This is a genomic window from Alistipes sp. AF14-19 (genome assembly GCF_003461645.1).
Taxonomy (GTDB): domain Bacteria; phylum Bacteroidota; class Bacteroidia; order Bacteroidales; family Rikenellaceae; genus Alistipes; species Alistipes shahii.
This window is the reverse complement of record NZ_QTXM01000004.1, coordinates 56,104-170,470: the sequence shown is the minus strand read 5'-3', so window position 1 is coordinate 170,470 and position 114,367 is coordinate 56,104. Positions and strand designations below refer to the sequence as shown.

Annotated in this window: 99 protein-coding genes, 2 tRNA genes, 1 other RNA gene and 1 riboswitch (1 of these 103 cut by a window edge); of the genes, 68 read left to right on the top strand and 34 right to left on the bottom strand. The window is 60.1% G+C overall.

The window, feature by feature from the left end; translation table 11 throughout:
- Positions 1–636: 636 nt before the first annotated feature.
- Positions 637–2,742, bottom strand: coding sequence for a beta-glucosidase (locus DWW03_RS05870; protein ID WP_022062357.1), 2,106 nt, complete (start codon positions 2,740–2,742; stop codon positions 637–639).
- A gap of 222 nt (positions 2,743–2,964) precedes the next feature.
- On the opposite strand from DWW03_RS05870, the gene DWW03_RS05865 reads away from it, so the two are divergent.
- Both DWW03_RS05865 and DWW03_RS05860 read left to right on the top strand, forming a co-directional pair.
- Positions 2,965–4,650, top strand: a complete 1,686-nt coding sequence (locus DWW03_RS05865) for a DUF6377 domain-containing protein (protein WP_022062359.1) — start codon at positions 2,965–2,967, stop codon at positions 4,648–4,650.
- A 102-nt stretch (positions 4,651–4,752) separates the two neighbouring features.
- On the top strand, positions 4,753–5,247 hold the full coding sequence (locus DWW03_RS05860; protein WP_022062360.1) for a 3'-5' exonuclease: 495 nt from the start codon (positions 4,753–4,755) through the stop codon (positions 5,245–5,247).
- 111 nt (positions 5,248–5,358) lie between these two features.
- Here the strand turns inward: DWW03_RS05860 and DWW03_RS05855 are convergent, their stop codons facing one another.
- On the bottom strand, positions 5,359–6,630 hold the full coding sequence (locus DWW03_RS05855) for a porin (protein ID WP_022062361.1): 1,272 nt from the start codon (positions 6,628–6,630) through the stop codon (positions 5,359–5,361).
- Positions 6,631–7,005: 375 nt separating this feature from the next.
- Here DWW03_RS05855 and DWW03_RS05850 point away from each other — a divergent pair, with 375 nt between their 5' ends.
- The 4 genes from DWW03_RS05850 (at position 7,006) to DWW03_RS05835 (ending at position 10,045) form a co-directional block, all read left to right on the top strand.
- Complete coding sequence (locus tag DWW03_RS05850; protein WP_118406476.1) at positions 7,006–7,452, top strand: cold shock domain-containing protein; 447 nt, start codon at positions 7,006–7,008, stop codon at positions 7,450–7,452.
- 27 nt (positions 7,453–7,479) lie between these two features.
- Positions 7,480–7,830, top strand: a complete 351-nt coding sequence (locus DWW03_RS05845) for an RNA recognition motif domain-containing protein (RefSeq protein WP_015546577.1) — start codon at positions 7,480–7,482, stop codon at positions 7,828–7,830.
- Between the two features lie 189 nt (positions 7,831–8,019).
- Positions 8,020–9,279, top strand: a complete 1,260-nt coding sequence (locus DWW03_RS05840) for a putative DNA modification/repair radical SAM protein (protein ID WP_015546578.1) — start codon at positions 8,020–8,022, stop codon at positions 9,277–9,279.
- A 4-nt stretch (positions 9,280–9,283) separates the two neighbouring features.
- Positions 9,284–10,045, top strand: a complete 762-nt coding sequence (locus DWW03_RS05835; protein ID WP_022062365.1) for a TIGR03915 family putative DNA repair protein — start codon at positions 9,284–9,286, stop codon at positions 10,043–10,045.
- Positions 10,046–10,074: 29 nt separating this feature from the next.
- Here the strand turns inward: DWW03_RS05835 and DWW03_RS05830 are convergent, their stop codons facing one another.
- Both DWW03_RS05830 and DWW03_RS05825 read right to left on the bottom strand, forming a co-directional pair.
- Positions 10,075–10,746, bottom strand: coding sequence for a MarC family protein (locus tag DWW03_RS05830; protein WP_022062366.1), 672 nt, complete (start codon positions 10,744–10,746; stop codon positions 10,075–10,077).
- A gap of 233 nt (positions 10,747–10,979) precedes the next feature.
- A tRNA-Ser gene (locus DWW03_RS05825) sits at positions 10,980–11,068 on the bottom strand.
- Between the two features lie 324 nt (positions 11,069–11,392).
- Between DWW03_RS05825 and DWW03_RS05820 the strand changes: the two genes are divergently transcribed.
- The 11 genes from DWW03_RS05820 to DWW03_RS05770 all read left to right on the top strand — a co-directional run bounded on the left by DWW03_RS05820 (position 11,393) and on the right by DWW03_RS05770 (position 24,709).
- A complete protein-coding gene (locus DWW03_RS05820; protein ID WP_022062367.1) occupies positions 11,393–12,574 on the top strand; it encodes a DUF4861 family protein in 1,182 nt (393 codons plus the stop codon).
- Positions 12,575–12,687: 113 nt separating this feature from the next.
- On the top strand, positions 12,688–12,999 hold the full coding sequence (locus DWW03_RS16835) for a hypothetical protein (protein WP_022062368.1): 312 nt from the start codon (positions 12,688–12,690) through the stop codon (positions 12,997–12,999).
- Positions 13,000–13,138: 139 nt separating this feature from the next.
- A complete protein-coding gene (gene sufB, locus DWW03_RS05810; protein WP_022062369.1) occupies positions 13,139–14,584 on the top strand; it encodes a Fe-S cluster assembly protein SufB in 1,446 nt (481 codons plus the stop codon).
- A gap of 153 nt (positions 14,585–14,737) precedes the next feature.
- Entirely contained in the window at positions 14,738–15,490 is a 753-nt protein-coding gene (sufC, locus tag DWW03_RS05805; protein WP_022062370.1) for a Fe-S cluster assembly ATPase SufC, read from the top strand.
- Positions 15,490–16,311, top strand: a complete 822-nt coding sequence (locus DWW03_RS05800) for a SufD family Fe-S cluster assembly protein (protein WP_022062371.1) — start codon at positions 15,490–15,492, stop codon at positions 16,309–16,311. Before sufC ends, DWW03_RS05800 begins: the two co-directional genes overlap by 1 nt.
- A gap of 3 nt (positions 16,312–16,314) precedes the next feature.
- Positions 16,315–17,535, top strand: a complete 1,221-nt coding sequence (locus tag DWW03_RS05795; protein ID WP_118406475.1) for a SufS family cysteine desulfurase — start codon at positions 16,315–16,317, stop codon at positions 17,533–17,535.
- A gap of 19 nt (positions 17,536–17,554) precedes the next feature.
- Positions 17,555–18,241 carry a dTMP kinase gene (locus DWW03_RS05790; protein ID WP_015546591.1) on the top strand — a complete coding sequence of 229 codons (687 nt, stop codon included), beginning with the start codon at positions 17,555–17,557 and terminating at the stop codon, positions 18,239–18,241.
- A complete protein-coding gene (locus tag DWW03_RS05785; RefSeq protein WP_118406474.1) occupies positions 18,238–19,344 on the top strand; it encodes a BT_3928 family protein in 1,107 nt (368 codons plus the stop codon). Before DWW03_RS05790 ends, DWW03_RS05785 begins: the two co-directional genes overlap by 4 nt.
- 61 nt (positions 19,345–19,405) lie before the next feature.
- Positions 19,406–20,434, top strand: a complete 1,029-nt coding sequence (locus DWW03_RS05780; RefSeq protein ID WP_118406473.1) for an efflux RND transporter periplasmic adaptor subunit — start codon at positions 19,406–19,408, stop codon at positions 20,432–20,434.
- Between the two features lie 7 nt (positions 20,435–20,441).
- Complete coding sequence (locus DWW03_RS05775; RefSeq protein ID WP_118406472.1) at positions 20,442–23,474, top strand: efflux RND transporter permease subunit; 3,033 nt, start codon at positions 20,442–20,444, stop codon at positions 23,472–23,474.
- A complete protein-coding gene (locus DWW03_RS05770) occupies positions 23,471–24,709 on the top strand; it encodes a TolC family protein (RefSeq protein WP_118406471.1) in 1,239 nt (412 codons plus the stop codon). Before DWW03_RS05775 ends, DWW03_RS05770 begins: the two co-directional genes overlap by 4 nt.
- A 48-nt stretch (positions 24,710–24,757) precedes the next feature.
- On the opposite strand, the gene DWW03_RS05765 is transcribed toward DWW03_RS05770, so the two are convergent.
- Positions 24,758–25,165, bottom strand: a complete 408-nt coding sequence (locus DWW03_RS05765) for an OsmC family protein (RefSeq protein ID WP_118406470.1) — start codon at positions 25,163–25,165, stop codon at positions 24,758–24,760.
- 111 nt (positions 25,166–25,276) lie between these two features.
- Here DWW03_RS05765 and DWW03_RS05760 point away from each other — a divergent pair, with 111 nt between their 5' ends.
- The 3 genes from DWW03_RS05760 to rd all read left to right on the top strand — a co-directional run bounded on the left by DWW03_RS05760 (position 25,277) and on the right by rd (position 30,905).
- Entirely contained in the window at positions 25,277–28,255 is a 2,979-nt protein-coding gene (locus DWW03_RS05760; protein WP_118406492.1) for a tetratricopeptide repeat protein, read from the top strand.
- A gap of 2 nt (positions 28,256–28,257) precedes the next feature.
- Positions 28,258–29,997 (top strand): hypothetical protein, encoded by a 1,740-nt coding sequence (locus DWW03_RS05755; RefSeq protein WP_022061470.1) that lies wholly within the window; start codon positions 28,258–28,260, stop codon positions 29,995–29,997.
- A gap of 170 nt (positions 29,998–30,167) precedes the next feature.
- Positions 30,168–30,905 (top strand): rubredoxin, encoded by a 738-nt coding sequence (gene rd / locus DWW03_RS05750; RefSeq protein ID WP_162852210.1) that lies wholly within the window; start codon positions 30,168–30,170, stop codon positions 30,903–30,905.
- 59 nt (positions 30,906–30,964) lie between these two features.
- Here the strand turns inward: rd and DWW03_RS05745 are convergent, their stop codons facing one another.
- Positions 30,965–31,240: a putative quinol monooxygenase gene (locus DWW03_RS05745; RefSeq protein WP_015547815.1), complete on the bottom strand. Its 276-nt coding sequence runs from the start codon at positions 31,238–31,240 to the stop codon at positions 30,965–30,967.
- A 217-nt stretch (positions 31,241–31,457) separates the two neighbouring features.
- On the opposite strand from DWW03_RS05745, the gene DWW03_RS05740 reads away from it, so the two are divergent.
- Complete coding sequence (locus DWW03_RS05740) at positions 31,458–32,276, top strand: NYN domain-containing protein (RefSeq protein ID WP_022061472.1); 819 nt, start codon at positions 31,458–31,460, stop codon at positions 32,274–32,276.
- Between the two features lie 23 nt (positions 32,277–32,299).
- Here the strand turns inward: DWW03_RS05740 and DWW03_RS05735 are convergent, their stop codons facing one another.
- Both DWW03_RS05735 and ffs read right to left on the bottom strand, forming a co-directional pair.
- A complete protein-coding gene (locus DWW03_RS05735; protein ID WP_118406469.1) occupies positions 32,300–33,241 on the bottom strand; it encodes an NAD(P)H-dependent flavin oxidoreductase in 942 nt (313 codons plus the stop codon).
- 126 nt (positions 33,242–33,367) lie between these two features.
- Positions 33,368–33,466: signal recognition particle sRNA small type (ffs, locus tag DWW03_RS05730), an RNA gene on the bottom strand.
- 47 nt (positions 33,467–33,513) lie between these two features.
- Here ffs and mltG point away from each other — a divergent pair.
- From mltG to DWW03_RS05680, 10 genes are all read left to right on the top strand, one after another.
- On the top strand, positions 33,514–34,527 hold the full coding sequence (gene mltG, locus DWW03_RS05725; RefSeq protein ID WP_022061102.1) for an endolytic transglycosylase MltG: 1,014 nt from the start codon (positions 33,514–33,516) through the stop codon (positions 34,525–34,527).
- A 21-nt stretch (positions 34,528–34,548) separates the two neighbouring features.
- Entirely contained in the window at positions 34,549–35,151 is a 603-nt protein-coding gene (locus DWW03_RS05720; RefSeq protein ID WP_015547812.1) for an L-threonylcarbamoyladenylate synthase, read from the top strand.
- Positions 35,152–35,216: 65 nt separating this feature from the next.
- The gene (locus tag DWW03_RS05715) at positions 35,217–35,732 is read left to right on the top strand and encodes a DUF4199 domain-containing protein (RefSeq protein WP_118406468.1); all 516 of its coding nucleotides are present in this window, start codon (positions 35,217–35,219) and stop codon (positions 35,730–35,732) included.
- A 2-nt stretch (positions 35,733–35,734) separates the two neighbouring features.
- Positions 35,735–36,691, top strand: coding sequence for a glycosyltransferase family 2 protein (locus DWW03_RS05710; RefSeq protein WP_022061100.1), 957 nt, complete (start codon positions 35,735–35,737; stop codon positions 36,689–36,691).
- A complete protein-coding gene (locus tag DWW03_RS05705; protein ID WP_015547809.1) occupies positions 36,692–37,159 on the top strand; it encodes a DUF4293 domain-containing protein in 468 nt (155 codons plus the stop codon).
- 246 nt (positions 37,160–37,405) lie between these two features.
- Entirely contained in the window at positions 37,406–39,712 is a 2,307-nt protein-coding gene (locus DWW03_RS05700) for a BACON domain-containing protein (protein ID WP_118406467.1), read from the top strand.
- Positions 39,713–39,828: 116 nt separating this feature from the next.
- Positions 39,829–41,058 (top strand): DNA/RNA non-specific endonuclease, encoded by a 1,230-nt coding sequence (locus DWW03_RS05695; protein ID WP_118406466.1) that lies wholly within the window; start codon positions 39,829–39,831, stop codon positions 41,056–41,058.
- 44 nt (positions 41,059–41,102) lie between these two features.
- Positions 41,103–42,137, top strand: coding sequence for an endonuclease/exonuclease/phosphatase family protein (locus DWW03_RS05690; RefSeq protein WP_015547807.1), 1,035 nt, complete (start codon positions 41,103–41,105; stop codon positions 42,135–42,137).
- Between the two features lie 18 nt (positions 42,138–42,155).
- A complete protein-coding gene (locus tag DWW03_RS05685; RefSeq protein WP_181989605.1) occupies positions 42,156–44,990 on the top strand; it encodes a TonB-dependent receptor in 2,835 nt (944 codons plus the stop codon).
- Positions 44,991–45,008: 18 nt separating this feature from the next.
- Positions 45,009–46,238 carry a DUF5689 domain-containing protein gene (locus tag DWW03_RS05680; RefSeq protein ID WP_118406464.1) on the top strand — a complete coding sequence of 410 codons (1,230 nt, stop codon included), beginning with the start codon at positions 45,009–45,011 and terminating at the stop codon, positions 46,236–46,238.
- Between the two features lie 69 nt (positions 46,239–46,307).
- Here DWW03_RS05680 and DWW03_RS05675 read toward each other — a convergent pair whose 3' ends face one another.
- The 5 genes from DWW03_RS05675 to DWW03_RS05655 all read right to left on the bottom strand — a co-directional run bounded on the left by DWW03_RS05675 (position 46,308) and on the right by DWW03_RS05655 (position 53,062).
- Complete coding sequence (locus DWW03_RS05675; protein ID WP_118406463.1) at positions 46,308–48,365, bottom strand: LTA synthase family protein; 2,058 nt, start codon at positions 48,363–48,365, stop codon at positions 46,308–46,310.
- A gap of 120 nt (positions 48,366–48,485) precedes the next feature.
- On the bottom strand, positions 48,486–51,284 hold the full coding sequence (locus tag DWW03_RS05670; RefSeq protein WP_118406462.1) for a M16 family metallopeptidase: 2,799 nt from the start codon (positions 51,282–51,284) through the stop codon (positions 48,486–48,488).
- A gap of 35 nt (positions 51,285–51,319) precedes the next feature.
- Positions 51,320–51,541 carry a helix-turn-helix domain-containing protein gene (locus tag DWW03_RS05665; RefSeq protein ID WP_044054568.1) on the bottom strand — a complete coding sequence of 74 codons (222 nt, stop codon included), beginning with the start codon at positions 51,539–51,541 and terminating at the stop codon, positions 51,320–51,322.
- A gap of 51 nt (positions 51,542–51,592) precedes the next feature.
- Positions 51,593–52,306, bottom strand: a complete 714-nt coding sequence (locus DWW03_RS05660; RefSeq protein WP_015547802.1) for a DUF2975 domain-containing protein — start codon at positions 52,304–52,306, stop codon at positions 51,593–51,595.
- 144 nt (positions 52,307–52,450) lie between these two features.
- On the bottom strand, positions 52,451–53,062 hold the full coding sequence (locus tag DWW03_RS05655) for a hypothetical protein (protein ID WP_015547801.1): 612 nt from the start codon (positions 53,060–53,062) through the stop codon (positions 52,451–52,453).
- Positions 53,063–53,147: 85 nt separating this feature from the next.
- Here DWW03_RS05655 and DWW03_RS05650 point away from each other — a divergent pair, with 85 nt between their 5' ends.
- From DWW03_RS05650 to DWW03_RS05625, 7 genes are all read left to right on the top strand, one after another.
- Positions 53,148–53,876 carry an acyl-[acyl-carrier-protein] thioesterase gene (locus DWW03_RS05650; RefSeq protein WP_015547800.1) on the top strand — a complete coding sequence of 243 codons (729 nt, stop codon included), beginning with the start codon at positions 53,148–53,150 and terminating at the stop codon, positions 53,874–53,876.
- A gap of 74 nt (positions 53,877–53,950) precedes the next feature.
- Entirely contained in the window at positions 53,951–54,493 is a 543-nt protein-coding gene (locus tag DWW03_RS05645) for a ferritin-like domain-containing protein (protein WP_022062533.1), read from the top strand.
- Between the two features lie 244 nt (positions 54,494–54,737).
- Positions 54,738–55,883 carry a glycosyltransferase gene (locus DWW03_RS05640; RefSeq protein WP_022062534.1) on the top strand — a complete coding sequence of 382 codons (1,146 nt, stop codon included), beginning with the start codon at positions 54,738–54,740 and terminating at the stop codon, positions 55,881–55,883.
- A 102-nt stretch (positions 55,884–55,985) separates the two neighbouring features.
- Positions 55,986–57,065, top strand: a complete 1,080-nt coding sequence (locus DWW03_RS16825; RefSeq protein WP_259301977.1) for a glycosyltransferase family 87 protein — start codon at positions 55,986–55,988, stop codon at positions 57,063–57,065.
- Positions 56,990–57,931, top strand: a complete 942-nt coding sequence (locus DWW03_RS16820; protein ID WP_259301979.1) for a glycosyltransferase family 2 protein — start codon at positions 56,990–56,992, stop codon at positions 57,929–57,931. The genes DWW03_RS16825 and DWW03_RS16820 overlap by 76 nt, the downstream gene beginning before the upstream one ends.
- Positions 57,928–58,707: a polysaccharide deacetylase family protein gene (locus DWW03_RS05630; RefSeq protein WP_015547796.1), complete on the top strand. Its 780-nt coding sequence runs from the start codon at positions 57,928–57,930 to the stop codon at positions 58,705–58,707. The genes DWW03_RS16820 and DWW03_RS05630 overlap by 4 nt, the downstream gene beginning before the upstream one ends.
- Positions 58,700–59,110 (top strand): GtrA family protein, encoded by a 411-nt coding sequence (locus DWW03_RS05625; protein WP_118406461.1) that lies wholly within the window; start codon positions 58,700–58,702, stop codon positions 59,108–59,110. The genes DWW03_RS05630 and DWW03_RS05625 overlap by 8 nt, the downstream gene beginning before the upstream one ends.
- A 67-nt stretch (positions 59,111–59,177) precedes the next feature.
- Here DWW03_RS05625 and DWW03_RS05620 read toward each other — a convergent pair whose 3' ends face one another.
- Genes DWW03_RS05620 through era form a run of 3 tightly spaced genes read right to left on the bottom strand, consistent with a single transcriptional unit; the run spans position 59,178 to position 63,496 of the window.
- Positions 59,178–60,566: an MFS transporter gene (locus DWW03_RS05620; RefSeq protein ID WP_022062537.1), complete on the bottom strand. Its 1,389-nt coding sequence runs from the start codon at positions 60,564–60,566 to the stop codon at positions 59,178–59,180.
- A 16-nt stretch (positions 60,567–60,582) separates the two neighbouring features.
- On the bottom strand, positions 60,583–62,571 hold the full coding sequence (locus DWW03_RS05615; RefSeq protein ID WP_022062538.1) for a tetratricopeptide repeat protein: 1,989 nt from the start codon (positions 62,569–62,571) through the stop codon (positions 60,583–60,585).
- 43 nt (positions 62,572–62,614) lie between these two features.
- Positions 62,615–63,496: a GTPase Era gene (gene era, locus DWW03_RS05610; RefSeq protein ID WP_015547792.1), complete on the bottom strand. Its 882-nt coding sequence runs from the start codon at positions 63,494–63,496 to the stop codon at positions 62,615–62,617.
- 354 nt (positions 63,497–63,850) lie between these two features.
- Here era and DWW03_RS16555 point away from each other — a divergent pair, with 354 nt between their 5' ends.
- The 3 genes from DWW03_RS16555 to DWW03_RS05595 all read left to right on the top strand — a co-directional run bounded on the left by DWW03_RS16555 (position 63,851) and on the right by DWW03_RS05595 (position 65,012).
- A complete protein-coding gene (locus DWW03_RS16555) occupies positions 63,851–64,024 on the top strand; it encodes a hypothetical protein (protein WP_022062540.1) in 174 nt (57 codons plus the stop codon).
- A gap of 47 nt (positions 64,025–64,071) precedes the next feature.
- A complete protein-coding gene (locus DWW03_RS05600; RefSeq protein ID WP_147344290.1) occupies positions 64,072–64,482 on the top strand; it encodes a hypothetical protein in 411 nt (136 codons plus the stop codon).
- A 188-nt stretch (positions 64,483–64,670) separates the two neighbouring features.
- Positions 64,671–65,012, top strand: coding sequence for a hypothetical protein (locus tag DWW03_RS05595; RefSeq protein WP_288869126.1), 342 nt, complete (start codon positions 64,671–64,673; stop codon positions 65,010–65,012).
- Positions 65,013–65,132: 120 nt separating this feature from the next.
- Here the strand turns inward: DWW03_RS05595 and DWW03_RS05590 are convergent, their stop codons facing one another.
- Together DWW03_RS05590 and ffh are read right to left on the bottom strand one after the other, a co-directional pair.
- A complete protein-coding gene (locus DWW03_RS05590; protein ID WP_022062542.1) occupies positions 65,133–66,368 on the bottom strand; it encodes a S41 family peptidase in 1,236 nt (411 codons plus the stop codon).
- Positions 66,369–66,493: 125 nt separating this feature from the next.
- Entirely contained in the window at positions 66,494–67,825 is a 1,332-nt protein-coding gene (gene ffh / locus DWW03_RS05585) for a signal recognition particle protein (protein ID WP_015547789.1), read from the bottom strand.
- A gap of 120 nt (positions 67,826–67,945) precedes the next feature.
- Between ffh and DWW03_RS05580 the strand changes: the two genes are divergently transcribed.
- Positions 67,946–68,689 carry a hypothetical protein gene (locus DWW03_RS05580; RefSeq protein ID WP_015547788.1) on the top strand — a complete coding sequence of 248 codons (744 nt, stop codon included), beginning with the start codon at positions 67,946–67,948 and terminating at the stop codon, positions 68,687–68,689.
- Positions 68,690–68,751: 62 nt separating this feature from the next.
- Here the strand turns inward: DWW03_RS05580 and DWW03_RS05575 are convergent, their stop codons facing one another.
- A complete protein-coding gene (locus DWW03_RS05575; RefSeq protein ID WP_022062544.1) occupies positions 68,752–69,327 on the bottom strand; it encodes a DUF4294 domain-containing protein in 576 nt (191 codons plus the stop codon).
- Between the two features lie 133 nt (positions 69,328–69,460).
- Here DWW03_RS05575 and DWW03_RS05570 point away from each other — a divergent pair, with 133 nt between their 5' ends.
- The 3 genes from DWW03_RS05570 to DWW03_RS05560 all read left to right on the top strand — a co-directional run bounded on the left by DWW03_RS05570 (position 69,461) and on the right by DWW03_RS05560 (position 72,623).
- Positions 69,461–69,835: a thioesterase family protein gene (locus tag DWW03_RS05570; protein ID WP_022062545.1), complete on the top strand. Its 375-nt coding sequence runs from the start codon at positions 69,461–69,463 to the stop codon at positions 69,833–69,835.
- Between the two features lie 320 nt (positions 69,836–70,155).
- Positions 70,156–70,665 carry a hypothetical protein gene (locus DWW03_RS05565; protein ID WP_022062546.1) on the top strand — a complete coding sequence of 170 codons (510 nt, stop codon included), beginning with the start codon at positions 70,156–70,158 and terminating at the stop codon, positions 70,663–70,665.
- A gap of 56 nt (positions 70,666–70,721) precedes the next feature.
- On the top strand, positions 70,722–72,623 hold the full coding sequence (locus tag DWW03_RS05560) for a S8 family peptidase (protein ID WP_022062547.1): 1,902 nt from the start codon (positions 70,722–70,724) through the stop codon (positions 72,621–72,623).
- A gap of 156 nt (positions 72,624–72,779) precedes the next feature.
- Here the strand turns inward: DWW03_RS05560 and nhaD are convergent, their stop codons facing one another.
- Positions 72,780–74,126, bottom strand: coding sequence for a sodium:proton antiporter NhaD (gene nhaD / locus DWW03_RS05555; RefSeq protein ID WP_015547783.1), 1,347 nt, complete (start codon positions 74,124–74,126; stop codon positions 72,780–72,782).
- A 145-nt stretch (positions 74,127–74,271) separates the two neighbouring features.
- On the opposite strand from nhaD, the gene DWW03_RS05550 reads away from it, so the two are divergent.
- Positions 74,272–74,342: transfer RNA gene (locus DWW03_RS05550), tRNA-Gln, on the top strand.
- A gap of 46 nt (positions 74,343–74,388) precedes the next feature.
- On the opposite strand, the gene DWW03_RS05545 is transcribed toward DWW03_RS05550, so the two are convergent.
- Positions 74,389–74,640 (bottom strand): GlsB/YeaQ/YmgE family stress response membrane protein, encoded by a 252-nt coding sequence (locus DWW03_RS05545; RefSeq protein ID WP_118406459.1) that lies wholly within the window; start codon positions 74,638–74,640, stop codon positions 74,389–74,391.
- Between the two features lie 62 nt (positions 74,641–74,702).
- Positions 74,703–74,951: a TIGR03905 family TSCPD domain-containing protein gene (locus DWW03_RS05540; RefSeq protein ID WP_015547781.1), complete on the bottom strand. Its 249-nt coding sequence runs from the start codon at positions 74,949–74,951 to the stop codon at positions 74,703–74,705.
- A gap of 109 nt (positions 74,952–75,060) precedes the next feature.
- Positions 75,061–75,262, top strand: a riboswitch (cobalamin riboswitch).
- A 50-nt stretch (positions 75,263–75,312) separates the two neighbouring features.
- Between DWW03_RS05540 and DWW03_RS05535 the strand changes: the two genes are divergently transcribed.
- Positions 75,313–77,700, top strand: a complete 2,388-nt coding sequence (locus DWW03_RS05535) for an anaerobic ribonucleoside triphosphate reductase (RefSeq protein ID WP_015547780.1) — start codon at positions 75,313–75,315, stop codon at positions 77,698–77,700.
- A 305-nt stretch (positions 77,701–78,005) separates the two neighbouring features.
- On the top strand, positions 78,006–78,491 hold the full coding sequence (gene nrdG / locus DWW03_RS05530; protein ID WP_015547779.1) for an anaerobic ribonucleoside-triphosphate reductase activating protein: 486 nt from the start codon (positions 78,006–78,008) through the stop codon (positions 78,489–78,491).
- Positions 78,492–78,547: 56 nt separating this feature from the next.
- Here nrdG and yajC read toward each other — a convergent pair whose 3' ends face one another.
- The 4 genes from yajC to DWW03_RS16760 form a co-directional block, all read right to left on the bottom strand.
- Positions 78,548–78,868 (bottom strand): preprotein translocase subunit YajC, encoded by a 321-nt coding sequence (yajC, locus tag DWW03_RS05525; protein WP_022062549.1) that lies wholly within the window; start codon positions 78,866–78,868, stop codon positions 78,548–78,550.
- Positions 78,869–78,941: 73 nt separating this feature from the next.
- The gene (locus DWW03_RS05520; protein ID WP_015547777.1) at positions 78,942–79,355 is read right to left on the bottom strand and encodes a DUF1573 domain-containing protein; all 414 of its coding nucleotides are present in this window, start codon (positions 79,353–79,355) and stop codon (positions 78,942–78,944) included.
- A gap of 12 nt (positions 79,356–79,367) precedes the next feature.
- Complete coding sequence (locus tag DWW03_RS05515) at positions 79,368–80,303, bottom strand: transcription antitermination protein NusB (protein ID WP_015547776.1); 936 nt, start codon at positions 80,301–80,303, stop codon at positions 79,368–79,370.
- A gap of 163 nt (positions 80,304–80,466) precedes the next feature.
- Complete coding sequence (locus tag DWW03_RS16760; protein WP_022062551.1) at positions 80,467–80,943, bottom strand: hypothetical protein; 477 nt, start codon at positions 80,941–80,943, stop codon at positions 80,467–80,469.
- Positions 80,944–81,186: 243 nt separating this feature from the next.
- Between DWW03_RS16760 and DWW03_RS05505 the strand changes: the two genes are divergently transcribed.
- The 3 genes from DWW03_RS05505 to DWW03_RS05495 are packed head-to-tail and all read left to right on the top strand — an operon-like array spanning position 81,187 to position 83,524.
- Positions 81,187–82,458 (top strand): NAD(P)/FAD-dependent oxidoreductase, encoded by a 1,272-nt coding sequence (locus DWW03_RS05505; RefSeq protein WP_022062552.1) that lies wholly within the window; start codon positions 81,187–81,189, stop codon positions 82,456–82,458.
- 5 nt (positions 82,459–82,463) lie between these two features.
- Positions 82,464–82,976, top strand: coding sequence for a hypothetical protein (locus DWW03_RS05500; RefSeq protein WP_022062553.1), 513 nt, complete (start codon positions 82,464–82,466; stop codon positions 82,974–82,976).
- Positions 82,973–83,524, top strand: a complete 552-nt coding sequence (locus DWW03_RS05495; protein ID WP_015547772.1) for a cob(I)yrinic acid a,c-diamide adenosyltransferase — start codon at positions 82,973–82,975, stop codon at positions 83,522–83,524. The genes DWW03_RS05500 and DWW03_RS05495 overlap by 4 nt, the downstream gene beginning before the upstream one ends.
- A 95-nt stretch (positions 83,525–83,619) precedes the next feature.
- Here the strand turns inward: DWW03_RS05495 and DWW03_RS05490 are convergent, their stop codons facing one another.
- A complete protein-coding gene (locus DWW03_RS05490; protein ID WP_009597992.1) occupies positions 83,620–83,841 on the bottom strand; it encodes a DUF2795 domain-containing protein in 222 nt (73 codons plus the stop codon).
- Between the two features lie 66 nt (positions 83,842–83,907).
- On the opposite strand from DWW03_RS05490, the gene DWW03_RS16420 reads away from it, so the two are divergent.
- Positions 83,908–84,144: a hypothetical protein gene (locus DWW03_RS16420; protein WP_138266132.1), complete on the top strand. Its 237-nt coding sequence runs from the start codon at positions 83,908–83,910 to the stop codon at positions 84,142–84,144.
- 34 nt (positions 84,145–84,178) lie between these two features.
- The gene (locus DWW03_RS05485) at positions 84,179–86,185 is read left to right on the top strand and encodes a hypothetical protein (protein WP_022062467.1); all 2,007 of its coding nucleotides are present in this window, start codon (positions 84,179–84,181) and stop codon (positions 86,183–86,185) included.
- Between the two features lie 35 nt (positions 86,186–86,220).
- Here the strand turns inward: DWW03_RS05485 and DWW03_RS05480 are convergent, their stop codons facing one another.
- Both DWW03_RS05480 and DWW03_RS05475 read right to left on the bottom strand, forming a co-directional pair.
- A complete protein-coding gene (locus DWW03_RS05480; protein ID WP_022062466.1) occupies positions 86,221–86,985 on the bottom strand; it encodes a class I SAM-dependent methyltransferase in 765 nt (254 codons plus the stop codon).
- Entirely contained in the window at positions 86,972–87,820 is an 849-nt protein-coding gene (locus DWW03_RS05475) for a S1 RNA-binding domain-containing protein (protein ID WP_022062465.1), read from the bottom strand. The genes DWW03_RS05480 and DWW03_RS05475 overlap by 14 nt, the downstream gene beginning before the upstream one ends.
- A 168-nt stretch (positions 87,821–87,988) precedes the next feature.
- Between DWW03_RS05475 and DWW03_RS05470 the strand changes: the two genes are divergently transcribed.
- The 6 genes from DWW03_RS05470 (at position 87,989) to DWW03_RS05445 (ending at position 96,915) form a co-directional block, all read left to right on the top strand.
- Positions 87,989–89,800 carry a CocE/NonD family hydrolase gene (locus DWW03_RS05470; protein ID WP_118406491.1) on the top strand — a complete coding sequence of 604 codons (1,812 nt, stop codon included), beginning with the start codon at positions 87,989–87,991 and terminating at the stop codon, positions 89,798–89,800.
- A gap of 5 nt (positions 89,801–89,805) precedes the next feature.
- Positions 89,806–90,567, top strand: coding sequence for a nitrilase-related carbon-nitrogen hydrolase (locus DWW03_RS05465; RefSeq protein ID WP_022062463.1), 762 nt, complete (start codon positions 89,806–89,808; stop codon positions 90,565–90,567).
- 339 nt (positions 90,568–90,906) lie between these two features.
- A complete protein-coding gene (locus tag DWW03_RS05460) occupies positions 90,907–92,400 on the top strand; it encodes a BACON domain-containing protein (RefSeq protein ID WP_161988218.1) in 1,494 nt (497 codons plus the stop codon).
- Between the two features lie 196 nt (positions 92,401–92,596).
- Positions 92,597–95,413, top strand: coding sequence for an excinuclease ABC subunit UvrA (gene uvrA / locus DWW03_RS05455; RefSeq protein ID WP_118406456.1), 2,817 nt, complete (start codon positions 92,597–92,599; stop codon positions 95,411–95,413).
- Between the two features lie 179 nt (positions 95,414–95,592).
- The gene (locus DWW03_RS05450; protein WP_015547766.1) at positions 95,593–96,135 is read left to right on the top strand and encodes a DUF4251 domain-containing protein; all 543 of its coding nucleotides are present in this window, start codon (positions 95,593–95,595) and stop codon (positions 96,133–96,135) included.
- A 129-nt stretch (positions 96,136–96,264) separates the two neighbouring features.
- Positions 96,265–96,915: a hypothetical protein gene (locus DWW03_RS05445; protein WP_022062460.1), complete on the top strand. Its 651-nt coding sequence runs from the start codon at positions 96,265–96,267 to the stop codon at positions 96,913–96,915.
- Positions 96,916–96,969: 54 nt separating this feature from the next.
- On the opposite strand, the gene DWW03_RS05440 is transcribed toward DWW03_RS05445, so the two are convergent.
- Complete coding sequence (locus tag DWW03_RS05440) at positions 96,970–97,821, bottom strand: formylglycine-generating enzyme family protein (protein ID WP_015547764.1); 852 nt, start codon at positions 97,819–97,821, stop codon at positions 96,970–96,972.
- Between the two features lie 323 nt (positions 97,822–98,144).
- A complete protein-coding gene (gene ispF / locus DWW03_RS05435) occupies positions 98,145–98,636 on the bottom strand; it encodes a 2-C-methyl-D-erythritol 2,4-cyclodiphosphate synthase (RefSeq protein WP_118406455.1) in 492 nt (163 codons plus the stop codon).
- 67 nt (positions 98,637–98,703) lie between these two features.
- Between ispF and DWW03_RS05430 the strand changes: the two genes are divergently transcribed.
- The 9 genes from DWW03_RS05430 to obgE all read left to right on the top strand — a co-directional run bounded on the left by DWW03_RS05430 (position 98,704) and on the right by obgE (position 111,591).
- Positions 98,704–100,155, top strand: a complete 1,452-nt coding sequence (locus DWW03_RS05430; RefSeq protein ID WP_022062458.1) for an aminoacyl-histidine dipeptidase — start codon at positions 98,704–98,706, stop codon at positions 100,153–100,155.
- A 185-nt stretch (positions 100,156–100,340) separates the two neighbouring features.
- Positions 100,341–102,761: a TonB-dependent receptor gene (locus DWW03_RS05425; RefSeq protein ID WP_118406454.1), complete on the top strand. Its 2,421-nt coding sequence runs from the start codon at positions 100,341–100,343 to the stop codon at positions 102,759–102,761.
- Positions 102,762–102,850: 89 nt separating this feature from the next.
- On the top strand, positions 102,851–103,957 hold the full coding sequence (ald, locus tag DWW03_RS05420; protein WP_118406453.1) for an alanine dehydrogenase: 1,107 nt from the start codon (positions 102,851–102,853) through the stop codon (positions 103,955–103,957).
- A gap of 345 nt (positions 103,958–104,302) precedes the next feature.
- Entirely contained in the window at positions 104,303–105,823 is a 1,521-nt protein-coding gene (locus DWW03_RS05415) for a 2-isopropylmalate synthase (protein WP_022062456.1), read from the top strand.
- A 1-nt stretch (position 105,824) separates the two neighbouring features.
- Positions 105,825–107,201: a 3-isopropylmalate dehydratase large subunit gene (leuC, locus tag DWW03_RS05410; RefSeq protein WP_022062455.1), complete on the top strand. Its 1,377-nt coding sequence runs from the start codon at positions 105,825–105,827 to the stop codon at positions 107,199–107,201.
- Between the two features lie 12 nt (positions 107,202–107,213).
- On the top strand, positions 107,214–107,807 hold the full coding sequence (gene leuD, locus DWW03_RS05405; RefSeq protein WP_015547759.1) for a 3-isopropylmalate dehydratase small subunit: 594 nt from the start codon (positions 107,214–107,216) through the stop codon (positions 107,805–107,807).
- A gap of 9 nt (positions 107,808–107,816) precedes the next feature.
- Positions 107,817–109,358: an alpha-isopropylmalate synthase regulatory domain-containing protein gene (locus tag DWW03_RS05400; protein WP_118406452.1), complete on the top strand. Its 1,542-nt coding sequence runs from the start codon at positions 107,817–107,819 to the stop codon at positions 109,356–109,358.
- The gene (leuB, locus tag DWW03_RS05395) at positions 109,348–110,409 is read left to right on the top strand and encodes a 3-isopropylmalate dehydrogenase (protein ID WP_118406451.1); all 1,062 of its coding nucleotides are present in this window, start codon (positions 109,348–109,350) and stop codon (positions 110,407–110,409) included. The genes DWW03_RS05400 and leuB overlap by 11 nt, the downstream gene beginning before the upstream one ends.
- Positions 110,410–110,577: 168 nt before the next feature.
- Positions 110,578–111,591 (top strand): GTPase ObgE, encoded by a 1,014-nt coding sequence (gene obgE / locus DWW03_RS05390; RefSeq protein ID WP_022062452.1) that lies wholly within the window; start codon positions 110,578–110,580, stop codon positions 111,589–111,591.
- Here obgE and DWW03_RS05385 read toward each other — a convergent pair.
- The 3 genes from DWW03_RS05385 to serB all read right to left on the bottom strand — a co-directional run.
- Positions 111,557–112,429, bottom strand: a complete 873-nt coding sequence (locus DWW03_RS05385) for a DUF5689 domain-containing protein (RefSeq protein ID WP_118406450.1) — start codon at positions 112,427–112,429, stop codon at positions 111,557–111,559. The genes obgE and DWW03_RS05385 overlap by 35 nt on opposite strands.
- Complete coding sequence (locus DWW03_RS05380) at positions 112,407–113,183, bottom strand: DUF5689 domain-containing protein (RefSeq protein WP_118406449.1); 777 nt, start codon at positions 113,181–113,183, stop codon at positions 112,407–112,409. Before DWW03_RS05380 ends, DWW03_RS05385 begins: the two co-directional genes overlap by 23 nt.
- A gap of 157 nt (positions 113,184–113,340) precedes the next feature.
- Positions 113,341–114,367, bottom strand: partial view of a phosphoserine phosphatase SerB gene (gene serB / locus DWW03_RS05375; protein WP_044054862.1) — the 3' portion only. Its footprint extends 197 nt past the window's final position; the window shows 1,027 of its 1,224 coding nt (coding positions 198–1,224); its start codon lies beyond the right edge, outside the window — the gene reads right to left on this strand; the stop codon is at positions 113,341–113,343.

The following is a 114,367-nucleotide window of genomic DNA, read 5'->3' as shown; positions in this document are numbered from 1 at the left end:
TTTTCTGTGCACCCTTGCAACGAGTCCGGCAACGCCCGAAATACCGTATGTGACGCAACACATTGATAAAAACGCAACACGCGAGCGCCCTTGGGCTCCGCGCTGGAACATGGATACGGACGTGCGTGCTTTTTCGCACTCCTGCAAGACACCGGTAAGACTTAAATCGGAATTATAGACGTATTCACATTGCCATTGGTCGGCAAGTAAATTCCCCCCCCCACGGGTTAGGAACGTTTCATTCGTGAATTTCCATGGAGCGTCCGGCCTGTTCCCCGACTCCTTGCAGAGCAGGCAGGCCATGAAAACCGTTAGCAGTATGAATACCGATTTACGCATTCCGACAAACTGAATCCATATACAAAATTAACGGTTCATACGGGACCGGCAAATTTTTCGGCGATTTATGCCGGAAACGGAGATGAATCCGTCCGAATGCAGCATATTGCCGTATGCTTCGATCGGATTCTGTTCGGGAATGGGCGAGAAGGCGAGAGACTGCATGTTGTAATTCAGCATGATGCGCAATGAAAGGCAAAAAAAGTAAACGAGGCGACGGCCTGGAAACCGAAACCTCGTTTACGATAGTCAATAGTGAACTCTCCGCGGATGCGGTCCTTTCTTGCCGCTGCGGGGTTATTTCACCGAGACGGGCAGCGTGGCGGCGATGTCGGCCGACGAGGTTCCCAGCGAAAGGGTGTATTCGCCCGGGTTGACCTTCCAGCCGCGCGACTGCGTGTCCCAGAACGCCAGCGCCTGCCGGTCGAGTTCGAACTCCACGACGGCGCTTTTGCCGGGGGCCAGGGTCACTTTCCGGAAGCCTTTCAGCTCCTTTTTCGGCCGGAGGACCGTCGGGGCGTTCTCCGTGACGTAGAGCTGCACGACCTCCGCGCCCTCGCGATCGCCCGTGTTGGTCAGCGTGACGCTCACTTTCAGCGGCTTGTCGGCGGGGAACGCCTTCGGGGCGCGGGGTTTCGAAAGCTCGAACGTGGTGTACGAAAGTCCGAATCCGAAGGGGTAGAGCGGTGCGATGCCCTTGGTCTCGTACCAGCGGTAGCCGACCAGCACCGACTCCTTGTAGTCGATGTCGTAGAGCTGGATCAGGCGTTCGTTGTAGGCGCGGGGCGCCTTGTTGTAGAACTCCGCGCCGGCGGGCATCGTGCCTTTGGCGGGGGAGTCGTTGAACTCCTTCTCGATGGTCATGGGCAGTTTGCCCGAGGGCGACAGTTTGCCCGAAAGAATGTCGGCCAGCGCCGTGAAGCCGCTCTGGCCCGGATACCAGCCGTAGATCACCGCTGCGGCTTTGTCGTTCCAGCCGCCCATGCGGATTCCCGAACCCGAGTTGACCAGCACGATGGTGTTGGGATTGGACTCGACGGCCGTGCGGATGAAGGCCTCCTCCTCCTTGGGCAGCGCGAAGGGGCGTTCGAACGACTCCACGTCGATCGTGCCCGTCGAGAGCAGCACCACGTCGGCGGCGGCCAGCTCCTCGCGGGAGGGTTTTTCGACGACGCGGACCGCATCGCCGTAGACCTCGCGGAGCGCCGCGGTCAGCGTCACGTTGTCGTAGCCCAGCACCTCGGCCGAGGACGACGTGCTGCCTCCCGTGCGGGGAATCTGCTCGGTGAAGCGTCCCGTCAGCAGGATTTTGCGGCCTTCGGCGAGGGGCAGGATGCCGTTGTTGCGCAGCAGTACGATGCCCTCGGCGGCCACGTCGTAGCCGGTCTGCTTGTGCGCCGGGAATTTCTCCAGCAGGGCGGGAACGTATTTCTCCCGGTCGTAAAGTCCGAAGGCGATGCTCGTGGCGATGTTGGGGCGGATCATTTTCTCAATGTCCTTTTCGGTGATGCGGCCCTCCTTGAGCAGCGCGCGCACCTCGCCGAAGAACTCCTTGCGGCCCGGCATCTCGACGTTCTGGCCGCTCTTGACCACCTTCTCCGTGTCGTTCACCGACGACCAGTCGCTCATCACGCAGCCCCGGAATCCCAGCTCGCCGCGCAGGATGCGCCGGATCAGGTCGGCGTTCTGCCCGGCCCACTCGCCGTTGAGGCGGTTGTAGGAGGTCATCACGTAACCCACGCCAGCGTCGATGCCGGCCTTGAACGGCGGCAGGTAGAGTTCGTGCAGCGCCCGTTCGTCGACGATCGAGTTCGAGCGGCGGCGGTAAAATTCCGTCTCGTTGCAGATGAAGTGTTTCAGACACGCCACGGTTCCCGTCGACTGCATGCCCTTCACATACTCGGCGACCATCGCCGAGGCGAGCAGCGGATCTTCGCCCATGTATTCGAAATTGCGTCCGTTCTGCGAGTTGCGGTAGATGTTCATGCCCGGACCCAGCAGGACTTCGATGCCTCCGGCGCGGCACTCTTCGCCTACGGCTTCGGCATAACGATAGGCCAGCGACGGGTTGAAGGTCGCTGCGAGGGAGATCGGGCACGGAAAGGCCGTCGAACGCTCCAGCTGGCGGACCATCGTCGGGTCGGACAGGTTGTCGCGCATGTGCACGCCCTGCGTGGCGTCGGAGAGATAGATGTAGGGCATGCCTTTCTCGGGCACGCCGTAGAAGAAGAACGAGGAGTAGCCGCGCATGAACGAGATCTTCTCGTCGAGGGTCAGCTGTGCGATCCGGGCGTCGGCCTGCCGGTAGGCCTCGTCCCACGCTACGACCTGCTGGGCGGCGGCCGGTGCGATCGCCGCGGCTGCCGTTGCGAAGGCGAGCAAAAGTTTTACGGAGGTTTTCATCGTTTTTTGAATTGGTTTGCGTTTCTGTCTTCTGCAAAGTTAGCGCATGAACGGCCCGCCGGAACGGCTCTTCGGAAAAATATAAATGATATGAACTGTCAGTTTTCTGAAAACCAGTTGATTGATGCTTCAGATGGCGTTGAATTATACAAATAAAACAGGCCTGATAATTTGCTTTTGCATGCTTTTTATCGTTATATTTGTGCAAATCCGTTGCCTGAAATGAAAAAACTGCCTCTCCTTTTCGCGGCCTTTCTCGTCGTCTCCGCATCCGGTCTGCGTGCCGGGGAACCTTCGGACATACATACGCTGCTTCGCCGCCTGGACGGTCTGCTCGACCGCCGCGAGGAGTTCCTGCTCCGTCACGAAGCGCGCCTCGACTCGCTCAAATCCCTGCTATGCGGCGACACCCTCGGGTTCGGGGCGCGTTATGCCGTCACGGCGGAGATCGCGGAGCGTTATTTCGCCTACCAGAGCGACTCGACGATCGCCTACCTGCGCCGGAATGTCGCGCTGGCCGAAAGGGCGGGGAATGCCGACCTGACGATCCGCGCCAAATCGGTCATGGCGATGTGTTACAGCATGAACGGCCGCTTCCTCGAAGCCGACCGGGTGCTGGCCGGGGCGACCGACACGCTGCATATGAGCCGTGCGACGCAGGCGGCCTATTATGCCGCGCAGCATCGCCAGAACCGCGAGTGCCGCAGCCAGAGCGAGCCGGGGGCGGAGCGCGACCGGTTTCGGGCCTGCGAGGAGTACTACGCCCGCCGTGCGCTGGAAACCACCGGCGACATTTCGAAACGTTTCTATTTCGCCTACCTCGTCGCCGTGGACGAAGGGGATTACGACCGTGCCGCCGCGGCCTGCGACAGTGCGTTGGCATGCGCTCCGCCCGCGTCGCACGACTATGCCCGGGCGGCGTTCTACCGTTCGGAGACCGAAAGGTTCCGGGGCGACGAAGCGGCTCGTTTCGAATGGCTCGTGCGCGCCGCCATGGCCGATGTGCAGGGGGCGGTCCGCGACTACGGCGCCTTGGGCGGCGTGGCCGAAGAGCTGCTGCGCCGGGGCGACGCCGCACGGGCGATGCGGTGTATCCGCGTTGCGATCAACGACACGCAGGCCTACAATTCGCCTATCCGTTCGTGGCGCGACATGGCGATTCTGCCCCAGATCGAGCAGGCGTACAGCGAGCGCAATGCCCGTCTGCGCGCGATGTACGTCGCGCTGATCCTTCTGGCCTTTCTTTTCGCCCTCTCGGCAATCGGAGGCGTGCTGTTCGTCCTGCGCCAGAACCGGCGGCTCAACGCCGTGCAGCAGACCCTGCGCGAGTCGAACGGAAAACTGGCCGAGCTGGCTGCGAGCCTGCGCGAAACCAATGCCGACCTGAGCCGGCAGAACATCCGCATCGCCGACGCCAACCGCATCAAGGAGGTTTATATCGGCGGGTTCCTGAAGACGATCTCCGAATATATCTACAAACTGGCCGACACCTACCGTCATGTCGGCCGGATGCTGCGCGACGGCCGTTCCGACGAGCTGCGCCGCGAGTACGCCGGAACCGATGTCCGGAGCGACGAACTGAAAGAGTTCTACCACAATTTCGACACCACCTTCCTGGGGCTTTTCCCCTCGTTCATCGGGGAGTTCAACCGTCTGCTCGCCGACGATGCGCGCATCGGGGTCCGTCGTCCGGGAAGCCTCACGACCGAACTGCGCATCTTCGCGCTGGTCCGGCTGGGCATCACCGACACGGCGACCATCGCCGCACTGCTGCACTGTTCGGTCAATACGGTGTACAGCTACCGTTCGCGCATGCGGTTGCGTTCGCTCGTTCCGGAGCGGGATTTCGAACAGCGGGTGCAGTCCATCGGTCTCGGGGACGATGCCGCGGAGCTTTCCGGGACCTGATCGGAACGGGGCCTCTTGTCGGCGAAACACGGAGTTTTTTCGCTCGGGGTGTACGCTCCGACGCGGAAATGCGTATATTTGCAGCACGCATATACCGATACGATGAAAGATTTTGCAGCCATAGATTTCGAAACGGCCAACGGCAAGCGCACGAGCGTCTGCTCGGTGGGCGTCGTCGTCGTGCGCGGCGGCGAGGTGGTCGATACGTTTTACCGCCTGATCCGTCCCCGTCCCAATTTTTACAGCCATTTCACGACGGCCATCCACGGTCTGCGCTATGAAGATACGGCTGATGCCCCCGATTTCGCGTCGGTGTGGCGCGAAATCGAACCCCGTATCGAGGGGCTGCCGCTCGTGGCCCACAACTCGCCCTTCGACGAAGGCTGCCTGCGGGCCGTCTTCGAACTGTACGGCATGCCCTGGCCCGGTTATACCTTCTACTGCACCTGTCGGGCCTCGCGCCGCACCTTCGGCAGCCGCCTGCCCAACCATCAGCTGCACACCGTCTCCGCCGCCTGCGGCTTCGAACTCGAAAACCACCACCACGCGCTGGCCGATGCCGAGGCGTGCGCGCAGATCGCCCTGAAAATCCTATAATATATAGGTGTCGCTCGAGAAGTCTGATTTTTACGATTTCACCCCTGCCGGAGAGCTTCCGGCAGGGGTGATTTTTTTCGGACGGATTTTTCGGACGGCCTTTTCTCTCCGTCAAAGCCCCAGCTCCAGCTGGAAGCGGATCTCCCAGCGGTTGTAATTGGGGTCTATGGACCTGCTCCGGGTGTTGTACGACATGTCGGCCTGCACTTTGAGGCTGTGGCCGATGATGTAGCGCGTGATGCCCAGCGTGGTCTGGTTCCAGTTGCGGTATCCGGCCAGCGGCTGCACTTCGCTGTCCGGGAACAGCGTCGAGTTGCGCAGGGCGATTTCCCATTTTTTGTTGAACAGGTAGCTGGTCTGCACGTTGAGACCCTGCCCGTTGTAGACGAAGGCTCCGGTTTCGGGGCTGAACAGCGGGTCGCTGCACGAACGGCCCATGAAATCGGTGTAGAAGGCGAAGCCCCGGTATTCGAGGATGAAATCGACGAAATAGGACCCCAGGTTGCGTGTGGCGTCGCCGGGCATCACGGCTCCCCGCTGACCCTTCAGCCGCGAGGCCTTGTGGTTGTAGGAGTAGGCTCCGGCGAGCAGAATCTTCACCCGCTCCTCGAATTCGTAGTTGCCCTCGATGACGTCGCCCTTCGACTTGAAGCGTCCCAGCGGATAGAGTTCCAGACGCCCCGTATAGGCCAGCCCTCCGGTCGGCGAACTGCCCCAGTTGCGGCCTTCGCCCAGCGTGACGGAGCCTTTTGCCGAGAGGTTGAAGCCCTCGCCGTGGCGCATGTTGTATTCGCCGAAGAACCCGAAGTCGCGGTCGAGGTTGAATTCGCTGTTGACGATGCTCCGGTCGACGAATTGCAGGGCGCTCGACGAGTTGATCCGCGCGCGGTTGGCCTTGATCTTGGTCTGCCCGAAGCCGATGTTCCAGGTGGCGTTGGGCACGTAGTAGACGATGGCGTCGCGCACGATGTTCATGTCGCCGCCGGGCAGCGGCTCTGTGTCGTAGGAGGTGAATCCCAGCTGGACCGAGTAGACCAGTTTGGGCGAATAGATGTAACCGTCGAAGCGCAGCCGCAGCCGTTTGACGCGGGCCTCGGTCTTGGTGAGCGTGAAGTCGTCGTCGAACGACAGCGCCAGAAGGTTCTGCATGCGGAAGCGCATCGTCAGTTCGAACCAGTCGTTTTTGGGCCGGAAGGTGATGCCCTTGCCGATTTCGATGTTGGGCATGTTGCGCAGCTGTGCCAGCAGTTCGCCGGTTGAATCGGCCGCGATGATTTCGGTGCGGAGGTTGCGTTTCTGCGCCGCAGGGACCTGCGGCCTCTCCTGTGCCGCGGCCAGCGACCAGCAGGCGGTCAGCAGGAGCAGGATCGGGAATTTTTTCATCGTATCTTTCTGTTAATTCTCTTTCGGTTGCATGTCGGACAAAAGTACAAAAAATATGCAGAGTCCGGGGAACCGCGATGCAAAGTTGGGGCGTAAATCTGAAACGAATTTGAAATACAGGGGCGGCAGAGGGCTTTCGGCGGGTAAAAAGATGCGGCGGAAGAGATAAAATCCGGAAAAATAGGATTTCTGGAATAAAATGTGTATCTTTGTTGCCAAACAATCGAGTTTTGTTTTGAATCTTTCTTTGTAAGTGTTTGATCCCGCAGTCCATCGCGGTTTCCCCCATTCTCAAAATCGACCTCATTAGCTTGCTCTTTTGTTGGGAGCGGTGCGCCTTGTGCGCTTCGGTATTTGCAAAAAAATAATTGATAAATGGCCAAACGAATTACATCGGGAAAGAGAGAAAGAGAGAAATTAAAGCAGACCAAACGTCAGGACAAGCAGAAGAAAAAGGAGGAGCGTCTGAGCGGCGGGAGCCGCAGTTTCGAGGACATGCTGGCGTATGTCGACGAAAACGGCGTCCTTCACACGACCCCGCAGGATGTGAAGCCCAAGGAGGAGATCGACGCCTCGCAGATCGAAATTTCGGTCCCGAGACAGTCGGAAATCGAGGAGGAGGAGCCGATGAGCGGCCGGGTGGAATATTTCACCGCATCCAAAGGCTACGGCTTCATCAAGGATGCCGCCAGTTCCGAGAAATACTTTTTTCACATCACCAACGCCCCGGCGGGCATTGCCGAAGGGGACCGGGTGACGTTCGAACTCGAACGCGGCACGCGGGGAATGAATGCAGTACGAATAGTTATCAGTAACAAATAACACTTTTTTAATTAACTTATCAAGAGAATGAACATTTATGTTTCGCATCTGAGCTGGGGCACGAGCAGTGAGGGCTTAGGAAATTTATTCATGCAGTTCGGCGAAGTAGCGTCGGCTAACGTTATTACCGACCGGGAGACGGGCCGTTCGCGCGGTTTCGGCTTCGTCGAGATGCCCAATGAGGAAGAGGGTCAGAAGGCCATCGACCAGCTCAACGGAACCAGCTTCGAGGGTCAGACGATCACGGTCAACGTGGCTCGTCCCCGCGAGGAGCGCTCTTCGGGCGGCTACGGCGGCAATCGCGGAGGCGGTTACGGCGGCAACCGTGGCGGAGGCTACGGCGGCAACGGCGGCGGTTACGGTCGCAACCGGTACTAATTCCGGATTTTATTTCAGAACGGATCTCCGGGAGAGCGTTTCTCCCCATACCATACGGAGCGGGGCGGTAAAAACCGCCCCGTTTTTTGTTTTTCCCTATTTTCCACACGCCCAGCGACATCGGGAAAAAGAGCGAAAAATTACCCGCGGGACCTCTGTTTTTCCCGAAAAAAGCGATAACTTGCCGCCATGAAGGAGACGGTGCTCGAAAAACTCAAGGTGCTGGCCGAGTCGGCCAAATACGACGTTTCGTGCGCTTCGAGCGGCGTGACGCGCAAGCATCGTGCGGGCGGGGTGGGCAGCGCCGCGGGGTGGGGCATCTGCCACTCCTTTACGGCCGACGGACGCTGCGTCTCGCTGCTGAAGATCATGCTCACCAACGTCTGCATCTACGACTGCGCCTACTGCATCAACCGCCGCAGCAACGACATTCCGCGCGCCGCCTTCACACCGGGCGAACTGGCCGAACTGACCATCGAGTTCTATCGCCGCAACTACATCGAGGGGCTTTTCCTCTCGTCGGGCGTCGTCCGCGATCCCGACTATACGATGGAGCGCATGGTCCGCGTGGCCCGCGACCTGCGCACGGTGCACCGTTTCAACGGGTACATCCATCTGAAGAGCATTCCCGGTGCCAGCCGCGAACTGGTGGCCGAGGCCGGACGCTACGCCGACCGCATGAGCGTCAACATCGAAATCCCGACCGAACGCAACCTGCAATTGCTGGCCCCCGACAAGAATTACGAAAGCATCTACCGCCCGATGAGCTACATCCAGCAGGGGGTGCTCCAGAGCGCCGAGGAGCGTACGCGCTTCCGCCATGCGCCCCGCTTCGCTCCTGCCGGGCAGAGCACGCAGATGATCGTCGGGGCCACGGACGAGAGCGACCGCGACATCCTGCTGCTCTCGTCGGCCCTCTACGGACGGCCCACGATGAAGCGGGTCTACTACTCGGGCTTCATTCCCGTCAATCCCTACGACAAGCGGCTTCCGGCGCTCGACAAGGCGCCGCTCGTGCGCGAGAACCGGCTCTACCAGGCCGACTGGCTGATGCGTTTCTACGGGTTCCGCGCCGAGGAGATCGCCGACGAGCAGACGCCTCGGCTGGATCTCGACATCGACCCCAAGCTGGCCTGGGCTTTGCGGAATCCCGCGTTTTTTCCTGTCGATGTCAACCGTGCGGACTACGAGGCTCTGCTGCGCGTGCCGGGCATCGGGGTCAAGTCGGCCCGGCTGATCGTCTCCTCGCGCCGCTACCGGACGCTGACGCAGCAGTCGCTGCGGCAGATCGGCGTGGTGATGAAGAAGGCGCAGTATTTCATCAGCTGCCGGGAACTTACTGCGGGGCAGGGCGTCAACGAACTGCGCCCCGAGCAGGTGCGCCGCCTGCTGACCGCTCCGCAGCGGCGGAAAACGGGTAATAACGAAGGCCAACTGACCCTTTTCTGACGCGATGCTGGTTTTCCGATACGACAAATCCTTCGACGGGCTGCTGTCGGCTCTGTTCGATGCCTACTCGATGCGGGCGTTTCCCGAGGCGCTGATCGGCCCCGGGGAACCCGAACCGTTTTTTACGGAGCGCGTCCACGACGTTGCGACCGACGAGGCGCATGCCGGCCGTGTGTGGCGGGGACTGGAACGGCGGCTGACCGCCCGCACCCGTTCGATGTTCGTCTATGCCTGGCACGGGGAGCAGCCGCAGGGCGACCTGCTGATGCTGCGCTGTCTGCGCCGTGTTTTCGACGAGGGCGGAGGCGTCGTGGCCGACCAGGCCGATCCCGACATGAAGTCCCTTTTCCAGTTGGCGCTCAAGGTCTCCCACGAGCGGGAACGTCTCAAACAGTTCGTCCGCCTCCAGAAAGCCGCCGACGGGACCTATTTCGCCGCCGTCACGCCCGAGCACGACGCCCTGCCGTTGGCGGTGGACTATTTCACCGACCGTTTCGCCGACCAGCGGTGGCTGATCTACGACAGGCGGCGCGATTGCGGCTACTATTACGACGGGCATACGGCGCGGTGCGTCACGCTGGAGGACGACCGGGGAATGATCGCCGACAAACTTGCCGACGAATGGCTCGCCGAGGACGAGCGGCAGTTTCAGCTGCTGTGGAAAAACTATTTCCGGGCGCTGGCGATCCCCCGGCGCATCAACGAACGCCAGCAGCGCCGTATGATGCCCCGTCGTTACTGGAAGCATCTGACTGAAATGGAGTGACCGGCCGGGACGGGGAGGCCGGTTTTCGGTCAGACATGCAGGTTGAACAGCTTGGCGATGCCCGTCACGACGATCTGGACGCCGACGCAGAAGGTGAAGAAGGCGACCATCTTGTTGATGACGATGCTGCCGCTGTTGCCGATTTTGCGGATGATCCGTTCGCCCTGCGACAGGAACAGATAAAGTATCAGGCACATCAGTACGATGACCAGCGCGATGATCGCGTAGAAGAGCAGGCCCCGCGCCCAGCCGTTCTTCATGCTGACCGACGCCATCAGCGTCAGGATGACCGAGACGCTGCCCGGGCCGATGCTGATGGGAAAGGTGATCGGGTAGAAGATCTGCGACTCGATGGCCGATTTGTGAATGGGGTTGACGTCCTTGCCCTGCGTCCGTCCCACCGAGGAGTCCGAATCGCCGAGCCATTGCAGGGCGGTGCGGCAGATCAGCAGTCCTCCGCCCAGTTGGATGACCGGGAGCGAAAGCCCGAAAAGCGACAGCACGAAATGCCCCACGGCCAGGCTGCCCAGCCCGACGAGCAGATAGTCGGTGACGATTCTGCGGATGATCGACCTGCGGTCCTCGTCGTTCAGCCCCGACAGCAGTCCGTTGACCAGGAATCCGGCTCCCACCGGGTTGGCCACCGGGAACAGCGCCATGAAGGCGGATATGAACGTGAACAGAAACCCTTCCTTTAACATCTTGAGGCTCGGAACTTTGTATTGCAGGCTTGAGTCTGGCAAGAACCGTTCCAAACCTTCCGTCCTCCGGGCGGAGCCATATCGTCCGGAGGCGGAAGCCGTTCGGTTTCCGGATCACGCGTAATCCCGGTCTCCAACGACGACAACAATCGCAGACCGGAAAAGTAAAACCCTGCAAGTCGTTGATCTTGCAGGGTTTTCTGTTTTATAGCCGCTTTGCGTGTCGGCTTTTGCGGAGAGGACGAGATTCGAACTCGTGGTACAGGTTGCCCCGTACGTCGGTTTAGCAAACCGGTGGTTTCAGCCACTCACCCACCTCTCCGGACACGCCTTCCGGCTGTTAACTCCGAAAGGGTGTGCAAATATAGAATCTTTTTAGGGAAATACAAAGAAATGCGGTCAAAATTTGTATTTTTGCGTAAATCCTCGACCCCGGTTTGAAACGCACCCGTTGCATATTACATATGGTGTGCTGCTTTTGTCGCGGTATCCGCCGCAGCGCAGCCTGCGCCGGAAAACCGCCTCGTGCGGCCGCTCGCCGAGGTGCTGCCCGAAGCTGCGCCGTGCGCTTTCCCGGGCGGACTGCCCCCGGCGGCTCTCCCAAGCTGTGCACGACCGGAACGAATCATCGAAAACTGGAATAGCCATGAAACGGATTCTCTTGCTTTTGCTGGCCCTCGGGGCCGTTTGCAGCCTGAATGCCAAAACCCGGAAATGCCTCTACCGTGTGACGGTCACGGGCAAGCGCGCCGAATGTCCGGTCGTGATCCGCGATGTGCCCGAGTGGGCGCAGAGCGCCGTCGTGTCGCTCGGCGGCGTTCACCGGATTCCCTCCCAGTTGGACCGGGAACTGGGCGAACTGGTCTTCGTCTCCGGCATTTCCGGCAGCCAGAATTTCCAGGTTCTCTACTCCTCGGACCCCGACAAGCGCGTTTTCAAAAAACGCGTACATGCCCAGATGTGGCTCAAGAACCCCGACAAGACCCTGCGAGCCGTCGGCTGCGCCTCCTCGGAGAAGAACGACATGTACCATAAACTGCACCACCACGGCCCGGCCTTCGAGTCGGAGTACGCCGCCTACCGCATCTATTTCGACAACAAGCAGACCGTCGACACCTACGGCAAGAAGCGTCCGCAGCTCGAGCTGGCCGAGACGATGTGGTATCCTTCGGACGAGCAGCTCTCCCGCGGCTACGGCCACGACAACCTGCGCGTCTTCGGGTCGGTGGGCGTGGGGACGCTCAAGGGCTGGGACGCCGAAAAGAGAAAGATGGTCCACATCACCGATTTCAAACGCCGCGAAGCGCGCATTCTGGCCGACGGACCCATCCGCACGGTGGTCGAAATGCGGGTCGAAGGGTGGCGCTACGGAGGGCGCGAGATCACGATGACCTCGCGCTACATTCTTTACGCCGGGCACGGCGACGTGCAGGTCGAAAACCGCATCGAGGGCGACTTCAGGGGACTGGTCTTCACGACTGGCGTGATGAAGATGGCCGAAAGCGAGGTCTGTAAGAACGATAACGTGATCGCCGCCTTCGGGCGCGACTTCCCCGAAAACGACACCGTGAAGTGGGAGCGCGAGAGCGTCGGGCTGGCCGTCGCCGTGCCGCAGAGGCAGATCGTCTCGCAGACCGACGACAAGACCAGCTACCTCTTCCAGCTCACGCCCGATGCCCGCGGACGGATCGACTACGCGTTCGAGATGATCTGGCGCAAGAGCGAATGGCTCAAGGACCGCAGCGATACCGAATGCGTCCTGGGACTGATGGAGTCGGTGGGTGCGGCCCGGACCCCGGTCGTCGTTTCGCGGATCAGACAGTTTTGAGAAAAAGTGCATCGTTTGCGTCAAAAAATCCCTGTCCGATAAGCGGGGGCAGTGTACTTTTGTATACCTGAAATTGCGAAAATTTTACGTATACGAATAAAACCACCTCTCTTATGAACTTCAGACAAGTGACGATTTGCGCAGCCGCGGCGCTCCTGGCAGCCGCCGCAGGATGCCGCGCACACGCCCCGGCCTGCAACCTTCCGTTCGAGATGCCGCAGGTCGCCCGGCCCGCGATTCCTTCGAATACGGTCAGCGTCGCCGATTTCGGCGGCTCGGGCGACGGCGACGCGGGAACCGGCTATGCGATGACCCTCTCGGTCACGGCGGGTGTGCTCTCGCCCAACATCACGGGCCTGCCGACCAGCTGGGCTGCCGGCGACAGTACGTGGACGGCGACCGACGATACCGGGGCCGCCAGGTAGCCGGAAGGCTTCGCATGAAAGAGGCGCGGAACGTTCCGCGCCTCTTTTTTGCCGTTTGACCGTTGCGGAACCGGATTTGCAGGGGAGATGGTAAAAATGTAAATGGAATTTTGTATCTTTGCATGATATTTCGCTTGTAATGGCAGAAAACGAGAAAAACATACTGGAGAATATCGGAGAGCAGGAATACAAGTACGGCTTCACGACGGACATCGAAACCGAAACCATCGGCAAGGGTCTTTCGGAGGAGGTCGTGCGGCTGATCTCCGCCAAAAAGGGCGAGCCGGAGTGGATGACCGAGCGGCGCGTGGCGGCCTACCGCCATTGGCTGACGCTGGAGCCTCCGACCTGGGCCCACCTGACGATCCCCCCGATCGACTTTCAGGACATTATCTACTACGCGGCTCCCAAGCCCAAAAAGCAGCTCGGTTCGATGGACGAGGTCGACCCCGAGCTGAAGCGCACGTTCGACAAACTGGGTATCCCGCTCGAAGAGCAGATGGCTCTTGCGGGCGTCGCGGTCGACGCCGTGATGGACTCCGTGTCGGTCAAGACCACTTTCAGGGAGGTGCTGGCCGAGAAGGGCATCCTCTTCTGTTCGATCTCCGAGGCGCTGCGCGACTTTCCCGAGCTGGTGAAAAAATACCTCGGGAGCGTCGTGCCCTATACCGACAACTTCTACGCTGCGCTGAACGCCGCGGTCTTCTCCGACGGCTCGTTCTGCTACATCCCCAAGGGGGTGCGCTGCCCGATGGAGCTGTCGACCTATTTCCGCATCAACGCCGCTGGCACGGGGCAGTTCGAACGCACGCTGATCGTGGCCGACGAGGGCGCCTACGTGAGCTACCTCGAAGGGTGCACCGCGCCGCAGCGCGACGAGAACCAGCTGCACGCCGCCGTGGTCGAGATCGTGGTCGAGCGGGACGCCGAGGTGAAGTATTCCACCGTTCAGAACTGGTATCCCGGCGACAAGCAGGGCCGGGGCGGCATTTATAACTTCGTCACCAAGCGCGGCATCTGCCGCGAGAACGCCCGGCTGTCGTGGACGCAGGTCGAGACGGGTTCGGCGATCACGTGGAAATATCCGAGCTGCATCCTCGCGGGCGACAACTCCGTCGGGGAGTTCTACTCGGTGGCCATGACCAACAATTTCCAGCAGGCCGACACGGGTACGAAGATGATCCACATCGGCCGCAACACCCGCAGCCGCATCGTCTCGAAGGGCATTTCGGCGGGCCGGAGCGAGAACTCCTACCGCGGCATGGTCCGCGTGGCGAAGGGGGCGGAGAACGCCCGCAACTACTCGCAGTGCGATTCGCTGCTGATCGGCGACAAGTGCGGGGCGCATACCTTCCCGGTGATCGACGTGCGTAACCCGACGGGTGTGGTGGAACACGAGGCCACGACCTCGAAAATCTCCGACGACCAGCTGTTCTACTGCAACCAGCGCGGACTCTCGACGGAAGACGCCGTGGGGCTGATCGTCAACGGCTATGCCCGCGAGGTGCTGGCCAAACTGCCGATGGAGTTTGCGGTAGAAGCCCAGAAACTGCTGGCTCTCCAGTTGGAAGGCAGCGTAGGGTAGTTTGCTGTTTGCGTCTGCAATCCGGTCGCATGCGATAAGCCCCTCCCGAGGGAGGGGTTTAGGGTGGGGTCAGGCTTGCAAACACGGCGGAACGCCGTGGAAACGACCTGCGAGAGCGAAAAAAGGAAACGAGAATAATAGTAAGTTGATGATATGTTAAAGGTAAAAAATCTGCACGCCTCGGTCGACGGCAAGGAGATTCTCCGGGGCATCGACCTCGAAGTCAGGGCCGGTGAGGTGCATGCCATCATGGGGCCTAACGGCTCGGGCAAGTCGACGCTGGCGTCGGTGCTGGCGGGCAATGAGAAATTCACCGTCACCGAAGGGTCGGCCGAGTTTCTGGGCCGCGACCTGCTGTCGATGCCCATCGAGGACCGGGCGCGGCTGGGGCTGTTCCTGGGCTTCCAGTATCCGGTGGAGATCCCGGGCGTCACGATGGCTAATTTTATGAAGCTGGCCGTCAACGAGCAGCGCAAGTTCCGCGGCGAGGAGCCGCTTTCGGCCGCCGAATTCCTGAAACTCATGCGCGAGAAGAGCGCCGTGGTGGAACTCTCGTCGAAACTCACCTCGCGGGCCGTGAACGAAGGCTTCTCGGGCGGCGAGAAGAAGAAGAACGAGATTTTCCAGATGGCGATGCTCGATCCGAAGCTGGCGATCCTGGACGAGACCGACTCGGGGCTCGACATCGACGCCCTGCGCATCGTCGCCACGGGCGTCACCAAACTCCACCGGGCGGACAACGCCACGGTGGTCATCACCCACTACCAGCGTCTGCTGGATTACATCGTGCCCGATGTGGTGCATGTGCTCTACAAGGGCCGCATCATCCATTCGGGCGACAAGTCGCTGGCCCTCAAGCTCGAAAAAGAGGGGTACGACTGGCTGATCAACGAATACGACAAGTGATGGAGACGATTCCCGACATCATCCGCGGGTTCCGCGCGGCGGACGGCGAGGTGCTCCGCATCGCCGGGGCCGAGGCCGAACCCTTTGCGGCGGTCGATCCCCGGCATCTGCGCGTGGAGGCCGCGGCGGGCGCTTCGGCGCGGATCGTCGTGCTGCATACCGCACCCGACGTGTCGTCGCTGACGCTGACGCTGGCCGAAGGGGCGCAGCTGGAGCTGACCGAACTGTTCACGGCCGAGGCGTTCGCCGAGGTCTCGGTGAAGCAGGCCGCCCGCAGCCGCTGCCGCCTGACGACGGCGCTGCTGTCGAGCGCCAACGCTTCGTACCGCATCGACCTCGACGGTGCGGATGCCGAAAACGAGCTGGGCGGGGTGTTCCTCGCCGCGGGCAATGAGCACTGCGTGGTGAAACTTCGCACGGGACACAATGTCGCCGATTGTCGCAGCAATTCCTACATCAAAGGTGTTGCCGGCGGGCAGGCTGTCGGGGAGTTCTGCGGACTGGTCTACGTCGCTCCCGACGCCCAGCGCACCGACGCCCGCCAGCAGAGCCGCAACATCCTGCTGAGCGAGACGGCCCGCATCACGACCCAGCCGCAGTTGGAGATTTACGCCGACGACGTGAAATGCTCGCACGGCGCGACGGTGGGGCAGATGGATGCCGAGGCGATACTTTACATGCGCCAGCGCGGTTTGAGCGAAGCCCAGGCCCGGCGGTTGCAGATCGAAGGATTCGTCGGCGACGTGGTGACCCGCTGCGGCATCGAGCCGTTGTGCGGGGCGATCCTGGAACGGGCCGCGGCGAAAATCGAAACCCTGTGAGAAATGTTCGACGTTGAAAAAATACGGGAGGAGTTCCCGATCCTGCACCGCGAAGTCTACGGCAAGCCGCTGGTTTACCTCGACAGCGGGGCTACGGCCCAGAAACCCCGGACGGTGATCGAGACGGTCGATCGCCTTCACCGGGAGCTGAACGCCAACATTCACCGCGGGGTGCATTTCCTCTCGGAGGAGGCGACGGTGTTGTATGAAGCCGCCCGGGAGCGGATCGCTGCGTTCGTCGGGGCGGCCGAAAAGGAGGAGATCGTCTTCACGGCGGGCGCCACGGCGTCGCTCAACACGGTGGCTTACGCCTGGGGCGACGCCTTCGTCGGAGCGGGGGACAACATCCTCGTCAGCGAGATGGAGCACCACTCGAACATCGTGCCGTGGCAGATGCTGGCCGAACGCAAGGGGGCCGAAATCCGCGTGCTGCCGTTCGACGAGGCGGGAGCGCTGCGCACGGACCTCCTGCCGTCGCTCGTGGACGAACGTACGCGCGTGGTGGCCGTCACGCAGGCGTCCAACACGCTCGGCACGCGGCCCGACCTGCGGACGGTGGTCGAAGCGGCGCATGCCGTCGGGGCCGTTGTCGTTGTCGACGGCTGTCAGGGCGTGGTTCACGGCGGGGTCGATGTCCGGGCGATGGACTGCGACTTCTACGCCTTCTCGGGCCACAAACTCTACGGGCCGACGGGAATCGGCGTGCTGTACGGCAAGCGCGAACTGCTGGAACGGATGCCGCCGTTCATGGGCGGCGGCGACATGGTCGACACGGTGACGTTCGCGAAGACCACCTATGCCCCCGTGCCGCTGAAATTCGAGGCCGGAACGGCCAATTTCGTGGGCGCCATCGGACTGGGCGAGGCGGTGAAGTTCATGCAGCGGTTCGACCCTGCGGAGATCGAAGCCCACGAGGAGACGCTGCTGCGCCGCGCCACGGAGCGGCTGGAGGGGATCGGCGGACTGCGGATTTACGGCACGGCGCCCGGCAAGTGCGCCATTCTCTCGTTCAATGTCGAGGGGGTGCATCCCTATGATATGGGGATGATTCTCGACAAGCTGGGCATTGCGGTCCGCACGGGCCAGCACTGCGCCGAGCCGGTGATGGACCACTACGGGACGACGGGCATGTGCCGGGCCTCGTTCGCACTGTACAATACGCTTGCGGAGGCCGATGCGCTGGCCGCCGGGGTCGAACGGGCCGTGAAGATGCTGCGCAACTGAAAATTAAAAACTACTACCTATGTTCATCGTACTCGAAGGCTTGGACGGAGCGGGCAAGTCGACCCAGATCCGGATGTTGCGCCAGTTGCTCGCAGAACGTGGCGTGGAGAGCGAATACGTTCATTTTCCGCGTTTCGATGCGCCGGTCTACGGCGAACTGATCGCCCGCTTCCTGCGCGGCGAATTCGGCGGCGTGAACGAAGTCGACCCCTATCTGGTGGCCCTGCTCTTCGCGGGCGACCGGGCGGCGGCCGGCCCGCAGATCCGGGCGTGGATCGCCGAAGGCAAAGCCGTGGTCCTCGACCGTTACGTCTATTCGAACGTGGGTTTCCAGTGTGCGAAACTACCTGCCGGCGAGCGGCGCGACCGCCTCGCGCAGTGGATTCTGGACCTGGAATTCGGTTACAACGACCTGCCGCGCCCCGATCTGTCGCTGTTCCTCGACGTGCCGTTCGCCTTCACCGAACGAAAGCTCACGGAGGTCCGCGAGGGAGACGACCGCGACTACCTGCAAGGCAGCCGGGACATTCACGAAGACGCTCTCGACCTGCAACGGCGCGTGCGCGAGGTGTACCTCGCCGCCGCGGCGAAGGACGATTCGCTGCGTGTGGTCGATTGCAGCGATCCGTCGGGGGCGATGGGTTCGCCCGAACATAATTTCGAAAAAATACGGGCCGTGCTGGCCCCGATACTCGACGCGCGATGAGAAAGACCCGGACTTTCAAAATCGCGGCCAACGTCTGCCGGCTGATCCTCGCCTGCACGTTCATCGTTTCGGGTTTCACGAAGGTGATAGATCCGTGGGGCACGGCGCTGAAGGTCAACGAGTACCTTTCGATCTACGGACTCGACTACCTGCAGCCCGGGGCGATGGTCTTTTCGATCTGGCTGTGCGGCGCGGAGCTGATGATGGGCTGCATGCTGCTGTTCAAGGTCCGTATCCGGCTGATTTCGATCTTCGCCGTGCTGTCGATGGTTTTCTTCACGCTGCTGACGCTGTTGAGCGCCACGCTCATCCCCGTCGAGGACTGCGGGTGCTTCGGCGAGGCGCTGAAACTTACCCCGTGGGAGACTTTCGTCAAGAACGTCGTGCTGCTGCCGATGGCCTTCGTGGTGTGGTGGCGTTACCGGCCCGACAAGATTTTCGCCTTCAAACCGCTGGAGATCGTGCTTACCTGCACGTTCTTCTTTCTGGCGATGTACCTCGGCTATTACTGTTACATTCACCTGCCGCTCGTGGATTTCCTGCCCTATAAGGTCGGGGTCAATATCCGCGAGGCGATGCAGGCTCCCATCGTCGAGCCGGGCGAGTCGGAAACCGTGCTGGTCTACCGCAACAGGCGGACGGGCCGCGAGCGCGAGTTCTCGCTGGAAGACACCGAGTGGCAGGATGCCGAAAAATGGGAGTGGGTCGACACCCGCACCACGAGCGAAGTCCCGGCCGTGAGACCTCTTGTGAGCGAATTCGCCCTGCGCGACGCCGAGGGCGACGCCACGGAGGAGGTGCTGACGATGCCGGGGCGGGTTTACATGCTCTGCGTCACGGCTTTCGACCGCCTGCCGCGTTCGTGCGCACGGCGCATGGCCCGGCTTGCGGAGCGCGCCCGTGAGGAGGGTGCGCACGTGGTCTGCCTGACGCCCGATCCGCTTTACGGCGTCACGTGGCACGAGTTCGGCACGGTGGAGGTGCGGTGCTACAACATCGACGCCTCGACGATGAAAACCATGCTCCGCGCCGATAACGGGCTTGTCGTGCTGGACGACGGAACCATCACCTCTAAAAAGAACTGTCGCGATATTCGTCCGTAGGGGCATCCTGCGGGACGCTGGTATGAAAGTTGACGCCGGAAACGGTGTCAACTTTTTTCGTATGCGAATCATCCCCATTTTAGCGATCGCCCTGCTTGCCGGGGCGTGTTCCCGTAAGACGCCCGCACCTGCGGTGGTACGCCCCGTGAAGGTGGCGACGGCTGCCGGCGCGGGACTTATCGACAAGGATTTCGCCGGCATGGCTACTCCCGACGACGCTGTGAACCTCGCCTTCAAGGTGGCGGGGCAGGTCCTCGACGTGCCCGTTTCGCAGGGCGCGGGCGTGAAGAAGGGGGAGCTGCTCGCCGAACTCGACCCCCGGGACATCGAGTTGCAGGTCGCGGCGACCCGCTCGGCCTTCGAGGAGACCCGCTCGCAGCAGCAGCGCATGCAGCGGCTGCTGGAGCACGAGGCGGTGTCGCGGCAGGAGGCCGAAGCGGCCGCGACGCGCTATGCGCAGGCCCGCTCGACCTACGAGAACACCCTCGACCTGCTGAAGGACACCCGCCTGAAGGCCCCGTTCGCCGGGGTCGTCGAGCGCAAGTACGTCGATAATTTCGAACGCGTGCAGGCCGGACAGCCGATTCTCCGGCTGGTCAATCCCGTCACCTCGACCGTCCAGTTCACGCTGCCCGAAAACGCGCTGCCGCTGTTGCGGGACAGCTCCACGCGCTTTACCGTCGCGTTCGACAACTACCGGGGCGCGGCCATTCCGGCCCGCCTGAAAGAGTATGTCGAAACCTCGTCCGACGCCTCGGGATTCCCCGTGTCGCTGACTCTCGAAAACCCCGATCCGGCCCGTTACCGCATCTCGCCCGGCATGTCGTGCACGATCACCATGTTGAGCGCCGATCCCGTTCCCGATGCCGTGTCGCTGCCCGTTTCGGCCGTCTACGCCCCGGCCGGGGGCGGGACCTACGTCTGGATCGTCGGCGCGGGCGACCGCGTCATGCGCCGCGAGGTGACGCTCGGGGAGCTGTTCGGCCGCGACCGGGTGGTCGTCGACAGCGGTGTCGCGCCCGGCGAACGGGTCGTCACGGCGGGCGTTTACCAGCTGCGCGAGGGCGAACGGGTCCGGATCTTAAACTGACGCCGCCATGAACCTGCCCGAATATTCGCTGCGCAGCGCCAAGGTGATCTGGTTCTTCCTCGCCGTGCTGCTGGCGGGAGGCGCCCTGGGGTTCGCCACGCTGGGCAAGAAGGAGGATGCGGTCTTCGTCATCAAGTCGGCGTCGCTCGTCTGCTCCTATCCGGGGGCCACGCCGCAGCAGGTCGAGGAGCTTGTCACTGAACCCATCGAACGCGAGGTGCAGTCGATGCGCCGCGTGCATAAAATCACTTCGGAATCCTATTACGGGCTTTCGAAGATACAGGTCGAACTGGACCCGGCCACACCCGCCGCCGAAATTCCGCAACTGTGGGACGAACTGCGCCGCAAGGTGCTCAACGTCCAGCCGCGCCTGCCCGCGGGGGCTTCGGCGGTGACCGTCGCCGACGATTTCGGCGACGTGTACGGCATCTACTACGGGCTTTCGGTCGACGGAGGCTTCACCTGGTCCGAACTGCGCGACTGGGCGCAGCGGCTCAAAACGGCGCTCGTGACGGTCGACGGCGTGCAGAAGGTGGCCCTTTACGGCGAACAGACGCCCGTGGTGAACGTCTATGTCAGCATGGCGACGCTGGCCAATTTCGCCATCCGTCCCGAAACCATCGTCGCGACCATCGGCCAGCAGAATTCCATCGTCGACAGCGGTGAGAAGCAGGCCGGAAAACTCCAGATACAGATTCTCGAGGACGGGACCTACAAGACGCTCGACGACCTTTCGGACCAGCTGCTGATCTCCTCTTCGGGCAAACAGTACCGCCTGGGCGACATCGCCCGCGTCGAGCGGGGCTACGCCGAGCCGCCGCAGACGATGATGCGCGTCGACGGCCGCCGCGCCGTGGGCATCGGCGTCTCGACCGAGGAGGGCGTCGACGTGGTGAAGACCGGTGCGGAGATCGAATCCCTGCTGGCTTCGCTCACGCGGCAGATGCCGCTGGGCATGGAGCTGACGGTGCTCTATCCCGAGAACCGCATCGCCCGGGAGGCCAATTCCACGTTCATTCTCAACCTCGCCGAGTCGGTTGCGATCGTCATTCTGATCATCATGCTCGTCATGGGCTTCCGCGCCGGGGTGCTGATCGGCAGTTCGCTGCTCTTTTCGATCGGCGGCACGCTGCTCCTGATGCAGTTTCTGGGCGAGGGGCTGAACCGCACCTCGCTGGCCGGTTTCATCATCGCGATGGGCATGCTCGTCGACAACGCCATCGTCGTCACCGACAATGCACAACAGGCCATGCTGCGGGGCGCGGCACGCCGCACGGCCGTTGTCGAGGGAGCCAACGCCCCGCGGTGGAGCCTGCTGGGGGCCACGCTGATCGCCATATTCTCGTTTCTGCCGCTGTACCTCGCCCCCTCGTCGGTGGCCGAGATCGTCAAGCCGCTGTTCGTCGTGCTGGCTCTCTCGCTGCTGTTGAGCTGGGTGCTGGCCCTGACGCAGACGCCGCTGTTCGGCAATTTCATGCTCAAGGTGAAACCTGTCGCCGGCGATCCCTACGACACGCGCTTCTACCGCGCCTTCGACCGCCTGCTGGCCGCCCTGCTGCGGTGGCGGTGGGCCGTCACGGCGACGGTCGCGGGGCTGTTCGTCCTGTCGCTGGTCGTCATGGGGCTGATGCCCCAGAACTTCTTTCCGTCGCTCGACAAACCTTATTTCCGGGCCGACGTGCTGCTGCCCGACGGGTATAATATCCGCGATACGGAGCGTAATCTGCTCGCCATGGAGGAGTGGCTGCGCGCGCAGCCCGAGGTGAAGACCGTCTCGATGACGCTCGGGTCGACGCCGCCGCGTTACTATCTGGCCAGCAGTAGCATTTCGTTGCGTCCCAATTTCGGCAACATCCTCGTCGAACTGCACGACAAGCGGCAGACCGAGGCCGTCGAGGAGCGTTTCAACGCCTATGTCACCGCGAATTTTCCCGACGTGTGGCTGCGCTCGTCGCTCTTCAAGCTCTCGCCCGTGCCTGACGCGGCCATCGAATTCGGCTTCATCGGCGACGACGTCGACACGCTGCGCCGTCTCGCGGCCCGGGCCGAAGAGGTGATGTGGCGCACCCCCGGAGCCGTAAACATCCGCAACGGCTGGGGCAACCGCGTGCCGATGTGGCAGCCGGTCTACTCGCAGATGAAGGGCCAGCGCATCGGTATCACCCGCAGCCAGATGGCCCGCGGCATCACCATCGCCACGCAGGGATACACGCTGGGCGAATACCGCGAGGGCGACCAGTTCATGCCGATCCTTCTGAAAGACGAGAACATCGGTTCGTATAACCTGACCAATTTGCAGGCCCTGCCGATCTTCAATCCTTCGGGCAAGGTCTTTTCGATTGAGCAGGCGACCGACGGATTCCGTTTCGATTTCCGGCCGGGCGTCATCAAGCGTTTCAACCGCCAGCGGGTGATGAAGGCCCAATGCGACCCGGGCCGCGGGGTCAACACCATGCAGTTGTTCGCCGCGCTGCGCGATTCGGTGGACCGCGCCGTGGTGCTTCCCGAGGGCTACTCGATGAAGGTCTTCGGCGAGCAGGAGAGCCAGCAGGAGTCCAACGAGGCGCTGGCCGAATACATGCCGCTGACGCTGGTGCTCATCCTCATCGTCCTGCTGCTGCTGCTGCGCAACTACCGCGAGCCGGTCGTCATTCTACTGATGATCCCCCTGATCTTCATCGGCGTGGTGCTGGGACTGGCCGTCACGGGCAAGGTGTTCAACTTTTTCTCCCTGCTGGGGTTGCTGGGACTCGTCGGCATGAACATCAAGAACGCCGTGGTGCTCGTCGAGCAGATCGGCGTGCTGCGGGCCGCGGGCAAAGACCCCTACGAGGCCCTGACCTCTGCGACGCGCAGCCGTATCGTCCCGGTGGCGATGGCCTCGGGAACGACCATTCTGGGCATGCTGCCGCTGTTGTTCGACTCGATGTTCGGCGCGATGGCCGCCACGATCATGGGCGGACTGCTGGTCGCCACGCTGCTGACGGTCTGCGTCCTGCCGGTGGTCTACGCGCTGTTCTACAATATCCGCAAGCCATGAAGATAACAGTTTCGATAATCGCCCTTTGGCTCTGCGTCCCGGCGCTGGGGCAGACCTCGCTCGCCGACTACCGCGCTGCCGTCGCCGATTACAGCTGGCAGCTGAAGATCGCCGCCTCGAAGAGCGATGCGGCGGCCGAGACGGCGGGGCAGGCCCGTACGGGCTACTTGCCGCGGCTCGCGATGGACGGCAGTTTCACGGCGACCGTGCGCCATTTCGACGGCGTGGAACGCTGGACGTTCAGCCTCCTGCCGCAGCTGGTGCAGACCGTCTACGGCGGCGGTGCGGTGCGGGCCGCGGCCCGGCAGGCCGAACTGGGCTACGGCATCGCGCTGTGCGACGAGGAGTTTTCGCGCCTCGACGTGCGCTATGCCGCCGACTACGCCTACTGGAACCTCTCGGCCGTGGAACTCTATGCCGCCTCGATGCGGCAGTATGTCGCGATCATCCGTTCGCTCAAGGAGGTCGTCGACCGCCGCTTTTCGGAGGGCTATATCGCCAAGGGCGACGTGCTGATGATCGACGCACGGTTGAGCGAGGCCGAATACTCGCTCGTGAGCGCCGAGCAGAGTTACGAGGTCGCGCTCCATAACTTCAACATCCTCCGCGGAACCGACGCCGCGCTCGGCGTACAGCTCGCGCAGGGCATCCGCGACTCGCTGCCGATGCCCGGACGGGTCGTGGCGGCCGAGGCGCTGGAGCGGCGTCCCGACTATGCCGCCGCACGGCTGCGCTCGGAGCAGGCCGAGGCGGGAATCCGGGCCGTCCGCGCGCCGTTCAATCCGCAGTTGAGCGTGGGTGTCGGCGGCATGTGGCAGCCCTATTACCCCAACAGCACGGGGGCGACCTACGTCGACGGATCGGCTTTCGTGAAACTCTCCGTGCCGATCTTCCACTGGGGCGAACGCCGCCGGGCCGTGGGGGCCGCGCGCGCCGTGCAGTTGCAGCAGGAGTGGAACGCCGCGCTCGTGCACGACGACATCGTGCGCGAGGAGATGAACGGCTGGACGGCCCTCGTGCAGAGCCGCGCGCAGGTCGACGCCTCGGAAGAGAGCCTCCGCATCGCGGGCGAGAACCTCTCCATCAGCACCTATTCCTACGGCGAAGGCCTGGCGACGATCCTCGACGTCCTGCAAGCCCAGTTGAGCTGGATTCAGCTCTATTCGAACGCCATCCGGGCGCATTACAACTATGCCGTGGCGGTGTCGGACTACCAGCGCATCACGGCGCAATAGAAAAACGGCGGAGAATCTCTCCGCCGTTTTTTCCTGCCGCCGGGCGTTCTACGCCTTCGCCGGCTGGGTGCTGACCACCGCGATTTCGCGCGACACGGGTGCGATCCTGCGCAGCATCTGCACCATGCCGCAGTACTTTTCGTGTGTCAGTTCCAGTGCGCGGCCGACCTTCGCCTGGTCGTCTTCGGAGCTGCATTCGACGTTGTAAACCACATGGAACGAGCGGTATACGCTTTCGGATTGAACCGTCTCGGCGGATAAATCGCCCGAATAGCTGATTTCGAAGCGTTTGGGCGTGATGCGCTCTTTCTGCATGATCATCAGCGCCGTCTGGGCGGAGCATTGCGCCGCGGCGTAGAGCATCAGGGTCTTGGGATTCATCGCGTCGCATCCGGTGCCGTTTTCGGTCCGGAATTTCCCGTTTCCGGACATCTGTAAAGTTACTTTTTCAATCATGGATTTCGGTTTTTGTGTTCAACAATAACCCGGGGGCAAATTCCGTTCCTTTGGTAGTGTGCGGATGGGCAAAAATTCGTATATTTGCCCGTATTTAGTGAAACAATGCATATGCGAAAATTCCGGATTTCATTGCTGACCCTTGCCCTTGCGGCGTGCGCCTTCGGCGCGCAGGCTGCCGGGCCTGAAATAGAGACCCTCGCGGGGCGCGCCCGCGACCTGTTCGATTACGGCCGCTGGAGCGACGCCCGGCAGGAATTCCTGCGCGTCAGGGCGGCGCTGACGCCTTCGGACCGCCTGCTGGCCCAGGAGGCGGATTTTTACCTGGCCGCCTGCGCCGTGGAGCTGGGCAGCCCCGATGCCGAAGGGGCCTTGCGCGAATTCGCGGAGCGTTATCCCGAATCGGTCTACGCCAATGACGTGCGTTTCGCGCTCGGTTCGTTCTACTGCGCCGCGGGGAACATGGAAAAGGCCCGCGAGGCTTTCGAGCAGACCGATTACAAGGCGTTGAGCGCGCCGCGCCGCGAGCAGTACGACATCCGCATGGGCTACGTCGCGTTCGCCGGGGGCGACTACCGGAAGGCGTACGACTATTTCGACCGCATCGGCAGCCGCAGCGAATACGTCGATCACGCCCGTTACTACAAGGCCTATATCGACTACGCCGAAGGGCGTTACGGCCGTGCGAAGCAGGCCTTCACGGCGCTTCTGCGCAGCGACGCCTACCGCGACGTGGTTCCCTACTACCTCATGCAGATCGAGTTCCGCGAGGGCAACTACCGCTATGTGGTCGAAAACGGCGAGACGCTGGCCCGCCGGGCCGTTCCCGAGCGGCGCGCCGAGCTGGAGCGCGTGGTCGCCGAATCGTGGTTCCGGCTGGAGGATTTCAACAGGACGCTGGAGCACCTCGCGGCTTTCCGGAAGGCCGGCGGGGAGATGGACCGCGACGCCAGCTACCTGGAGGGCTTCTCGCTCTACCGCACGGCCCGCTATGCGGAGGCCGCGGAGTGGCTGCGCAAGGCGTGCGGCGCCGAAGACGCGCTGACGCAGAACGCCTCCTACCACCTGGCCGACTGTTACCTGCGCGCCGGGGACAAGGAGTCGGCGATGCAGGCTTTCGCGATGGCTTCCGACGAGTCGCTCGACGCGACGGTGGCCGAGGACGCGCTGTTCAACTACGCCAAATTGCAGTACGAACTGGGCGGCGGCGCCTTCAACGGCGCGATCAACGTGCTGACGCGCTATGTCGAACGCTATCCTTCGTCGCCGCGCGCGGAGGAGGCCCGTGCGCTGCTGATCGCCGCTTACTACAACTCCCGCGACTACGATGCCGCGTACAGGGCCATCAAACAGATGCCCTCGGGCGACGCCGACATCCGCGCGGCGTTGCAGAAGATCACCTATTTCCGCGCTCTGGAGGCCTACAAGGCGGGCGACATGCGTGCGGCGCAGCGTTACCTCACGGAATCCGCCGCGGTGAACGTCAGCCCCAAGTACACCGCGCTGAATGCCTTCTGGCAGGGTGAAATCGCCTTCGCACAGGGCGACTACCCGGTGGCGGCGGCCAAATACAACGCCTACCTGAAGCGTGCGCCCCGCACCGAGCGGGAGTATGCGCTGGCGTGGTACAATCTCGGTTACTGCGCCTTCGACCGCAACGACCTGGGGCAGGCGCAGGCTTCGTTCCGAAAGTTCCTCGCCGCCTGGTCGCCGCGCGACCGTTACCGCGCCGACGCCTACAACCGGTTGGGCGACGCGGCCTATTCCGACCGCCGTTTCGAGGAGGCCGTGGGGGAGTATGACAAAGCCATCGCCCTGGCGACGCCCGAACAGCAGTACGCCCGCTACAAACGGGCCGTGACGCTCGGCATCCTGGGCCGCACGGACCAGAAGCAGCAGGCCCTGCGGCAGATCGCCGCTTCGGGCGGCGACTATGCCGACGAAGCCTCCTACGAGCTGGGACGCAGCTACATCGCGCAGGAGAAGTATGCCGAGGGCGCCGCGCAGCTCGAAAAGTTCGTGGCCGCCTATCCGTCGTCGCCGCGCTGCACGCAGGCGCTATCCGACCTCGGGCTGGCCTACCTGAATCTGGGCGACAAGCAAAAGTCGCTCAAGTATTACGATCGGGTGATCGGGGCGTCGCCCCACTCCTCGGAAGCCAGGGGCGCGATGCAGTCGATCCGCGAGATCTACGTTTCGCAGGGCGACGCCGACGCCTATTTCGACTACGCCGCCAAGGCCGGACTGGAGAGCGACCTGACGGCCCTTTCGCGCGACTCGCTGTCGTTCGCCGCGGCACAGAAACTCTACCTCGACGGACAGCAGGAGGCTGCCGCGAAGTCGCTGCGCAGCTATGTGCAGAGCTATCCGAAGGGGTATTACCTGACCGACGCGCTCTACTATTTGAGCGACTGCTACCTCCGCTCGGGCGAGCGCGGGGAGGCCATCGAGACGCTCACGGCGCTCGCCGACCGGGGGACGACCCAGTACACGGTCGCCGTGCTGGAGAAGCTCTCCGAGATGACTTATGCCGACGAACGCTGGGACGAGGCCGCCTCGGCCTACCGCCGGCTTTACGACGCCGCGCCGACCAAAACGGGCCGCGAGGAGGCCATGAAGGGTTATGTGCGTGCGACGGTGGCCGGGGGCGACGGGGCGAAGATCGCCGCGATGGCCGCCGACGTCTGCGGGCACGACGATGCGGGGGCCGCGGCGCTCCGCGAAGCGAAGTACGCCTGGGCCGGGCAACTGCGCGCCGAAGGCCGCCGCGACGAGGCCGTGAAGCTCTACCGCGAACTGGCGAAGGACGTGCGCACGAAAGAGGGTTCCGAGGCTGCCTATTACGTGATTGAATCCACGTTCGGGAGCGGCGACATGGACAAGACCGAAAAGGAGGTCTTCGCCTTCTCCGAACGGGAGCCGCAGGCCTACTGGCTGGCCAAGGCCTTTATCCTGCTGGGCGACGTGTATGTGAAGAAAGGGGATAATTTCCAGGCCCGGGCAACGTGGCAGAGTGTCGCCGACGGTTATTCGCCTGCCGACGACGGCATCGTGGACGAAGCGAAGGCGCGAATCGCAAAACTCAACTGACGATGAAGAAGATGCTGATAGTGGCCGCTCTCGCGGCGGTGCTGCCGCAGTTGGCTGCGGCGCAGGTCGAAAAGCAGGTCGAAGTGACCAAGGCCTATGTCCCGAAGGTGGAGAGCGCCTCGAAACTGGCCGTCCAGCCCGATATGACCGACACGGCGCGCATGCGCCCCGAAATCGACTACACCATTACGCCGCTGTCGTTGCGCACGACGCTCTCGCCGCGTCCGATCCGCCCCGCGACGGTGACCTACTGGGAGTTCAACCGCCCGCTGCCCTTCTACCTGAAGGCCGGGGCGGGGTATCCGCTCAACTCGGTGCTGGACTTCTACGCCTCGTCGCAGAATCCGTCGACGGGCTACGTCGTGGGGTACGTCAACCACGAGGGGCGGTACGCCGATATTAAAAACGATTTCGGGGTGAAGAACAATTCGACGCGGATGTTCAACCGCATCGGGGCCGCCGCGGGCAAGTATTTCGGCCGGCACATCCTCGAAGGCGACATTTACTACGACAACCGGATGTATCACCGTTACGGGGCCTGGGCCGACGGAGACGGTGCGGGCCTCGGGATCGGGGGGATGAACGACTACGGCGATGCGAACGTCGCGGTGCGTTTCGGAGACAATTTTCAGGACCTGAGCCGCACGAACTTTGAAATAGCCCTGCGCGGGGGGATGTTCTTCGACCACTCCGAGTGGCCGGATTACGGCGACAAGGCCCGGCAGACCGCACTCGGGGCCCGGGCGAAGATCGCCCGGGGATTCGGCCGCAGCAGGTTCTCGCTCGAAGCGGGATACGAATTGCGGTCCGGGCAGAAATCGCTGGAGGGCAGCAGCCAGCAGCTGATCCACGCCGCCCTGCGCTACGGTTTCGCCGGCGGGGTCGTGCGCTTCGACGTGGGGGCCGACTACTACCGCGACCGGACCGAGTTCGAAGGAGAACCCTCGAACCTCGTGAAGAGTGAAAATTATGTCATTCCTTTCGCCCGGCTCGATTTCAATCTCGGAACGCCGGGGCTGAAACCCTTCTTCGAGGCCGACGGCGCGGTGACGCCGAACGACTTCCGGGCGCTGACGCTGGAAAATCCCTATGTCGCCTCCTCGACGTGGCTCGACAAAAGTTCCGTGGACTACAATTTCCGTCTCGGACTGGGCGGCAGTCTCTGGCGCAGCCGCTTCGACTACCGTGTCTACGCCGGGGTGTCGGTCCGCGACAACCATCTTTTCTGGACCACGTACCGGAGTTTGTCGGACGATCCTGCTTTTTCGGAGGTTTTTCAGGGCGTTCTGGTCCCTGTGATGGCGCGGCAGACCGTCACTTCGTTCAACGGCGAGATCGAGTTTCGGCCCGTGAGTGCGCTGAAATTCGACCTGGACGTGCACGGCTATCTCTATAACGACGAGACGGATCTGAAAAACGGCGCTCCGTCGTTCGCCGGGAACGTGGGCGTCGCCTACGAGGGCCGCAAGGTCTCGTTCGGGGTGAAGGCGCTGATGCAGGGCGTGCGCCGCTGGACGGTGATCGACCTTTCGGCTACGACCGACGCTTCGGAACCGGTCTGTGGTCCGTCTTTCGAAGCGCCCTTCGGCGTGGACCTGCGGGTGAATTTCGACTGGAAGGTTTCGGGCCGCGTGACGCTCTTCGCCGAGGGCCGCAACCTCGTCAACCGCCGCCTGTACGAATACCCCTGGTATCCCGAACTGGGAGCCAATTTCACGGTGGGCGTCAAGGCCAATTTCTGAAACCGTTTCCGCCGGGAGCGGTTTTCCGGAACGGGGGCTTTTTCGAAAAGCCCCCGTTTTTTTGCCCCTCGCGAAAGACGACAATTCGTTTAATTGATGATCATTTTCGGCTGTCGGGAAGAACCGACCGGAAATTTCGCTATATTGGAGCGAATTTAATTCACACGACTATGAAACATACAATGCCCGAGCTTCCCTATGCACCGGAAGCGCTTGCTCCGAAGATGAGCAAAGAGACCTTCGATTACCACTATGGAAAGCATTTGCAGACTTATGTGAACAACCTGAACAACCTGATCGCGGGGACGCCTTACGAGGAGATGCCGCTCGACGAGATCGTTCGCAAGGCCGATGGGGGCATTTTCAACAATGCCGCCCAGGCCTGGAACCATACCTTCTTTTTCCGGATGCTGACTCCCGCGCAGCAGCCGATGCCCGCGAAACTGGCCGCCAAACTCACCGAGGCGTTCGGTTCGGTGGAGGCTTTCAAGGAGCAGTTCACCAAGGCCGCCGTGGGGCTGTTCGGCTCCGGATGGGCGTGGCTGGCGATGGACAAGGCCGGGAAGCTGTCGATCGTCGCCAAGCCGAACGCCGGCAACCCGATGACCGACGGACTGCGTCCGGTGATGACCGTGGACGTTTGGGAGCACGCCTATTACATCGACTACCGCAACCGTCGTCCCGATTTTCTGGCGGCGTTCTGGGAGCTGATCGACTGGCAAAAGGTCGCCGACCGCTGCATCCCGAAGCGGTACAAGTGCACGGCCTGCGACTACGTCTACGACCCGGCGAAGGGCGATCCCGAGACGGGCATCGAGCCGGGGACGCCGTTCGAGGAGATTCCCGACGACTGGACCTGCCCGATCTGCGGACTCTACAAGACTGACTTCGAGGCTGTCGAGGAGTAAACGAAAAACCTCCGCGTGCAAACGCGGAGGTTTTTTTGTGCCCGGGTCGCGGGAACGGATCAGAAGACGAACTTTTCGATTTTCAGTTCGCCCAGCTGTTCCAGACGCGGCACGAGGGTCGTGAAGTGCGACGCCTGTTCGTGGGCCGCGAGGGCCTTTGCATTGCTCCAGGTTTCGCAGATCATCAGCACGTCGCTGCGCGTGGCGCTTTCGAACAGGTCGTAGGCCACGCATCCCTCGTCCTTGAGCGAAGCGGCTGCCAGCTCCTTGGCTGTGCGCACCAGTTCTTCGCGGTTGCTTTCCGTCGTGCGGATAAATACATTGAGACGTATCATTGGTTTCCAGTTTTTTGGTTTTGTCGTTTTGCAAATATAACGAATTTTTCGGTGACGGTGCGCCGTCGGCGGAAACAAATTGTCGACTTCCCCGGAAATCCCGCCGGAAGTCCCGCTTCTGCGGCGTCGGGGAGGAGTCCGCGAGGGAACCGTCCGGCGGCTGCGGGGTGCGAGTTGCCGGAATTTTTTGTATCTTGTGCCTTTAACCGCATTAATTATGGAACTGAACGACAAGAAATTCGCGGTGCTGGTCGATGCCGACAACATCTCGCACCGCAAGATAAAGGATATTCTGGATGAGATCGCCAACTACGGCACACCGACGATAAAACGCATTTACGGGGATTTCACCAATCCGAAATTCGCCGCCTGGAAAGAGGTGCTGCTGGAGAACTCCATCACGCCCATTCAGCAGTACGCCTATACGACGGGCAAGAACGCGACCGATTCGGCGCTGATCATCGACGCGATGGACATTCTGCACAAGGAGGGCGTGGACGGATTCTGCATCGTGTCGAGCGACAGCGACTACACGCGCCTGGCCAGCCGTATCCGCGAATCGGGCCGGGAGGTGCTGGGGTTCGGCGAGAAGAAGACGCCGAAGCCGTTCATCAAGTCCTGCGACAAATTCATCTACGTCGAAATCCTCGGGCAGACGCCGCCGGAGAAGGCGGCCCCTGCGAAGAAAAAGGCGGACGCGAAAAGATCCGCCGGGGCCGAAGCGCCTGTGGGTCCGGCCGCCGAAACTGCCGGGGAAAAGAAACCGTCGCCGGATGCGGGGCACGCCTCGACGATCATCCGTCCGTTCGACGACGAATTCCGCACGCTGCTGGAGAACACGATCGACGATGCCGCCGACGACAGCGGCTGGGCCTCTCTGGGCGACGTGGGCAGCGTGCTGTCGAAGAAGATGCCGGATTTCGACCCCCGCAACTACGGCTACAAGAAACTTTCGCTCCTGGTCCGGGCGCTTTCCGATGCCGTCGACATGAAGACGGAGCAGCAACGGGTCTACGTCCGCAACCGGGTGGGGTAGGGCTTTCCGTATTTCGGGAGGGATCAGAGCGGGCCGAGGCTCCCGCGGGCGGCTTCGTATTCGGCGACGAGACGGCGGAGGATCTCGCCGGCCGGCGGCAGGTCTTCGATGAGCGCGGCGATCTGTCCGATCTCCAGTTCCCCTTCGTCGAGGTCGCCTTCGAAAATCCCCCGTTTCGGGCGTCCGCGGCCGATCAGGGCCGACAATTCTTCGGCGTCGGCGCCGCGCGATTCGGCCTCCTCGACCGTGCGGCAGAAACCGTTGCGGATGAGGCGCGTCGGGATCACCTTTTTGAGCGTCAGGATCGTGCCGCCCTCCTGTACCTCTACGCACCGCCGTTTGAACGCCTCGCAGGCCGAACTCTCCCGCGACAGCGCAAAGCGCGTCCCTAACTGGCATCCTTCGGCGCCCAGGGCGAAAGCGGCCAGCATGCCGGCCCCCGTGGCGATGCCTCCCGCGGCGATGAGCGGCAGGTCGACGGCCTGCCGCACCTGCGGGACGAGGGCCATCGTCGTCGTCTCCTCACGGCCGTTGTGACCCCCGGCCTCGAATCCCTCGGCCACCACGGCGTCCACACCCGCTTCGCGGCTCTTGAGCGCGAATTTCGAACTCGACACCACGTGCGCCACGCGGCAGCCTGCGTCGTGCAGGCGTGCGGTCCAGGTCGCGGGGTTGCCCGCCGAGGTGAAGACGGCCGGGACGCGCTCTTCCGTGATGACGTCCATCAGTTGGGGCGCATAACGGTAGGCCAGCGGCACGTTGACGCCGAACGGCCGGGAGGAGGCCGCACGGCATTTGCGGATGTGCTCGCGCAGCAGTTCGGGGGTCATCGAGCCGGAGCCGATCAGCCCCAGCCCGCCGGCCTCGCTGACGGCGGCGGCCAGCCGCCAGCCGCTGCACCAGACCATCCCGCCTGCGACGACGGGGTAGCGGATGCCGAAAAGGGTCGTGATTCTGTTTTCCATCGTTTTCTGGTTTTCTGCGGGATTAAGATACAATTATTTTTCCAAAACGGGAGCGGATGTTCCGGAAGGTATGCGCAAAAAAAAGCGGCGCTTCGACCCGTCGGGTCAAAACGCCGTTATGAAAAAAAAGGGTGAGCTACTTACATCGCACCGCTACGACCACATACCCTTGCTCGATTCCTCGCCTGGGGGATTCTGTAGGAGCTGGTCGTGTAAGACTCACCCGGGCACAAAAGTAGGAAAATTTTATATCTTTGCAAAAAAAAACTGAAATGCGTAAGAAAATATTAGGTTGGGGTCTGCTGGCGGCGTTCGTCCTGACGGCCGGCGCAGGGCTTGTCCTGCGGCAGCAGTTCTATGGAAATGCGGTCGTTACGGAGCGGGACCTCTACGTGAGCGCCCGGGCCGAATACGGGCAGGTCGCGGACTCGCTGCTGCCGCAGATCAAACACCGCCGGGCTTTCGACGCCTATGCCCGGAGGATCAACCTGTCCGAAACCTTCAAGCCCGGGCATTACGTGCTCAAACACGGCATGAGCGTCATCGAAATCGCGCGCATGCTCAAGCTGGGGTTGCAGACCCCCGTGCGGGTGACGATCAACAACGTGCGCATCCCGGCCCAGCTGGCGCAGAAACTCGCACGGCAGATCGACGCCGATTCCACGGCGATCATGCAGGCGCTGACCTCGGAGGAGCTGGCCGCGGAGGTCGGATTCGACAGCGTGACGCTCTTTTCGATGTTCATTCCCGACAGCTACGAGTTCTACTGGACGGTGACGCCCGGGGAGTTCGTCAGGCGCATGAAGCGCGAGTACGACCGTTTCTGGACTTCCGAACGCGATGTAAAACGCAAGCGCAGCGGATTGAGCCGGCTGGAGGTGATGACGCTGGCTTCGATCGTCTACGAGGAGACCCGCAAGAGCGACGAGATGCCCCGCGTGGCCGGGGTCTACGTCAACCGCCTGAAGAAGGGCATCAAGTTGCAGGCCGACCCGACGGTGAAGTACGCCATGCAGGATTTCGGCCTGCGCCGCATCCTCTACCGCCATCTGAAATACGATTCTCCCTATAATACGTATGTGAACGAGGGGCTGCCGCCCTCGCCGATCTGCATGCCCGGAAAGAACGCCATCGACGCCGTGCTGAACTACGAAAAGCACGACTATATCTTCTTCTGCGCACGGCCCGAATTCGACGGTTACCACAACTTCGCCAAAACCCTTCGCGAGCACAATAAGAACGCCCGGGCGTACAGCGACGAACTCAATCGGCGTAAGATTAAATAATTTTCGTATCTTTGTCATCCCATGCTTGCGAAGATATACGAACAGAACCCCTCGGAGAAGGAGTTGCAGCGCGTCGTAGACGCCCTGGAGCGGGATGAAATCATCATTTATCCCACCGACAGCGTCTATGCCTTCGGCTGTTCGCTGCGCTCGCCGAAGGCCATCGAGCGGCTGCGCCGCATCCGGGGCAAGAGCGAGGAGAAGTTCACCGTGGTCTTCGAAAACATCGCCCAGGTCGCGGAGTACTGCCGGGTGGACAATGCCGTTTTCCGGATTCTGAAGCGCAATCTGCCCGGGCCGTTCACCTTCGTGCTGGCGGCTTCGGCGCGCATTCCGGACAAGGCGCTCGAACGGCGCCGCACGATCGGCGTCCGCATTCCGGCCAGCCCCGTCGCGCGGGCCGTGGTCGGGGCGCTGGGGTGTCCGATGATCACCACGTCGGTCAAGGACGACGACCAGGTGGTGGAGTATACGACCGATCCCGAGCTGATCCACGAGCGTTACGGCCGCGAGGTCGCGCTGGTCATCGACGGAGGCATCGGCGACAACGTCCCCACGACGGTCGTGGACCTGACGGGCGACGGGCCGGAGATACTGCGCGAAGGCAAGGGTGAACTGCAATGAAGAGGGGGCTGATGCCGCCGCGCGGCAAGGCTGGCGCCTCGGAGTGTTAAAAACAAAATAGAAAAATGGAGAAGAAGAATTTCTGGAACGAAGCCGCGAAATACGGCGTGATCATGGCTCTGGTCGCGATCCTTTTCGACGTGCTGGGCTTTTACGTGCAGAACACGCTGCTGTCCCTGCTGTCGCTCGTCATTTTCGTCCTGCTGCTGGGGTATTTCACCAAACGCCGCGCGGAACGCTTCGGAGCCAGGGGATACGGCTACGGGCAGTGTCTGGGTTTCATGGTCAGCGTGATGCTCTGCGCCGGGTTTATCGAGGGAGCCTTCATGGGCGTCGCCTCCAACTGGCTCTTTGCGGCCAGATACGAGGCGATGATCGGTCCGTCGATCGCCATGCTGGAGAACACCGGGTTCTACACGGGCGACCAGATCGAGATGATGATGAAACTGATGCGTTCGCCGCTGGTGCAGCTCTTCAGCGGAATGCTCGCCTCGGCTATCAAGGGCGGCTTTTTCGGTCTGTTTATTGCTGCCTTCACCAAGCGTGATCCCGACGTTTTCTCGGAAGGCACTAACCGATAAGGATGGATAAACTGAATATATCGGTCGTCGTGCCGCTCTACAACGAGGCGGAGTCCCTGCCCGAACTGGCGGCATGGATTGACCGCGTGATGCGCGAAAACGGGTTTTCGTACGAGCTTATTCTGATCGACGACGGTTCGTCGGACGGCTCGTGGGAGGAGGTCGAACGGCTCAAGACGCAGTATCCGGCCATTCGGGGCATCGGTTTCGCGCGCAACTACGGCAAGTCCGCGGCCCTCTACTGCGGATTCGCGGCTGCGGAAGGCGAGGTCGTCATTACGATGGACGCCGACTTGCAGGATTCGCCCGACGAAATCCCCGAGCTGCGCCGCATGATCCTCGAAGAGGGCTACGACCTGGTCTCGGGGTGGAAAAAGAAACGCCACGACCCGATCGGCAAACGCTGGCCCAGCAAATTCTTCAACTGGACGGCCCGGGCCGCGTCGGGCATCCGGCTCCACGATTTCAACTGCGGGCTGAAAGCCTACCGCCGCAAGGTGGTGAAGGCCATCGAGGTCTACGGCGAGATGCACCGCTTCATTCCGTTCCTGGCCAAGCAGGCCGGGTTCGGCCGCATCGGCGAGAAGGTCGTCGACCATCGCGCCCGCAAGTACGGCAGTTCGAAATTCGGCCTCGAACGCACGGTGAAAGGGTATCTGGACCTGATCACGGTGCTGTTTATGACGCATTTCGGGCGTTCGCCGATGTACTTCTTCGGCAGCCTCGGAACGCTGATGTTCCTCATGGGCGGCGGCACGACGGTGTGGATCATCGCCGAGAAGCTCTGGAAGCAGAGCCACGCCCTGCCCCTGCGGGCGGTTACGGACCAGCCGCTGTTTTATCTGGCGATTTTGGCCGTAATTCTCGGCGTTCAGCTGTTTTTGGCCGGATTTTTGGGCGAGCTGATCAACAGAGGGTCTTCCGAGCGGAACAAATACCTGATCGACAAAACTTTGTAAATGATGATACAACGAATCCAAACGCTTTATTTGCTGATCATTGCGGCGCTTATGGCCGTGACGCTCTTTTCGGGGCTGGCGTGGTTTGCGGGTGACGCCGGCGAGTTCGGGCTTTACGCCTTCGGGTTGAAAACCGCCGAAGGGGAGCTTGTCCAGTCCACCGTCTATATGGGCGTCCTGCTGGCGCTGGCCTGTGCGCTGCCGCTGGTGACGATTTTCCTGTTCCGTCGCCGTTTGCTGCAAATACGCCTCTGTGTGGTGGAAATGGTGTTGCTGTTAGGCTCGCTGGTGATGGAAGGCGTCTATTACTTTTTGAGCTGGCGGGTCTTCTCCGACCTGACGTTCCATACGCAGGGCTTCAAGCCCGCCATTGTGCTGCCTCTGGTCTGCCTGCTGTTTGCCTATTTGGCGGCCCGTGCGATTTTCCGCGACGAACTGCTGGTGCGCGCAGCCGACAGAATACGCTGATCGAGCGGATACTGCTGACCCGGAGTATGCCCGAGCGCATGTTCCGGGTCTTCTGTCCCCGTCGGCGAACTGCTGTTCGGACGGAAAAGGGTTGCAATTCGGACCGATCTGATTATTAAAAGAATATTACAAACCTTTGCAGGTCCGGAAAATAATTTTAACTTTGAGGCATAATATTGTCATTATGTAGTGAATTTAAAGAATTTTGGCTACAAACAATACATTTTTTAACTAACACTCAACTCTATGAAAGTAGTAAATTTTTGGAAGACATTGTTCTGTGCAGCGCTGGCCGTGACGGCTTTTAGCGCATGTTCGGACGATGACGAAGAGGGCGGTTATTCGGGCATGCCCGAAATTACCGTGAACGGCGGCGAGTCGGTGACTGTCGCCGGGAAACTCGAGGGCGGCAAGCTCGAACAGACGGTCGAGGTCGTTTCGAAAGGCGACTGGACCCTGACATTCAAGAACCCCGGGGATTCGCAGTGGGTTACTCCCAGCGCGATGTCGGGCAAGACCGGTACGACGCAGCTTACCTTCACGCTGGGTCAGGCTTCGGGAGAGCGCAGCGCAATCCTTGTTCTGACCGCCAGCTCCAAGGTCGAGGGCTTCCCGCTTACGGACGAGGCTACGATCACGGTCGTACAGAGCGACAGCGATGTTCCGACGGGTAACGCTCTTTACAGCGAGAACTGCGGCACGAAGGTCGAGAAAGTCGATGGCTACTGGCCTTATGTGGACAAGTTCGAAGGTTGGACCCGCGGCGGTTCGCTCGATCAGAAGGCCGTTACTTACACCGGCAACAGCGCTTCGGTAGCCAACAGCGGCAAGGTTTTCGATCCTGCCGAGGATGAAACGACGGTAGTTACGGGTCCTCCCTATGTTTCGATGAACAAATCGACTTCGGTTTTCAACATCAATGACATCAATATCGCATCGAACACCAATTTCACCTTCACGTTTACTGCCGCTCAACAGATTAACTATTCCAATGGCGTAGTGCTGGGCGACATGACGGATGAAACGATTCGGTTCTCGGTGTCTACCGATGGTTCGAGCTATGCTCCCGTTGCTCTGAAAGTCAAAAAAGTCGCTTCCGGCTACTGGTATCTCTGCACCGCCGAATTCAAACTGCCCGCCGGTGTTTCGACCGACAAGATCTGGGTTCGTTTCGACGGCTATGCAGGACTTGAAAACCACGGTCTGCGTATCGACGACTTCAAACTTTATGAAGGCGGCAACGGTTCGGAACTCGTCGTTCCTTCGGTGGATTATACGAAGGGTACGGTTGCCGAGGCTATCGCAGCCGGAGCCGGCAAGAACTACGAGGTCGCCGCTACGGTCGTAGCCATGCACACGCAGGGTATCCTGATCGGCGATGCGTCGGGTGTCATGCTGGCGTTCCTTGGCGAGGCTCCTGCGGTAGCTGTTAACGATGCCGTTACCGTTAAGGGAACGACCGAATTGCGGAATGGCGTCATTCAGTTCGGCAAGGAGGGTCTTTCGGTCGCCAAGACCGGCACGGGCAGCTATAACACGCCTGCTCCCGAGGTAATGGACGGCACGGCTGTCACGGCCTATATCGCAACGGCCTTGAAAAATAAGGCTGTGTACAAGTATGTGAAATACAACGGTGAGTTTACTGTCAGCGGCAGCTATTACAATGTCGTTATCGCCGGTACGACCACGAAAGGCTCTGTTGCCTATGGCAAATCGGAGTGGGCGTCGTTTAATGGCAAACCGGTGACTGTCGAAGGCTGGCTGCTGGGCGGTACGGCCAACTATCTCCAGACGATGGCTACGTCGGTGACGGTCGATTCTTCGACGCCGATTGTTAAAATCTCCGCTCCCCAGCAGTTCGCTGCAACCTCTCCCGTGGCTCAAACGCTCAACTATACGGTTACCAACACGACGGCTTCGGCTGTAACGTTCGCAATCGAGGGTACGAATGTCGACAAGTTCTCGCTCGGCGCCAAGACTGATAACACCATCGTCGTAAGCGCGAAAGGCGACAACACGGATAAGACAGCCTATACGGCCAATCTGGTTGCCAAAGTTGCCGGTGCGACGGTTGCAACGGTTGCTCTGAAGCAGGCTGCGCCTGCGAGCGGTGATGAGGGACCTGCTTATCTTTGGACGTTGGCGTCGGGTGATATGACTACTGCTGGCGGAACTGTAACCAAAGGTGAGCCTGCAATGGAGTGGACTTCATCTGCTGTAGGTTATATTGGCTGGGATCAGAATTATGGAAAGGGTGTTCAGTTTGGATCCAGTAAAAAACCTGTAAATGGGACTTATACGCTTTCAACAACAGCTTATTCCGGAAAAATAGCTAAAATTGTCATTAACGCCTCTGTTGGCAGTGGTGGTGATGGTAAATTGACGGTAAAAGTCGGTGGTACTCAAATTGGTGAAATAACTACGCTGGTATTGAACGCTACGGATTATACGTTTACTCCATCTTCGCCGGTTTCGGGTAATATTACGATTGAGCTAACAAATACAGTCAAGGCAATGTATTTGAAGTCTATTGCAATTAATCCTGCCGAATAATTCTAACAGTCGAGGAAACCGACTTGTAAAACCAACCACTCTTGGCGGGGATAACTCCCCGTCAAGAGTTTGGTTTCTAAATGGGTCTGCGGACCAAATGTTATACTTTATTCTGAATGATGTTGAAAATTAAACAGATAGGCATGCTGCTCGTGACGATGTCGGCGATGCTTGTCCTGTTTGCGGGATGCGGCGACAAGGACGACGGGGGCGACAAGGAGTCCCTCGCGACGCTCGTTGCAGAGACCGTGAGCAGTTCAACCACAACGAACAAGATTTCGACCCAAGGCCCGTCGGGCATCACCTTCGAGGCGACGATCGTCTCGCAGGGCGGGGATGCGGAGTGGTGTTCGTTCGATTTGAATAAGCAGGTATCCTCCGCCGGCGGAAACGTCGGGGACCCGGCCTACCTCTATTTGGACAAAAACAATTCCGACGACGACCGCACGGCGCGGATCGACGTAACCTATACCAACGGTTATTCCACCTCCCTGACGCTGACGCAGAGGGCCGCGGGCTTCATCGACTACGACCGTTCGTGGGGCGAACAGCCCGAATATCGTTCCGACGACGCTTATATCTATAAGACCTATTATGCGACGTTTGTGAGCAATCAGTTCTTTCCGGGCGGAAAACTGCGCAACTATTCGGTATGCTACGATGTCGACCGGCATATTTCGCATTGGGTGGCTTATCCGATCTTCAAGAAGGTCTACGAAACGCCCGTTTTGAGCCGGGTCAACGATTTCAATTACGATCCCAATGACCAGCTGCCCGTGATTCCCACCCGCGACCAGCAATACATCGGGACAGGCGGCAACGGCCGCGGTTACGGTGCATGGGGTTACGACCGCGGGCACATGCTTCCGCAGGCTTCGCGTTACAACAATTACGAGCCGAACCGGATGACTTACTACGGCACCAACATGATGCCCCAGAACAGCACGCTGAATCAGAATATCTGGGCCTCGCTGGAGGGCAAAGTCCGTGGCTGGGGAGGCTTGCAGACCTACGATACGCTCTATGTGGTGACGGGAGCCGCTTTCAAGAGCACGAAGACCATCGACAATGCCAACGGACCGATCGCCGTGCCGTCGCATTGCTGGAAAGTGCTGCTGCGCCAGCGGGGCAACCAGAACCGGCAGATCTCTCAATTCAAGGCGGATGAACTGAAAGCCATCGGCTTCGTGTTCACCAACGATGACGCCGGAGCCGCCACGTCGATCGAATCGGCTGTCCGTTCGGTGAAGGAGATCGAGGAGCTGACGGGCTTCAAGTTCTTCCGAAACCTCGACCCGGCCGTGGCCGATGCGGTGAAAAGCCAGAAGAACCTCGCCGACTGGTAGGGATTATGATACAATGAATTGAACCTTAACAACAAAAATCGTTTATGAAGAGAATCTTTTTGACAGGACTGTTTGCCTCGCTGATCGCGGTGGCATGCTTCGCGCAGAAGCCCTACAAAGTGGTCTTCTACAACTTCGAGAACCTGTTCGACACCATTCACGATCCCGGCGTCCTCGATGAGGAGTTCACGCCCGAAGGACCCAAGAAGTGGAACTCGGCCAAGTACACCAGGAAAATCGGGAACCTCGAACGGGTGTTGTTCGACATCGCCGCCGAGGATAAGGATTATCCCGTGGTGATCGGCGTTTCGGAGATCGAGAACCGCTCGGTGATGGAGGATGTGATCGCGCAGCCGAAACTCGCGCCCGGCAACTACCGCATCGTGCATTACGATTCGCCCGACGCACGCGGCGTCGACGTGGCGTTCTACTACCGTCCCGACGTTTTCAAGCTGGAGGGAAGCGCCGCCATTCCGTTCAAGATGCCGGAACTGCCCAACTTCAGGACGCGTGATTTCGTCACGATGTGGGGCACGATCGACAGCGAGCCGTTCTTCTTCCTCGTGAGCCACTGGCCTTCGCGTCTGGGCGGCAAGGAGGCTTCGGCCCCCAAGCGTCTGGCTGCCGCCAAGCAGGTGAAGCACATCGTCGACTCGGTGACCGCCGCCAACCCGGCCACGAAGGTGGTCGTCATGGGCGACCTGAACGACGATGCCACGGATGACAGCATCGTCGAGGGCCTCAACGCCAAGGGCAAGATCAAGGAGGTCGGCAAGGGCGACATGTTCAATCCCTTCATCGGCCTGCTGAAAGCGGGTTACGGCACGCTGGCTTACCGCGACGAGTGGAACCTGTTCGACAACATCATCGTTTCGGAGAACCTCGCCACCGGTTCCACGGGCAGTCTGAAAATCCAGCCCGCCGGCAACTCGAAGTTCTACGGCGGCATCTTCCGCCGTCCATACATGATCCAGAAGGAGGGCCAGTACAAGGGCTATCCGCTGCGTACGTTCGTGGGCAACGATTTCCAGGGCGGTTTCAGCGACCACTTCCCCGTATATATCTACATCGCCAAATAAACACTCTAAAATATTTGTATGAAACTCAAAGTTCTACTTATTCTGATGCTCGCCGCCGTGACCTTCACGTCCTATGCGCAGGACGGAGGCATCCGCGGTAAGGTGGTTTCGCGCAACGGTCGCGTGGCCTTGAGCAATGTACAGGTGAAGATCGAATCGCTGGGTCTGACGGCCATGACCGACAAGGACGGCAACTTCATCTTCGAGAATCTTCCTGCGGGCAGCTACACGGTGCTCTTCTCTACGCCCGACTTCGAGGACCTCAACCTGATGGTCCGCGTAGGCGATAAGCATGTGCAGGACCTCAAGTCGGTGATCATCGTGCCGTCGGGGCAGAGTGCGGTTCTGGACGACGCCGTTTTCGCCGAATTCGACAGCGACTCCTCGTCGTCGGACACGCAGGCGCTGCCTTCGTCGCTCTCTTCGTCGAAGGACCTCTTCAACAACATCGCATCGTACCGTTTCAGCGAGATGCGTTTCAACGTCCGCGGCTACGATTCGCAGTACTCGGACATCTACCTGAACGGCATCCGCTTCAACGACGCCATGACGGGCTACGGTCCCTGGTCGCTGTGGAGCGGACTGAACGACGCGACGCGTAACCAGGAGAACTACACGGGCCTCGAAGCGTCGGATTTCGGCATCGGCGGCATCGGCGGCATGACCAACGTCAACGCCCGCGCCTCGCAGATGCGCAAGGGATTCCGCGTGAGCGTGTCGAACGGCAACCAGATGTACCGTTTCCGTGCGATGGTTTCCTACGGCTCGGGACAGTTGGACAACGGCTGGTCGTACGCCTTCTCGGTGGGAACCCGCCAGGGCGGCAACGGCTATGTGGACGGCGTTTACTACAACTCCTATTCCTATTTCGCTTCGGCCGAGAAGCTTTTCGGACAGAACCACCGCCTTGCGTTGACGCTGCTGGCTTCGCCTTCGGAGCGCGGCGCGCAGCAGGCTTCGACCGACGAGGCTTACGCTCTGTTCGGCAACAACTACTACAACCCCAATGTGGGTTACCAGGCCGGCAAGCTCCGCAACTCGCGCGTGCGCAACACCCACGAGCCGATCGTGATGCTCAACTATACGTGGGACATGTCGGAGAACACGCGCCTGAACGCCGCCACGTCGCTGCGTTTCGGCAGGAACGGCTATTCGGCCCTGACGTGGAACGCCGGAGCGGACCCCCGCGGCGACTACTACCGCTATATGCCGAATTCGGATAAGACGCAGATCGTGCCGGGCATAACTACCGACGAGACGATCTATTTTTACGCGATGGATGGCGCCATAGCGAAAGGTGTGTGGGACGGTATGCTCGACTACGACAAATTCTTCCAGACGAATATGCGGAATATCGACACCGATCCGGTGCTGTCCAAACTGATGGGCAATAACAGTCGTTCGAACTACATGATCGAGGAGCGTCACACCGACCAGCTGGACTACAACCTGGCGGTCAACGTGCAGCATAACATGCGCCACAACATGCGCATCGTCGGCGGCGCCAACCTGCGCGTCAACCGCACGAATTACTACTCGGAGATCAAGGACCTGCTGGGCGGCGACTATTGGTATGACATCGACAAGTTCGCCGAGCGCGACATGGCCAGCGCCGAGGCTTACCAGAACGACCTGGATTACTACTGGGCTACGGGGCACGCCCGCATTGCCCGTGTCGGCGACAAGTACGGTTACTACTACCGGGCGCACCTGCTCGAAACCAATGCCTGGGCCAACTACACGTGGGGCATCGGCGGTTTCTCGCTGGGCGTCTCCGGATCGGTCGGCTACTCGAACATGTACCGCGAGGGCATGTGGCGCAAGGGATTGTTCCCCAACGATTCGAAAGGCGATTCGAAGAAACTCGACTACCTGACCTACGATGCGAAACTTGCGCTGGGCTACAAGTTCTCTGGAGCGCATTCGATCGAGGCCAATGTGGCTTACATGCAGCAGGCGCCCAAGTTCGCGACGGCATTCGTGTCGCCCCGTACGCGCAACACGACCACGCCGGGGCTGAAGGCCGAGAAGATTTTCGCAGCCGATCTTACCTATAACCTCAACCTGCCCTACATCAAGGCGCGTCTTTCGGGATACTATACGACGATCGAGGACCAGTCGAAGGTCATCTCGTTCTACGACGATACCCGCAGTTCGTTCACCAACTTCGCCATGAGCGGTATCGACAAACGCTACTACGGCGTTGAGTTGGGCCTTTCGGTTCCCGTATGGAACGGCCTCTCGGTCGTGGGTGCCTTGAGCTGGGGCGACTATACCTATACGTCGAATCCCAACTTCGTGCAGACGGTTGACAACGTGGACAAGATCGTACTGAAAGATAAGGTCAACTGGGACGGTTATCATGTGGAAAGCTCGCCGCAACTGGCTTTCAACATCGGTCTCGACTACCGCGGACCGCGCAACTGGTTCGCCGGTGTGAACTTCAACTACTACGACAACATCTATCTTTCGATGAACCCGATGTACCGTACGGCTACCGCCATTAAGTATTATACAAATGTGCTGACTTCCAATACGGCCACCAATGCGCAGAAGGCATCGGCCCTCTCGTCGATCAAGACCCTCCGCAAGCAGGAGAAGTTTGACAGCGCATATACGTTGAGCGCCAATATCGGCAAGAACTGGTATATCCACCGGGTCTACATGCTGGGCTTCAGCCTCGAGGTGAAGAACATCCTCAACGATCAGGACATCCGCACGGGCGGTTACGAGCAGATGCGTATGAGCAAGGTCCGCGGCGAGGGCGGCGAGCAGATTTACGGCCGCTTCCCCTCGAAGTATTTCTACCTGTTCGGTACGACCTATTACCTGAATGTCTATTTCCGTTTCTAATCGCGCAAAGCATAATTTATGAAAAGTCTTAAAATAGCATTGGCGGCTCTCGTCGGTCTGGTGGCCGTGAGCTGCTACAACGATTTCGACACTCCGGCTCCGCAGAAGCTCTATACGGCCGACGATATGGCCGCAATGGGGCTTACTCGGATCACCATTGCCGAAGTGAAGGAAAAATTTGGTCCGATCTCCAATACGGGAACCAACGACAATTTCTCCACGACCAAGACCCTCAAGTTCGGAACCCGCACGTCCGAGGAGGCCAAGTTCGACGGCCTCATGGAGTGGCCCGAGGCTTCGAAATACTACATCAAGGGCAAGGTGATCAGCAGCGACCGTCAGGGCAACATCTACAAGTCGCTCTATATCTACGACGGCACGGCCGGTATCGAGCTGAAGCTCTACAACGGCCTTTATCTCGACTTCCTGCTCGACCTGGCTTCGAAGCCGATCAAGAGCCAGTGGGTCTACGTGCGTCTCGACGGTCTCTATCTGGGTAACTACCGCATGATGCTTTCGATCGGAGGCGCTCCCTCGGACGGCATCAACACGGCCGGCAACCACAAGTTCTACGCCAACTCGAACCTCGACAACCCGAAGGTCGCCGCCCTGAACGTCTTCCGCGGCGAATACACGACGCTCGACGACTCGGACATCAAGGAGGTCGACGGTTCGAACTACACGTCGCTCGGCGAGGCCGATCTGGGCCGGCTGGTGCGTTTCAACAAGATCAAGATCCGCTATGCGGGTGTGAAGAATCAGGACGGCGTGACGCCTCCGAACCTCAAAAACGGCGGAAATGCGAATCCCTATCCGAGCTGGATCGTGACCGACTGGGGAACGCCCATCTTCGGCGCGTGGTATCGCTGGGCCTACAACAACAGCGAGCAGAATATCCGTCTCTACGGTTCGGTGCTGATGAGCTACAACGATGCGGCGGAGTACACTTCGGACCCGGGCGTTTACGGCATCCGTACGAGCGGTTACAGCCAGTTCGCCATGAAGCCCATCCCGAAGGACGGCACGGAGGGTACGGTGCTGGGCATCTACGGCATCTATGCGAAGAAGAGCGATTTCACGGGAGGTTCGGAGGACTGGGCGCAGTACCAGATCTCGGTGAGCCGTATCGAGGACCTCGGCTTCCCGCCCGAGTCGCTGCTTTCCGAGGAGTGGATCAGGGCCAATACGCCCGCCTCGTCGCTGACGCCTCCCGTGAAGAACGGCGGCGATGATTACGAGGGTGACTGATCCCGCGTTTGAGCAATAAAAAACTGCGACCCAAAAGGGTCGCAGTTTTTTTGTGCCGCGGCGGCAGCGCTACCGCTTGTTCCATTTGCAGGAGGTCTGGTAGTAGCCGATCGCGCGGTCGACCTGCATGGCGTCCTTCCGCTCCATCGTTTCGAGGTGGTGGGGATTCTCCTCGGTGGGAACCACGCGGTACTGCTCGAAGCGGCGCACGGGCGACAGAATCGTGAAGGTGTCGCCTTCGAGGTAGCCGAGGTCCTGATAGGTGGCGATGAACGCGCGGTTGACATATGCCGGGTCGAAGATGCTGCGGCCGTAGAAATGCGAGTCGTAGCTCATGTTGAGCAGCGACAGCAGGGTGGGCATCAGGTCGATCTGCGAGACGATGCCGTCGACCACTCCGGGTTCGATAAGCCCGGGGGCGAGGATCAGCGCCGGGATGTGGTATTTCTGCAACGGAATCTCGGTGCGGCCTGCGCTCGAAGCGCAGAGATCGGCCGTGACGAGGAAGATCGTGTTTTCGAACCACGGCTGCCTGGCCGCTTCGGCGAAGAACCGTCCCAGCGAATAGTCGCTGTAAAGCACGCCTCCGGCGCGGCTCTTCGAGTCGTTGGGAATGCGGATTCGTCCGGCGGGGTAGGTGAAGGGGCGGTGGTTGCTGACGGTCATCACGTGGGCGAAGAACGGCTTGCCGCTGCGGGTCTCCTCGTTGAGCGTGCGGATGACCTTCCGGTAGGCGTCTTCGTCGCAGACGCCCCAGATGTTGGCGAAGGTGATCTCTTCGGGCTTGTAGCTTTTCTGGTCGACGATGTCGTATCCGTTGCCCGAGAAGAAGGTCTCCATGTTGTCGAAATAGCTGTTGCCGCCGTAGAAATAGGTCACGTTGTAACCCTTGTCGCGCAGCAAGGCTCCTGTGGAGTGCATTCCGGCGTTGTTCGGACGCTTGATGATGCTCTGGCCCGGGCAGGGCGGCAGCGAGAGCGTCACGGCCTCCAGGCCGCGCACCGTGCGGTTGCCCGTGGCGTATACGCGGTCGAACGCCAGTCCCAGTTTGTAGAGCGAGTCGAGTGCGGGCGTGATCCGTTCCGTGTTGCCGAACCGCTCCATGTACGAGGCGCTCATGCTCTCCATGGTGATCAGCACGATGTTGCGGCGGATCTCCTCCCCTTCGGCGCGCACGGCGTGCAGGTTGTCGCCCGTGCTTTGGTAGACCCCGTGCACGAAGGCTTCGGCCTCGGCTTCGGGACGCGTGAGGTAGAACTGTTCGTAGTCGAGCGTGTTCTTGACGAAGGCGTCGTAGAACTTGTAGAGTCCGTTGGCCTGCAATTCGTTGACGTAGACGTTGTCGCTGTCCTGGAAGCGGGTGTTGAAGTTCAGCAGCCCGATCGCGGCGAACAGCGCCGCGACGTAGGCCGGTCCGATTACGGCTTTCCACCTCCAGCCTTTCAGGCATTCGGTCTGCACGAGTTCGCTGCGGAAGAAGTACCACGTCACGAGCAGCGTCACGACGACGATGCCCAGCGTCATCGGAATGACGGGGTAGGACTCCATGATGTTGCCCACCACCTCGTTGGTGTAGACCAGGTAATCGACGGCGATGAAGTTGTAGCGGACGCCGAATTCGCTCCAGAAGAAATATTCGCTGATGCCGTTGAAGATGATGGCGCCCACGTAGACGACGATGAAGAGGGCGAACCACACCGTGGTCCAGTGGCTGCGGAATCCGGGCAGGAAGAGCCGCAGTGCGAAGCTGCCGGCCCAGTAGCCCAGCACATAGAGGGCGATTCGCGGCGCGACGCTTCCGTATTCGTCGAAGATCGTGTTGAAGAACGCCACGTAGCAGAACGCCGCCACGAGCAGGGCGAGGAGGATGTAGCCCCACGGCTTTCTGTACTTGGTGCGCGAAACGCTCAACATGAAGAGCCAGAGGAAAATGAATCCCGCCGTCGCGGCGCAGAAATCGTTCACGGCGCCCAGCAGGAAGACTTCGCACCATTCGCCGAATGAGAAGGCGAGTGAGGTGGTCTGCTCGTTGAAAAGCAGTACGACGCGCAGCACGAGGCCGACGGCGACGGTCAGCAGCGACAGTTTGAGATAGAGGCCGGAGACCAGCCGAATACTTTTTTGCATGATGAATTTGGGAATTAACGGTACAAAGTTAACCATTTTCAGCCCGTTCGGAAAAAGAAAAGGCAGTCAACCGGGTGACTGCCTTGTTCTGTTGTTTTGAAAAATCGTTTGTTTTGGTGCTTACTTCGACGGGCGCATGACGACCTTCACGAGGTTTCCGTCCGCAAGGATCTTCTTGGCGAGCGCCTGCACGTCGGCGTTGGTCAGGTCGCGGATCGCCTGTTCGTGGTCGGCGATGTAGTTCAGGCCCGAGCCGTATTTGATCTGGATGTAGTTCATCCATGCGCCGTTCTGTTCGAGGCTGTTCTTCCAGCTCTTGAGCATGAATTCGCGGTGTTTCTCGATGTCCTCGCTCTTGGGACCGTTGGCTGCGATCTCCTCGATCTCCTTCATCACGATCTCGCGCAGTTCGTCGGCCATCTCCTCGTTGGTGTCGAACGAAATGGTCATGCTGTAAGTCTCGCGGGGGATGTACTTCGTCGAACCCTGGACGCGCACGCCGTAGGTTCCGCCCTTCTCCTCGCGGATCGAAACGAGATAGCGCGAATTGAGCGCCTGCGTCAGGAACGTCAGGGCCATTTTGTTTTTGAGCGTGTAGGGCATCTCACCCGAGAAATGGTAGTTGACCGAGACCTTCGGCTGCTGCATCGGAGCCGTGAACTCCTCCGTAACCTCGCCTTTCACCGGATAGGCCTTGTCGTCGACGTAATTGATCGGTTTGCGGGCGGCGGGGATCGAACCGATGTATTTCTCCACGAGGGGTTTCAGCGTTTCGGGGTCGATGTTGCCCACGAACGTGAAGACGAATCCGTTGGCTCCGGGGTAGAGCTTGGCGTAAATGCCGGGCAGCTGTTCGAAGTCGAACTTGTTGACGATCTCCGTCGAGATCATCTGACGGCGGGGATTGTGGCCGTAGGTCACGTCGGCCACCTTCTCCTGCATCAGGAAGTCGGGATTCGACTTGGCATTGGCGAGCTGGGCGAGGAGCATCTTCGTGAGATTGTCCACGTCGTCCTTGTTGAACCGGGGCTGCGTGAAATTGAGGTAGAGCAGCTGGAGCATCGTCTCGATGTCCTTGGGCGAGCAGACGCCGCCCATGGCGCTGGTGTAGTTCTCCACCGAGGGCTGCACCGAGGCCGTTTTGCCCGAAAGCTGTTTCTTGAGTTCCGTGGCCGAGAATTTGCCGACACCCGACATCGAGTTCACGGCGGGCATCATTTCGCCCATGTAGTACTCCTCGTCCGAGAGCAGCGACAGGCCGCCCTTGCCGACTACGCCCAGGCGCACTTCGTCGGCCTTGAAGGTCGTGGGTTTCACGACGACCTTCGCACCGTTGGCCAGCGTCCATTCCGTCGTTCCGAGCTGTTTGTCCTCGACCGTCTTCTTCACGGGCGAGCCTTTGAGCACGGTCCCTTCTGCGATCAGCGGCTCCTTGACCACGTTGTCCTCATAGGCCGTGACCTCCGATGCGGCCACCTTGTCGCGGATGGCGAGAATCTCCTCGGCGGTGGGCGTTGCGACGCCCTCCTTCTCGGGAGCGTTGATCACGATCACCTGATTCGTCGGGAGAATGGTCTGCTTCGCGAAGGCGTTGACGGCATCCACGTTGAGCATCTTGATCAGCATGCTGTCGAGCTGCCATTCGGTCTCGGCATCGGGCATCGGCTGGTTTTTCTGGTAGTTGTTCAGATAGGTCTGCACGAATTCGTTGTTGCGGCGGTCGTTGCGGTTGGCGTACGAGCGTTCGGCCTGACGCATCAGGTTCTCCTGGGCGCGTTCGAACTCGCCCTGCGTGAATCCGTAGCGGCGCACCTTCTCCATTTCGGTATAGAGGGTCTCGAAGCCGCGGGCCAGCTTGCCGTCCTCGGTCATGGCCACGAATACCGTGGCGTCGAGCGTCGGGATGATGCCGATCACGTCGCCCGTGCCCATGCCGGCGCCGAGGAACGGCGCGTCGGGCTGCATGGCGATCTCCTGCAGGCGGGCGTTCTCCATCGTGGTCATGTAGGCCTCGATCACGTTGTTGGCCTCGGCCAGCACCGTGTTGGCGAGCTGTTCGGGAAGCGCCGGGCGCTTGATGAAGAGCTGCACCTTCGTACCCTGCATTTCGGGATCGGTGTAGATGCTGACGATCGGCTCCTCGTTGTCGGGAACCTCGATGGTCTCCTTCTGCGATGCGCCGGCGGCGGGAGCCGGAATGTCGGCCATCAGCGTCTTGATCTTGGACTCAATGGCGTCTACGTCGATGTCACCGACCACGATTACGGCCTGGTAGTCCGGACGGTACCATTGTTTGTAGAAATCCTCCAGCTCCTTGTGCCGGAAGTTCTTCAGCCCGTCGAGGTAGCCGATCAGGTTGCGGCGCTCGTATTTCGTGCCTTTGCCCAGCGCCTGCAACAGCTTCATCGTCGAACGCCACGACGCGCCGTCGCGCGTGCGCAGCTCCTCCATGATCACGCCGCGCTCCGAGTCGATTTCCGACGGCTCCAGCGCGATGAAGTGCGACCAGTCGTGCAGGATCAGCAGCGCCGAGTCGATGATTCCTTCGCGCGAGGTCGGCACGTCCTTCATGTTGTAGCACGTGTAATCCCAGCTCGTGCCGGCATTGAGGTTGGCGCCGAATTTCACGCCCACGGTCTCCAGATACTCCGTGAGCTGTTTGCCCGGGAGGTTCTTGGTTCCGTTGAAGGCCATGTGTTCCAGGAAGTGGGCGAGGCCCTGCTGCGAATCGTTCTCCTGGATGGCTCCCACATCGTGGAGGATGTAGAAATCAGCCTGGCCTTTCGGCTTTTCGTTGTGGCGGATGTAGTAGGTCATTCCGTTTTCCAGTTTCCCGGTGCGGACCTCCGGATCGGCCGGGATCGGCTGGTTCATCTGTGCCGCGGCGCTGCCGGCGGCGAACGCCGCGACGGCCAGCATCAATAATTTTTTCATGGGCATTTGTGGTATAAGGTTTATTGTTTCTGTGTCTCTTCGGGGCGGTATTCGATGATATCACCCGGCTGGCAGTCCAGCTCGCGGCAGATCGCTTCGAGCGTGGAAAACCGGATGGCCTTGGCCTTCCCGTTCTTGAGGATCGAGAGGTTGGCGGGCGTGATGTCGACCCGTTCGGCCAGTTCGCCGAGCGACATCTTGCGTTTGGCCATCATTACGTCTATGTTTATGATTATCGCCATAAAGTCGTCCCCCCCCCTTTTATCGTTTGCATTTCTCTCATGTCGTCTGTTTTAGATGGTCAGTTTCTGCTCCTCGCTCAAATTCTGGCCGATGGCGAAGACCTCGGCGGCGAAAAGGATCAGGATACCCATGATGATCATTGCGTAGGAGACGTGGAAACCCGCGTCGACGGTGTATCCGCTTCCGGCGAGCAGTTCGGCGGCGCGGCTGTTCATCACCCAGTCCACGGTGTCGCTGATCAGTTCGGTGACGATCGTCAGCATGCCGATTGCGCGCAGATACCAGACGTTGCGTTTGTCGAGCGTGCGCTCTTCGCGGATCGAGCGGCGCAGCGAGTGGATGATCACGAACATCAGTACGATGATGGCCAGATAGAGAAGCGGGCAGAGCATAACCAGCGCATAGAGCCATGCGCTGCCGCCGATCGAACGGAATGCCAGCCCCAGCGGGGATGTGCCCGGGGCGTTCTGCTCGACGACCAGGGCGAGTTTGCGGACGTTGGCTTTGATTTCCACGCCCGGCGCCGCGGCGATTTCGACAGCCGTTTCGGGTTGTCCCGTTACCCGGATGTCGCCCAGCATGTAGATCATGCGCGGCACGCCGGATTTCCACTTTTCGGCGATGTCGTTACCGAGTTCCGCGCCTTCCGCCGCGCCCCGCGAGAAATTGGGCAGGATTCCGTGGGCGATGCTTGCCACGAGTACGATGAAAAACGTAATGTAAATGACCAGCAGGCGTTGCAGGAGCGATTTTTTGTTCTGCATGTGTGACTATTTTGGTTTTACAGTTGCAAAGATAGAATTAATTTTCGAAAAACAAATAATATTTATCGTTTTTCGATAAAATTTTTCGCAGCGGACAAAAAAGGACGGCACAGGCGGCCGTCCTTCGGATCGTCTCCGGAGCGTTTACTCCACGTTGTCTTTCAGCTGTTTCCAGAATGAAGCGCTGATGGACATTGAGATCGAGATGGCCAGCACGTAGAGGATGAACATGACGACGAACGTGATGAAGCCGATGCCGATCGCATTGCAGATGGCCTGGAAAATGCCGAATACGATGCCGAACAGTACGCCGACGACCAGCGACACGAAGAACATGGTCCATTTGCTGCCGTAGGTGGCGTCGTTCGAAGCCTTGATGGCCTGTATCGGATTTTTGCCCTTTTCGATGAGGAAATAGTAGGAGAGCGTCCATGCGATCGAGAGCACGATGCCCGGGATGACCATGAAGAGCACGCCGATGAAAATCGGGAAAATCATCAGGCCCATCGTGATGAAGAACTCGCCCATGTAGCGGCGGTATTTGCTGTCGAAAATGCCCAGGGGATTGACAATCTCACCCTTGGCCAACTGTGTGGGCAGTAAGGTGATGGCGATTGTGGTACCCACATTGAGATAAGGTATCCAGATCGTAATGAGCCATAAGGCCACTGCTGCGATCACCGAAGGTGCGTTCTTTACGCCGATGGCGACGGAATCCTTGAGGGTTTCTCCGAAATCGAGTTTTTTCACTTCCATAACTAACAGGTTTAAGGGTTAACATCAAAAACAAAAATACGAAAAAAATCGTATCTTTGCCTGCATAACCGTAAAATTCAATGCAATGGCTGAAAAATCTCGCTATAATTACCGGGTTGAACCGCAGGACGTGGATTTCACGCTGCGGGCGACAATCCCTTCGCTGGGCGGCTCGATACTCAACACCGCGGGCATCGACGCCCACGGCAAGGGGTTCGGAGTCGATGCGCTGAATGCCGACAACCATTCGTGGGTGCTTTCGCGCATGGCCGTCGAATTCGACTGCCAGCCCACGCAGTACACCGACTACACCGTGGCTACGTGGATCAGCGATTACGGCCGGGTGCTCTCGACGCGAAACTTCACGCTGACCGATGCCGCAGGCCGCGAATTCGGCCGCGCCGTGACGCAGTGGGCGATGATCGACCTGCAGAGCCGTTCGGCGATCGACCTCTCGTGGGTGGGCGACGCGCATGCCGACGCCATCGTAGATGCCGCGCCCCCGACGGACAAGCCGCGCAAGATCCGTGCGGTAAGCCCTACCGCGACGGCCGAACACCGCGTGGTTTACAGCGACATCGACTTCAACCGCCACGTCAACACGATGCGCTATATCGAAATGATGCTCGACATGCTGCCCGTCGACATGCTGACGCAGGAGGCTCCGGTGCGGCTGGACATTCATTTCCTGAAAGAGTGCCGTTTCGGGCAGACGCTGACGGTGGGGTGCGAGTTGCGCGGGCGTTCGGCGCTGTTCGAAATTTCGGCCGACGGCGCTGCGGCTGCCGTGCGTGCCTCTATCGAATGGAAATAGGCCTGCGGGGAACGCTTCGCAGGGCGCTTGTGGAACGGGTTTTGCAGTTTACGGCTGCAAAACCTTTTTTCATTATGGAGAGCGCAACCAAAACACAAGCGAAAAACAAGTATCAGGTAAGCATCGACCTGCTGAACGATGCCGTGGGCAAGGAGATCGCCACTTCGTTGCAGTACATGTATTTCCACACTCATTTCGAGGACGACCGCTACCAGTATCTCTCGAAGATCATGCGCGAGATTTCGATCGCCGAGATGCGCCACATCGAGGAGTTCTCCGACCGCATCCTGTTCCTGCAGGGCGACGTGGACATGAACGCCTCGTTCCGCACCCGGCAGGTCACCGACGTGAAGGAGATGCTGCGCATGGCCATGCAGCTGGAGCAGAGTACGATCGACAGCTACAACGAAGCCTCGCGCATCGCCTCGGAGAACAAGGACGCCGTAACGCACAAGATGTTTCAGGACATCATCGTCGAGGAGGAGCAGCATCTCGACACCTTCCGCACCGAGTTGCAGAACCTGATCGACTACGGCGAGGAGTACCTCGCGCTGCAATCGGCCGCCGGCAGCAAGCATACGTCGAAGAGTTTCAACCATTCCGGCGGCGGCGAATAGCGGTTCGCGCGGCGGAAAGCACTTCTGACGCAAAAAACGGAATCCTTTTGCCGGGGTCCCGTTTTTTCGGTTATCTTTGTACCTGAATCATTCGCGGGAACCTGTGCAAACCCCGGCCGGCGCATGAGTTCCTCCCGGGGGAGGGATTCGGGGCGGGGCGGATCTGCCGATGCGGCCGGAGGCCGCAGGCGTCGGGTTGCCGGATCGGATGAACGGCATGAAATCGCCGGAATGCTCTGATACGATGAAAATAACGATTTTAGGACCTGCCCATCCCTACCGCGGGGGGCTGGCCTCGATCATGGAGATCATGGCCCGCACGTTCCAGCGGCGGGGCGACGAGGTCGACATCAAGACCTTCACGCTGCAATATCCCTCGCTGCTGTTTCCCGGCGAGAGCCAGACGGTTGCGACGCCTCCGCCTGCGGACCTCCGCATCTGCCGCTGCGTCAATACGATGAATCCGCTGAACTGGGTGCGCGTCGGCCGCCGGATACGCCGCGAGCGTCCCGATTTCGTGCTGATGAAGTACTGGACGCCCTTCATGGCCCCCTGTTTCGGGACCATTGCCCGCATCGCCCGCGGCAACGGCCATACGAAGGTGCTGTGCCAGATTGACAACGTCGAGCCGCACGAACACCACCTGACCGACAAACCCTTCAACCGCTACTACCTGCATTCGGTGGACGGCTTCGTCTACATGTCCGAGCAGGTGCACAGCGAGCTTCGCGCGTACAGCGACGCTCCGGCCTTGTTTTCGCCGCACCCGCTGTTCGAGAACTTCGGCGAGCGGGTCGAACGCTCCGAGGCGTGCGTGCGTCTGGGGCTGGACCCTGCGAACCGCTACGTGCTTTTCTTCGGGCTGATCCGCGATTACAAGGGGCTTGACCTGCTACTCGACGCCTGGGCGCAGCTCCGGCGTGCGGGCCGCACCGAGGGCCGCCGGCTGATCGTGGCGGGGGAGTTCTACACCGCCCGGGAGCCGTATCTGAACCGGATCGCCGACAACGGATTGCAGGACGAGGTGCTGCTCCACGACCGCTTCATCCCCGACGACGACGTGAAATATTATTTTTCGGCGGCGGACTTCGTCGTCCAGCCCTACAAGACCGCCACGCAGAGCGGCGTGACGCAGATAGCCTACCAGTTCTGCGTGCCGATGGTCGTCACGAAAGTCGGGGGACTGGCCGAGATCGTGCCCGACGGCCGGGTGGGGTATGTCTGCGAACCCACGCCCGAAGGGGTTGCCGGCGCCATCGAACGGATGTACGAAGGGGACACGCTTCAACGCTTCCGGGAAAACTGCGTCGAGGAACGCCGCCGCTTTTCGTGGGAGGAGATGTGCAGCCGCATCACGGAGCTGTACGGGCTGGTGGCTTCCGGAAAATAGGGGGCGCCGCAGCTTCCGGGAGAACTGTTTTTTCGGCATTTCGTTTGTTATTCAGGCGAAAAGACCTATCTTTGCGGGACCTAACTCATACTCTTGCATATTGTGGCGTCACAATTCATCAATCTGAAATCCAGGTTGCTTAACCCGTATGTGGTATTTGCCGTCTGGATGCTCTGCACGGTTTGGATCTGCATCACGCAGTCGCTGGCCGGGCCTCAGAACTACAACAATTTCCTGGTCTTCCGCGGGGTGTTCGACCATCTGTTCTCCTCGCTTCCCCTTTACGAGCCCTATCCGCTCGAATACGGGGATATCAACCATTACGGTCCGATTTTCGCCTTTATCATCGCACCTTTCGCGGTGCTGCCGCCGTGGCTGGGCATGTCGCTGTGGTGCATGAGCCTTTCGCTGCTGCTCTACTGGACCGTCCGGCAGCTGCCGATGCCCGTGGTGCTGACGAGCCTGGTGCTGTGGCTGACGCTCAACGACTTTTACGGAGCCTGCTTCAAACAGCAGTTCAACATCGCCGTCGCGGCGCTGGTCGTCGGGGCGCTGGCCATGATCGAGAAACGCCGCGAAGGATGGGCCGCACTGTTCATCGTCATCGGTACGTTCGTCAAGATTTACGGCATCGTCGGGCTGGCCTTTTTCTTCTTCGTGCGGCGCAAAGGACGTTTCATCGGGTATATGGCTTTGTGGAGCGCCATGGCCCTGCTGCTGCCCCTGCTCTTCGTCAGTCCCGAATACCTCTGGTCGCAGTATGCGGCATGGGCCGCCGACATTGTGCAGAAGAACGGTGAGAACATGTTCTGTGCCTATACGAACATCTCGCTGGTGGGCTGTGTGCGCAAGATCAGCGGTTCGCCGGCCTATTCCGACCTGCTGATCATCGTCCCCGCCATGGTGCTGTTTCTGCTCTCCTACCTGCGCACCGGGCAGTACAAACACTTCAGCTACCGCCTGACGATGCTGGCTTCACTCCTGTTGTTCATCGTGCTGTTCAGCAGCGGCAGCGAACACAGCGGCTATGTGATAGCCGCGCTCGGCATGGGTATCTGGTGGGTGAATTTTCCCCCCCCCCCGCACGCGGCCGGCTCGAATGGACGCTGCTCCTACTGGCCCTGTTCGCCAGTTTCTCCTATAACTTACTCCCGACTAAGTTCTACCGTGGCGTATTCGTAGCCTACGCGCTGCGTTCGCTGCCGTTCTTCGCCATCTGGCTCCACTGCATCCGGAGGCTGTGGCGCGAGGATTTCGCCGTCACGGACGTCCTTCTGGACTACAAAACCCTGCCTGCGGCAGACGAGGCGGCAAACGAGGCGGCAGAATCCCGTCCCGCGCGGCCGGGCGACGGGCTCGACATCGTATGCCCGTGTTACAATCCGGCTCCGGGGTTCGTCCCTGCGCTGGCCCGCTCCTATGCGGAGCTTTGCGCCCGGTATCCGGACAAGCGCCTGCACCTGATCGTCGTCAACGACGGTTCGCCGCATGGTTTCGGCGAGGAACAGCACGGGGCGCTGCGGCAGGCCGTTCCGGATGTCGAGATCGTCGATATTCCGCACGGCGGCAAGGGCGCTGCCATCCGGGCCGGCATCGCCCGTTCCCGGGCCCCGTATACCATCTATACGGACATCGACATGCCCTATACGGCGGAGTCGATGTGCGAGGTGATCGACCGGGTGTTCGCAGGGACCGACGTGGTGATCGCCGTGCGCAACCGGAGTTACCATTCGCGGCTTTCGCCCATGCGCAAGATGATGTCCTACGGGTCGAAACTGCTTAACCGCATCTTCCTCAACATCCGCCATACCGACACGCAGGGCGGTCTGAAGGGCCTCTCGCCCCGCGCTCGGGCGGTGATGCTGCGCACACGCATCTCCGATTTCCTGTTCGACACCGAATTCGTCGTCCTCGCCGCACGCGACAAACGCCTGCGCATCGAGGAGGTCGAGACCATGCTCCGCGACGGCATCGTCATGTCGGCGATGTCTCCGCGGGTGTTGTTCCGTGAATTGAGAAACTTTTTCCGTATCGCCATCCGCCTATGACTGTGACACTCGGTTTCGACGTCGAGGAGTTCGATTTTCCGCTCGAAAGGGGCCGCGGAATCGATTTCGGCACCCAGCTTGCGGTCAGCTCCGAGGGGCTGGAGTTCCTGCTGGACCTGCTCGCGCGGCTGGAGCTGCGGGCCACGTTTTACACGACGGCCAATTTTGCCCTCCACCGCACGGACCTTGTCCGCCGCATCGTCGCCGGAGGCCACGAGGTGGCTTCGCATGACTATTACCACGGGCTGACCGCCGGGTCGGACCCTGCCGGCAGCCGGCGGACGCTCGAAGAGCTGACCGGACAGCGCATTGTCGGCTACCGTGCCCCGCGGCTGGCCGCCGCTTCGTCCGCGGCGCTCGCGGCGGCGGGGTACAGGTACAATTCGTCGATCAATCCGACGTGGATTCCGACGCGCTACAACAACCTCCGGGCCCCGTGCTCCGTGTCGCGGGAGGAGGGGCTCACGATCTATCCGGTTTCGGTCTCCGCGCCTTTCCGCGTGCCGCTGTTTTGGATTTCGCTCCACGTCATGCCGCTGCCGCTCTACAAACTGCTGTGCCGCAGCGCCCTGCGCCGCGACGGGCACCTGAACCTCTATTTCCATCCGTGGGAGTTTTCCGCACGGCTGCGCGAGCCGGCTTTCGGTGTTCCGGGCTATCTTACGCATTGTTCGGGGACGGACCTGCAACGGAAATTCATCCGGCTGCTGGAGTGGCTGAAAGCCCGCGGCTGTCGGTTTTTGACCACCCGCGAATACCTCGGATGCGATGAGTAGGGTAGCGATGATGCTCCGGAGGCTCTATGAGAGTCCGTTCGTGCGCTTCGCCGTGGTGGGAGGCGTCGCCACGGCGGTCAATTACGCCGTTTACGTCGTGCTGGTGCGGTGTTTCGACGACCTCTGGCCGGCCCTTGCCTATTTTTGCGCCTTCTGCGTCAGCATCGTCTGCAACTTTCTGCTGTCGAGCTATTTCACCTTTCGGGTACGGCCCTCTGCCCGCCGTGCCGTGCGGTTCCTGACGGCCCACCTCATCAACCTTGTGAACGAACTCGTACTGCTCGAAATCTGGCTGTGGGCGGGCGTTCCGAAACTCTATGCGCCGCTGTGCGTTTTTCTGGTCGCCTTTCCGGTCAATTTCCTGATGGTGCGCTTCGCCCTGCGCGGGCGTTTGAAATCCTGAAAAAACGGACCCTGCCGTGCGATGCGCGGCAGGGTCTCCTTCTTCATTTATTCGGGTGTAGCTTGGGCTACTTCTTGATATTGGGCAGTTCCAGCCCGTATTTCTTTTTCCGGTCTTCCGCTTTGAGCCACAGTCCCAGCAGCATCGCCAGCACGCCGCATGCGACGAAAATCAGCATCGGACGGGTGTAGTCGTAGGGCATTCCCTCGGTCCGTCCGGCGTTGAAATATTTGAGTGCGAAGCCGAAGAGCATCGGGAAAAGGCACAGTCCGATGTTCTGAATCCAGAATATCAGCGAATAGGCGGAACCCAGATAGCGCGTCTCCACGATCTTCGGAACCGAGGGCCAGAGTGCGGCCGGAACCAGCGAGAACGAGATGCCGAGCAGGACGATCGAGCCGTAGGCGACGGGCTTGCTCGGGAACTCCGGGAGCACGAAGGCGAAGGTCAGGTGGCAGACGATCATCAGAATGGCGCCTAAAATGAGCATCGTGGCGCCCTTGCCCTTGTGGTCGAGGTATCGGCCCAGGAAGGGGGTGATGGCCGCCGCGCCCATCGGGAACCAGCGGAAAATGTCGGCTGCGGTCTGGGCCGATACGCCGAGGTTGCTCTCCAGCATGTTGGTGGCGAAGCGCTGGAAGGGGAAGATGGCCGAATAGTAGAGCACGCAGAGGAACGCGATGATCCAGAACACCTTGCTGCTCAAGATGTACTTCAGGTCGCTGACCTTGAACTCCTCCTCGCTGCCGCCTCCGCCCCGGCTGTCGAGACCCAGTTGTTTGTCCAGTTTGCGGTCCATGAAGGAGAAGATCACGAACGTCAGCAGGCCGATCAGCAGCAGCACGGTGCAGAATGCCACCGGTCGTACGACCGTTGCGGGAGCCATGTCGGCGAGCCACGGCGAAATGGAGAAGATGGCGAAAACGCCGACGCGGGCAATGGCCATCTCAAGTCCCATGGCCAGAGCCATCTCCTTGCCTTCGAACCACTTGGCTATGGCTTTTGATACGGTGATGCCGGCCATCTCCATGCCGCAGCCGAAGATCATAAAGCCCAGCGACGCCAGTTTGGCCGAGGCGGGGAACGAGGTCCACCACGAGCCGAGCCACGTTTCGATGCCCGAACCCGCGAACGAGTCGCTCACGGCGTAGTATTTCAGACAGGCGCCGATGAACATCAGCGAAGCCGACAGTTGGCCGGTGAACCGCACGCCCATCTTGTCGAGGATGATGCCTGCGAGGATCAGAAATCCGAAGACGTTGAGTATGAACTCCGAACTGCCGTACATGCCGAATACGTCGGGGGTCCATCCGCGCTGTGCCTCGATCATGCTTTGCAGCGGCGACATCAGGTCGACGAACATGTAACCGAAAAACATCGTGGACGCGATGAGCAACAACGCCGTCCATCGGGCTGCGGACGAGTCGTTGAGTTTACGTTGGATAGTTTCTGCCATATTTTTTTGTGTTGAGTTAGTTATCCAGTGATGCGTAGCGTTTCAGCACCTCGTAGGCTTCGGTGATTCCCAGTTCGCCGGCTTTCGAGAGGTCGAGGCAGCCCTTGCGGGTGTCTTTCATAAACAGCTGGATGATGCCGCGGTTGTAGTAGGCCTCGGCGAATGCGGGGTTGAGTGAGATGGCTTTGGTGTAGTCCTCGAACGCCTCGGGCAGGCTGCCCGAGAGGGCCAGCAGGTTGGCGCGGTTGTAGTAGGCGTAGGCGAAGTCGGGGAAGAGCTTCACGGCCTTGTTCAGGTCGGCCACCGCCTCGTCGTAGCTGTACGTGCGTTTCGAATTGTTGTTCAGTCGGTTGGCGGGGTCCGAGTCGATCGTGATCCGCTGGTAGGAGTTGTCGATCGACGAGATGAAGTCGATCATCTCGGCGCGCGTCGTCGAGCGGTTCAGGTAGAGGAACGGGTTCGACGGGTTCAACTCGATGGCCGACGAATAGGTGCTCACCGAATTGGTGTACTGCTTGATGAGCGACTGCGTGACGGCGCGTTCGAAGAGCACGGTCCATGCGGGGTTGCTTGCGTTAAGCTCCTGCACATACTGCTTGTCGAGCATCACCAGCGTGTCGGGCGCGATGTTGCTCTCGCGGCACGAGAGGGTGAGGTATTCGTTGCCGATGCGCTTCTTGAAATCGTCGACGCGTTGCAGGTGATAGGGTTTGGCTGCGGGAACCGAGTCGGGGCGCATGAGCGTGAACTTGAACAGCGGCAGCAGGCGCATCTCCTCGTGTCCGCCGTTGTGGCCCGTGATGCGGTCGAAGCTGCCTCCGGCGAACTTGCTGTCGAACGACAGCAGGCGGTCGAAGCGCTGCGTGGTGTCGGCGTAGATCGAATAGGTGCTGTCGTTCAGGCGCGAACGGTATTCGGCGATTTTCCGCTGGGCGATCGAGCGGTCCTCTTTGGCGCCCTGCGGGTCGCGGAGCAGTTCGCGCAGCCGGCCGCGGTAAATGTAGGCGTTGGCGAAGTCGGGGTATAGCTTGATGGCCGAGGTGTAGTCCTCCACGGCGCGCTCGATCTCGCCCAGCTGGGCGTAGACGCCTGCGCGGTTGTAGTAGACCAGCACGTTGTTGGGCGAGTAGAGCGCCACTTTGTCGTAATCCTCCAGCGCGCGGTTGTAGTCGCCGATCTGCGTGCGCAGCATCGCGCGGTTGAAATAGGTCAGCGAGTTGGTCGAATCGAGCTGGATCACCTTGTCGAAATCGGCCAGCGCCTGCATCGGGCGGTTGGTGGCGTTGTAGACCAGCGCGCGGTTGAAGTAGGAGAGCAGGTAGGCCGAATCGCACTCGATGGCCTTGTTGAAATCCGCCTCGGCCTCCTTGTACTGTTCCTGCTGGAGGTGCAGTCCGCCGCGGCGGTTGTAGCCGTTGGGATTCTCGCGGTTGGTGCGTATCGCGGTGTTGAAATTCTCGTAGGCGCGCGTGGTGTCTTTCAGGTGGAGGTAGCTCAATCCCCGGCAGATGAAGGCGTCGGCCACCTTGTTCTCCTGGCGGATGAACTTGTCGAAATCGTCGATGGCCTCCTTGAACTGCTGGTTCAGCAGGCGCGTCACGCCGCGGCTGTAATAGGGGCCCGGCAGGTCGGGGCGCAGCTCGATCGCCTCGCGGAAGTCCTGCAAAGCGTCGTCGTAGTTGCCCAGACGCGAGCGCGTGATGGCGCGGTAGGTGTAGGCCTGCGTGTAGACGGGATTGAGCCGGATGGCCGTCGAGAAATCGTCCTCGGCGCCCAGCAGGTCGTCGAGGTTGTATTTGGCGATGCCGCGCAGGAAGTAGCCTTCGAAAGCGTCCTCGTCGAAGCGCAGCAGGGTGTTCAGCGTGCGGATGGCCTCCTGGTAGTCGTTGTTCATCATGCACGAACGTCCGACCCAGAAAAAATATTCCCGGTTGTACTGTGCGTGGGCTTTCGTGCCGCACAGCAGGGCGGTTCCCAATATGATTCCGGCGATGAGTTTCCGCATGCTGACTGATTTTGCTCTTTAAACGGGCTTTCCGTGCGATTTATTATTCCTGTTCGTATCCGAACCTGCGTAATTGCCGTTCGTTGTTGCGCCAGTCGTCGCTGACCTTGACGAACAACTGGAGGAAAACCTTCTTGCCGAGGAACTGTTCCATGTCTTCGCGCGCCGTCTGTCCGACCCTCTTCAGCTTCTCGCCCTTGTGGCCGATCAGGATGCCCTTCTGCGAGTCGCGGGCCACGTAGATCGTCGCCGCGATGCGGTCGATCGTCGGCTCCTCCTTGTAACTTTCGATCTCGATTTCGCAGCAGTAGGGGATCTCCTTGTCGTAGAATTTGAGGATCTTCTCGCGGATGATCTCCGAGGCGAAGAAGCGCAGCGTCTTGTCCGTAAGCGTATCCTTGGGGTAGAACGCCGGGCCTTCGGGCAGCAGCGAGAGGATGGTCCGGAACAGCCCTTCGATGTTGAAATTCTCCTTGGCCGACGTGGGGACGACCTGCGCCCCGGGGATTTCGGCCTGCCATTTGTCGACCAGCGCTTCGAGCGCTTCGGGCGTCGAGAGGTCGATCTTGTTGATGACCACGACGGTCGGAATGCCGCTCCGGCGGATGCTGTCGACGATTTCGGCCGAGCGTTCGCTCTGCTCCACGGTGTCCGTGACGTAGAGGATCACGTCGGCGTCGGTCAGGGCGCCCGTCACGAACTTCATCATCGACTCCTGCAACTTGTACGAGGGCTTCAGGATGCCGGGCGTGTCGGAGTAGACGATCTGGAAATCCTCGCCCGAGACGATGCCCATGATGCGGTGGCGTGTGGTCTGCGCCTTGGAGGTGATGATCGAGAGTTTTTCGCCCACGAGGGCGTTCATCAGCGTCGATTTGCCCACGTTGGGATTGCCGATGATATTTACGAAGCCGGAACGGTGCATTTTTTTTGCTTTATTCGCAGACAAAGGTAGGGATTTATTCGAATTTATCCTATATTTGTTTTACAATATGCTAAAATCGCACTGCCTATGAAAAAATGAGAACTTTTGATTCTTAATGCCGCTACGGCGGCACACGACATATAAAAGCGCATCGGCTTTTCTTCTTACATTCAGAACTTGGACACTTTTGAATCACAGAGAGGAATTAAAGTTGATGCTCGCGCTGTTTTACGGCGCGGGCATTCCTTTCATCTTTCTGTGCAGGCAGTCCAAGGCCTTGAATGTGGATGAACAGAGTTTGTCCGCGTTTTTTGTGTTTTGACATTTGCTCGATGTAAAACTCTAACTCCTTGAATGATGAAACGTTTTAATTTGCTTGTGTATGTTTACCGGGGCATAAACACGCTGGAAGAAAAATTCACCCGGAAGAACCATCCCGATTACACATCCGATTTGAGTAAGCATGTCCTGATCGTGACGGGTGTATTTATCGGAGCGACATTAATTACCTCGCTGCTGGGGGTGTAGTTATGAGCATGCGGCACGGAAATTTCTCTCCTAATTTGTCGGTCGGCATGGGCATAGGTCTGTTTTTTCTTTCAACGACTCCGTTTCTGTGTTGTGTCGCCTACTGGATCTATTATTTGAAACGGCATTTGTATTTGTTCTCGACGACCGGTCAGAAAATCGGATATGGACTGTTCACTTGTGTGATGCTTGCTATTCTGGGACCGTCTATTTTCCCGCTGCTTATAGCTCTTATTTTGCTGTCCATTGCCATTTCGATCGCTTTGTTCCTGTTGAGTGTCGTGATGACGATCATTGCCTTGTTCGACGGAGGAGGTTCGAAAAAGAGGCGGTTTTCGCTCGACAATGGCGATGAGGTGACCGAAAAATCGGGATTGTTCGGCGAAAAATATTATGAAGGCCGGAGCGGAAAATCCTATGAAACCAACGATAACGGCAGGACGTTCTCCGAAAAGTAGCATTCCTCACCGGGTTTCACATGACTGCAAAAAGGCTCTCGTTTCCGAGAGCCTTTTTGCAATGAAGTCTTGTAAAATGTAGCCTATCGCCGCATCATTCCGCCCGGCATCTTGGGCATCTTCATGCCGCCGCCGGCCACGGCCTTCATCATCTTGCGCGTGTCGTCGAACTGTTGCTGCGCGCCGCGATGTCGGCCCCTTCGGCTCGCAACCGCCGGCCGTGGGCCTTTATCGTGGTGGATAACAAGGCCTTGCTACGGCAACTGGCCGACTCGCTGCCTTATGCGCAGAGCGCCGCTGCGGCTCCGATGGCTGTCGTGGTGTGCGGTGCGCTGACCGAGTCGCAGGGTGCGACCAATGCCGGGTGGTGGGTACAGGATGCGGCGGCCGCTTCGGAGAACTTGCTGCTGGCGGCCCATGCCGTCGGGCTGGGGAGGCTGTCTGGACGGGCGTGTATTCCTCCGAGGATCGCGTGCGTGCCGTCCGCAACGTGCTGGGGCTTCCCCGCCGCGTCGTGCCGCTCAACGTGATACCGATCGGTTATCCAGCCGAAAATCCCGCTCTCAAGCAGAAGTGGGACCCTGCAAAGGTCCGCTGCAACGGCTGGGCCGAGTAAACGGAATCCCTGTGCAAACCGCAGGGATTCTTTGCTATTGAGCTTTTATCCATTCGAAAACGGGGTCGACTCCTTTTTTGAAATCTGCGAAACTCATCTCGATCGACATGTCGGGTTCGATGGTCTCGATCTCTTTTTCCGAGCGTTTGAAGTATTTTGTTGAATAATTGACCAAAACCTTCGAACTCGGAAGCTGAAAGCTGCGGACCTCCCCGAAATGGTTGGGCTTTCCGGCCGTCTCTTCTCCGACGAAAACGGCATTGGTCAGCTGTTTGAAATCCATGGCGTTCAGAATCGCCGAGGAGAATGTATCGCGTCCCAGCACCACATATACCGCAACTTGCGGGTGTTGTTTGAGGGCTTGTGCGAGTCGTTCGACAAATTCGGTTCCCTGTGATGAGTTGCCGCCTCCGTTGTAACGCATGTCGAAAATGAGTTTGTCCACCGGTTTATCATTCAGCGTTTCGAATGCTTTCCGGGTAAACGCCTCGAACGACGGCAGCTTTTGCGCAGCTTCCGCGTCGCCCCGTTCAGCCGCCAGCTCACGGCTGTGACATTTGTTGTAAAGCATGTAATAGATCCGATCTTCGGGGAAATAACGGCTGGTGAAGAGGACTTTGCGGTTGGCGGTTGCGAAAGCGAGGGAGTCGGGTCTGAAATTTACGAATGCATTGTCGGGATGTATCGGCTTTACCACCTGCGTCTTTCCGTCCGACAGCATAAGCTTGACTTGCCGGGAGTCGGCAAATCCGAAGTGTTCGAGAGCTTGAAGGCTCATCACCGTTTCCGGGACGATTGACTTCACGATCGCCTGGTTGTCGATGGTGAAAAGAGTGCTCAAACTGTCGATGACCGTCGCGATGGGCGTGTCGTTGATCGCTACAATCCGCAGTCCCAAAATTTCTTTGTTTTCCGGGGTCGTTTTCGTAATGTAGAGCCCGTCGCTGACCCATAATGTGCCGAGCGGAAGAATCTGTGTCTGGTCAATCAACTGAAAGAATTGCAGCATGGTGTGTGAGTCGCCGAAGCGGGCGATCAGCTGTTGCGTTTTGAGGGCGACCTGAAAATCAGTCAGTCGCTCCGACTCTGCTTTAATAGCCTCGATTCCCGATACAAACTCCCCTTTGCTGCGGGCCGTAAAAAAGTTGCAATGCTTTTCGGGCAGCTCCTTGGTCAGAAATTCCAGATCGGCTTTCCAGTCGATTTTCCCCGATTGTGCAAATGCCGCCTGCATGCACGTGCAGAGCAACAGCAAGAGGAGTTTCTTCATGGTTTATACGTTTTCTTTCGGTGAAGGTGACGATTTTTCTGTGATCTTGCGTAATGTGCTATTTGAGACGTCCGCATGTAAACAAATCAGGCAAGCCTTGGAGCCTGCCCGATCCTTATATAATACTATCGCCGCATCATCCCGCCCGGCATCTTGGGCATCTTCATGCCGCCGCCGGCCACGGCCTTCATCATCTTGCGCGTGTCGTCGAACTGCTTCATCAGGCGGTTGACGTCGGCCATCGTCGTACCCGAACCTTTGGCGATGCGTTCGCGCCGGCGGGCGTTGATGATCTCGGGATGCTCGCGCTCGGCGGGGGTCATCGACGAGATGATCGCCTCGGTCTGCTTGAACACATCGTCCGGAATGTCCACGTTCTTGAGCATCTTGCCCATGCCGGGGAGCATCGACGCGAGGTCCTTGAGGTTGCCCATCTTCTTGATCTGCTGAATCTGCGAGATGAAGTCGTTGAAGTTGAACTGGTTTTTGACCAGTTTCTTTTTGAGCTTGCGGGCCTCCTCCTCGTCGAATTGCTCCTGCGCGCGTTCCACGAGCGACACCACGTCGCCCATGCCCAGGATTCGGTCGGCCATGCGCTCGGGGTGGAACACCTGCAAGGCGTCCATCTTCTCGCCGCTCGAAATGAACTTGAGGGGCTTGTTGACCACCGAACGGATCGAAATGGCCGCACCGCCGCGGGTGTCGCCGTCGAGCTTGGTGAGGACCACGCCGTCGAAGTCCAGCCGTTCGTTGAACTCCCGGGCGGTGTTCACTGCGTCCTGACCCGTCATGGCGTCGACGACGAACAGCGTCTCCGAAGGTTTCACGGCGGCCTTGATGGCCGTGATCTCCTGCATCATCGCCTCGTCCACGGCCAGACGGCCCGCGGTGTCGACGATCACCACGTTGTAATTCTTCTGCCGGGCGTACTTGATACCGTTCTCGGCGATCTCGACAGGATTCCTGTTACCCTCCTCGGTGTAGACCTCCACGCCGATCTGTCCGCCGAGCACTTTCAGCTGGTCGATGGCTGCGGGACGGTAAACGTCGCCTGCCACCAGCAGCACCTGGCGGCCCTTCTTCGACTTGAGCAGCGAAGCCAGCTTGCCCGAGAAGGTCGTCTTACCCGAACCTTGCAGACCCGCGATCAGAATCACCGCAGGCGTGCCCTCCAGCCGGATGTCCGTGGCCGTGCCGCCCATCAGTTCGGCCAGCTCGTCGCGGACGATCTTGGTCATCATCTGTCCCGGCTTGACGGCTTTGAGCACGTCCTGGCCCAGGGCTTTCTGCTTCACTTCGTCGGTAAAGGTCTTGGCGACCTTGTAGTTGACGTCGGCGTCGATCAGCGCGCGGCGGATCTCCTTGAGCGTCTCCGCGACGTTGATCTCGGTGATGCGCCCCTCGCCTTTGAGAATTTTGAACGACCGTTCGAGTTTATCTGTTAAATTTTCAAACATGACTTCTGAAATTATCCGAGCGCAAAGATAATCAATAATTCACAAAGCACAATCCGCCGTGGAAATTTTGTTATGCCGTGAAAAATAGTTATGTTTACAACTGAACCTAACCGTCATGCAATGAAGAAATTTCTTTTCCTGCTGCTTGCCGTCACGGCCGGGACCGCTCCGGCGCAAACCCTCGTCTATCCCGGCGAGCACGAAATGCCACCCGTCCCGAAGACCTTCGACAACGAACTGGGCGTGCGCTACGGAGCGCAGCTTTACGTGGGCGACGGGCGGGGACCCGAATTGCAGGCCTTTTCGATCGACTATGCCCGTTATAATTTTTACAATATCGGTTTTCGAACGGGGCTGAACGTCTTCGTCGACGAGGATGCCGAGAACTATTTCTCCGTGCCGCTGCAATTCACCTGGCGGACCGGACGTATCGCCTCGTCCTGGCGCCGGGAGAGCCGGGAGCGGAGTGTGCAGAATAATTACTACAACGGCTCTTATGCAGATCCTTACGGCGCTTATTCCGGCGGAGGGGCGGACGTGGGCAGTACGTTTCTCAACGTGCTGCTTGCGATCCTGCCCTCGGGGTTCGAGGTCCATGCGGGCTTTACCCCGGGGCTGATGTGCGGGCCGTTCACGACCGAAGGCTATTCGACGACCGACCCTTCGTGGCGGCCCTATACCGTCCGGCAGCGTTTCTCCTGTACGTTCGACGCGGGTGCGCGGCTGATCATCCCGATCTGGCGGTTCAACCTCTTCGGCGACTTCACCTATCACTGCTACCTGACCGATAATTTCCGGGCCGGGGAGTTTCGGCCTTCGCGCTCCTATATGGGGCTGGGTGTGGGGCTGTCGTTCAATTTTTAGGAGCGGGATTCCGGAACGGTCCCTCCGTTACCCGGTCCCTCCGTTACCCGGTCCGTCCGTCGCTACCGGAGCAGTCCGGCTTCGTAATAAATCACGATTTGCTCGATCATCCGGTCCTCGCCCTCCCTGTCGTATTCCGACTTGAGGTTCTGACCGAAGATTTTCGAGACGCCCTGCCAGAATCCCGCCACGAAACCGCCGCGGAACTCCTTCAACACCTCGTAGGCGGTGTATTCGGTTTCGCGGTCGATGAGTTTCAGCAGCACGCGGCCCTGCGTGCGGGTCATGTGTTTCAGCACGGGGGTGTATTCGTCCTTGATCTCGTGGTAGATTTGTTTGATATACTCCTTCTGGGCCTTTTTGGTCGGCAGGCGGCACAACTCCTCCTCCATCGTCGCCATCTTGGCCTTGGCGATCTGCGCGATGGGGTAGACCTTTTTCACGGCGTCCACCAGCCGGCGGTAGCGGCGCAGGTCGACCGGGCGGCTGAAGACGTAGACCGGCAGGACGTGGACCAGCGGGATCGAATCGCCCTTCTCGACCGTCCACTCCTGATGCCAGAAGCCACGGCCTCCCTGCGCCTGCGCTTGGGAAAGCGCGGCGGCGAGCAGGGCGATGAGGAGTATCCACTTTTTCAACGGCGGCGAATTTTTTGTACCTTTGCGGCGGAGTCCGGATGAAAACCCGTGCGGTTTTGCATCCGGTTTGCCGGGGTGTCTCCGGCAAAGATAACGATTCACCGCGATAAACGAATTACGAACAGCGAATATTATGCTTGAAAAAGGACTTTCCGCCCGCAGCGCCGCAACCGTCGCCGCCGGCAACACGGCCGCCGCGATGGGTTCGGGCGACCTTGCGGTTTTCGCCACCCCCGCGATGGTGGCGCTGATGGAGAACGCCGCCATGACGGCCGTTGCCGGCGAACTTCCCGAAGGCGCGACCACCGTCGGCGCCGAGATGAACGTCACGCACATCAAGCCGTCGGGACTTGGCGCCGAAATCACCGCCACGGCCGTGCTTGCCGAAGTCGAGGGGCGCAAACTGACCTTCAACGTCGGGGCCCGCGACGCCGAGGGGCTGATCGGCGAGGGCATCCATGTCCGCTACATCGTCGACCGGGAAAAATTCATGGCCAAGGTGAAGTAATGGAAAAGCTCCGGATCTTCTGCGTCTGCGAAAAGACGTACAGCTTGATTTGTAGTTATTTATGCCGGATCGAAGGATTGGGCTCTGTGTTTGGACAGGGCTCGATCCTTTTCGTTTGTGTACAATTCTGTTCAAGTCGCCCGATACCTGTAAATTTCTGTGCTTATACTACTTAATCTTGCTGAATTATTGGCGGTTGAATTTGCATAATTGATTATTTTTCGTTATTTTTGCTCTACATCCATTACAACTACATATTGTAATTATCCGTAAGACTCTCGCGAACCTGCCTTCAATGTTTCATCCTTAAACTTCAAACTATGAAAACTCGCATTTTGACTTTGACAGCAGCCCTGCTTCTACTGGGTGGGTTTGTCGCATGCAACGACTCGGAAGAATCCGAATATATCGGCACTCCTCCCGTCACAGCCTCCGCGGACGTATCGGCTTTTTTCAAGACCTATCTGCCTTCGAGTTCCAGTTCGCATCCCGAGCCGGAATTCAATTTCAGCGAGATCGATGATCGCGACATCGAATGTTTTGTGATCAACAGCATGGAAGAGTTCGAGGCCGTTGCACCTCCTTCGGTCGAGCTGCCGGTAATCGACTTTGACAAATATACCCTTATTATTGGACAGCATTGGATGGGGCATCCCGGATACTCTTTCGAGAAGCAGGTCGTCGATACCGAATCCGATAAGATGACATTGAATTTGGTGTATAAGCAACTGAAGGGTGGGACTCCGGCGATTATGACTATTTTTTATTTCTGGGGACTATACGACAAACTTCCCGAAAAAACGCTTACTGTCAACAAAATCATAATTTAGATATTCTTATATCATGAAAAAGCTGCTTTCTCTTATCATTGCAGTCATAACATTTTATGGTTGCCAGGATGACATTTTGTCAGAGGAATATCAAGAAAACGTTCCCGCGACCCGTGCGTCTGTGGGTTCGTCTGATTATTATTATTATTTGGTGTGACGGTGTGAAAATCCCACTAACGGTCAACGAGAACAAGTCGTATGTTTTGGTTGAAACCGCAAAATTTGAAAGTGTTCGCAAATCGGCCGTAAATATCCGTGGGGGAAATACCAGAACTATTGATAACTATGCTGCGCTGGGCATAAGATCGTCAAAAGAGTTCCGCATGCAAAAAAGTCTTACGTCGTTTACGCTGGATAACGCCCAACAAAAATCGATTAACCCGCAGGATGTAGTGTATGAGGCTCCCTATTTTAAAACAAGCGATGGAGCCGATCTCGGCATAACGAATGTATTCAGCGTACAACTGACAGGAGAGCAAGACCTTGCCAAACTTCAAAAAATCGCGGAAGAGTATAATCTGGAGATATTGGGAGAAAACAAATTCGACCCGAGTATCTATTATCTTTCGTGTACAAAGGAGTCGAAAGGGAATGCGCTCGAAATGGCGAATTTTATGTATGAATCGGGCGCGTTTGAGTATGCAACACCCGAGTTTATCGTTGAGTCGATGTCCGACGCCGCTCCGAACGATACCTATTTCAGCTATCAATGGAATCTGAAAAACGTCTCTTATCCGGGGATCGATATCAATTATGTGAACGCAAGGAATGCCTTTGCTTTTCCATATATCAACGATATTATCGTTGCGGTTGTCGATAACGGTGTTTATAATAACCATGATGATTTACATTTGTATAATGTCAGTTACAACGCTCACACGGGAGGAATTCCAAGTGGGCTATACGGAGATCACGGCACAAAGGTTGCCGGTGTTATCGGAGCCACGGCTAATAATGGCAAAGGCATTGCAGGCGTTGCATCCGGAGTGAAAATCATGCCCATCAGTATTTGTTATACTGATAACGAGCTTGGCATAGCTGCCTCCACCACGACCAATTTTGCGAATGCAATTCGGTTTGCCGCAAATAATGGTGCGCGCGTAATTAATAATTCATGGTCATTTGATACATCTTCTCCAATATCCGAAATCAATAATGCTATAACATATGCTCATGGTAAAGGATGCATCGTTGTTTTTTCATCGGGCAATAAAGGCAGTGCTGTATCACAGCCGGCAGCGGGAGCACCTTCTGCAACGTTAGTAGTAGGTGCAATAGATCGGAATGGGTACAAATCGGATTTCTCCGGTTATGGTTCTTCATTGGATGTTGTCGCTCCCGGGCGTGAAATCTGGACAACAGATGTGACCGGTGGATATACTTGTGTGTCGGGCACATCTTTTGCTGCTCCCCATGTTTCCGGCATCGTGGCTTTGATATGGGCAACGGATCCCGATCTTTCGGTATGGCGGGTACGCAATATTATCGAACAAACTACCCGAAAGATCGGCGGCAACACTTATGGTGTCGATCCGCTTCGATTGAACGGATTATGGAACCAATTTGTGGGTTATGGTCTGGTAAATGCCTATGCAGCTGTATCAGCGGTTTCGGGGCCCGCTCCCACCGCTCCAAACATCGGGACTTCATTGTCGGAGGTGGAACCCGGCGATCTTTCGATGATGGGTTTGGGGTATGATAAATGGAATATAGCGTATTTGGCCCGTGGAGAAGGGCAAGCAACGTGTTCTATTGAAAATTACGATTCTTCTGTCACTTATGTATGGAGCAGCACCCTGCCTCCGTACACGGGTGAGGGCTTCACATTTACCGTTGATTTTGCGTCGGATACCGATGAACCCGTACTTCACGATATCGAATGTCGGGTGTTGAAAAATGGTCTATCCACATCTTCCGGGGTACATCTGGCATTGATTCCGCAAGGGTACTCTTACTAAATTGATATTGGAGTTCCTGACTTACAAACTGCTGATAATTTGGCTGTAAATCAGAGGTTGGATAAAAATATTTTATCCAACCTCTGATTATACTGTTATGAGGCAAACCCGTGATCGGCAATATTCTGGGCGCACGACGCATCCGGAACTTTTCGGTCAAAGCCCGATCAGGACGTGTTCGAGCCAGATCACCGCGATGCCCGCCAGATAGCCGGACAGGGCCAGCAGCGAGATGCGTTTGAGGTACCAGCCGAAATTGATCTTTTCGAGTCCCATCGCCACGACGCCGGCCGCCGAGCCGATGATCAGCAGACTGCCGCCCACGCCGGCGCAGTAGGTCAGCAGGTGCCAGAACAGCCCGTCCGCCACGAAACTCTGTGCGAAAGCCGGGTCGGCGCTCGCCGCAGCCGTTGCGACGTCGGCCACCGGGTACATGCCCATGCAGGCCGCCACCAGCGGCACGTTGTCCACCACCGACGAGAGGATGCCGATGGCGCCCGCGATGGTGAACACTTCGTGGACATTCTTGTCCAGCCAGTCGGCCATGTCGGTCAGCACGCCGCCGGTCTGCAACGCGCCCACGGCCATCAGGATGCCGAGGAAAAAGAGAATCGTCGGCATGTCGATGTGCTTGAGGACTTTGGATACGCGCGGCTGGATCGACTCCTCCATGTTGCGGATGCTGCGTTTGCGGTCGTAGATGATTTCGGTCAGAATCCACATGAATCCCAGCGACACCATCATGCCCATGTAGGGCGGCAGTCCGGTGAGGCTTTTGAACACCGGCACGAACAGCAGACTTACGACGCCCACAATAAGGATGAATAGACGCAGGCGCGGACCGATGCATTCGGGGCATCCCGATGCGAGGGCCTTGGCGCTGACCGCGGCGGCGGGGCGGTCGGCGACGTAGCGGCTGGCGATGGCCGCAGGGATCACGACCGACACGAGGCACGGCAGGAAGAGGTTGGCGATCAGGTTGGCGGCCGTGACGTTGCCGCGCATCCACAGCATGATGGTCGTCACGTCGCCGATGGGCGACCAGGCGCCGCCGCTGTTCGCGGCGATGACGATCACGCTGGCGAAAATCCACCGTTCCTTCTTGTTGGCGATCAACCGCCGCAGCAGCATGACCATGATGATCGTGGTGGTCATGTTGTCCAGTGCGGCCGACATGAAGAAGGTGATGATCGCCAGCAGCCACATTAGTTTGCGCTTGTTGCGCGTGGTGATGTGGTCGGTGATGACGTTGAAGCCGCCGTAGCTGTCGATCAGGTCCACGATGGTCATGGCCCCGATCAGGAAGACCAGGATTTCGCACGTGTCGCCCAGCTGGTCCACCAGCTCGTGCTGGATGTGCGGGTCGTTGCCCAGGAGGCTGAACACGGTCCAGATCGCTCCGGCCATCAGCAGGGCGACGGCCGATTTGTCGATCCTGGTTTTGTGCTCCAGCGCGATGAACAGATAGCCCACCACGAAGAGCAGAATCATTGTCGGAATCATATCGTTTGCGTTTATTTACAGGGTAACTGAAGCAAAGATACGAAAAATCCGGCAGAGGTCCGGTTTTGTCTCTGCCAATTTTGCATCCGGGGGTTGGTTTTTGCGATTTTTTGTTTATCTTTGCAGTCGCTTTCGAGCGAATGTTTGAGCTGTGGTGTAATGGTAACACAGCAGATTTTGGTTCTGTCGTTCTGGGTTCGAATCCCGGCAGCTCAACACGAAAAGGCGGTCATGCGACCGCCTTTTTCGTGCATACGTTCGTTTAGCGGATCTTGTGGTGTGAGATGAGCGCGGCGATCCACAGCAGGATGACCGAGCCGATGACGGCCGTCGCCAGACTGCCCAGCGTGCCGACGGGAACCCATCCGAAGAGCGAAAAGAGCCAGCCGCCCAGTATGCCGCCGATGAGCCCGACGATCAGGTTGACGAAGAGTCCCGAACCTCCTCCCTTGACGATCAGGTTGGCGATCCATCCGGCGGCCAGTCCGATCAGCAGATACCATAGAAAATACATAGTCTTGCATTTTGGAACGCTTTTCGGAGTGCAAAATCCGTACCCGGCCGGGCCGGGGCGTTTTATAACGCCTTTTTCAGCGCTTTTGCCAGCTGATCGGGACACGACGTGCCGCGGCCCCGGCAGTCGATGCCTTCGAGCCGGGCGACGGCTTCCGCTGCCGTCATCCCGCGCACGAGCGCCGCGATTCCCTGCTGGTTGCCGTGGCAGCCGCCCGTGAAGGAGACGCTTCGGACGACGCCGTTTTCGAGTTCGACGTCGATTTGCCGGGAGCAGGTTCCCTGGCAGACGTGTGTTATTTTCTGTGTCATGGAGTTACGATTTTCCGGTTTGCGGGGGCGAAGATACGAAATTCGGAGCCTTTCACAAAATGTTGAAAACTTCCTGCTCCGGAATTTTGAAAGTCGGGGAATAATGGAGACTTTTGTGACCCGCAAAGGTATCCTTCGTCCCGCCGGGGCGGAGGATAAGAGGGAATCGGGTGCGAATCCCGGACAGTTCCCGCTGCTGTATGCACTTCAATGCCGCAGGCGAATCGTCGAGCCACTGTCCCGCTGGGGACGGGAAGGCCGCCTGCGGGTCGGTGCGAGTCAGAAGACCTGCCTTTGCGCATGCAATGTCGGCCCTGCGGGGAAACGGGGCCTGTTGTGAAACGTATATACTCATATTACAATGGATTACACGCAGATTTCCATCATCAAACGTGATGGTAAAACCGAGCCTTTTTCTCTGGATAAAATCGTCCGCGCCATCACGAAGGCCTTTCGCGCGGGCGGCATAACGGACGAGGGGCAGGCCGTCGAGCAGATCGCATCCGACGTGGCGGCGGCAATTACGAAGGCCGAGATTTCGGTCGAGGAGATTCAGGACATGGTCGAGGAGCGGCTGATGAAACGCAACCCCTCGATCGCCAAACGTTATATCATCTACCGCGAGTGGCGCAACGTCGAACGCGACCGCCGCTCGTCGATCAAGAGCGTCATGGACGGCATCGTGACCGTCGAGAAGAACGACATCAACCTTTCGAACGCCAACATGTCGTCGCACACGCCCGCGGGGCAGATGATGACCTTCGCCTCGGAGATCACCAAGGACTACGCCCTGAAATATCTGGTGGGCGTGCGCCACGGCCGCGCCCACCGCGACGGGGACATCCACATTCACGACCTGGACTACTATCCCACCAAGACCACGACGTGCATTCAGTACGATCTGGGTGACATCTACGAACGGGGATTCTCGACGAAGAACGGCTCGGTGCGCACGCCGCAGTCGATCCAGAGCTACGCCACGCTGGCCACGATCGTCTTCCAGACCAACCAGAACGAGCAGCACGGCGGGCAGTCGATCCCGGCGTTCGACCATTTCATGGCTCCGGGCGTGCTGAAAACCTTCCGCCGTCACCTGACCGACATGACGCTGTTCCTGTGCGGCGTGCGGGGCGGCGTGACGCTGGAGCGCGCCGAGCTGAAGGCCCTGGTCGCCGAACACGTGCCGACGATCGAACCCTGCGAGACGGCGGTGGGGCGTCTGTTCGCCGCCCTGCGCCAGTCGGGCGTGGAGGTCGCCGACGAGGACATCCGACGCATCTGGCGGCAGGCATACGACACGACGCGCCGCGAGACCCATCAGGCGATGGAGGGATTCATCCACAACCTCAATACGATGCACTCGCGCGGCGGCAACCAGGTGGTGTTCAGCTCGGTGAACTACGGCACGGACTTTTCGCCCGAGGGCCGCATGGTCATCCGCGAACTGCTTTCCGCCACGATCGAGGGGCTGGGGCACGGCGAAGTGCCGGTCTTCCCGATCCAGATTTTCAAGGTCAAGGAGGGCGTTTCGTGGTCCGAAGAGGACTATGCCGCAGCGGTGAAGGACTTCGACAAGGCACTGGCTGGGGAGATCAAGTTCAAAACTCCGAACTTCGACCTGCTGATCGAGGCGTGCCGCACCACGTCGGTGGCGCTGTTCCCCAACTTCATGTTTCTCGACGCACCGTTCAACCGCCACGAGAAGTGGCGCATCGACGACCCCGACCGCTTCCGCTACGAGGTGGCGACGATGGGGTGCCGTACGCGCGTCTTCGAGAATCTGCACGGCGAAAAGTCGTCGTGGGGGCGCGGCAACCTCTCCTTCACGTCGATGAACCTGCCGCGGCTGGCCATCGAGGCGATGCGCGAGGCCGGGGACATGATTCCCGACGGCAACAAACACGCGATCCGCAAGGAGGCGCGCGAAATTTTCCTCGAATCGGTGCGCAAGACCGCCACGATGATGGCCGAGCAGCTCTACGAACGTTACTGCTTCCAGCGCACGGCCCTCGCGCGGCAGTTCCCGTTTATGATGTCGAACGATGTCTGGAAGGGCGGCGGCCGGTTGCAGCCCAACGACGAGGTGGGCGACGTGCTCAAGCACGGCACGCTGGGCATCGGCTTCATCGGCGGACACAACGCGATGGTGGCGATTTACGGCGAAGGCCATGCGACCTCGAAGGAGGCGTGGCAGACGCTCTACGACGCCGTGACGGTGATGAACCGCGTGGTCGAGGAGTACAAGGCCAAATACGGGCTGAACTATTCGGTGCTGGCGACCCCGGCCGAGGGATTGAGCGGACGCTTCACGCGCATGGACCGCAAGCGTTATGGGGAGATTCCGGGCGTCACCGACCGCGACTACTACGTCAACTCGTTCCACGTCGACGTGCGCGAGCCGGTTTCCATCGTCGAGAAAATCCGCCTCGAAGCGCCGTTCCACGCCATCACGCGCGGCGGGCATATCACCTACGTCGAACTCGACGGCGAGGCCCGGAAGAATCCCGTGGCGATCCTCAAGATCGTCAAGGTGATGCAGGACGAGGGGATCGGCTACGGCTCGATCAACCATCCGATCGACACCTGCCGCAAGTGCGGCCACCGCGGGGTGATCTACTCGAAATGTCCCGTCTGCGGTTCGGACGACATCCTGCGCATGCGCCGCATCACGGGTTACCTGACAGGCAGCCTCGAATCGTGGAACTCGGCCAAGCAGGCCGAGGAGCGCGATCGGGTAAAGCACCGGTAATTTCGATTCTCACCGGCATCTTTTGCACTTCCCTTGCGGGGCGAAACAGTTACATACGTTCGTATGCTCCTGCTTCGCCCCACTTCACGAAGCCCGAAAACCGCTCTGCGATAATCGAAATTGGCGGCCCCCTGTCCGCCCGCCTAAAATCAAAATTCACCCGGCGGAAGAATCCCTTTTTGCCGCCGTCTCCGGTCGCGTGCGGCAAGTCCCCGCCTAAAGTTTAGAGGTGGGTCAGATTTGTAAACACGGCGTTCCGCCGTGAATCGCGACCGACGGAGTTGTATTCATGTTATGAAAACGCAATGGAATTATTAAGAATCATCGGCATCTATCCCGAAACCATCTCCGACGGTTACGGGCTGCGCTATGCGATCTATTTCGCGGGGTGCGCGCACCGTTGTCCCGGCTGCCACAACCCCGAGAGCCACGATCCCCGGCGGGGCGAGCCGCTGACCGTGGAGCGTGCCGAAACTATCTGCGCCGCAATCGCCGCGAATCCGATTCTCGACGGGGTGACGCTCAGCGGCGGCGATCCGCTGTTGCAGCCCGAAGCCATGGCAGCCTTTCTGCGGCTGGTGAAGGAGCGCACGGGGCAGAACGTCTGGTGCTATACGGGCTATACGCTCGAAGAGTGTCTCGCCGACCCGGCCCGCCGGGAGTGCCTTCGGTGGATCGACACGCTGGTCGACGGACGCTACGTCGAGGCGCTGCGCGATCTGTCGCTCGATTTCCGGGGGAGTTCCAACCAGCGGATCATCGACGTCGGGGCCTTGCACCTGTTCGGATAGGTGTGTGAAAAAAGAGCTGCAAATCCTTGCAGCTCTTTTTTATGCGCGGGTTATCTCTACTGACGCTGGAGGTCCGAATTGTCGGCTACGACCATGTTTTTGTCGATGCGCAGCGTCACATTGCCGTCGACCTCGATCAGCAGGGTGGTCTCCTTGATCTCCTTCACGACGCCGTAGATGCCGCCGGCGGTGATGACTTTGTCGCCTTTTTTCAGACCGTTGCGGAACTCCTGCATCTGTTTGCGGCGCTTGGCCTCGGGACGCCACATGAACAACCAGAGAACCAGCACCATGAGGCCGATCATAATAATGAAACTGTACTGCTGCATGAATCCCGGTTGAGGCTCTATGGGGACCGTCTGAAGAAAATTAATCATAATTGTATTCGTTTTAAGTGTTTATTCCATTGAACGAAGCAAAGGTACAAATTATTGCCGAATAAACAAGGATTTATTTTATGTCCGCTTCCACGAACAGCCGCAGGGGCCGCTGCCCTCCCGCCAGCGTGATGTCCAGCGCCTTGAGTTGCCAGCCCCGTTCGCCGCGCGAATCGAAGGTGAGCGTCACCTGCCGTGCGTCGCCCGGTGCAATCGGTTGTGCGTCAAATTCGAGCGTCGTGCATCCGCAGCTGCGCCGGTAGGAGGCGACGGCCACGGGACGGCTCGCGTCGTTGGCCAGCCAGAGGCGCAGCACGGCGATTTCGCCGGACCCGAGGCGTCCGAAACGCACGGTGTCCGTGCCTCCCGTGGTGAGAATCGAATCCGTTAGCGAGATAATCCGGCCCTTGCGTTCGACCGCACGGGGAGATGTGCCGCAGCCAACGGCGAGTGCCGCCAGGGCGAGGATCGCGAGCATGCGGGTCATGGCCGGCAGGGGTCAGATCAGGCCGCGCCCGGCCTTTTTGATGCGTCCTTCCGCGGTCAGCGACTCGACGATCTTGTCCAGCACGCCGTTGATGAAGGTGCTGCTGCCCGGGGTGGAGTAGTATTTCGAAATTTCGATCCACTCGTCGAGCGTCACCTTGACGGGAACCGACGGGAACGAAGTCAGCTCAGCCATCGCCGTGCCGATGATCAGGTTGTCCATGAAGACGATGCGCTCCACGTCCCAGTTGGCCGTGAACTTCTCGATGTAGTCCTGGAAGGCGGAGTAGTTGACCAGCGACTTTTCGAACAGCGTCTTGACGAATTCGGGGTCCTCGCTGCTTTTGAACTTCGCGGGAACCTTCAGTTCGGTGTGCGAGACGCGCAGGTTCGAAAGCGTGCGCAGGACCATGATCACGATGTAGGGAAGGTCGTCGGTCCAGAGGATCGACATCTCCTCCAGCACGTCGTCCAGCGCCTCGCAGCTCTGCAACTCCTTGAAGAAGTCCTCGAGCAGCTTTTTGTCGTCGTCGAACGAGCGCTCCTCGCGCTGCATGTAGTCCTTGTAGTAGTCGCTCTCGGTCAACTGCGCGTAGAGCGTGCGGATCAGTTCGGGATAGCGTTCCCATCCCAGTTTGCGGGCCGCCACGTGATCGTTCACCGCGTCGCTGTTGGCGATGGTGCGGATCACGGCGTTGTCCACGAACTTGGTGTTGGGGTTGAGGTCTTCGAATGTCGGCAGTTTCTTCTGTTTGGCCAGCTCCTGACGCTGTTCGGCGTAACGCGCGATCTCCACGGGGAGGATCAGTATCTGGAAATAGAGGTCATAGGCCTTGTCGACGGACGCCATCAGCGTTTTTTCCGACGCCATCATGTTATCCGCGCCCGATTTGAGATGGGCGAACAGCGCCTTGACGACCTTTATACGGAGTAATCTTCTGCTCAACATTTTTTTAGAACGATTTTTAACGGCCGCAAAAATACAACTAAAAATCAAGAATAAAAAATTAAGCCGGGAGAATTCTTTCTCCGGGCGATTTCCGCGCGGCCGTCGCGGCGGATTCCGGCGTATCCGAAAAAACGGGAGGCGCGATGGCCTCCCGATGCTGCAACTACTTTTCCCGGATCGACTTTTTCTTGCCTACATGACTTTGATAGACACAATAAACGATTCCGGCCACGAGCAGGACAAGGATGCAATAGCCGGTGCTTCGGGCGCTGGCTTTGAGCATGCTTTCGAGAGACATTTCCGGATAGAGAAGCGCGAAGACACAAAGAAAATAGATGAAGCAGGCGCCCATGTTTCGCAAGGTGAGGAACCGGGAAATACTCAAATCGTCGTCTTTCGTCTCTTTTGCATCGGGAACCGGACACGTATCGGGACGTTTATCCGGACCCTTTCTGATTCGGTTCCAAAAATAGACGGCCGAAAAGATCACGATGCTTACGATCGTATAAATGACGATGCACCGCACGAGGCGTCCCGGAGAGCAATCTTTTCCGGGTGTGGGCAGAAACGCTATAATCATCAGAACGACGTAGAAATTAGCCAATCCTTTGAGAAACACTTTCAGCTCGGTTTTGTTCATGGCAGATTCATTTTAAATTCCCTCTTCGGCCTCGCCTCCGAAATAATAGCAATGGCGTTTTATATTGGTCCTAATTTAGGACATTGGATTTTGAAATAAAAGAGGCGAACGGATAAATAGAAAAAAATATACTGAATTGCGAAAGAAATATACTCTGCCGACCGCCTGCGGGGCTCTTTGCATCCTGATTTTTAATTTTTAATTCTTAATTTTTAATTTGCTTTTGCCTATCTTTGCACCCGTATGGAACAATTGGAAGAAAAACAGCCTTTCGACGTGATCGTCATCGGGGCGGGCGCTGCGGGCATGATGGCCGCGGGTACGGCGGCGCGCAGCGGCAGGCGCGTGCTGCTGATCGAAAAGATGGAGAAGTCGGGCCGCAAGGTCCGCATCACCGGCAAGGGACGATGCAACGTCACCAACGCGCGTCCGGCCGAGGAATTCGCCGATCAGGTGCGCACCAACGCCGAATTTTTCAAGGTCGCGTTCTCGGAGTTCAACAACCGGGCGGCGATCAAGTTTTTCGAACGCGCAGGCGTGAAACTCGACATCGAACGCGGCGACCGGGTCTTTCCGCAGAGCGGCAAGGCGTGGGACATCGCCAACGCCCTGCTGGAGTTCTGCGTCGAAAACGGCGTCAAGATCATCTACAATACGCGTGTTACGGAGATTCTGACCCTCGGGGACCGGGTCTTCGGTGTGAAATACATCAACCGGCGCGGTTTCGAACGCAAGGAGGAGTGCGCGCAGGTGATCCTCGCCACGGGCGGCGTCTCCTATCCCGCGACCGGATCGACGGGCGACGGCTATGCCTTCGCCGCCGACCTGGGCCATACGATCGAGCCGCTGCGTCCGTCGCTGACGCCGCTCTTGTCGTCGCACGCCCAGATGAGATACCTCGACAAGGTGCTGCTGCGCAACGTGCGCGCGACGCTCTATGTCGATAACGAACCCGTGCGCGAGGAGTTCGGCGAGATCGGATTTTCCGACCGCGGCATCGAGGGCGCCGTGGCGCTGCGCATGAGCCGCGACGCGGTGGACGCCCTGATCGAAGAGAAGCGCGTGAAGCTGGTCCTCGACCTGAAACCCGCGCTCACGGAGGAGGTGCTGCACGAACGCATCGCCCGTGAAATCGCCGAGCTGCAACCCAACGAGTTCTTCGGCGAACTGCTGCGCAAGCTGGTTCCCAAGCCGCTGGTGATGCCGCTGGCGCAGGAGGTGGACATCCGTGCGAACTGTTACGTCGGCAAAATCACCGAGGAACAGATCACGCGTCTGGTGCGTACGCTCAAGGGACTGACTTTCCCGATCACGGACTATGCGCCGTTCGAATACGCCGTGGTGACGGCCGGCGGCGTGCGCTGTGACGAAGTGAATCCCTATACGATGGAGTCGCTGAAAGTCAAAGGGTTGTATTTTGCCGGCGAGGTGCTCGACATCGACGCCAATACGGGCGGTTACAACCTCCAGATCGCCTTTTCGACGGGCCGCCTGGCCGGGTCGCTGAAAAAATAGACGTTATGAAGATCGTCGGCCATCCCATTTCTTTCCGGTTGCCCGGGCGGGTTTCCGAACTGCGCAACCGGCTCTCACGCGCCCGTTATTTCCGCGGTCACGGAGTCCATTCGCCGTTCGTCTACGACATTGTGCGCAGCGTCTTCATGCGCGACGACCTGCTGCCGGGCCGCCGGGACCTGTACGAAGCCCTGCTCACGGCGGGCGTTTCCCGCCGTCGGGCGGTGCAGTTGCAGAATCTGATGATTCATTGCGGCTATACGACCTTTGGTCTGAATCGTGCGGATGCTGAATTCTGCGTCGCCACGTGCGGCCTGCCGCGCCCTGCGACGCTCGCGCTGGTGCGTGCGGCGGCCGAAGCGGGGCATACCGTGGCGCTGATGTCGCCCTACGACGGCTGCGAACGGCAAGCGCTGTGCGGGCAGATTATCGCGGGACACGCTTCGACGACGGTGGATAACCGCGGTTACCTGCTGATTTTCAACAACCATTTGCCGAAACAACATTTCAGGATATGAAGGTATACACGAAAACGGGCGACAAGGGAATGACCTCGCTGATCGGCGGCGAGCGGGTCTTCAAGACCGACGAACGGGTCGAGGCTTACGGTACGGTCGACGAACTGGCTGCTTTCACGGCTCTGCTGGCCGACAACATGCGCGGCGACGCTGCGTTGGCGTCGTCGGTCGGCGACCTGAACCGCATTCTTTCGCGGCTGATGTCGGTCGAGGCGCTGCTGGCCACGGGGCAGTCGGGGAGCGACAAGGTCGCTCCGCTGGACCCGGAGACCGTTGCATGGCTCGAAGGGCGCATCGACGCCATGCAGGAGGTTCTGAAACCGATTGATAAATTCACGATTCCGGGCGGAAACGCTGTGGTGTCGATGTGCCACGTGTGCCGCACCGTCTGCCGGCGCGCCGAACGCGCCGCGCTCCGTGCCGACGCCAGATACGGCGTCGACTCCACGGCGCTGGTCTGGCTGAACCGGCTTTCGGACTATTTCTACCTGCTGGGGCGCACCCTCACGGCCCATTATGCCGTCGACGAGGTCCTGTGGATTCCCTGACCTGGCCGGGTATGTAAAATGCGAAGCGGCACATTCCGGGAATCGTGCCGCTTCGCATTGATTTATTTTGAGGCCGCCGGCCTCAAAATCGCTTTTTAGTATTCTTCCTCGTTAAAGAAGAAATCGTCCTTGGAGGGGTAGTCGGGCCAGATGTCTTCGATAGATTCGTAGATTTCACCCTCGTCTTCTATCTCCTGCAGGTTTTCGAGCACTTCGAGCGGCGCACCCGAACGTACTGCATAGTCGATGAGTTCATCTTTCGTTGCGGGCCAGGGGGCATCTTCGAGTTTCGATGCCAGTTCAAGCGTCCAATACATAGTCACAATATTTTTAAGTTCCCAATTGTCAACGGATTATTTGTCCTCAAGGGGTGTTAACCCGTTATGGCTGATTTGCAAAAGTATAAAAAAAACGAGAAAAACAAAGAAAAATCGGCAAAACATCGTGCGTGTGTTATTATGTGGTTGGTAACCAATGTTTTGAGCGGTGAAAAAAACTCGGCTGCAAATTGCGGCGAAAGGGTTTTGCCTCCTCCGGCGGGCGGCGTTCCGTGGAATATGCCGCCGTCGTTTTTTTGCGGAGTTCGTTTTTTATCGTATTTTTGTTATGATTCGAAATAATACGACTTATTTTAAAAACGAAAACCCCGACTCCATGATCCGCATCAGCCGCTTTTTCCTGCCGTTTCTCTGTTGTCTGACGGCGCCTGCCCTCGCCGGTACGCAAACCCGCTGGGAGGTGGTTCCCGACAGCACGGCCATCGTGTGGAATGTCCGCGAGGGCGATTCGCACCGGGACCATATCGAAATGAGCGGATTGCGGATTTCCGCCGTCCTGCGCTACGGTGTCGGCGCCGACGGCAGTTTCCGGTTCGAACGCAGTATCGTGTGGCCGATGCTGCGCACCATCCCGAACAATACGCACGGTTCGCTGATGCGGCGTTTCGTGTGGGACGTTCCCCGGATGCTTTCGGTCAATGAGAATTGCCTTCAGCAGGAGAAGGTCCGCCGGATCGTGCTCGACGGCACGATGACCGTCGAGAGCGACTGGACGGCGGTCAAAGGCTCGCTTTCGCTGACGCGTGTCCTTTTCCCGTCGGTCGACGAGGCTGCCTTCTGCGAAAAATACATCCTGAAGAATACGGGCGAGAAGCCGCTTTACGTCGAGATTCCCCGGGCGCGTTCGGTGATCCGGACAGCTCCGGCAAAGGGCGTGGAGGGCAGTTACGAACTGGTGGCCGAGATCTGCGGCGACACGGCGCTGATGCTCGCTCCGCGGGCCGAGGTCGCTTTCGGGGCCTTTTTCAGCGGCCGCCGGTCCGGGGACGAAGCCTTGGCGCTGAACGCCGACGCGGAGTGCGCCAAACGCCGTGCGCTGGTGGCCGAATGGCAGCGCAATCTGGTGCTGGACACCCCCGACCCCGTGATCGACGCCATGTTCGCCTTTGCGAAAATCCGCGCTGCGGAGAGCATCTACGACACCAAGGGCGGTCTGATGCACGGTCCCGGCGGCGAGCGTTTCTATGCCGCGATCTGGGCCAACGACCAGGCCGAGTACATCAACCCGTTCTTCCCTTTCCTGGGCTACGACCGGGGCAACCGCTCGGCGCTCTGCTCGTTCGGCTATTTCGCTCGCTACATGAATCCCGACTACCGGCCGATTCCCAGTTCGATCATAGCCGAAGGAACCGACATCTGGAACGGCGCGGGCGACCGCGGCGATGCAGCCATGATCGCCTACGGTGCGGCGCGTTATGCGCTGGCGCGCGGCGATGCCGCCGAAGCGGCCGAAGTGTGGCCGTTGGTGGAGTGGTGTCTGGAGTACTGCCGCCGCCGGCTGACCGGCGACGGTGTGGTGGCCTCCGATTCGGACGAACTGGAAGGTCGCTTCCCGGCCGGGGACGCCAATCTGTGCACCTCGTCGCTTTATTACGACGCGCTGCTCTCGGCCGCAATGCTGGGCCGCGAACTGCATAAGCCCGCCCGGCAGCTGGCCGCCTACGAACGTCAGGCCGCCGCGCTGCGGAAAAACATCGACCGCCATTTCGGGGGCATGGTCGAGGGCTTCGACACCTATCGTTATTATACGGGCAACGACCGTCTGCGTGCGTGGATCTGCATTCCGCTGACCGTCGGCATCGACGAACGGAAGGAGGCGACCGTCGAGGCGCTCTTTTCGCCGAAACTGTGGACCGAAAACGGTCTGCTGACCCGGTCGGGCGACAAGACCTTCTGGGACCGGTCGACGCTCTACGCCCTGCGCGGAGTCTACGCCTCGGGCGAGACCGAGAAGGCCACCGGCTATTTGTCCTATTATTCCGGGGTGCGCCTGCTGGGCGACCATGTTCCCTACGCCATCGAGGCGTGGCCCGAAGGTTCCCAGCGTCATCTTTCGGCCGAGAGCGGCCTTTACTGCCGCATCCTGACCGAAGGGGTGTTCGGAATCCGTCCGACGGGGTTCCGGTCGTTTACCCTGACGCCGCGCCTGCCCGCGGCGTGGGACCGCATGAACCTGCGCAACGTGCGCGCCTTCGGCTCGGCGTTCGACATCGAGGTGCGCCGTGCGGCGAAGGGGATGGAGGTCGCCGTGACGCAGGACGGGCGGGAGGTCGTCCGCAAGAGGCTCCGCGCGGGGCAGAGCCTCGGGGTGACGCTGGAATAGAAAAAGAGAGGGAGGTTTCCGAAAACCTCCCTCGTTTATTTCACCGCGATGTAGAACAGGTCGAAACAACCGTCTCCCACCGGTTCGATGCGGTAGTCGTCCATGCGGATCGAGGTCGTCAGCCCGGTGTTTTCCCGGAGGAGTTTGCGGCGGTTCATGCGGTTGAGGATGTCGTAGGGGATTTGCAGCATCCAGCGCGGCAGGCGGTGCTGGAGGTCGAGAATGTCGAAGCGCGTGATGCGTTCGACGCCGCGGCGGTTTTCCGCATAGTAGTCCATCACCTTTTCGTTGCCGAAGACCCCGAGGGTTTCGATCTCCGAAAACCGTGCGGCGAGCAGCCTGCGGAGTTGTTCGGCCGTGTATTCGCGCACGTGCCACGGGTTGCGGGTGAGCGACATCGGGGCGTTGGGGGTCGTCACGATGAACCGTCCCCCGGGGCGCAGCACCCGGTGTATTTCGCGCACGAACTCCGCATCGCGTTTGATATGCTCGATCACCTGGAACGAGATCACGCAGTCGAAACTTCGGTCGGGGAAGTCCAGCGGCGGGACCACTGCCTGCCGGAACTCGACGTTGGGGCGGTCGAGCAGTTCCGGCGCCGGGGCGTGCTTGTCGACGGTGACGAACCGCCGCGCCCGGGGCGCCGCTACCTCGATGCCGTAGCCGGCTCCGGTTCCGATTTCGAGCACGTCGCCCGCGATGCGCGCCGAGGCGGCGTGGTAGGCCAGCAGCGAGCGCTGGAAAACGAAATTGTCCGAGGCTTCCGCCGAAACGCGCTCCGCGGTGTTAATCTTCGCCATGTTTCCGGATTTTGATGCCTTTTTCGCCGGCTTCGACCGCGCCGCGCTTGAGGAGCATGCCCAGCGAGCGTTTGAAAACCTTTTTGCTCGTTCCCGTGAGGCGCGTCACCTCCTCGGGGGCGCTGTCGTCGTTCAGGGGCAGGAATCCGCCGTTGTCGCGGACCAGCTGGAGCAGCACCTCCGCCGAGTCCTTCACCTGTGCGAATCCCGTCTGCTGGAGGCTCACGTCGATGCGGTTGTCCTCGGTGATACGCCTAACGTAACCTTTCAGCCGGTCGCCGACGGCCACGGGACGGAAGATCTGGTTGCGGTAGATCATGCCCCAGTGGCGGTTGTTGACGATCACGCGGAAGCCGATTTCGCTCTCCGAGGCCACCAGCAGCGAGACCTCCTCGCGGGGTTTCACCGTGATCAGGTCGTTGTTTATGAAACTCTTGAGTTTGGTCGTGGCCACGCAGCGGCCCGTGATGTTGTCTTCGTAGAGGTAGACGATGTAGCTGTGTCCGGCCAGGATGCCGCCCTGCTGGTTGCGGTTGGGGAGGAACAGGTCCTTGCCGTGCAGTCCCCAGTCGAGGAAAGCCCCGTGGGCCGTCTTGTCCACCACGCGCAGATAGCCCGCTTCGCCTTCGCGCAGCAGCGGCGTTTCGGTCGTCGCCACGAGGCGGTCCTCCGAGTCGTGGTAGAGGAAGACCTCTTTCCGGTCGCCGACCTTGTCCGTCAGCGAAGTGTAGCGGTTGGGGAGCAGCACTTCGTTCTGCTCCTCGTCGGCGAGGTATAGGCCGTATTCCGATACGCGGCTTACGGTGAGGGTTTGTATGCGTCCTGCTTTCAACATGGTTTTTCCGGTATATACGCTGCAAAAGTACGTTTATTTTCGTCCGAATCCAAACTTCGCGGGCCGTACTGCCGGAAGATGCGGCGGATTTGCCGGCTTGCGGAGCGAAAGTTTTGCGGATTGGCCGAAAAACCGTATCTTTACGAAACGTAAAAATCTCCCGAAATGATGAAACTACGCCGATTTCTGTTCCTGCTCTGGGCGGGATTGCTGGTAGCGGCCGCCGCGTGCGCCCAGCCTGTCAGCACGCTTTACGACAAGACCGAATACCGTATCGCCATGCGCGACAGCGTGCGCCTGCACACCTCGGTCTTCACGCCCAAGGCCCCCGGCAAGGCCCCGATAATCATTTTCCGGACGCCTTACGGTACGGGACCTTACGGCGAGGGACAGTTTCCCGGCAGTTTCGAAAAAGGCTACATGCGCAGCTACGTCGACCGCGGCTACATCATCGTCCGGCAGGACGTCCGGGGCCGCTACATGAGCGAGGGCGAGTTCATGCACGTGCGTCCCGCGGGCTTCGGCAGCGTGGACGAGACGACGGACAGCTACGATACGGTGGACTGGCTGGTGAAGAACATTCCCGGCAACAACGGCCGTGTGGGTTTCGCGGGATGCTCCTACCCGGGATTCTACGCCCTGATGGGCGGTTTGAGCGGGCATCCGGCCGTGAAGGCCGTTTCGCCGCAGGCCCCCGTTACGGACTGGTACATGGGCGACGACGTGCACCACAACGGCGTGCTGATGCTGAGCGACGCCGTGCGGTTCCTCAATTCGATGAACACGCCCGCTGGACACGAGCCGACCGACAAGATGCCGCGGCGCGGGCTGACGATCTCGCCCGACGAACGCACGTTCTTCCTCACGGAGCGCCCCACGCGGGCTGACCTGACGAAACTGCTGGCACCCAATGCGTTCTGGGAGGAGATGGCCGAACATCCCGACTACGACGAGTGGTGGCGCGCGCGCGACACGCGCCGGGCCTGCTACAACATCCGTCCCGCGATGCTGGTCGTGGGCGGCACGTTCGACGCCGAGGATTGCTACGGGGCCTGGAACCTTTACAAAGCCGTCCTGCGCCAGAGCGCCCGGACTCCGCTCCATCTGGTCGTCGGGCCGTGGGCCCACGGGGCATGGCGCGGCGACGGGCGTACGCTGGGCGACTTCGATTTCGGAGAGGAGGCCTCCGGAGCCTACTATATGGAACATTTCGAGGCGCCCTTTTTCGACTGCTACCTCTGGGCGCGCGACACGGTCGACCGGCTGCCGCCCGTGGCGGCTTTCTCGTCGGGCGACAACCGCTGGCATACGTTCGGGCGGTGGACGCCTTCCGAGGCCCGCAAACTGACTCTTTACCTCGCCGACGGCGGCCGCATCACGACCGAAAAACCGACGGTGAAAAACTCCTCGACGAGCTATACGTCCGATCCTGCCGACCCCGTGCCGTATATCGCAACCTCCGGCACGCGGCGTCCCAAGGAGTATATGATCGCCGACCAGCGGTTTCTGGAGGGCCGCAAGGACGTGCTGACGTTCGTGACCGAACCGCTTGCGGAAGACGTGACCCTTGCCGGTCCGGTCGAGGCTTCGCTGAAAGTGGCCCTTTCGACCTCGGATGCCGATTTCGTCGTGAAACTGATCGACGTTTACCCCGACGAGGGTGAAAAGGCCGGCATGCAGATGCTCGTCCGCGGCGACGTGGTGCGCGGCCGTTACCGCGACGGCTTCGCGCGTCCGAAAGCCTTCGTGCCGGGCAACCCCGAGACCGTGCCTTTCCGCACGACCGACATCGCCCACACGTTCCGCGCCGGACACCGGATCATGGTGCAGGTGCAGAGTTCGTGGTTCCCGCTCACGGAGCGCAATCCCCAGCAGTATGTCGACCTGTGGCGCTGTGCGGCGTCGGATTTCGTGCCCTGCCGGGTGACGCTTTTCCACCAGCGCGACTGCGCGTCGTCGCTGACCGTCTATAAGCTCTGATTTTCGTGGAACTCCGCATCGCCCTCTGCCAGTGCGACATCGCCTGGGAACAGCCCGCGCGGAACCTCGCGCGGCTCGAACCGATGGTCGCTGCCGCCGAAGCGGATGTCGTGCTGCTGCCCGAACTGTTCGCCACGGGCTTCACGCTCGATCCCGCCGGAGTGGCCGACGGGGCCGGCGGGGCGGTCGTCACGGCCCTGCGCCGCTGGGCCGCCCGATACGGCAAGGCGGTCGCAGGCAGCGTCGCCGTTGCCGAAAACGGACGTTTCTACAACCGGATGTATTTCGTGAAACCCTCGGGCGAATTTATCGGCTATGATAAACGCCATCTGTTCGCACCCGGCGGCGAAGCGCGCCAGTACACGCCCGGCGACAGCCGTGCGGTGGTCGAATACGGAGGCGTGCGGTTCTTGCTGCTCGTCTGTTACGATTTGCGTTTTCCGGTCTGGAGCCGTTGCCGGGGCGATTACGACGCCATTCTGTGCTGCGCCTCGTGGCCTGCGCCGCGGCGCGAAGTGTGGCGGACGCTGCTGCGCGCCCGGGCCATCGAAAACCAGTGCTATGCGGCCGGGGTGAATCGGGTGGGGGATGACCCTGCGGCCCGTTACGCCGGGGATTCGGCGTTGGTCGACTTCAAGGGCCGCACGATGGTCGAAGCCGGCGGCGGGGAACGAATTCTGACGGGCGTGTTCGACACGGGGGCGCTGGCGGCGTTCCGCGAAAAATTCCCCGCGTGGCGGGATGCCGACGAATTCGTTTTAAAATAGACGTGTCATGCGCGCGGGGGACGCCAATGCCTGTTATTTTTCCCTTCAGACGATTATTTCCGCTGATTTATTTTGAATTCAGCGGAATTTGAATACCTTTGTTTTCAGCTATGAAACGATCTGACAGCGATAGAACGGGTTTTCGTTCGGGAAATGAAACGGGAGGTAAATTTCTTCCCCATTGGCTCTCGGCTGTCGATCGACTTACCCCCCCCCTCGCGCTGTTCCGGTTGAATTTCTGAATCCGGCTTTCCGCGATTATATAATGACTCTGACAAGGGGTTGTTGTGTTTTGTCGTGTCGTATCTCGAAATCACTCTCATCCAATAAAAAATGCGTATGAAATCCAAAATCTTTACATCGTTCCTGTTGGCGGCAGTGCTGCTGTCGGGATGCAAGAAGGACGATCCGGCTCCGGATAAGGCGACTTTGTCGGTCAGTCCCCAAACTGCGATTGCCTTTACGGCTGCGGCGACGGAGACCTTCACCGTAAAGGTCGTCACCAATCAACCGGCGTGGAAAGCCGAGTCTTCGCAAAGCTGGTGCAAGGTCGCTGCGGGGGAGGGTCAGTTTACGGTTTCCGCCGATCCCAATACGTCGGAAACAGCTCCGACGCCGGCGGTGATTACGGTGACGGCCGGGAGTGAAAAGGCGACGATTGATGTCACGCAGTCCGCCGCCGGGAAGGAGCAATATCCCGATACCGAGGCCAAACTGAAGCAGGCTATCGCCAAAGTGTGGACTTTTGCGGAGAGTTCGAACTATGTTTCGCTCGAGTTCACGACCGACGGCCTTTATACGTTTTTATCCAAAACGCCCTTTACCCGGGCTGCGGAGAATAATATCTACCTGCTGTCGGGCGCCTATTCCGTTGCTGCCGATCTGCACGAACTCACGTTGAGCGATTTCGGCAAAATCACCATCAGCGACGTGGGGAACGGCAAAGCCTCCATGACGATCGCCCCGACCGGCGGAACTCCCTCCGCGGCGGAACTCGACGAGCAGCGTTTCGTAACTCCCCCGGCGTCGGCGGATAAGAAGATCAAACGGGTCGAGTCGAAAGAACCTACGGAGGGAAACGGCGCTATCGAATACAGTTACGATGCGAATCGGCGGATGTCGAAGATTAAGGTAACACAGGGCGGCCTGACGCTGGAAATTCCGATCAATTACGAGGATGGCAAAGTCTGGTATCAGTTCGAAGGCGGCGAGGTCCTCGGAGAGCCGGGCGTGTTTAAGGTTACCTATACGCTCAATGCGGCGGGGCTGGCCCGCTCTTCGGTTATTCAGCACAAAGGCGTCGTGCTCTATAAGATATACTATACTTATAACAACCAGAGGCAGCTGGTCTCCTATCGGATGACGGACAATGCCGGGAAACTCGACGGGTTTTGCAATGCCACGTGGGTGAACGGGAATGTGGTGAGCACTTATTCCGAGAGCGTGCACACCTGTGACGGCAGTTATGATGAGTATGACGGGCATAAATATTACCATCACGACCATAACGGCGACGGCATTTTCAACCAGGAAGATATTATCACCCGCGAGACGGACCATAGCACGTACAGCTATTCGGCCCGGGAGAACAAGGGTGGCTACATGTATCCGATCGTTACGCCCGATATATTCGGCTCTTCCGATGTTTTCGATCAGTTGGGCCAGTGGATCGGCGTGCTCGGCGTCTCCTGCAAGCACCTGATGTCGGAACATGCGGATGCCGACGGTGCGTTGACCTACCAATTCGACGCCGAAGGGTATCCTACGCGCATCGACGTGTCGTTCCCGGAGGATCCTTCCGATAACTGGTATATCCTCCAGACCTACGAGTAGGGGCGTTAATACCGGTGATTCGTGTAAAGTCCGTCCGAAATGCCGCAAGGCATTCGGGCGGACTTCGTTTTTTCAGCGTCGGAACCCTGACCGCGACAACTGCGGAGAAGACAATGTATTGAAAAAAAACGTATCTTTGCACGTTGCTGATTTGCGATCCAATAAACCGGACGTTCCGCACGTTTACATACCTGAAATGGAAGATACGATCAAAATACTGGGCGCCCGGGTTCACAACCTCAAGAACGTGGACCTCGAAATTCCGCGCCGCAAACTGGTAGTCGTCACCGGCCTCTCGGGGTCGGGCAAATCGTCGCTGGCCTTCGACACGATCTACGCCGAGGGGCAGCGGCGCTACATGGAGACGCTGTCGACCTACGCGCGGCAGTTCGTGGGGACGATGGAGCGTCCCGACGTGGACAAGATCACGGGGTTAAGCCCCGTGGTGGCCATCGAACAGAAGACGACCAACAAGAATCCCCGCTCGACGGTGGGCACCGTGACCGAGATCAACGACTTCCTGCGCCTGCTTTACGCGCGGGCGTCGCGGGCCTATTCGCCCGTGACGGGCGAGGAGATGGTCCACTATACCGACGACCAGATCGCCGAGCTGATTCTCACGGGCTTCGCCGGGCGTAAGATCGCCCTGATGGCCCCCATCGTCAAGGGCCGCAAGGGCCACTACCGCGAACTGTTCGAGTCGCTGGCCAAGAAGGGGTACATCTATGCGCGCATCGACGGCGAGATCCGCGAAATATCGTCGGGCATGCGCCTCGACCGCTACAAGATACACACCATCGACCTGGTGGTCGACCGCCTCGTGGTCAGCGAGGAGTCCCGCGAAAGGCTGATGACCTCGCTGAAGGAGTCGATGCGCCAGGGCAAGGGCACGATGGCCGTCCACGACTACGGGACCGGGCAGCAGCGTTTCTACTCGCGCCACCTGATGTGCCCCTCGACGGGCGTGGCCTTCGAGGACCCCGCGCCGCACACCTTTTCGTTCAACTCGCCCAAGGGCGCCTGCCCCCATTGCAACGGACTGGGCGAGGAGGCGGTTTTCGACGTGGGGAAGATCATTCCCGATGCCCGCCTCTCGCTGCGCGAAGGGGCCGTCGGACCGCTGGGCAAGTACCGCAACAACATGCTTTTCGCCATTCTGGAGATGCTGGGCCGCCGTTACGATTTCACGCTCGACGATCCTGTCGAAAGTTTCTCCGAGGAGGCGCTGAACGCCGTGCTCTACGGCGATTCCGAGCCGCTGACGGTCGACTTGCAGGAGTTCTCGTCTTCGGGCGGACGCCAGTTCCTCTCGTGGGAGGGCGTGGCCGAGTACATCGGCCGCACCGAGGACGACGATTCGAAGCACGGCCAGAAGTGGCGCGACCAGTTCCTCGTCTACCGCAAATGTTCGGTCTGCGGCGGTTCGCGCCTGCGGAAGGAGTCGTTGCAGTTCCGCGTCGCCGGGAAGAACATCGCCGAGGTGTCGGCCATGTCGATTTCCGAGTTCTCGGAGTGGGTTCCCACCATCGAAAAACAGCTCTCGGAGAAGGAGTGGAAGATTGCCCAGGAGATCGTCAAGGAGATCCGCGAACGCCTGCGGTTCCTGATGGACGTGGGGCTGGGCTACCTCTCGCTGGCGCGTTCGTCGCGTTCGCTGTCGGGCGGCGAGAGCCAGCGCATCCGCCTCGCCACGCAGATCGGCTCGAAACTCGTCAACGTGCTCTATATCCTCGACGAGCCGTCGATCGGCCTGCACCAGCGCGATAACCAGCGGCTGATCCGCAGCCTCGAAGAGCTGCGCGACGCGGGCAACTCGGTGATCGTCGTCGAGCACGACGAGGACATGATGCGCGCCGCCGACTTCATCGTCGACGTGGGACCCCGCGCCGGGCGCAAGGGCGGCAACATCGTGGCCGCCGGGACGTTCGACGACATCCTCCGGTCCGACACCATCACCGCCGATTACCTGACGGGACGCCGGCGGATCGAAATTCCCGAAACGTTGCGCAAGGGAACGGGCGGGCGCATCGTGATCCGCGGCGCGCGGGGCAACAACCTCAAGAACGTCACGGCGGAATTTCCGCTGGGCAAGTTCATCTGCGTGACGGGCGTCAGCGGTTCGGGCAAGTCGACGCTCGTCAACGAAACCCTGCGGCCGATTCTCGCCAGAGAGCTTTACCGCTCCTTCGACCAGCCGCTGGAGTACGACGGGGCGGAGGGCCTCGAACATATCGACAAACTGGTCGTTGTCGACCAGTCGCCCATCGGGCGCACTCCGCGGTCGAATCCCGCGACCTATTCGAACGTCTTTTCCGACATCCGCAAGCTGTTCGAGATGACGCCCGACGCCCAGATCCGCGGCTTCAAGGCCGGGCGTTTCTCGTTCAACGTCAAGGGCGGCCGCTGCGAGGAGTGCCGCGGGGCGGGCGTGCAGACCATCGAGATGAACTTCCTGCCCGACGTCTACGTGCGCTGCAAGGCGTGCGGCGGCCACCGCTACAACCGCGAGACGCTCGAAGTGAAGTACAAGGGCAAAAATATCGACGACGTGCTGAACATGACGGTCAACATGGCCGTGGAGTTTTTCGAGAACATCCCCAATATCTACCAGAAGCTCCGGGCCATTCAGGAGGTGGGCCTCGGCTACCTGACGCTCGGGCAGCCCTGCACGACGCTGTCGGGCGGCGAGAGCCAGCGCATCAAGCTCTCGTCCGAGCTTTCGAAGCGCGACACGGGCCGCACGCTCTACATCCTGGATGAGCCTACGACGGGGCTTCATTTCGAGGACATCCGTCTGCTGCTGGAGGTGCTGAACAAGCTCGTCGACCGCGGCAATACGGTCATCGTCATCGAACACAACCTCGACGTCATCAAGGTCGCCGACCATATTATAGATATAGGTCCCGAGGGCGGGGCGGCCGGCGGGGAGATCATCGTCGCGGGCACGCCGCACGAGGTGGCGCAGTGCGAGGGCAGCTACACGGGTCAGTTCCTCAAAAAACTGGGGTTGTAGCGTCTCCGTCTGTCCGGCGGGGCGCTCTGCCGTGAGGCTCTGAAACTCGTCCCGAGGGAGGGCGGCGTATGCAAACGCCGACGCCCGTGACGGCAACGGTGTCCGGAAGCGGAAAGTGGCCCATGATCCCGCTTTCGGCACAAAACTTGCTTTCATAGCCGTAACAAACCTTATGTGCTATGAAAAAAACAGTCATTATCGTTGTGGGCCTGCTGCTCTGTGCGGCGGCCGTTACCGTGATCGGACAGAAAAAAGTGCTGTCGCCCAAGGAAGAACGCCGCGAGGTGCGCGAGAAACGCCGTGCGGAACGTATTGCCAACTACGAGAAGTTCATGGACTCGCTCGTGCTGTCGCGCAACTTCCAGTTCAACCCGACGACCTTCCAGCGTCAGCCCGCAGGTCCGATGCGCCAGATTATGAACCCCGCGTTCAACGTCGGCATGTGGGACGGAACGGCGGACATCACGCTTCCCTACATCAAGGGTTACGTGCCGCCTTACTATGTGACGATCATCAATTACACCGTTTCCGATTTGCAGGGCTATATCACCGAGCAGACGCACGAAGGCTGGATGGTGACCTTCTCGACCTCGCTGTTCTCGGCGTCGACCTACACGTTCACCTTCGAAATCTTCTCCCGCACGGGCGGTGCTACGCTGACGATCACCAATCCGTGGTATAACCCCGTGCAGTATACGGGTTCGATTTCGCAGCTCTATTGACGTAAATCCATTTTGCCGGACCCATCCCGGGCAGCCGTATCCGCTGCGCTGTCCGTTTGCCGCTCCGGCGATCCCCGAACCCCCGCCTCAGGCGGGGGCTTTTTTCCCGTTCAATCCGATGTCCGACTTATGAAACACTCCGTTTTTTCCACCTGCGGCGCACTCTCTTTCATTGCCTGCGCCGCCGTCGCGCAGACCCCGCAGTATACGCTCGAAACTTCCGCCGCGGACAGCGTGCCGCAGACGACGATCGTTCCCGTGCAGCAGGCCCCGGTGCAGGTCGTGGAGCATACGACCGTCTACGAGGAGCCTGCGGCGGGGATGGACCGCGCCCAGCGCAGGGCTTATAAGGCCCGGGTCTACGCCGCGAAGATCGACTCGCTGGTGCAGTCGCGCGACTATATGTTCTTCCCCAACTCGATGCAGCAGCTACCCGGCGGAATGATCCGTTCGATCTATGCCGACTACTTCTTTTTCGGGGTGTTCGTCGACCATGTCGAGGTGCACCTGCCTACCGAACGGGGCATCACCCAGTATGTCGAGATGCTGAATTTCGATTCGATGTCGGTCCGCGACTACCGGGCGGCCCGCGTGCAGTGGGGCTGGTCGGTCTCCTTCAATATTTCGGACGGCAACACGCTCTACCACGCCGATTTCGCCGTCTCGACCGCCACGGGCGAAACGGTGCTGACGCTCCTGACGCCCGACGTCACGATGCGCTACGTCGGCTGGCTGTGGAACAAGCGGGTGAACGACCCGCGGTATCGCAGGATGGATTAGAAAATGAAGGATAAAACGGCGCCGAATCAATTATAGGCTCCGTTTTATCTGAAATTACTCGGTACTCATGGCCAGCCTCAAACCTACATAATCCGAATTGTAAGATTGTGCAGGCCTGTGTGATACGCGTGCGGAATTGGACCAAATAGCCCAACATCCGCCCCGTATAACGCGCATAGACCCGCTTTGCGGACCTTGTGGATTTGTTTGAGGTTCCTCGGGATAATCGCCCAGCCAGTCACTGCAATATTCGTAAAGATTACCGCCCATGTCATACAATCCCAGTTCATTGGGTAATAACTGTTTTACATAATGCGGGCTGTTTCCATTGTTACGTAACTCCCAATAATCCCACTTGTTTTCATTGAGTATATAGGTTCCGGCATTGTTGTAACACCAGGCCGCCAGGATCGAAATGTCGAAGCCCGGATAAATGTGTCCCTGGGATCGGTTGCCTCCCCGTGCTGCATATTCCCATTCGGCATCGGTCGGTAACCGGAATTTTAATCCCGTTGCTTGGTTGAGACGTTCGATAAAAGGTTGAATGTCGTTCCACTCCACGCCTTGAGGCTTATGGTATTCAGAATAGTCGCACTCTGTTTCCATAACTGCGCTCCAAAGTTCCTTTGTGACCTCTGTTTCTCCGATATAAAAGGTATTGAGCGTCACTTTATGTACAGGATATTCGGTGCGATCCGGTTTCCAGCCGCTCGCCTCCTGTTCACGGGTTGCTCCCATCTGGAATGTTCCTCCATCTACTTTTACCATGGTAAAAGAACAGTTCTTAAATGTAATTTCTTTTACCGGAACATTCTGTTCGTTTTTCGAATGTCCTTCGTCATCATCTTTGCTGCATGCGACCAGACAGATCGCCAAGAACGGCAGCAGAATACGGTTTTGTTTCATTTTGATAGATTGGTTAAGGGTTAAGAGTCAATAAAAAACGCGGACAAATTCCTTTATCCACGTCGGAGGTATTGGACGACCTACAAGTAAGATGAAAGAAATGCCCGCGCCGTAAAACAGCACGAGCATCGCCTTTAGTCCCTTACTTGTTAGAAAGTGTCCAATTTTCCGACGTAAGAAGAAAAGCCGATGCACTTTTTATATGTCGTGTGCCCGCAGGCACGGAGTTGAAAGGTTGTTTTCTACTGCTTCATAGGCGTCGCGGTTTGGTGTTTGATCGTACAAATATAAGCAATTCTGAATTCTGAATTGTAAATTCTGAATTATTTCCTGTCCGCAGGACGGTAAATAAGCGCCACGGCGGAGACGGAGATGCCTTCCTCGCGCCCCTCGAAGCCCAGATGCTCCGTGGTCGTGGCCTTGACCGACACCCGGTCGTCGTCTACGCCCATTGCGCCGGCCATCGCACGGCGCATGGCGTCGATGTGCGGCCGCAACCTGGGCTGCTGGGCGCGGATCGTGCAGTCCACGTTCCCGATCTCGTAGCCCTTTTCGCGCAGCAGTTCCGCCACGCGGCGCAGCAGGATCTTCGAGTCGATGCCCGCAAAATCGGCCGACGTGTCGGGAAAGTGCAGCCCGATGTCGCCCAGCGCCGCGGCGCCCAGCAGAGCGTCGCACAGGGCGTGGATCGCCACGTCTCCGTCCGAGTGGGCGACGCACCCTTTCGTGTGGGCGATCTCCACGCCTCCCAGAACCAGCGGCAGGCCGTCGGCCAGCGCGTGTACGTCGTATCCGTGTCCTATTCTGAAATCCATTCGTTCCCGTATTTTATATTGTCAAAGTTACGGATTTTTTCCTAACTTTGCAAAAATGCAAAAATCTATGTCGGAAATAACCTCTTTGGAACCGCGTCTTGTCTGGGAACAGTTCGACGCCATCACGCGTGTGCCGCGTCCTTCGAAGAAGGAGGGCAAAATCATTGATTTTCTGGTCGATTTCGCCAAAAAGCACCATATCGAATATAAAAAGGACGCCATCGGCAACGTCGTGATGCGCAAGCCCGCCACGCCGGGCATGGAGGAGCGCGCAGCCGTGATCCTCCAGTCGCACATGGACATGGTCTGCGAAAAGAACTCCGATGTGGAGTTTGACTTCGACAACGATCCCATCCGCACGCGTATCGACGGCGAGTGGGTCCGGGCCGAAGGTACGACGCTGGGCGCCGACTGCGGTATCGGCATGGCCGCCGCGCTGGCCGTGATGCTCGACGAGACGGTGGAGCACGGTCCCGTCGAGGCGCTGTTCACCGTCGACGAGGAGACGGGCCTCACGGGCGCGTTCGAGCTGGGCGAGGGGATGCTCACGGGCAAATACCTCGTCAACCTCGATTCGGAGGACGAGGGCGAAATCTTCATCGGCTGTGCGGGCGGCATCGACACCATCGCCACGTTCCACTACACGATGGAGCCGTCGCCGAAGAACTACACGTTCTTCCGTGTCGACGTGTCGGACCTTCAGGGCGGACACTCGGGCGACGACATCGACAAGGGCCGCGTCAACTCGAACAAGACCGTGGCGCGCCTGCTGTGGGACGGCATGCAGTCGTTCGAACTCAAACTGTGCTATTTCAACGGCGGCAACCTCCGCAATGCCATTCCCCGCGAGGCTTACGCCATCTTCGGCGTTCCGGCCCGCTTCAAGGAGGAGTTCGTCAAGCGTTACAACCTTTTCGCCGCGGACCTCGAAGCCGAATTCCGCTTCCGCGAACCCAATTTCAAAATCACGCTCAACGAGATGCCCCACGTCGACGAGGTGCTCGACAGCAGGACGCAGTCGGCGCTGGTCTACTCGTTGGTGGGCGTTCCCAACGGGGTCGTGGCCATGTCGTTCGCTGTTCCGGGGCTGGTTGAGACCTCGACGAACCTCGCTTCGGTGAAGTTCGCGGAGGGCAACCGCATCGTCGTCACCTCGTCGCAGCGGTCGTCGGTCGAGAGCGCCAAGACCTACGTGATGCAGATGGTCGAGTCGGTCTTCGCGCTGGCGGGCGCCGATGTGGCCCATTCCGACGGCTATCCGGGCTGGATGCCCGACCCGCAGTCGAAGCTGCTGGAGGTCACCGTCGATGCCTACAGACGGCTGTTCGGCTCCGAACCCAAGGTCCGCGCCATCCATGCCGGGCTGGAGTGCGGTCTGTTCCTCGAAAAGTATCCCGATCTGGAGATGGTCTCCTTCGGTCCGACGCTCCGCGGTGTGCATTCGCCCGACGAACGGCTCGAAATCGCCACGGTTCCCAAGTTCTGGAAACTGCTGACCGAAGTCCTGAAAACAATCTGATTCCGATTCCGGCGTCCCCGCTGCGGGGACGCCGGAATTTGTCATGCCCCATCCCCGTCTGACGCTGCTTCTGCCGTGTCGCGACGGCTTTTCTGTTTGCCGGACCGTTTTGCCGCGCTGCATGCGATCCGGTTTTGAATCGTCGGACTTTTTGCTATCTTTGTGTTCTGTAAAGTCGCAAAGATATGCTGAAAAGTCGTTGTGCCCTGTTGTTTCTCCTGTTTCCGTGTGCGGCGGCGGCCCAGTACCCCGGCGACGAATACTATCCCTATGCCGAACGCGAGGAGCGGCGCGAACTGCTCACGACCGATTCGACGATCTTCTACCGCGCCGTGCAGTCCCCTTCGGACCTCTACGGCCTTCGCACCGGTTTCAACCTGCCGCAGGTCGCGCTCCGGCGCCGCGGACTGGATTACACCCTGGAACGCACGTCGCTCATGGGCGTTGCGGTTTCCTACCGTTACCTCGCGGCGCTGCGCCTGCTCGGGGCCGAAGAACAGCGCTATGCGGGGCTTGCCGCCGCGCCCGGGGAACCGGCTGCGGCGGGCGGCATGCGGGCGTTCCGGTTTTCGGACGGGGAGCCGTTGCAGCCCTTTCTGGCTTCGGTCCGCTTCACCGACCGCAATTACCTCGTGGGAGCGAAAGCCGCCGTCTCGGCGTCGCCGGGCGACGGCTGGCGCATTTCGGCGGCTCTCGACGCCCGCTCCGGCCGCGACATGCACGTCGAAGGGGTCTTCACCAATGCCGTGACCGCCGGACTGCGCCTTGCCCGGCGTTTCGGCGAAGGGCACGAACTCTCCGTGCTGTGTATCGTGCCGCCCTCGGTGCGGGGCACGCGCCTCTCCTCTTCGGAGGAGGCTTTCACGCTCACGGGCGACCGTCTCTACAACCCGGCGTGGGGCTGGCAGGACGGCAGGGTGCGCAACTCCCGCGTGCGGCGCGAGACGGTTCCGCTGGCCCTGGCCGCCTATGCCGTGCCGCTGTCGGCTTCGACCTCGTTCGCCGCCACGCTTGCCGCCGAGGCGGGCGTCGCGAAGTACAGCATGCTCGACTGGTACGACGCCCGCACGCCGATGCCCGACAATTACCGGTATCTGCCCAGCTATACGGGCGACCGGGAGACCGAGCAGGCGTGGCTCGCCCGCGATCCGCGCTACACGCAGATCGACTGGGACGAGCTGATCCGCCAGAACCGCATGGCGGGCGGACATGCGGTCTATGCGTTGGAAGACCGTGTCGAACGGCTCTGCAACCTCGCTTTCGACGCGTCGTTCGCCACCGAAGCCGACGCCCGGCTGACGCTCCGCTACGGAGTTTCGCTCCGCCGCGAAAACACCCGTTCCTACAAGCAGATGCGCGATCTGCTGGGCGCCGGGTACGTTACGGACATCGACCGCTTCCTGATCGACGACGACACGTACGGCAATCTGTTGCAGAATGACCTGCGGCATCCCGGACGGACGGTCCGCGAGGGCGACCGCTTCGGCTACGATTATGCGCTGACGCTGCGCGGGGCTGCGCTCCGCTTGCAGGCCGATTACCGCTCCGACCGTTTCCGGGCCGATCTTTCGGTCGTGCTGGGGAGCGATGCCGTCAGCCGCCGGGGCTATTACGAGAAGGAACTTTTTCCCGGCGGGCAGTCCTACGGCCCTTCGCGCGTCATGCGGTTCACGCCCTACACGCTCAAGGTCGCGGCGGGCTGGGCCTTCACCCCGCGCCGCTATATCGAAATCGCCGCCGCGGCCGCCGCCCGGACCCCTCGGGCCGGGGATCTTTTCTTTCAGCCGCTCTATAACAACCGTACGGTCGACAACCCCGTGCCCGAACGCATCTACGCCGCCGAACTCAACTGCCGCCTGACGGGACCCGTCGTCGATTTTCAGGCGGCGTTCTTCGCTGCCATGACGCTCGACGGCATCGAGACACGGACGTATTACGACGACATGGCCTCGGTCTACTGCGACATGGCCGTGACGGGCGTCGGGCGCATGTCCTGCGGCGCGGAGGCCGCGGCCGACATCCGGCTGTCCTACCGCTGGCTGCTGTCGCTGGCCGCTTCGGCCGGACGCTACGAATACATTCGCGATCCGCGCGTCACGGTGCTCTCCGACGTGGATAACTCGGCCGTCGACGTGCAGGCCGTGAGCCGTATGGGCGGCTGCGAGACGGGCGGCGCCCCGCAGCTGACCGCTCTGGCGGAGATCTCCTGGTTCGGCCCGAAAGGGTGGGGATGCCGCGCTTCGGCAGGATATGCCGGGCGGCGTTACGTCGAACCGATGCCCCTGCGCCGCACCGACCGCATCGCGAGTCAGGGCGGTATCACACGGGAGTTTTTCGACGCCTTCACCCGGCAGGAGCGGCTGCCGGACGCCTTCACGCTCGATGCCGCGCTGTTCAAGTCGTTCCGGTTCGAACGTTCGCGGCTCACCGCGTCGCTGATGCTGCGCAACCTGACGGGCGAGGCCGATACGGTCTATGGCGGCTACGAGTCGCTGCGCGTGCGCCGCATCCGCCCGGGCGACGACACGCTCTACGCGCCCCACGCCTCGCGCTGCACCTATGCGTGGCCCCGCTCGTTCTATCTTACAATCTCTTACCGGTTTTGATCCGCACGTAAAAAAACGTCCGGATTTTTTGGATTTCCGCGTTAAATTCGTATTTTGGAGAGGCAAAAACCTTAAAAACTTCCAGATCCATGATTATCGGTATTCCAAAAGAGATCAAGAACAACGAGAATCGCGTTGCTCTTACCCCCGCAGGCGCCCGGGAGCTTGTCAAACGGGGACACAAAGTTTATGTGCAGGCTACGGCCGGTGTGAACAGCGGATTTGCCGATGATGCCTACACGGCCGTCGGGGCGGAGATGCTTCCCTCGATCGAGGAGGTCTACGCCCGGGCGGAAATGATCGTCAAGGTCAAGGAACCGGTGGCTCCCGAGTACAAACTCATCCGCAGGGACCAGCTGGTTTTCACCTTCTTCCATTTCGCCAGCAGCGAACCCCTCACCCGTGCGATGGTCGACAGCGGGGCGGTCTGCTGTGCCTATGAGACCGTCGAGCGCGCCGACCGTTCGCTGCCGCTGCTGATCCCGATGTCGGAGGTCGCGGGGCGCATGGCCGCGCAGGAGGGACGCTATTTCCTCGAAAAACCCCGCGGCGGCAAGGGCGTGCTGCTGGGCGGCGTGCCGGGCGTGAAGCCCGCCAAGGTCTTCGTCATCGGTGCGGGCGTTGTCGGAACGGCTGCGGCGCGCACCGCTGCCGGAACGGGAGCCGACGTGACGATCTGCGACATTTCGCTCCAGCGGCTGACCTATCTGGCCGACGTGATGCCCCGCAACGTCAAGACGCTGATGTCTTCCGAATACAACATCCGCGAGGAGCTGAAGCATGCCGACCTGGTGGTCGGTTCGGTGCTGATTCCGGGAGCCAAGGCCCCGAAGCTCGTCACGCGCGACATGCTCCGGGAGATGGAGCCGGGAACGGTGATGGTCGACGTGGCCATCGACCAGGGCGGCTGTTTCGAGACTTCGCGCCCCACCACGCACGAGGACCCGGTCTATTACGTCGACGGCATCCTGCACTACTGCGTGGCCAACATTCCGGGCGCCGTGCCCCGCACCTCGACCCTCGCGCTTACGAACGCGACGCTTCCCTACACCATCCAGCTTGCCGACAAGGGCTGGCGGCGCGCCGCACAGGAGAATCCCGAGCTGGCGCTGGGGCTGAACATCATCGGCGGCAGGGTGGTCTGCAAACCCGTGGCCGACGCCTGGGGGCTGCCTTACGAACCGTTGGTGCTGTAACCTGCCGGGGCGGTAATCCGCAGGCGTTGTAACCTGCCGGCCTGTTTTGCGGCGGCCTCCCTGTCCATCCGGGACGGGGAGGCCGCCGGTGTGTAATTATCCGACTTTTTGGACGATTTGTTTTTGAAATTATTAAATAATTCATATATTTGCAAGAGAGCAAGGCAGTTACGTCGGTCATTCCGGTTTCATTCCGGTTGGAATGCGTCGCTAAAAGCGTCGAATCTTCAAGTCCGGCGACTGTTTTTGTTACGGATCGTAAGCAATACAGAAAGTCAGGGTGGCGTTTGCCGCACGGAAAGCGTGGGGCGGCGTCATTAAGTTTTATTCGATAAAGAGGTTAGTATGAGTGAGAGATTGTACATTTTCGACACCACGCTGCGCGACGGTGAGCAGGTCCCCGGTTGTCAGTTGAACACCACCGAAAAAATTGAAGTCGCCAAGCTGCTCGAAAGCCTCGGCGTAGACGTCATCGAGGCGGGATTTCCCATCTCCAGCCCCGGTGATTTCAACTCCGTGCTGGAGATTTCCAAGGCCGTTTCCGAGCCGACGATCTGCGCGCTGACCCGCGCCGTGAAGAAGGACATCGACGTTGCGGCCGATGCGCTGCGGCTGGCCAGGCGCAAGCGTATCCATACGGGCATCGGCGTTTCGCCGCAGCATATCTACGACAAACTGCGTTCCACGCCCGAGAAGATCGTCGAATCTGCCGTCGAGGCGGTGAAATATGCCAAACGCTACGTCGAGGATGTGGAGTTCTATGCCGAGGACGCCGGGCGCGCCGACGTCGAGTACCTCGCCCGCGTGGTCGAGGCGGTCATCCGGGCCGGCGCGACGGTGGTCAATATCCCCGACACGACGGGCTACTGTCTTCCGAACGAATACGGCGCGAAGATCAAATACCTCGTGGACAACGTTCCCAACATCGACCGGGCGATCATTTCGACCCACTGCCACAACGATCTGGGCATGGCTACGGCCAATACGCTGAGCGGCATCCTGAACGGCGCACGGCAGGCCGAGGTCACGATCAACGGCATCGGCGAACGGGCCGGCAACACCTCGCTCGAAGAGGTGGTGATGACGCTCCGCTGCCACAAGGACGTGGCCGTCGACACGAACATCAATTCGCGCCTGATCACCAAGGCCTCGCACCTGGTGTCGAGCCTGATGAACATGCCCGTGCAGCCCAACAAGGCCATCGTGGGCCGCAACGCCTTCGCCCATTCGTCGGGCATCCATCAGGACGGCGTGCTCAAGCAGCGTCAGACCTACGAGATCATCGACCCGCAGGACATCGGGCTGAACGAGTCGGTCATCGCCCTCACGGCCCGCAGCGGGCGCGCGGCCCTCGTGCACCGGCTCGAACTGCTGGGCTACGACCTCACGCAGGAGGAATTGGACGCCACGTACGAGAAATTCCTCGCCCTGGCCGACCGGAAGAAGGAGATTCACGACTACGACCTGTTGTACCTCGTGGGCGACATCGACCGCATGAAGCAGCAGTCCATTTCGTTGAAATTCATGCAGGTGACCACCGGGACGCTGGTTCCGACGGCTACCGTGGTGCTGAAATTCGGCGACCACGAACGCATGTCCACCGCCACGGGCAACGGTCCGGTCGACGCGGCGGTCTCGGCCATCAAGAAACTGATCAACGAGAAGGTGGTGCTTGCGGAGTTCCTGATGCAGGCCATCACGCGCGGTTCGAACGACGTGGGCCGCGTGCATGTGCAGGTCGAGTGCGGCAGCCGCACGGTCCACGGATTCGGCGCGCACACCGACACCACGCGGGCTTCGATCGAGGCGTTCCTCGACGCGCTGCGCGCACTCAACGTAACCGAAAAAATCGAGGAGGAGGATTGATATGGGACGAACGCTTCTGGACAAGATATGGGACGCGCACACGGTGCGTGTCGAGGACGGCGGCCGCTGCGTGCTCTACATCGACCGGCAGTATATCCACGAGGTGACGTCGCCCGTGGCTTTCGCGGGGATCGAACGCCGCGGCTTCGGCGTCGCGCGTCCGGCGCAGATCACGGCCACGGCCGACCATAACATCCCGACCGTCGACCAGCACCTTCCGATCGGGGAGCCGGAGTCGCGGCGGCAGGTCGAGACGCTGGCCGAGAACTGCGCCCGCCACGGCATCGAGCACTTCGGCGTGGGACACCCCAGGCAGGGCATCGTGCACATCATCGGCCCCGAGCTGGGATTCACCCAGCCGGGCATGACGATCGTCTGCGGCGACAGCCACACTTCGACCCACGGAGCTTTGGGCGCCGTGGCGTTCGGCGTGGGGACTTCGGAGGTCGAAATGGTCTTCGCCAGCCAGTGCATCCTCCAGACCAAACCCCGCACGATGCGCATTACGGTCGACGGCGCGCTGCGTCCGGGCGTCGAGGCCAAGGATGTCATCCTCTATATCATCTCGAAACTCACCGCTTCGGGCGGCACGGGCCATTTCATCGAGTTTGCCGGCAGCACGATCCGTTCGCTCTCGATGGAGGGCCGCATGACGGTCTGCAACATGAGCATCGAGTGCGGCGCGCGCGGCGGCATGATCGCCCCCGACGAGAAGACCTTCGAATACCTCCGGGGCCGCGAACGCGCTCCGCAGGGAGCCGCCTACGACGAGGCTGTGGCCCGCTGGCGGGAACTTTACAGCGATCCCGACGCGGTTTTCGACAGGGAGTACCGCTTCGACGCCGCGGACATCGCCCCGATGATCACCTACGGAACCAATCCCGGAATGGGGATGGCCGTCGACGGGACGATTCCCGCCGACGCCGATCCCAAGGCGTTGGAGTACATGGGTTTCAGACCCGGGGAGCGGATGTTGGGCAAAGCGGTCGACTACGTGTTCGTCGGCAGTTGCACCAACGGCCGCATCGAGGACCTGCGCCGTTTCGCCCGTCTGGTCGAAGGCCGCCGCAAGGCGGACAACATCACCGCATGGATCGTTCCCGGCTCGAAGGGCGTCGAGGCCGCCGCGCGGGCCGAGGGACTGGACCGCATCCTCGCCGCAGCGGGTTTCGAACTCCGCCAGCCGGGCTGTTCGGCGTGCCTGGCGATGAACGCCGACAAGATTCCGGCGGGTAAATACAGCGTTTCGACCTCGAACCGCAATTTCGAGGGCCGGCAGGGTCCCGGCGCCCGTACGATGCTGTCGGGTGTGGCCGTTGCCGCCGCCGCCGCGGTGACGGGCGTGATTTCCGATCCGCGCGAAGTGTTCGATATGTAAAAGATTATCATTATGTCCATACCCAAATTCGTAACCTTCACCTCGGGGGCCGTTCCCGTCGAGGTGGAAAACATAGATACCGACCAGATCATCCCGGCGCGCTTTCTGAAAGCCACCGAACGCAAGGGCTTCGGCGACAACCTTTTCCGCGACTGGCGCTACGACGCCGCGGGGCAGCGGATCGCTTCGTTCCCTTTGAACGATCCCCGCTACGAGGGGCGAATCCTCGTCGCCGGGCGCAATTTCGGCTGCGGAAGTTCGCGCGAGCATGCCGCCTGGGCCATCGCCGACTACGGTTTCCGCGTCGTGGTGTCGAGCTTCTTCGCCGACATCTTCCGCAACAACGCCCTGAATAACGGCCTGCTGCCGATCCGTGTGAGCGAGGAGTTTCTGAAAGCTGTTTTCGGCGAGATCCGGCGCGACCCGAAGGCGCAGTTCACCGTCGATCTGGGCAACCAGACGCTGACCATCGTGTCGGACGGGCGCAGCGAGGGTTTCGAGATCGACGCCTACAAGAAACGCTGTCTCGAAAACGGCTACGACGACGTGGACTACCTGCGCAGTATCGCCGACCGGATCGAGGCCTTCGAAGCCGCCCGCAAATAGCCTGCGCCGATGTTTCCCCCGGTTGAAATCATGGACACCACGCTGCGCGACGGCGAGCAGACCTCGGGCGTCTCCTTCAACGCCCGTGAAAAACTCTCCATCGCCCGGCTGTTGCTGGAGGAACTGCACGTAAGCCGCATCGAGATCGCCTCGGCGCGGGTCTCGCAGGGCGAACAGCAGGCCGTGCGCGCCATCGCCGAATGGGCTGCCGCCAAGGGCTATGCCGACCGTGTGGAAGCGCTGGGATTCATCGACGGCGGGGTGTCGCTCGACTGGCTCGGGACCGCCGGATGCCGCGTGGTCAACCTGCTGGCCAAAGGTTCGCGGAAACATTGCGAGGGGCAGCTGCGCCGCACGCCCGAACGGCATCTGGAGGATGTGCGCGCCGAGATCCTTGCGGCCGTCGACCGCGGGATGAAGGTGAACCTCTACCTTGAGGATTGGTCCAACGGCATGCGCCGTTCGCCCGACTACGTCTACGCGATGCTCGACGGACTGGCCGACGCTCCCGTCAGCCGGTTCATGTGCCCCGATACGCTGGGCGTCCTCGACCCCTACGACACCGAACGTTTCTGCCGCGACCTGGTGGAGCGTTATCCGTCGCTGCATTTCGATTTCCACGCCCACAACGACTACGACCTCGCCGTGGCCAACACCGCCGCCGCCGTGCGTGCGGGTTTCCACGGCGTTCACGTCACCGTGAACGGGCTGGGTGAGCGGGCCGGCAACGCGCCGCTGTCGAGCGCGGTGGCCGTGCTGCACGACCGCCTGGGCCGCACGACGGGGATCGACGAAACGAAGATCAACCGCGTCAGCCGCACGGTCGAGAGCTATACGGGCATCCGCATTCCCGCCAACCGACCGATCGTCGGCGCGAGCGTCTTCACGCAGTGCGCGGGCATCCACGCCGACGGCGACAGCAAGAACAACCTCTACTTCAACGAACTGCTTCCCGAGCGTTTCGGGCGCGTCCGCGAATACGCCCTGGGCAAAACCTCGGGCAAGGCCAATGTCTTGAAAAACCTCGAAGCGCTGGGCATCGACCTCGACGAGGCTGCGATGCGCAAGGTGACCGAACGGGTGGTCGAGTTGAGCGACAAGAAGGAGCAGGTGACGGCCGAGGACCTGCCGTATATCATCGCCGACGTGCTGCGCTACGACCCGGTCGACACCCCGGTCCGGATTCTCAATTACAGCCTCTCGCTGGCGCAGGGGATGCACCCCGTCGCGACGCTCCGGATCGAGATTCACGGCTGCGCGTACGAGCGGACCTCGGCGGGCGACGGCCAGTACGACGCCTTCATGCGTGCCCTGCGGCAAATCTACCGCGAACAGCTCGGGCGCGAGTTTCCGATGCTGCGCGACTATACCGTTTCGATTCCGCCCGGAGGCCGCACCGACGCCTTCGTGCAGACGATCATCACCTGGGAGATGGACGGCCGCGAGTTCAAGACCCGCGGGCTGGACGCCGACCAGACGGAGGCTGCCATCAAGGCGACTGTCAAAATGTTGAATATCATTGAAATAAACTATAACGACAATGGATGTTAAAATCGCTCTTTTAGCCGGCGACGGCATCGGTCCCGAGATCGTCGCCGAAGCCACGAAAGTGTTGGACCGCGTGGCGGAAAAATTCGGACACAAGATCGAATACCGTCCCGCATTGGTGGGCGCCGCGGCCATCGACGCCGTGGGCGACCCCTATCCCGACGAGACGCACGCCGTCTGTCTTGCGGCGGACGCCGTGCTGTTCGGAGCCATCGGGGACCCCAAATACGACAACGACCCCACGGCGAAGGTGCGGCCCGAGCAGGGGCTGCTGCGGATGCGCAAGTCGCTGGGGCTGTTCGCCAACCTGCGCCCCGTGGCGCTGTTCGACGCCCTGGCCGACCGTTCGCCGCTCCGGGCGGAGGTGGTCCGCGGCACGGATTTCATCTGCGTGCGCGAACTCACGGGCGGCATCTACTTCGGCCGTCCGCAGGGCCGCGACGAGGAGGGCGCGCGCGCCTTCGACACCTGCACCTACACGGTCTCGGAGATCGAACGGGTCCTGCACGTGGCGTTTCGGCTGGCCGTGTCGCGCCGCCGCAAACTGACGGTCGTCGACAAGGCCAACGTGCTGGAAACCTCGCGTCTGTGGCGTGAAACGGCCCAGCGGGTAGCCCGGGAGTATCCCGAGGTGGCGGTGGACTATATGTTCGTGGACAACGCTGCCATGCAGATCATCCGCCAACCGGCTTATTTCGATGTCATCGTCACCGAAAACATGTTCGGCGACATCCTCACCGACGAGGCCAGCGTCATCAGCGGTTCGCTGGGCATGCTCTCCTCGGCGAGCGTGGGGGCCGAAGTGGCCCTTTTCGAGCCGATCCACGGCTCCTATCCGCAGGCCGCGGGAAAGAACATCGCCAACCCGATGGCCACGATTCTTTCGGCCGCGATGCTTCTGGAGCACCTGGGTCTCGATGCCGAGGGCAGGGCTGTGCGGCGTGCCGTCGATCGGGCGCTGGCCGAAGGAGTCGTCACCGAGGACCTTGCAGCGCCGGGCGAAAAGGCCCGTTCGACCTCCGAGGTGGGGGATTACGTCGCTTCGCAGATTTAATCCCGTTATTCCGAATTGCCGGCAGACCGTTTTTTCGCGGTCTGCCTTTTTTGGGTGTCGTAACGACACTTTTATTTTTGTTGCGGCGTTTTACCGAACTGCATGCGAATCAATTTTGTTCTCGTCCGACTTTTATGTACCTTTGTCGCTTCAAGAACAATGAATGACATGGCAGGTTCCAATTTCGTAGATTACGTAAAGATATTCGCCCGCTCGGGGCACGGCGGCGGCGGCTCGACGCATTTTCGCCGCGAAAAATTCGTGGCTTTCGGCGGTCCCGACGGCGGTGACGGCGGCAAGGGCGGGAGCATCGTCCTGCAAGGCGACAAGCAGTACTGGACGCTCATCCACCTCAAATACCAGCGTCACCAGTTCGCCGAGGACGGCGAGCACGGCTCCGGGGCGCGCTCCTCGGGCAAGGACGCCCGCGACATCGTGATCCCGGTTCCGCTGGGCACGGTAGCCAAGCGCGTTTTCGAGAACGAGGACGGGACTGCGACCACCGAAACGGTGGGCGAGGTGACGGCCGACGGCGAGCGGCTCGTGCTGCTCCGGGGCGGCCGGGGCGGTCTGGGCAACTGGCATTTCAAGAGCGCCACTAATCAGACGCCGCGCTACGCCCAGCCGGGCGAGGAGGGTGAGGAAGGCACGTTCATCCTCGAACTGAAGGTGCTGGCCGACGTGGGGCTGGTGGGCTTCCCCAATGCGGGCAAGTCTACGCTGCTCTCGGTCGTTTCGGCCGCGAAGCCCAAGATCGCCGATTACGCCTTCACGACGCTGGAGCCAAACCTCGGTATCGTCGAGGTCCGCGACCACAAGTCGTTCGTCATGGCCGACATTCCGGGCATCATCGAGGGTGCGCACGAGGGCCGCGGTCTCGGAACCCGTTTCCTGCGCCATATCGAGCGCAATTCGGTGCTGTTGTTCCTGATTCCCGCCGACAGCGACGACATCCGCCGCGACTACGACGTTCTGCTGGGCGAACTGACGCAGTACAATCCCGAACTGCTGGACAAGGAGCGCCTGCTGGCCGTCACCAAGTGCGACATGCTCGACGAGGACCTGATCGCCGAGATGCGCGGCCACCTGCCCGAAGGCGTGCCGTCGGTCTTCATCTCGTCGGTCTCGGGGCTGAACATCCCGCGGCTCAAGGATATGCTGTGGGAGGCGTTGCAGCGGTAACCCCCGCCCGCGTTGTCCGCGTTGTCCGCGCCGGACGTCCGGCGGTTGGGCGTGTTGCTGCGGAATGCGCTGCCGTGCCGGAAAACTCCGCTTCGCGGTTGGTGACGCGCAGGGTGTATTTCCCGGCGAAATAGTCGATGATTCCATACAAGGAGCCTGTGCCCTGGGGCAGAGGCTCCTTTGCGTAGACGCAGGTCGCGGCGGTCCGCACGGTGAAGGTTCGGCCCCGGGTGTCGACGATCTCGCGCTCGGTGGCGACGGCGCGGCCCGTCTCCGGGTCGGTGTCGCACCAGGTTTTCCCGGCGTCGGCGAAACGCACGTCGTCGAAACGGACGCGTGTGTCGATGTGCCGGGCCGAGACGGCGTCGAACGTAAGGAGCTGTGCGGAGGGTGTCTCGCCGCCGGGCGGTTCGGTGCGGATGTACCGCGCCAGCTCTTCGCGCGGAATGCACCCTGCGCCGCCGTCGCCGGGTGTCGTTCCCAGCTGGATTTTCCCGCCGTAGTCGCACAGCGTAAGGCCGTTGCAGCGTACGGTCGCCACGATGCCGAACGGATAGAGGTCTGCCAGCGGGGAGCCTTCCGCGGCGATCGAGATGCCGCCCGAGGCGTCTTCGACGACGATCGTCCTGTGAAATTCGCCGTAGAGGTCATTGGCCGTGACGAATCCGCGGATGGTGATGTCCTGCGCTATCGCGACGCTGCTCTTCCCGTCGCAGAGCGATTTGAGGTAGGCGACCGAATTCTGCGGCTCCGGAGGACGGACCGTGAATTCGGGCTGCGTGGCCCGGTCGCATCCGGCCGGCAGCGTCAGCAGGCTAATGCGTGCAGTCGTTCTCATCGCGCAGTTTGAGGATGTAACGCCCGTCGCCCGCGGCGTCGTACTGGAGAATGCCCGTCAGCGAGACCGTGCCGGCAGGCACTTCGGCGTCGGCGAAACGGGCGTATCGGCGGACGTAGGTGTAGACGGCGTTGCCGTCGGCGTCGGTGAAGCGTTTGTAGCCCGCCCAGGTTGCCGCCGAAAGGTCTTCGGGGGTGTAGCGCACGCCGTCGATGCGGACGAGCGTGCCGCAGCGGCTTTCCGTAAGCGCGGGAATGGCAAGCGGGGCAGGGGAGGGCGCAGCCAGGGCTTCGCCGCTGCGGACCAGCACGGAGCCGAGCGCCGCCCGGGAGCCGATGTAGTCCGTTGCGTAGCCGCTTCCGGCGGCGGGCGGACGTCCCGCCTGCAACACCCCGCGGCTTTCGGCGATGGCGAGTCCCCGGAGCGAAAGCGTTACGCGGCTTCCTATGGGGAAGCCGTTGTGCAGATGGTCGATACCGGCCATCACTTCAAGTCCCGCTTCAGCGTCGCAGATGCAGAGCGTGCGGTAGAAATTCTCCGCGCGGTCGCAACTCGCGACCCTCCCCGTGACGACGATGTCGCCCGTAACGGTGAAGGGCGTGCCCGCATAGCGGTCGCGCAGCGCGGCGATGGTCTCCGTCGCGGGTTTCCCCTCGCCGTCGTCGTCCGGTTCCCCGAACCGGGAGTCGTAGCACCCGGTCAGCAGGAGCGCGGCGACGGCGCCGAAAAAAGGTATGGGACGGAAGTGAAACATATTTTTACGCAATGCGGTGATTCATACGGACCCCGGCCGGTTTGCCGTTAAGCCCTTCCCCGGGAGAGGGGCGGACCGGTGAACGACGCCGGAGGCGGCGATAACGACCGGACCGAAGCGGGATGCGGCGTGTCGCGCGGAAGCGTATCCAGCAATGTTATTGTTCGATACGCGAATCTTTCAGTCCCAGGAAGTAGAGGATGCCGTCCAGCCCGATGGTCGAGATCGACTGTCGGGCCGTGGCCTTTACCTTGGGTTTGGCGTGGAAGGCGATGCCCAGGCCCGCGAGGTTGAGCATCGGCAGGTCGTTGGCGCCGTCGCCGACGGCCACCGACTGGGCGATGTTGATCTCCTCGAACTGGCACAGCAGCCGCAGCAGTTCAGCCTTGCGGCGTCCGTCGACCACCTCGCCGACATAGCGTCCCGTGAGGCGTCCGTCCTCGATCTCCAATTCGTTGGCGTAGACATAGTCGAAGCCGTATTTCTGCCGGAGGTAGTTGCCGAAATAGGTGAATCCGCCGGAGAGGATCGCCGTTTTGTAACCCACGCGTTTGAGAATGGTCATCATGCGCTCCAGCCCCTCGGTGATCGGCAGGCTGCGGGCGATCTCCTCCATGACCGAGACGTCCAGTCCCTTGAGCAGCGCGACCCTCTGCGAAAAGCTTTCGCGGAAATCAATCTCGCCGCGCATGGCGCTGGCCGTGATTTCGCGCACCTTGTCACCCACGCCCGCGCGCTCGGCCAGTTCGTCGATCACCTCGGTCTCGATCAGCGTCGAGTCCATGTCGAAGCAGATCAGGCGGCGGCTGCGGCGGTAGATGTCGTCCTTCTGGAACGAGACGTCGAGACCGATCTCCGAGAGGTTCATAAATCCCTCCTGCATCGTGCTGCGTTCCTGGTCGGTGAGCGATCCGCGCACCGAGAGCTCGATGCACGACTTGGCGGCGCGGTCGTCCTCGCAGAGGGGCATGCGGCCCGTGAGGCGTTTGATGGCGTCGATGTTCAGCCCGTGCTCGGCCACGACCTTCGTCACCTCGGCGATGTGGCGTGCCGTGACGGTGCGGCCCAGCAGGGTGATGATGTAGCGGTTTTTGCCCTGACGGCCCACCCAGTCGTTGTAGCGTTCCTCGGAGATGGGCGTGAAACGGATCATCACGCCCAGTTCCGACGCCTTGAACAACAGC

Excerpts from the sequence above, each read along its gene's own strand:
- DWW03_RS05870 (WP_022062357.1), bottom strand. The coding sequence starts at position 2,742 with ATGAAAACCTCCGTAAAACTTTTGCTCGCCTTCGCAACGGCAGCCGCG.
- DWW03_RS05865 (WP_022062359.1), top strand. The coding sequence starts at position 2,965 with ATGAAAAAACTGCCTCTCCTTTTCGCGGCCTTTCTCGTCGTCTCCGCA.
- DWW03_RS05860 (WP_022062360.1), top strand. The coding sequence starts at position 4,753 with ATGAAAGATTTTGCAGCCATAGATTTCGAAACGGCCAACGGCAAGCGC.
- DWW03_RS05855 (WP_022062361.1), bottom strand. The coding sequence starts at position 6,630 with ATGAAAAAATTCCCGATCCTGCTCCTGCTGACCGCCTGCTGGTCGCTG.
- DWW03_RS05850 (WP_118406476.1), top strand. The coding sequence starts at position 7,006 with ATGGCCAAACGAATTACATCGGGAAAGAGAGAAAGAGAGAAATTAAAG.
- DWW03_RS05845 (WP_015546577.1), top strand. The coding sequence starts at position 7,480 with ATGAACATTTATGTTTCGCATCTGAGCTGGGGCACGAGCAGTGAGGGC.
- DWW03_RS05840 (WP_015546578.1), top strand. The coding sequence starts at position 8,020 with ATGAAGGAGACGGTGCTCGAAAAACTCAAGGTGCTGGCCGAGTCGGCC.
- DWW03_RS05835 (WP_022062365.1), top strand. The coding sequence starts at position 9,284 with ATGCTGGTTTTCCGATACGACAAATCCTTCGACGGGCTGCTGTCGGCT.
- DWW03_RS05830 (WP_022062366.1), bottom strand. The coding sequence starts at position 10,746 with ATGTTAAAGGAAGGGTTTCTGTTCACGTTCATATCCGCCTTCATGGCG.
- DWW03_RS05820 (WP_022062367.1), top strand. The coding sequence starts at position 11,393 with ATGAAACGGATTCTCTTGCTTTTGCTGGCCCTCGGGGCCGTTTGCAGC.
- DWW03_RS16835 (WP_022062368.1), top strand. The coding sequence starts at position 12,688 with ATGAACTTCAGACAAGTGACGATTTGCGCAGCCGCGGCGCTCCTGGCA.
- sufB (WP_022062369.1), top strand. The coding sequence starts at position 13,139 with ATGGCAGAAAACGAGAAAAACATACTGGAGAATATCGGAGAGCAGGAA.
- sufC (WP_022062370.1), top strand. The coding sequence starts at position 14,738 with ATGTTAAAGGTAAAAAATCTGCACGCCTCGGTCGACGGCAAGGAGATT.
- DWW03_RS05800 (WP_022062371.1), top strand. The coding sequence starts at position 15,490 with ATGGAGACGATTCCCGACATCATCCGCGGGTTCCGCGCGGCGGACGGC.
- DWW03_RS05795 (WP_118406475.1), top strand. The coding sequence starts at position 16,315 with ATGTTCGACGTTGAAAAAATACGGGAGGAGTTCCCGATCCTGCACCGC.
- DWW03_RS05790 (WP_015546591.1), top strand. The coding sequence starts at position 17,555 with ATGTTCATCGTACTCGAAGGCTTGGACGGAGCGGGCAAGTCGACCCAG.
- DWW03_RS05785 (WP_118406474.1), top strand. The coding sequence starts at position 18,238 with ATGAGAAAGACCCGGACTTTCAAAATCGCGGCCAACGTCTGCCGGCTG.
- DWW03_RS05780 (WP_118406473.1), top strand. The coding sequence starts at position 19,406 with ATGCGAATCATCCCCATTTTAGCGATCGCCCTGCTTGCCGGGGCGTGT.
- DWW03_RS05775 (WP_118406472.1), top strand. The coding sequence starts at position 20,442 with ATGAACCTGCCCGAATATTCGCTGCGCAGCGCCAAGGTGATCTGGTTC.
- DWW03_RS05770 (WP_118406471.1), top strand. The coding sequence starts at position 23,471 with ATGAAGATAACAGTTTCGATAATCGCCCTTTGGCTCTGCGTCCCGGCG.
- DWW03_RS05765 (WP_118406470.1), bottom strand. The coding sequence starts at position 25,165 with ATGATTGAAAAAGTAACTTTACAGATGTCCGGAAACGGGAAATTCCGG.
- DWW03_RS05760 (WP_118406492.1), top strand. The coding sequence starts at position 25,277 with ATGCGAAAATTCCGGATTTCATTGCTGACCCTTGCCCTTGCGGCGTGC.
- DWW03_RS05755 (WP_022061470.1), top strand. The coding sequence starts at position 28,258 with ATGAAGAAGATGCTGATAGTGGCCGCTCTCGCGGCGGTGCTGCCGCAG.
- rd (WP_162852210.1), top strand. The coding sequence starts at position 30,168 with ATGAAACATACAATGCCCGAGCTTCCCTATGCACCGGAAGCGCTTGCT.
- DWW03_RS05745 (WP_015547815.1), bottom strand. The coding sequence starts at position 31,240 with ATGATACGTCTCAATGTATTTATCCGCACGACGGAAAGCAACCGCGAA.
- DWW03_RS05740 (WP_022061472.1), top strand. The coding sequence starts at position 31,458 with ATGGAACTGAACGACAAGAAATTCGCGGTGCTGGTCGATGCCGACAAC.
- DWW03_RS05735 (WP_118406469.1), bottom strand. The coding sequence starts at position 33,241 with ATGGAAAACAGAATCACGACCCTTTTCGGCATCCGCTACCCCGTCGTC.
- mltG (WP_022061102.1), top strand. The coding sequence starts at position 33,514 with ATGCGTAAGAAAATATTAGGTTGGGGTCTGCTGGCGGCGTTCGTCCTG.
- DWW03_RS05720 (WP_015547812.1), top strand. The coding sequence starts at position 34,549 with ATGCTTGCGAAGATATACGAACAGAACCCCTCGGAGAAGGAGTTGCAG.
- DWW03_RS05715 (WP_118406468.1), top strand. The coding sequence starts at position 35,217 with ATGGAGAAGAAGAATTTCTGGAACGAAGCCGCGAAATACGGCGTGATC.
- DWW03_RS05710 (WP_022061100.1), top strand. The coding sequence starts at position 35,735 with ATGGATAAACTGAATATATCGGTCGTCGTGCCGCTCTACAACGAGGCG.
- DWW03_RS05705 (WP_015547809.1), top strand. The coding sequence starts at position 36,692 with ATGATGATACAACGAATCCAAACGCTTTATTTGCTGATCATTGCGGCG.
- DWW03_RS05700 (WP_118406467.1), top strand. The coding sequence starts at position 37,406 with ATGAAAGTAGTAAATTTTTGGAAGACATTGTTCTGTGCAGCGCTGGCC.
- DWW03_RS05695 (WP_118406466.1), top strand. The coding sequence starts at position 39,829 with ATGATGTTGAAAATTAAACAGATAGGCATGCTGCTCGTGACGATGTCG.
- DWW03_RS05690 (WP_015547807.1), top strand. The coding sequence starts at position 41,103 with ATGAAGAGAATCTTTTTGACAGGACTGTTTGCCTCGCTGATCGCGGTG.
- DWW03_RS05685 (WP_181989605.1), top strand. The coding sequence starts at position 42,156 with ATGAAACTCAAAGTTCTACTTATTCTGATGCTCGCCGCCGTGACCTTC.
- DWW03_RS05680 (WP_118406464.1), top strand. The coding sequence starts at position 45,009 with ATGAAAAGTCTTAAAATAGCATTGGCGGCTCTCGTCGGTCTGGTGGCC.
- DWW03_RS05675 (WP_118406463.1), bottom strand. The coding sequence starts at position 48,365 with ATGCAAAAAAGTATTCGGCTGGTCTCCGGCCTCTATCTCAAACTGTCG.
- DWW03_RS05670 (WP_118406462.1), bottom strand. The coding sequence starts at position 51,284 with ATGCTGGCCGTCGCGGCGTTCGCCGCCGGCAGCGCCGCGGCACAGATG.
- DWW03_RS05665 (WP_044054568.1), bottom strand. The coding sequence starts at position 51,541 with ATGGCGATAATCATAAACATAGACGTAATGATGGCCAAACGCAAGATG.
- DWW03_RS05660 (WP_015547802.1), bottom strand. The coding sequence starts at position 52,306 with ATGCAGAACAAAAAATCGCTCCTGCAACGCCTGCTGGTCATTTACATT.
- DWW03_RS05655 (WP_015547801.1), bottom strand. The coding sequence starts at position 53,062 with ATGGAAGTGAAAAAACTCGATTTCGGAGAAACCCTCAAGGATTCCGTC.
- DWW03_RS05650 (WP_015547800.1), top strand. The coding sequence starts at position 53,148 with ATGGCTGAAAAATCTCGCTATAATTACCGGGTTGAACCGCAGGACGTG.
- DWW03_RS05645 (WP_022062533.1), top strand. The coding sequence starts at position 53,951 with ATGGAGAGCGCAACCAAAACACAAGCGAAAAACAAGTATCAGGTAAGC.
- DWW03_RS05640 (WP_022062534.1), top strand. The coding sequence starts at position 54,738 with ATGAAAATAACGATTTTAGGACCTGCCCATCCCTACCGCGGGGGGCTG.
- DWW03_RS05630 (WP_015547796.1), top strand. The coding sequence starts at position 57,928 with ATGACTGTGACACTCGGTTTCGACGTCGAGGAGTTCGATTTTCCGCTC.
- DWW03_RS05625 (WP_118406461.1), top strand. The coding sequence starts at position 58,700 with ATGAGTAGGGTAGCGATGATGCTCCGGAGGCTCTATGAGAGTCCGTTC.
- DWW03_RS05620 (WP_022062537.1), bottom strand. The coding sequence starts at position 60,566 with ATGGCAGAAACTATCCAACGTAAACTCAACGACTCGTCCGCAGCCCGA.
- DWW03_RS05615 (WP_022062538.1), bottom strand. The coding sequence starts at position 62,571 with ATGCGGAAACTCATCGCCGGAATCATATTGGGAACCGCCCTGCTGTGC.
- era (WP_015547792.1), bottom strand. The coding sequence starts at position 63,496 with ATGCACCGTTCCGGCTTCGTAAATATCATCGGCAATCCCAACGTGGGC.
- DWW03_RS16555 (WP_022062540.1), top strand. The coding sequence starts at position 63,851 with ATGATGAAACGTTTTAATTTGCTTGTGTATGTTTACCGGGGCATAAAC.
- DWW03_RS05600 (WP_147344290.1), top strand. The coding sequence starts at position 64,072 with ATGGGCATAGGTCTGTTTTTTCTTTCAACGACTCCGTTTCTGTGTTGT.
- DWW03_RS05595 (WP_288869126.1), top strand. The coding sequence starts at position 64,671 with ATGTCGGCCCCTTCGGCTCGCAACCGCCGGCCGTGGGCCTTTATCGTG.
- DWW03_RS05590 (WP_022062542.1), bottom strand. The coding sequence starts at position 66,368 with ATGAAGAAACTCCTCTTGCTGTTGCTCTGCACGTGCATGCAGGCGGCA.
- ffh (WP_015547789.1), bottom strand. The coding sequence starts at position 67,825 with ATGTTTGAAAATTTAACAGATAAACTCGAACGGTCGTTCAAAATTCTC.
- DWW03_RS05580 (WP_015547788.1), top strand. The coding sequence starts at position 67,946 with ATGAAGAAATTTCTTTTCCTGCTGCTTGCCGTCACGGCCGGGACCGCT.
- DWW03_RS05570 (WP_022062545.1), top strand. The coding sequence starts at position 69,461 with ATGCTTGAAAAAGGACTTTCCGCCCGCAGCGCCGCAACCGTCGCCGCC.
- DWW03_RS05565 (WP_022062546.1), top strand. The coding sequence starts at position 70,156 with ATGAAAACTCGCATTTTGACTTTGACAGCAGCCCTGCTTCTACTGGGT.
- DWW03_RS05560 (WP_022062547.1), top strand. The coding sequence starts at position 70,722 with ATGGTTGCCAGGATGACATTTTGTCAGAGGAATATCAAGAAAACGTTC.
- nhaD (WP_015547783.1), bottom strand. The coding sequence starts at position 74,126 with ATGATTCCGACAATGATTCTGCTCTTCGTGGTGGGCTATCTGTTCATC.
- DWW03_RS05545 (WP_118406459.1), bottom strand. The coding sequence starts at position 74,640 with ATGTATTTTCTATGGTATCTGCTGATCGGACTGGCCGCCGGATGGATC.
- DWW03_RS05540 (WP_015547781.1), bottom strand. The coding sequence starts at position 74,951 with ATGACACAGAAAATAACACACGTCTGCCAGGGAACCTGCTCCCGGCAA.
- DWW03_RS05535 (WP_015547780.1), top strand. The coding sequence starts at position 75,313 with ATGGATTACACGCAGATTTCCATCATCAAACGTGATGGTAAAACCGAG.
- nrdG (WP_015547779.1), top strand. The coding sequence starts at position 78,006 with ATGGAATTATTAAGAATCATCGGCATCTATCCCGAAACCATCTCCGAC.
- yajC (WP_022062549.1), bottom strand. The coding sequence starts at position 78,868 with ATGATTAATTTTCTTCAGACGGTCCCCATAGAGCCTCAACCGGGATTC.
- DWW03_RS05520 (WP_015547777.1), bottom strand. The coding sequence starts at position 79,355 with ATGACCCGCATGCTCGCGATCCTCGCCCTGGCGGCACTCGCCGTTGGC.
- DWW03_RS05515 (WP_015547776.1), bottom strand. The coding sequence starts at position 80,303 with ATGTTGAGCAGAAGATTACTCCGTATAAAGGTCGTCAAGGCGCTGTTC.
- DWW03_RS16760 (WP_022062551.1), bottom strand. The coding sequence starts at position 80,943 with ATGAACAAAACCGAGCTGAAAGTGTTTCTCAAAGGATTGGCTAATTTC.
- DWW03_RS05505 (WP_022062552.1), top strand. The coding sequence starts at position 81,187 with ATGGAACAATTGGAAGAAAAACAGCCTTTCGACGTGATCGTCATCGGG.
- DWW03_RS05500 (WP_022062553.1), top strand. The coding sequence starts at position 82,464 with ATGAAGATCGTCGGCCATCCCATTTCTTTCCGGTTGCCCGGGCGGGTT.
- DWW03_RS05495 (WP_015547772.1), top strand. The coding sequence starts at position 82,973 with ATGAAGGTATACACGAAAACGGGCGACAAGGGAATGACCTCGCTGATC.
- DWW03_RS05490 (WP_009597992.1), bottom strand. The coding sequence starts at position 83,841 with ATGTATTGGACGCTTGAACTGGCATCGAAACTCGAAGATGCCCCCTGG.
- DWW03_RS16420 (WP_138266132.1), top strand. The coding sequence starts at position 83,908 with ATGGCTGATTTGCAAAAGTATAAAAAAAACGAGAAAAACAAAGAAAAA.
- DWW03_RS05485 (WP_022062467.1), top strand. The coding sequence starts at position 84,179 with ATGATCCGCATCAGCCGCTTTTTCCTGCCGTTTCTCTGTTGTCTGACG.
- DWW03_RS05480 (WP_022062466.1), bottom strand. The coding sequence starts at position 86,985 with ATGGCGAAGATTAACACCGCGGAGCGCGTTTCGGCGGAAGCCTCGGAC.
- DWW03_RS05475 (WP_022062465.1), bottom strand. The coding sequence starts at position 87,820 with ATGTTGAAAGCAGGACGCATACAAACCCTCACCGTAAGCCGCGTATCG.
- DWW03_RS05470 (WP_118406491.1), top strand. The coding sequence starts at position 87,989 with ATGAAACTACGCCGATTTCTGTTCCTGCTCTGGGCGGGATTGCTGGTA.
- DWW03_RS05460 (WP_161988218.1), top strand. The coding sequence starts at position 90,907 with ATGAAATCCAAAATCTTTACATCGTTCCTGTTGGCGGCAGTGCTGCTG.
- uvrA (WP_118406456.1), top strand. The coding sequence starts at position 92,597 with ATGGAAGATACGATCAAAATACTGGGCGCCCGGGTTCACAACCTCAAG.
- DWW03_RS05450 (WP_015547766.1), top strand. The coding sequence starts at position 95,593 with ATGAAAAAAACAGTCATTATCGTTGTGGGCCTGCTGCTCTGTGCGGCG.
- DWW03_RS05445 (WP_022062460.1), top strand. The coding sequence starts at position 96,265 with ATGAAACACTCCGTTTTTTCCACCTGCGGCGCACTCTCTTTCATTGCC.
- DWW03_RS05440 (WP_015547764.1), bottom strand. The coding sequence starts at position 97,821 with ATGAAACAAAACCGTATTCTGCTGCCGTTCTTGGCGATCTGTCTGGTC.
- ispF (WP_118406455.1), bottom strand. The coding sequence starts at position 98,636 with ATGGATTTCAGAATAGGACACGGATACGACGTACACGCGCTGGCCGAC.
- DWW03_RS05430 (WP_022062458.1), top strand. The coding sequence starts at position 98,704 with ATGTCGGAAATAACCTCTTTGGAACCGCGTCTTGTCTGGGAACAGTTC.
- DWW03_RS05425 (WP_118406454.1), top strand. The coding sequence starts at position 100,341 with ATGCTGAAAAGTCGTTGTGCCCTGTTGTTTCTCCTGTTTCCGTGTGCG.
- ald (WP_118406453.1), top strand. The coding sequence starts at position 102,851 with ATGATTATCGGTATTCCAAAAGAGATCAAGAACAACGAGAATCGCGTT.
- DWW03_RS05415 (WP_022062456.1), top strand. The coding sequence starts at position 104,303 with ATGAGTGAGAGATTGTACATTTTCGACACCACGCTGCGCGACGGTGAG.
- leuC (WP_022062455.1), top strand. The coding sequence starts at position 105,825 with ATGGGACGAACGCTTCTGGACAAGATATGGGACGCGCACACGGTGCGT.
- leuD (WP_015547759.1), top strand. The coding sequence starts at position 107,214 with ATGTCCATACCCAAATTCGTAACCTTCACCTCGGGGGCCGTTCCCGTC.
- DWW03_RS05400 (WP_118406452.1), top strand. The coding sequence starts at position 107,817 with ATGTTTCCCCCGGTTGAAATCATGGACACCACGCTGCGCGACGGCGAG.
- leuB (WP_118406451.1), top strand. The coding sequence starts at position 109,348 with ATGGATGTTAAAATCGCTCTTTTAGCCGGCGACGGCATCGGTCCCGAG.
- obgE (WP_022062452.1), top strand. The coding sequence starts at position 110,578 with ATGGCAGGTTCCAATTTCGTAGATTACGTAAAGATATTCGCCCGCTCG.
- DWW03_RS05385 (WP_118406450.1), bottom strand. The coding sequence starts at position 112,429 with ATGAGAACGACTGCACGCATTAGCCTGCTGACGCTGCCGGCCGGATGC.
- DWW03_RS05380 (WP_118406449.1), bottom strand. The coding sequence starts at position 113,183 with ATGTTTCACTTCCGTCCCATACCTTTTTTCGGCGCCGTCGCCGCGCTC.